This window comes from Mycolicibacterium brumae (assembly GCF_025215495.1).
Classification (GTDB): domain Bacteria; phylum Actinomycetota; class Actinomycetes; order Mycobacteriales; family Mycobacteriaceae; genus Mycobacterium; species Mycobacterium brumae.
Genome location: NZ_CP104302.1, coordinates 3902453 through 3988920, shown reverse-complemented (window position 1 = coordinate 3988920; position 86468 = coordinate 3902453). Strand labels below are relative to the sequence as shown.

The following is an 86468-nucleotide window of genomic DNA, read 5'->3' as shown; positions in this document are numbered from 1 at the left end:
CAATGATCCCCCTGTGCAGCCTGCCGTTTCGCGGAAACTGGAGCGCGCGACGCGCTTCGTTCGTCCACAAGGTTATCCACAGATGTGGATAGTCGGTGGAAGAGGCGCCTTCCCACCAGGTCCGGACCGGCCGACGAAGCGGCGAGATCAAGGCGCGACATGCGGGGTGACCTGCGGTGTCGACACGATCGGTGGTTGGTCTGGCATGGTTGGTCTGCGTTGTGGCGCGCTCTGGTTGAAGCGATTGGCAGAAGCTAACAGTTTTATCGCGGGGCACCAACCGAATGGTCACAATCAATCTGTTTGCCGAGGTCGCCCGATCGTGGTTTGACCCGGACTAGCGCGATAAGTACCCTCGAACAGTCGCCCAGACGTCGGCGATACGGCTGCGACCGGGAAGTTTCCGGGACCGCGCCGGTTCGCGATGCGGAACGCGCGAAGCTTGGGAAGCGGCGACCGGGTCACCCGAGTCGGACATCAGGTCCGGCGAGAGTGGCACGGCCGCCAGATGTAATGAGGAGAGACAGCCGTGGCCAAGGGCAAGCGGACCTTCCAGCCGAACAACCGGCGTCGTGCACGTGTGCACGGCTTCCGGCTGCGGATGCGCACGCGTGCCGGACGGGCCATCGTGTCCGCCCGGCGGGGCAAGGGCCGTCGTTCGCTGACTGCTTGATCTCTGCCGGGTAGGCGGGGACTGTGCTCCCAGCTCGGCACCGGATGACGAGATCCACGGAGTTCGGTCGCACCGTCCGCAGCGGTAAGCGGACAGTGCAACCCGATCTCGTGGTGTACCTCCATCACGGCGCCAGCATCGATTCAACCGAGACTCCCGGACCGAGAGTCGGCTTGATCGTCGGCAAGTCCGTCGGCAACGCCGTGGTGCGGCATCGGGTGTCGCGACGGGTGCGGCACTGCGTCCGCGAGTTCCTCGATGATCTGCACCCCGCGGACAATGTGGTGGTGCGCGCGCTGCCGAGTAGCGCGCTGGCCCCGTCACAGGATCTGAGTCGGCAACTGGGCGCCGGCATCGCGCGGGGTTGTCGGCGATGACCGATCGAGTGGCGCGCGGCCTTATCTATCTCATCCAGCTCTACCGGCACATGGTGTCGCCGATGCGCTTGCCGAGTTGTCGATTCACGCCCACCTGTAGTCAGTACGCCGTCGAAGCGTTGACTGCGCACGGACTGTTCCGCGGCGCGTGGCTGGCGAGCATTCGTTTGTTGAAGTGCGGTCCATGGCACCGCGGTGGTTGGGATCCCATCCCACCGGTCGCGGCGTCCCATCCCGAGGGTCATCGGTGCGCCGGTGACAGGAACGAGTTCCATGTCTAGTTTCAACTTCGCCAGTCTGGACTACGTGTATTACCCGGTCTCCGGGATCATGTGGCTCTGGTACAAGCTGTTCGGCTTCCTGCTGGGGCCGTCGAACTTCTTCGCCTGGGCGCTGGCGGTGGTCTTCCTGGTCTTCACCTTGCGTGCTCTGCTGTACAAGCCGTTCGTGAAGCAGATCCGGACCACCCGGCAGATGCAGGAGTTGCAGCCACAGATCAAGGCGCTGCAGAAGAAGTACGGCAAGGACCGCCAGCGGATGGCGCTGGAGATGCAGAAGCTGCAGCGCGAGCACAACTTCAATCCGCTGCTGGGCTGCTTGCCGATGCTGGCGCAGGTGCCGGTGTTCATCGGCCTGTTCCATGTGTTGCGCTCGTTCAACCGCACCGGTGGCTTCGGCATCGGGCACCTGAGCCTGTCGGTCGAAGAGAACCGCTCGCTGCCGAACTACTTCTTCAGCGCGGTCGACGTCGGGCACTTCCTGGACGCGAACTTCTTCGGCGCTCCGCTGGGCGCCTATATGACGCAGACCACCGGTCTGGAGGCCTTCACCCAGTTCGGCGCCTTCAGCCGTCCGGCGCTGATCGCGGTGGGCATCCCGGTCATGCTGGCCGCCGGCGTCGCGACCTACTTCAACAGCCGCGCGTCGATCAGCCGGCAGAGCCCCGAGGCTGCGGCCAATCCGCAGACCGCGATCATGAACAAGCTGGCGTTGTATGTGTTCCCGCTCGGCGTCGTGGTCGGCGGCCCGTTCCTGCCGCTGGCGATCATCCTGTACTGGTTCGCCAACAACGTCTGGACCTTCGGTCAGCAGCACTACGTGTTCGGCAAGATCGAAGAAGAAGAAGAGGCCAAGAAGCAGGAGCAGCTGGCTCGTCGTTCCGCCAACGCGCCCGCGCCCGGCGCCAAGCCCAAACGGGCCCGCAAGAATGCCGCGGAAGATCCCGCGGAGTCCTCGGAGGCGGTGGAGGAGACGACGTCGACCGGCACGGAGGCCGAGCCCGACGGGGGAGCCGCTGCCCCGCCCGCCGCTGCCCCGCGACCGTCGAACTCCGTTCCGCGCCCGGGCGCCAGACCGAAGAAGAAGAAACGCAAACGTTGACCCGAGCCGGGTAGCGAGATGGCCGGTGCGGCCGGGCCGTAGCTGTGGCCGTGTAGATCTGTGAAGGGATGGGACCAAATGATGACTGATATCGAGACCACCGAACAGGGTGCGGAGACCAGCGAGCAGGCGGGCGAGGACAAGCCCGCCGAGCTGGAGGACCGCCTGGTCGCCGAAGGCGAAATCGCCGGCGACTACCTGGAGGAGCTACTGGATCTGCTGGACTTCGACGGGGATATCGACCTCGACGTCGAGGGCAACCGCGCGGTCGTGAGCATCGACGGCGGCGACGATCTGGTGAAGCTGGTCGGGCGCAAGGGCGAGGTCCTCGACGCGCTGCAGGAGCTGACCCGGTTGGCGGTGCATCAGAAGACCGGCGAGCGCAGCCGGCTGATGCTCGATGTCGCGAGCTGGCGTCGTCGCCGGCGCGAGGAGTTGGCGGCGCTGGGCGAGAAGCTGTCCCATCGGGTGCTGGAGACCGGTGAGCGTGAGCGGCTCGCTCCGATGACGCCGTTTGAACGCAAGATCGTTCACGACGCCGTCGCCGGGATCGATGGCGTTCGAAGTGAGAGCGAAGGCGTTGAGCCCGCGCGCCGGGTCGTCATCCTCGCGGAGTGACCCTTAATCACATAGGTGTAGTTTGCCGTCGCGGACCGGTTGTTTCACGTGAAACATGAGCAGCCGGACCGGGGCGGCGAATTCTTTTCGGGCGTGGCGCGGTCCGCGGGATGGACATGTCGGCGGCGTCCGCGGAACATGGCAGAGGTGCTTGTGGGCCTTGGAGGAGGAAGTCGGATGAAGGTTGATCCGACGGGCTTCGACGCCCACCCCGAGAGCGTCCGCTCCGGGTTGTGGACGCGGCCGCCCTTGGGTGCGAGCCCGGAGTCGATGAGAGCGCGTCGGCCTGGGGAGCCCGCGGGCGACATCGGCCGGCGGTCATGGGCTGCCTCCGCCGATGCCGCGGACACGTTGTCGCGCGGCGGCGGATGGACAGCAGCGGCGTTGACGGTGCAAGCCCCAACGGGATTGCCTGTGCGGGGGAGAGTGATAGTCGCTGGTTCGGTCCACGGTGATCGGTTCGCGACCGTCGGCCGGGCCCGGGCGCGAATTCCGACTGCGGAAGCAACCGGGTCTACCGGCCCCGTACGCCGACGACTGATGTTTCACGTGAAACGCTCCATGGAGCCGGTGACGGTTGGCGCACCCGAGCGCCCACTCCCCAGCGACGAGCTTCGTCCCCACTTCAGTCGCGGCGGCCATTTCGATGGCGCGGTCCGCGTGCCCCTTTCTCTCGGACCCAATGGAGGCGTTTCACGTGAAACATGATCAGACCGACGCCGCGGGGGAGCTCTTCGGGGAGCGGCTGCCGTTGGCCCAGCGGTACGCGGAGCGTTTGGCAACCGATGGTGTGGAGCGCGGCCTCATTGGTCCGCGCGAGGCGGACCGGCTTTGGGACCGTCACATTCTGAACAGCGCGGCGATTGCGGAGCTGTTCGAACCGGACGAACGGGTGGCGGATGTCGGGAGCGGCGCCGGCCTTCCGGGGATACCGCTGGCGATCGCCCGCCCGGATATCGCGGTGGTTCTGATCGAGCCGCTGGCGCGCCGAACGGTGTTCCTGGAAGAGGTTGTCGCGGAGCTCGGACTGAACGCCACCGTGCTGAGAGCTCGCGCGCAGGAGGCGGTCGAGCTCGCGGACCCATTTGACGCCGCGACTTCCCGTGCGGTGGCTTCCCTGGATAAACTCAGCGGCTGGTGCATCCCGCTGCTCCGTGGGGGCGGTCGGATGCTGGCCATCAAGGGGGAGCGGGCCGTGCAGGAGGTGGACGAGCATCGCTCCGCAATGGCGGCGGTCGGCGCACTCGATCCCACGGTCATTCAGTGCGGAACGCAATACCTAGACCCGCCGACCACGGTCGTGGTCGCTCGGCGAGGGGCCCGGAAGACGGCCCCGAATAAACGGTCCAGAGGGACGAGGAGACACCGATGAACGCGGCGGACAGCCGACCAGACCAAGACGGTCCGGAGAACCCGGCGAATGTTTCACGTGAAACGTGGACCCCGGAGGCGGATTTGGACACCCCGATCTTCGCCGCGGCGTCACGGGCCACCCAGGTGTTGCACAAGAACCAGCGACTGCCGCGGCCGCCGCACACCCGCGTGTTCACCGTCGCGAATCAGAAGGGCGGGGTCGGCAAGACCACGACCGCGGTGAATCTGGCGGCCGCCCTGGCGCTGCACGGATTGCGGACGCTGGTGATCGATCTCGACCCACAGGGCAACGCCAGCACCGCGCTCGGCATCGACCGTCGCCAGGCCGGCACCCCGTCGTCGTACGAAGTGCTGCTCGGCGAGATGCCGATCCGCGAAGCGATCCGGCAGAGCCCGCACAATCCGAATCTGTTCTGCGTGCCGGCCACGATCGACCTGGCCGGGGCCGAGATCGAACTCGTCAGCATGGTGGCCCGGGAGAACCGGCTCAAGCGGGCGATCGACGACCTGGCCGGGGCGGAGTTCGACTACGTCTTCATCGACTGCCCGCCGTCGCTGGGGCTGCTCACCCTGAACGCCTTGGTGGCGGCGCGGGAAGTGCTCATCCCGATCCAGTGCGAGTACTACGCGCTGGAGGGCGTCTCCCAATTGACGAACAACATCAATCTGGTCAAGGCGCACTTGAACCCGGCGCTGGACGTCAGCACCGTGCTGCTGACCATGTATGACGGCCGCACCAAACTGGCCGACCAGGTGGCGATGGAAGTCCGGCGCTACTTCGGCGACAAGGTGCTCAAGACGATGATCCCGCGCAGTGTGAAGGTCTCTGAGGCGCCGGGCTACAGCATGACCATCATCGACTACGACCCCGGTTCCCGGGGGGCGATGAGTTATCTCGACGCCGGCCGCGAACTCGCCGAGCGGATCGGAACCGAGCAGGGAAAGGGACGGGCATGAGCAACCCAACACGACGCAAGGGCGGCCTGGGGCGGGGTCTGGCGTCGTTGATCCCGACCGGGCCGGCCGACGGCGTCGAATCACCGACGAACGGGCCCCGACTGGGCGCCGCGGCGGCCGATGTCGTCATCGGCGGGCCGGTCGCCGAAGCCGCCCGGTTGGGCGCCGCAGCCGAGGCCGCCGAAGCCAATGACGTCGGCGCGGTGTACCGGGAACTGGACCCGGCGACCATCCGGCCCAACCCCAAGCAGCCGCGACAGGTCTTCGACGACGAGGCATTGGCCGAACTGCAGCACTCCATCCGCGAGTTCGGCGTGATGCAGCCGATCGTCGTGCGGGAGATTCCGGCGGCCGAGGCGGCTACCGTCCCGGCGCCGATCCGGTACGAGATCGTGATGGGGGAGCGGCGCTGGCGCGCGACCCAGGCCGTCGGCCTGGAGACCATCCCGGCGATCGTCCGGGAGACCTCCGACGACAGCATGCTCCGCGACGCGCTGCTGGAGAACATTCATCGCGCCCAGCTCAACCCCCTCGAAGAGGCGGCGGCCTACCAGCAGCTGTTGGAGGAGTTCGAGGTCACCCACGAGGAACTCGCGTCCCGGATCGGTCGGTCCCGCCCCGTGATCAGCAATATGATCCGGCTGCTGCGACTGCCGATCCCGGTTCAGCGCCGGGTGGCCGCCGGCGTTGTCTCGGCCGGCCACGCCCGCGCCCTACTGGCGCTCGAGGCCGGGCCGGAGGCCCAGGAGGAGCTCGCCGCGCGGATCGTCGCCGAGGGTCTCTCGGTCCGGGCGACCGAAGAGGCCGTCACGTTGGCGAATCAGGCCGGTCCCGCCGCGCCGCCGCCGAAGCGCCGGAATCCCATTCACATGCCGGGGCTGCAGGACGTCGCCGAACGGTTGTCGGGCGCCTTCGACACCCGGGTCACCGTGAGCCTCGGTAAGCGCAAAGGCAAGATTGTCGTCGAGTTCGGTTCGGTCGACGATCTGCAACGGATCGTCGAACTGATGGACCAAACACGGCAATAACGCCGCTGCGAGGGTAGGTCCGGTCATACTGGCGCATTGCGTCACTGTGACGATCATGGAGAGGCTGGGAATTCTGGTGTCGGCTCGCATCGTTCCGTTGGGACTCGAGGGGTTCGAGCAGCTTCCCAAACACGCGCGGCGATGTGTCTTCTGGGAAGTCGACCCGCAGACCATCCCCGCCGATGAGCACCTCAGCGATCCGGAGTTCGAAAAGGAAGCCTGGCTCTCGATGGTCATGCTCGAGTGGGGCTCCTGCGGGCACATCGCCGTCCCGCACGGCGAGGCGGCCGACGGGGAAGCGCCGCCGTGCACCGGCTACGCGCTCTACGCCCCGCCCTATGCGGTGCCGCGCGCGCAACGATTCCCGACCGGACCGGTGAGCGCCGACGCGGTCCTGCTCACATCGATGGGTGTCGAGCCGGGCCAGCCCGAGGGGCTGGCCGAGGATCTGATCGTCGCCGTCGTCACCGCCGCCAAACGACGCGGGGTGCGGGCCCTGGAAGCGTTCGGGCGCACCGCCGCGGCCACCGAGATCGACCCGGCCGGACTGACCGACGCCGACGCCGACGCGGTGCTCGCGCTGGGGGACTGCGCCTTCGGCCACTGCATGATCGGCGCGGAGTTCCTCATCGGCGTGGGGTTCACCGTGGTGTCCCCACACCCGTACTTCCCGCGACTGCGCCTGGAGCTGGATAGGGAGCTGGGCTGGAAGGCCGAGGTCGAGGCCGCCCTGGAAAGGTTGCTGGACAGCGCGCGGCTGGAGCAGCCGGTCGGCGCGGCGATGGCAGGCGCCACGGCCGGTGACCGGGGGACGGTCAGGGGCGAGTGACCCGGCCGGCCTGCTCCACGGACATCTCGTGGGCCAGCAGCTCGGCGAAGGTGAACGTTCCGGTCGGCCGATCGTTCTTGCCCAGCAGGTAGAGCCGCTTCACCGCCGCGAGGATGCCCTCGGCGACCGCGTCGCGGGTCTGCGGGGTGACCAGCAGGGCACGGTCCCGCGGGTTGGTCAGGTAGCCGACGTCCACCTGAACGGTGGGCATCCGGGTCAGCCGCAACAGATCCCAGGTCCGGCCGTGGGTGCGGCAATCCCGTAAACCGGTGCGCGCCACAACTTCTCGCTGGATGAAGTCGGCGAGGTTCCGTCCGATCGTGGACACCGAACCGTGCGAGTTGCCGAAGTAGTAGCAGGCGACGCCGTTGGGGTTCGGGCTGGTCTGTCCGTCGCAGCGCAGGCTGATCATGATGTCCGCGCCGATGTCGTTGGCGAACGCGGCGCGTTCGGCGTCGGCGGGGCTGTGGCTGCCCGGCCGGGACAGGAACGTCTCCATCCCGATCGCGGTCATCCGGCCTTCCAGCCGGCTGGCCAGATCCCAGAGGATGTCCGCCTCGCTGATCGGTCCGCCGGGGCCCTGGCTGATCAGCCCGTGATCGCTGCCGCCGCGGCCCGGATCGATGATGATCCGTTTGCCGGACAGCCGCGGGCCGGAACGCCGAACGAGCTCCTCGGAGTGGATGCCGTGCAGCGAACCGCCCGACACCCGCGACGACAGGTTGTACAGCGAACGCAGCGTCTCCGGACCGCAGATGCCGTCCGGCGCGAGCCCGTACTCACGCTGATAGGACATCAGCGCGTTGTGGGTCTGCAGGCCGAAGTAGCCGTCCAGCACCCCGGAGTAGAAGCCCAGATCCTGCAGCCGATCCTGCAGCGCGTTGACGTCGTCGCCGTACATCGGCGCCCCGAACTGGTGGGCCAGCACGCGGGCGCCCAACCGGTAGGAGGCCTCTTTGAGGGCCCGGAACGTCGCCGGGCCGACGATGCCGTCGACCAGCAGTCCGCGACGCTGTTGGAAGGCCCGGACCGCGTGGTCGAGTTCCTCGTCGAACCGGTCCAGCGTCACGTGCGCGCCGGTGACCAGGGTGTCATCGGGATTCTCCATCATGCCCAGCGCGATCAGGGCTTCACGGACCCGGATGACCGAAATCCCACGAGAGCCGAGACGCAAGTTCTCAACGTCTCCGGGGGAGGGGTCCGGCATATCACGCCCTTCGATCAGTTCAAGCGGCTACCTCACGGGAGGCAGGCTACGGCCAATTGTCTCAGACGGGAGCGAGATTATGGAAACCGTTCGGTAACCGGCCCGCCGGCCGGGAGCGGTCGGCGGGCCGGTGCGGAACCGAATGATTACAGTTCGTCAGCCAGCTCGCGCAGCAGCGCGGCCTTACCCTTGGCGCCCACGATCCGGCGGACCGGCTTGCCGTCACGGAACAGGATCAGGGTCGGAATGGACACCACCTGGAAGGACTCCGCGGTGCCCGGATTGGCGTCGACGTCCAGCTTGGCGACGGTCAACTCACCGGCGCGCTCCTTGGCGATCTCCTCCAGCACCGGGGCGACCATCTTGCACGGGCCGCACCAGGTCGCCCAAAAGTCGACCAGCACGGGAGTGTCGCTGGTGAGAACGTCGTCGTTGAACGAGGCGTCGGTGACGGTGATGGTGGCATGGGTGTCGCTCACTGGTGGGCTCCAATCTTTTCGGTGCTGGACTCGGCGGTGTCGGCGAGCCAACGTTCGGCGTCGATGGCGGCCGCGCAGCCGCTGCCGGCGGCGGTGATGGCCTGACGGTAGGTGTGGTCGACGAGATCGCCCGCGGCGAACACGCCTTCCAGGGTGGTGGCGGTGCTGCCTGGGCGGGTCAGCACATAGCCGGCCTCGTCCCGGTCGACGACTCCGGCGACCAGTTCCGAGCGCGGGTCGTGTCCGATCGCCACGAACACGCCGGTGACCGGCAGGGTGGACTCCTCGCCGGTGACGGTGTTGCGCACCCGCAGCCCGGTGACGGTGGTGTCGCCTTCGACCGCCTCGATGGTGGTGTTGGTCAGGAAGGTGATCTTCTCGTTGGCGCGGGCGCGCTCGAGCATGATCTTGGACGCGCGGAACTCCTCGCGGCGGTGCACCAGGGTGACGCTGCGCGCGAACCGGGTGAGGAAGGTCGCCTCCTCCATGGCCGAGTCGCCGCCGCCGATCACCGCGATGTCCTGGTCCTTGAAGAAGAAGCCGTCGCAGGTGGCGCAGGCGCTGACGCCGCGGCCCAGCAACTCCTGCTCGCCGGGCACCCCGAGGTACCGTGCGGCGGCGCCCATCGCCAGGATCACCGCGCGGGCCCGGTAGGTCTCCCCGCCGGCGGTGGTGACGGACTTGACCGGGCCCTCCAGGGAAACCTGCTCGACGTCGTCCATCTGCAGATCCGCACCGAACCGGATGGCCTGCTCACGCATCTGGTCCATCAGGTCGGGGCCTTGGATGCCGTCCTTGAACCCCGGGTAGTTCTCCACCTCCGTGGTGGTCATCAGCGCGCCGCCGAACGAGGACCCCTCGAACACCACCGGCGACAACTCCGCGCGGGCGGTGTAGATGGCGGCGGTGTAGCCGGCCGGGCCGGAGCCGATGACGATGACGTCGTGCACCGGGTCCAAAGACGGGGGGGATGCGGACGGAGTGGAACTCACGGGAGACCTTTCTGCAGTGGTCGGCGCGGTATGTCGACGCCGCCATGATGTCAAACCAAGGTTAGGCGCGTGTTGTTCCCGTGCGCTGCTCAGGGGGCCGATCGGCCAAGGTGAGGGCCAGTCGACGTCGCCCGCGGTGACAGCGGCTCTTCACGGTGCCCTCCGCGACACCGAGCAACCGCGCCGTCGCGGTCACCGACAAGCCCTGCATGTCGACCGCGAGCACCGCGGCGCGCTGTTCCACCGGCAGTTGCATCAACGCGCGGCGCACCGTGACGGCGGTGTCCACCTCACCGCAGCGGTCCGGCACGCTCACCCGGTCCTCGTCGAGCGGCTCGACCGGGTGAGTTCGATGCCGCCGCAACCGATCCCGGCAGGAGTTCAACACGATCCGGTACAGCCAGCTGCCCACCGCCGCCTGTTGCCGGAAGGTCGGGGCCGCGCGGTGGGCCGCGAGCATCGCGTCCTGCACCACGTCCGCGGCGTCTTCCCGGGTGCGGGTGTTGGCCAGCGCCAGCCGGCTCAGCCGGCCGTGGTGCCGGGAGTACAACTGCGCGAAGGCATCCCGGTCACCGGCGACATGGGCAGCGAGCAACTCCGCGTCACTGCGACATTCACCGAAGGAGTCCACGGCCGGACGGTATCCAGCACCACCGCGGGTCGCACTTCAGCGCCGGCGCGGCCTGTGGATAAACCTAGCCCGCGGAATTGACCACGACGTCGGAGATCTCCGTCTTGTTCTTCCCGCCGGTGGTTCCCATCGTGGTGATCCAGATCAGCAGATGCTCGGTCGGCTCGGCGGCGTTCACCGGGATGGTGTTCTTGCCGGGCTGCAGGGTGACCGGCTGGGTCAGCTCGGTGGTGTCCGCCAGCGACGACGGCGTCTGCGACTTCGCCGACCGGATCTGCACCGCGGTTCCGGTGCTGGGCACCGTCAACGTCACCGAGCCGACCTTCGTCGGGTCGGGCAGTTCCAGCATCAGCCCCAGCCCGATCTTGAAGTTCGGGAACGGGACCGGATCGGTGTACTCATCGGTCGTCCACGCCGAATTCGGGTTGTCGTCGATGGCCAGCGGAGCTTGATCCGGATGGTCGGAGCCACCTTCGGGCGAGAACTCCGTCGCCGTCACGGGTTTGACCACAGCGCCGGTGGCAGCGGCGTTGGGCGTGCTGGATTGCGACAGCGACGGCGCGTTGAGGCCGAGTTGATCGCCGTTGATCCCACCGCCGACATCGCCGAACATCTTGTTCAGCACCGAGGCCAACAGCAGCAACGCCACCAGCAGGATGGCCGCCCCGACGCTGATCCCGATGATCAGCGCGCGCTTGCGCTTGGCGGCCGCGTCCGGCTCGGCTGCGGCGCCCTTTCCGCTCTTGGCGTCGGGCTCGGGGGTCTCGACGGAGTCGATCAGCGCGGTGCGGTCGGCGACCGCGGTGGCCTGTTGCAGAAGATTGAGCATGGTCGGCGCGGTCCGGATGCCGGCGTTGTCCTGCACCGAGCGCAGAGCTGCAGCCGAAATCTGGAACGGGATGCCGCGGTTCATGATTCGCGGCTCCAACGGCTGCCCGTCGGCGTCGCGGTCGGCCGGCGTCAGACCGCTGGGGACACCGGACTCCGGCAGTGGCCACCGGTCGATCAGCAGCGCGTAGAGACTGGCGCCGATCCCGCGGATGTCTTCCTCGGGAGTCGCGTCGGGCATGGTCGCCGGGAACGCCAGCGCCACATCGCCTTCGATGCTGACCCGCAGCCGGGCCGGATGGTCCAGCGACATCGCGACGCCGGCCTTGTGGGCGGCCGCAGCGGAGGCGGCCAGCGACTGAACGGCGCGGGCGCCGCCGATGGGTGACGGGGAGGTGGCCGCGACCTCGCGCAGCGAACCGCCGCGGATCCATTCCGACACCACCAGCCCGCCGGCGCCGGTGTCGGTGACATCCAGGATCCGGGCGATGCCGGATCCGGTGATCTGGCTCAACCGCATTGTCCGGGAGAGGATTTCCCGCAGCTGGCCCGGCGGCAGCGCGCCGTCGGGATCGATGAAGGTCAACGCGACCTGGCGGTCCAGGGCGGTGTCGAGGGCCTGCCAGAACTGCAGATGCTCGGGGCCGCCGTGGCAGACCAGGAGGCGGTACCGTCCGTCGGAGACCAAGGCTCCGGGCACCAGAGAGCCCTCGGCTGGCGCCAAGTTCGAATCGTCTGGATGACTGTCGGTCACCGCGGATCCTTTCGCGGGCGGCGACGCCGCGGCGACCATGGGGGCCGCCGCCTGCGCCGATGCGGGCTCGTTTATCGGGTCAGAGTACGTCAGCGGGTCCGCCACCGGCGTCGACACGGCGACAGTTTCCAGCGGCGCCCGGCCGAGGCAACGGCGGAGCATGTCCCGGGCGGCCAGCGCCTCCGGCACCCGGGCCACCACCATCACCGCCACCACGATCGGCAGCATGACCAGACCCAGCAGCGCCAGCCGCAGCAGCGAGCCGGGCCCGCCGCCGCGCTCGGTCAGCGTGGCCAGCCCGGCGACCCGGTCGAACAGGTACCCGAACAACGCCGCGAGCAGCGCGGCGCCCAACGTCACTGCGACGGTGCGCACTTCGGAACCGCCGTACAACCGGCCCGACGGCGGGCGCAGCGTCCGGCGCAACAGCACGTGCCCGACGACCGCGCCGGCCACGAAACCGAGGCCGTTGGCGGCCCCCAGGTAACCGGCGACCAGCTCCGGGTTGTCGGTCAGGTGCGGCGCCATCAGCGAGAAGACGATCTTGACGGCGGTGATGCCGAGGATCACCGCGATAGGGATCCAGGGCTGCTCGCGGGCGTAGAACACCCGCAGCTGCAGCAGCGTCATCGAATACGGAATCAGGGTGAACGCCGAGAGCGCGATGGAGATGCCGAGATAGTTCGCGTCGACCGAACCGAAGTTGCCGTAGGCGAACAACGCGCTGCCCATCGCCGGCCCGGCTACCGTCATGAACGCGACGATCGGGATCAACGTGATCATGGTCAGCCGGGTGGCCAGCGACAGGTCCGCGAGCACCCCGGCGGTGTCGTCGGCGGCGGCGTTGCGGCTCAGCCGCGGCATCACCACGGTCAGCACGGTGACGCCGATCATGCCGAACGGCAGCATCAGCACCAGCCAGGTGTAGTTGTAGATCGCCGGGCCCGACGCGGCGGCGGTGCTGGCGATCTGGTTGCCGACGACCAGGCCGATCTGCGAGATCAGCACGTAGAGCACCATCGCCGCGGCCATCGCGCCGAAGCGCTTCAGCCGGGCGTCGATGCCCCACAGCGGTTTCAGGCTGATGTTCTGCCGCCGGATGGAGACCAGCAGCACCGAGGCCTGAGCCACCACGCCGAGGGTGGTGCCGATGCCCAGCACCAGCAGTTTCGCATTGCCCATCTCCACCGGGTCGATCGAAAGTTCGCCCGGCACAAGCAGATACACACCGAGGGTCGCGATGGCCACCACATTGTTGACCACCGGCGCCCAGGCCGGCGGCCCGAAGATGTTGCGGGTGTTCAGGATCGCCATGTACACCGCGGTCAACCCGTAGAAGATGACCTGCGGCAACAGCAGATAGGCGAACGCCGTCGTCAGCGGCTGATTGACCTGCGGGTCATCGCCCAGCATCATCCGGACCAGGAACGGGGCGGCGGCCACCGAGACGATGGTCGCCACCGCCAGCAGCGCGGTGGCGATGGTGACCAACCGCCGGATGAACGCCGCGCCGTTGTCGGGATCGTCGCGTTCGGCGCGGGCCAGCACCGGGATGACGATGGCGGTGAAGGTGGCCTCCAGCACCAGCGCCGCGACAAGGTTGGGCAGCTGATTGGCCACGGTGAAGGCGCTGGACAGCGCCGCGCCGAGAATCGCGGCCAGCAGCACGATCCGGATGAACCCGGTGATCCGGCTGATCAGCGTGGCGAAGGCCATCCCCCAGGACCGGGACACCACCGCTTTGTCGGAGAGCTCCTCGCGCACCGGGGGCTTGTCGGCAGAGGACGTCATGGCTTTCCTCCGGGTTCCTCGGGTGTGCGGTGCGGCCAGTGCAGGTGGTCGGCCTCCGGCGGTTCCAGGTCGGCGCGGTCGGGCCGGCCGCGGAATCGGTGCCACAATCTCCGGCCGGTCAGCAGCGCCAGCGTCGCGCCGGCCACCAGCGTGACGAAGAACAGCACCTTGCCGTAGGCGTTGGAATGCAGGGAGAGCCGGACCGGCTCGCCCAATGGCAGCCCGCCGGGGGTCTGCACCGCGACGTCGACGGCGAACCGCTGGGTGAAGTGCACTTCGATCGGCACCTTGACGGGCAGGAAGCCCGGCGGCAGTTCCAACTCTCCGACGTCGCCGACGGTCATGCCCGGCGGCCCGTCGACGAGCAGCCGGACCCGGATCGGGACCGCCAGATCGTTGCGGAACGCCAACGGCAGCGGGCTGCGTTCGGTCGCCAGGGTGTAGGAACCACCCGGGTTGATGATCTGCACCGCGCCGAACAGGTCGGCGATGGTGCCGCCGACGGACTGCAGCGCGCGGTGCGCGCGACCGTTGCGGTCATCCAGCGGCTGGGACTGGCTCAGCGCCCGCAGCATGTCCTCGCGCAGCGGCGCGGTGTAGGCCTGGCCGGTCAATCCGGTCTGCGCGTTCGTCCCCAACGCCTCGGTCAGGCCGCGCAGCCGGGCGCTCTGGTCGCTGATGGCGCCGATCACCGAGTCGTCGAACCGCGCGGCGGTGGGGAACTCGTCGACCGGAGTCGGCGGTCCCGGCAGGGTCGCGGTTTCGGCGATCAGGTTAGGTAGCGGCAGCGGCGTCGCCAGCCCCGAGCCCAGCAGGGTGGACAGCGCGCGCAGCACAGCGGTGGCGTCGTCGGGGCTCACCCCCCAGTTCGGGGGAGGGGCGAGGATCTGGTCCCGGGGTTCGGCGTCGGGATGCAGGCTCTGCCACAGCACCGCGCCCACCGCGTCCTGCCGGCGAGCCGCCGCCGAGGATTCCGGCCGGTCGGGGACCAGCGAGGTGTCCAGATAGCCCGGGGTGACGGGCTGGTCGCCGAGCGCCCCCAGGGTGGCCGCCACCGACGGGTCGAACGGGGCCACCGCGACCTGGTCGCTGACTCGGCGCCGGCCGAGATCGGGGGTGGACTCCGCGGTCGCCGAGGCCGGCGCGATCGCCACCGCCGTGCCGTTGTGGTTCAGCAGCGCCAACGCGTCCGGGGTGAGCGGGCCGTCGCCGAACACGGTGAGACCGCGCAGCGAGGTCACGCCGAGCAGTTGATCCACCAGGTCCTCGGCGCCGGTGGTGGCGAAGGCCGACAGCTGGTCGTCGCCGACGCGCTGCACCGCGTCGAGGTCGGTTTGGGCGTACGGCAGCGCGGTCACGCACATCCGGTCCGCGAGCTTGCGCAACCGGTCCAGCCAGGCGACCGCCGCGGCCTCGCCCGTGCCGGGGCGCAGGTCACCGGTCCCGTCGGGGTTTGCGGGGACCAGATAGCCGCCGGTCATGGCGTTCACCGTCACCAGCAGGTCCGGATCCACCGCCAGGCACAGGGCGCCGGTGAGATCGCCGTCGGGATCTGATTCCGCGGCGGTGGCGAACTCGACCGTCGACAGCAACGCGTCCAACCGGCCGCCGGGGGACAGTTCGGTCGCCAGCTCGTCGTCGATCAACCGGATCGGGGTGGCGCCGCCGGGGAGCCCGGGCGCCAGTCGAGGCCGGTCGGCCAGCGGCCAGAGCATGGTCAGTCGGACCGGGCGGGTGGTGTCCGGGACGATGACGACGTCCGGGCCGGTGGCGTCGTCGGGTCCGGCGAAGGATTCCGGGTCCCCGGACGCCGACGGGGCGCCCAGCACGGGAAGCAGGAACCGGGTGTCCGCGAGGCGGGCCGGCGATCCGAAGTCCGGCGTGCCGTTCACATTCACCAGCAGCGGGTAGACCCCCGGGTGGTCGATGCCGAGGGACTCCGCGCCGACCGAACGCAGCGGGTAATCGAAGCGCACCGAGGCCCGCTCACCCGGCTGCAGCGGGCCCGGGATGTCCAGGAACGGGCCGACCGGCTCATACCCGGTGGTGGCGACCTCGGTCAGGGTGGTGCGCAACCCCGTGGTGGCGGCCAGTGGTTGCGCCCGCTCCAGCCGCGCCACCACGTCGTTGACCGGGCGGTCGCCGACATTGACGATGCTGGCTTCGACAGTCACGGTCGGATCGCTGGCGGTGTCGACCAATTCGGGGGTCACCCGCGACAGCTCGACCCGCAGGAACTGTGTCTCGGGCTCGGCGGCTGCGCGCGGGGGCAGCGCGGCGGGGGCCAGGACCAGCAGCAGCACGACCAGCACCGCCCACACGCTGCGCCCGCGGGGGTGGATCACAGTGCGGGACCGTGGCCGTTTGCCTGCCCGCGGCTGCCGTCGTCGGGGCGATGGTTGCGGCTGCGGGAATGGGTCTGCGGCCGTCGTCGCGGTGCGCTGCGCGGCAGCGGCGGCAGCGCCGACGGGCCATCGGCCTGCAGCAGGGTGATCAGTTTGCCGGCGACCTCCGCGAGCCGGCGCTCGTCGGCGTAGGCCAACCGGGACGGCAGTTCCGACAGCGGCACCCAGGCCACCTTGGCGACTTCGCGGTCACTGTCGGACAGCTCACCGCCGGCGAACCGCAGCAGATAGTGGTGCACCGTCTTGTGCACCCGGCGGCCTTCGGTGACGAACCAGTAGTCGATGCTGCCGAGGCAGGCCAGCACCTTGCCCTCGATCCCGGTCTCCTCGGCGACCTCGCGGATGGCGGTCTGCTCGGCGGTCTCGCCCTGCTCGATATGCCCCTTCGGCATCGACCACAGCATCCGGCCGCGGCGGTCGATCCGGCCGATCAGCGCGGCCAGCGCCTCCTCCGGCGGGCCGTCCAGGCCGTCGATGACGAGCCCGCCCGCGGAGATCTCGTGCACCGTCCGCAACCGGGTGGCGGCGCGACGGCGGCGGGACGGGGCCGGGGAGGCCGGGGCGGCGGTGTCGGGACTCGGGGCCGACGGCGGGGTGTCGGGGGACTGCTCGGCGCGGTTGCGGGCAGCCGGACCCGAACGGCGACCGCGGCGGCGGCCACGGCGTCGCCGCGGCCTGCCCTGTTCACCGTCCGACACCTAAGCGATGGTAGCGGTCAGGTTTATTCCCAATCGACGGCACTCGCCGGTGACCGGGAGTTTTACCGCCGGTGAACTCCGTCAGCGGCAGCAGGGCGGAAGCTGGGCGTTCTCGTCGCCCCGGTTGCGGCGTCGCCGCCACACCACGAACGCCACGACGGCGAGCAGGAACACCGCGAACAGGATGTACGGCATGAGGTCCACGCTGGCTCCTTCAAACCTCGGTGCGTCCAGCCTATCGGCGCCGATAGGCTTGTCGACCGTGCCCGACACCGATGACACCGCCGACGCGGAGCTGCTGGCGCGCGCGGCCGTCGCGCTGACCGGCCACCGTCACGTGCTGGCGGACCTCGGCGCGCGCTTCCAGCTCGCCGGACATGAGCTGTACCTGGTCGGCGGCACGGTGCGCGACGCGCTGCTGGGCCGGCTCGGCGGCGACCTCGACTTCACCACCAGCGCCCGACCCGACGAAGTGCAACGCATACTGCAGCCGTGGGCCGACGCGATGTGGGACACCGGCATCGCGTTCGGGACGGTCGGCGCCGCGCGCCATGGCCACCAGGTGGAGATCACCACCTATCGGGCCGACAGTTATGACCAGGTGTCGCGCAACCCGACGGTCGCCTTCGGCGACACCCTGGCCGGTGATCTGGTGCGCCGGGACTTCACCGTCAACGCGATGGCGGTCCGCATCACCGCCGACGGACCCGGTGAGTTCGTCGATCCGCTGAACGGGCTGGCCGCGCTGCGGGAGCGGGTGCTCGACACCCCGTCGGCCCCGCAGGTGTCGTTCGGCGACGACCCGCTGCGGATGCTGCGCGCGGCCCGGTTCGTCTCCCAACTCGGCTTCGCGTTGGCGCCGCGGGTGCGGACGGCCATCGAGGAGATGGCGCCGCAGCTGTCGCGGATCACCGCCGAGCGGATCGCCGCGGAACTGGACAAGCTGATGCTCGGCGCCGACCCGGCCGCCGGCATCGAGGTGATGGTGTCCACCGGCCTCGGCGAGCAGATCCTGCCCGAGGTCGGCGGGATGCGGATGGCCATCGACGAGCACCACCAGCACAAGGACGTCTACCAGCATTCGTTGACGGTGCTGCGTCAGGCCATCGACCTGGAGGACGACGGCCCGGACCTGGTGCTGCGCTGGGCTGCGCTGCTGCACGACATCGGCAAGCCCGCCACCCGTCGTCACGAGCCGGGCGGCGGGGTCAGTTTCCACCACCACGAGGTGGTCGGCGCGAAGCTGACCCGCAAGCGGATGCGGGCGTTGAAGTACTCCAAGCAGATGGTCGACGACGTGTCCCAGCTGGTGTATCTGCACCTGCGGTTCCACGGCTACGGGGACGGCCGGTGGACCGATTCGGCGGTGCGCCGCTACGTCACCGACGCCGGGCCGCTGCTGGCCAGGCTGCACAAGCTGGTCCGCGCCGACTGCACCACCCGTAACAAGCGCCGCGCCGCCCGGCTGCAGGCCACCTACGACGAGCTGGAGCACCGGATCGCCGAGCTGGCCGCCAAGGAGGACCTGGCGCGGGTTCGCCCGGACCTGGACGGCAACGCGATCATGGAGCTGCTCGGCATCTCGGCCGGACCGGAGGTCGGCCGCGCCTGGCGCCACCTCAAGGAACTGCGGATGGAACGCGGCCCGCTGGACCCCGACGAGGCCCGGGCCGAGCTCTTGGATTGGTGGAACCGGGAGGGCTCCGCCGGCGTCTGAAACCGGTATGGAGTACTGCCTGGGCCCCGGGGACGGGACGGCGTCGGTGTTCGACAGCCCGATGGATCTCGACATCGACGGTGACGGGGTGTTCGACGCCGTCGGTCTGGATTTCGACGGCGATGGGGCGAGCGACGACGCGCTGGCCGACCTCGATGGCGACGGGACGGCCGATCACGTCGTGCTCGACGCCGGCTCGCCGGATCAGCGCTGGTTCACCGACGACGGGACCGGCGTGTGGGCGCTGGCCGCCGACCCGGTCGGCCGGGGGTCACCGCTGCGCTGGCTGGCGCTCGACGGGGCCGAGCACACCGGATCACCGGCGGACTTCGACGGCGACGGGCTGGCCGACGACGAGTTCTTCGACGACAACGGTGACGGTCTGGCCGACCGGGTGCTGTCCCGCGCCCCGGCCGGCGGTTACGACGGCGGCTACGTCGACGTCGATGGCGACGGCCGCTGGGACGTGCGCCTGGTGGACGCCGACGGCGACGGACGCGCCGACGGGGCGAGCCCGCTCAGCGACCCTGGCCCGGAGGGCCCGCGAACGCCTGGGCGATAGTCAGCCACTGCTGCGCGTCGTCGCCGACGGCGACGACGTCGAGCTCGGCCGGATTGCGGCGACGGGTGACCAGCATGCAGAAGTCCAACGCCGACCCGGTCACCCGCTGCGCCGCGTCCGGATCGCCCCAGGTCCACACCTCGCCGCCCGGCCCGGTCAGCTCGACGTAGAACGGCTCGGCGGGCGGGGTCAGCTGGTTGACCAGGTAGGCGTAGTCGCGGGCGCGGACCCCCAGGTGCGCGACCGACCGCAGCCGGGCCGTCGGCGTGCGGGACACCCCGAGGGCGTCGGCGACGTCCAGGCCGTGCGCCCAGGTCTCCATGGTCCGCGCGGTGGCCATCGACGCCGCGCTCATCGGCGGCCCGAACCACGGCAGCTTCTGCCCGTCGGGCACCGTCAGCAGCGCGTCGTGCAGCGCGCCGCGGGTCTGCCGCCAGGCGTCGAGCAGCTCCTCCGGCGGCAGCGCCGCGAGTTCGTCCGCGCCGTCGTCGACGAAACCGGTCGGGTTCTGCCACGCCTCGGTGAGCAGCTGCTGAAATCCGTCCGGGTCGGTGATCGCGATCAGGGACACCCGGTCGGTCCAGTACAGGTGCGCGATTTGATGGGCGATGGTCCAGCCCGGCGCGGGCGTGGCTTCGGCCCAGCGCTGCGCGGGCAGCTCGGCCACCAGCGCGTCCAGGTCGTCGCTCTCGGAGCGCAGATCGGCGACGATAGTGCTCAGCTCGGCCATCAGTGCACCCTATCCCCGCGGTGGTTCGTCATCGCGCGCCGGCTCGGTGGCCAGCGCGGGCCAGCGGGCGAGCACCGCGTGCGCGGCCAGCCCGGCCAGGTAGATCACCGATCCGGTGGCCACCAGGGCGGGGGAGTGGCCGTCGGGTGGGACGACCGCCGCGGCGGCGGTCACCGCGGCGACGAACGCCACCCAGAACACCGAGTCCTGGATGGCGAACACGTGCCCGCGGAGGGCGTCGTCGACGTCGAGTTGCATGGCCACGTCGGCGCTGAGCTTGACCACCTGCCCGGCGGCGCCGAGAAAGAAGCCGCACGCCATCATCACCGGCAGGTCCAAACCCAGCGCGCAGAGCTGGATGACGGCGCCGGCCAGCAGCGCCCGGTTGGGCGCCGCGTACCGGCCCCAGCGCCGGATCAGCGCGGGGGTCAGCACCGTCGCCAGGAACGATCCGGTGCCGGTGACGGCCACGAACAACACTGCGGTGCCCAACCCGGCCACCGCGACCGATCCGACGTCGGAGTGCCGGACGATGACCAGCACCAGCAGGGTGTTGATGCCGAACACCATCCGGTGCGCGAGCAGCCCGGCCAGCGTGGCCGTCACCGACGGCACCGAGAGCGCGGTGCGCGCGCCGTGCGCCAGGCCGGTGGCGACGGTGTAGAGCACCGACCCGTGAATGGTCCGGGAGGTCTCGTCGGGCCCGAGGCCGTGCGGGGTGAACCGCAGCGCGAGCAACAGCGCCACCCCGATCGGGACCAGGGTCATCAGGATCACCACCGACGCCCCGGTGTCGCCGGCGCCGAACAGCCAGCGCGGCAACAGCATGAAGTTGGCGCCCAGGAAGGTCGCCACCGCGCCGGCGGCGGCCGCCAGCGAGTTGCAGGACACCACCCGGTCGCGCGGGACCACGTGCGGAATCGACGCCGACAACCCGGAGGCCACGAATCGGGTCAGCCCGTTGATGACCAGGGCGCCGCACAGGATCGCCAGGTCGCCGGCGCGGGCGGCGAGCAGCGCGGCGACGCCGAGCAGCATCACCAGCCGCCCGATATTGGCCCCCACCAGCACCAGCCGGCGATCCCAGTGGTCGAGCAGCGCGCCGGCGAACGGGCCGAGCAGCGAGTACGGCAGGAACAACACCGCGAACGCGCCGGCGATCGCCCACGGCGTGGCGGCCCGCTCCGGATTGAACAGCAACGCGCCGGCCAGCCCCGCCTGGAACAGGCCCTCGCCGAACTGGCTGGCCACCCGCAACTCCAGCAGCCGACGGAAATCGGGCAGCTCGCGCACCGACCGCCATGCTGCCGCGGAGGCGCGCGCGTCAACCAATGGACCACTCCCCGAAAGAACAGCCGCCGAGATGCGCGCCGCGTCGTTCAGCCTACAAAGGGTTCCCGCTCCGCGGTGGCGATGCCATGATGGAGGGATGCCACAACCGGAGGATCCCGAGGACTACGTCGCCCCCGCGGCGCAGCGGGTCCGCGCCGGGACTCTGCTGCTGGCCAACACCGACCTGATGGAGCCGACGTTTCGGCGCAGCGTCATCTTCGTCGTCGAACACAACGACGGCGGCACCCTCGGGGTGGTGCTCAACCGCTCCAGTGAGACGGCTGTGTACAACGTGCTGCCCGCCTGGGCCGGTGTGGTCTCCAAACCGAAGACGATGTTCGTCGGTGGGCCGGTGAAGCGTGATTCGGCGCTCTGCCTGGCGATCGTGCGCTCCGGCGAGGACGTCGACGGGGTGCCCGGGCTGCGGCACGTGCAGGGCCGCATCGCGATGGTGGACCTGGAGGCCGATCCGGAGACCGTCGCGCCGCATATCGAGGCGGCCCGCATCTTCGCCGGCTACTCCGGCTGGACCACCGGTCAGCTGGAGGGCGAGATCGAGCGCGACGATTGGATCGTGCTGTCCGCGCTGCCCTCGGATGTGCTGGTGGAACCGCGGGTGGACCTGTGGGCCCGGGTGCTACGCCGTCAGCCGCTGCCGCTGGCCATGTTGGCCACCCATCCGATCGACCTCAGCCGGAACTAGTTTCCGCAGATCTGGCCGCAACCGCCGCAGCCACCACCGCTGCCGCCGCAGCCTCCACCGCCGGCCGACTGGGGTTCGGTGACCGCGATCCGGGCGGCCCGCCACGAGCCGGCGGCGATCGTCGCCAGCGCGCCGACCACACACCCGATCAGCACCAGCAGCGTCGACTCCGGCCGGATCAGCGCGGCGATCCCGCCGACCACCAGCAGCCCGGCGCCGGCGTACTGGGTCGGGGCCAGCGCCTGCCGGATCGGGGCTTCGTGGCCGGACACCACCCGCTGATTGCGCAGCGCGGCCACCGCGGCCAGCACTCCGGCCACCAGGCACAGCACACCCGCGATCTGCATGCCAGCCACCCTACGAGCTATCGGGCGGGCGAAGCCAATCCGATCAGCGGGGGGCGGACACCGGGACGGCCAGCGGGGTGCTGGACGCGCCCGGCAGCGTGGTGGTCGCCCGGCCCGGAATGGTGGACACCGGCGACGGCGCGACGGCGGCCGGGGCCTGGCCGGGCACAGCCGGCTGGGTCAGCTGCGCGGGGGCGTTGGGTCCGGGCGCGGTCGGCTGCCCGGGCGCCGGGGCGGCGGGGGCGGCCGCCGGATCGGTGACCCGGAAGCCGTTGGCGATGGCGTCGGTCGCGTCGGCGCTGGCCACCACCTGGTTCACCGAGGTGTTCACCGACAGCGACACCAGGTAGCGGTCGGTCCCGGTGCTGGCGATGACGTGCCGGCGGAAGGTGTTCACGGTGCTGTCGTTCTCCCGGAACGTCCCCTCGATGCGCGACGACGGGAACCCGCCGTAGGGCTGCAACGAGGCGTCGGTGGTCTGCCACTTCGGCAGCGCCTGCGCGTCGATGAAACCGTGCGTGATCGCGTCGTTCGGGTCGAACTCGCCGACCAGCTTGTAGACGGTCAGCTGTGCGTTCGAGGTGTACAGCCCGTCGCCGCCGTTGCGATCGGCGATGACCGCGAACGCGTCGGGCACGTTCGGATCCGGAACCTGCGTCCAGCCGGTCGGCACCGGCAGCGCGATGCTCAGCGCGCGGAAGGTGGCGGCCTGCTGCGGCTCCATCTTCACGCCGTGGCCGTCGAAGTACTCGAACAGCGTGCCGGAGGTGGCCGGGGCCAGCGCGACCTGCGTCGGGGTGACCGGCGTGATCCCGGCGCCGTGCGGCGCGGTCAGCGGGTCGGCCGCCGGGGTGACGGCGGGCGCGGTCGGAGCGGGCGTTGGTCCCGGCAGCACCGGGATCGGGTCGGCCGAGGCCGCCGGGAGGCCGACGACGCTCGCCGCGGCCATCGCGAAACTTGTGGCGGCGCCGCCCAGGATCAGACGCCACCGAACGACGTTGTCGTTGCGCACCAGGGTGTCCTTCCAGAAGTTCCGCAGGGTCCTCGATATCGAATTCCTCGCCCTGCTCGCAGCTGAATGTATCCCGCCGACGGTCGGGTCCCCGAATTCTCGGCGGGGTTGGGACCGAGCTGGGACCAAGCGCTGACCAGGGCGCGACGGAACCGAGACCTCCCGTTGACACCGGGCCCGCCCGGCCGCCAACCGGCCGCGAGGTGCGGACCGCGAAAGCAGCCCTTATACCCTGTTCGGGTGACTGAATCCGCACCCCAGCACGCGTCGGACTCCGACTCGCCGCCGTACCGGTACACCGCCGAGCTCGCCGGCGCCATCGAGGCGGCCTGGCAGGCCGAGTGGGCGCGGCGCGGCACCTTCAACGTCGACAACCCGGTCGGCGACCTGGCGCCCGCGGACGGATCCCCGGTTCCCGCCGACAAGATGTTCGTCCAGGACATGTTCCCCTACCCGTCCGGCGACGGGCTGCACGTCGGGCACCCGCTGGGTTACATCGCCACCGATGTCTACGCCCGCTACTACCGGATGACCGGGCGCAATGTGCTGCACGCGCTGGGCTTCGACGCGTTCGGCCTGCCCGCCGAGCAGTACGCGATCCAGACCGGCACGCACCCGCGGATCCGCACCGAGGCCAATATCGTCAACTTCCGCCGCCAACTGTCCCGCCTCGGCCTCGGCCATGACAGCAGGCGCAGCTTCTCCACCACCGATGTCGGCTACTACAAGTGGACGCAGTGGATCTTCCTGCAGATCTACAACGCCTGGTTCGACGCCGAGGCCCAGCGGGCCCGCCCGATCTCCGAGCTGATCGCCGAATACGCCGACGGCCGCCGCACCCCGGCCGATGGCCGGAGCTGGTCGGAACTGAGCGCGGGGGAGCGCGCCGACGTGATCGACGGCCACCGGCTGGTCTACCGCAGCGATTCGATGGTCAACTGGTGCCCCGGGCTGGGCACCGTGCTGGCCAACGAGGAGGTCACCTCCGACGGCCGCAGTGAGCGCGGAAACTTCCCGGTGTTCCGGAAACGGTTGCGGCAGTGGATGATGCGGATCACCGCCTACTCGGACCGGCTGCTCGACGACCTCGACGACCTGGACTGGCCGGACAAGGTCAAGGCCATGCAGCGCAACTGGATCGGGCGATCCACCGGCGCCACGGTGTTCTTCGCCGCCGCCGATGCGGACATCGAGGTGTTCACCACCCGCCCGGACACCCTGTTCGGCGCCAGCTACCTGGTGCTGGCGCCCGAGCACGAGCTCGTCGACCGGCTGGTCGCCGACGCCTGGCCCGACGATGTGGACCCGCGCTGGACCTATGACGCGGCCACCCCGCGCGAGGCGGTCGCGGCCTACCGGTCCGCGGTGGCCGCGAAGTCGGACTTGGAGCGCCAGGAGAATAAGACCAAGACCGGTGTGTTCCTCGGCGCGTACGCGACGAATCCCGCCACCGGGCAACCGGTTCCGATCTTCATCGCCGACTACGTGCTGGCCGGTTACGGCACCGGGGCCATCATGGCGGTCCCCGGTGGGGACCAGCGGGACTGGGACTTCGCCGGCGAATTCGGCCTCCCGATCGTGGAAGTCGTTGCCGGCGGGGATATTTCACAGGCCGCGCACACCGGCGACGGGGTGCTGGTGAACTCCGGCTTCCTGGACGGCATGCCGGTGGCCGAGGCGAAGGCGGCGATGACGCAGCGGCTGATCGACGACGGCCGCGGCGCCGCCCGCATCGAGTACAAGCTGCGGGACTGGTTGTTCGCGCGTCAGCGCTACTGGGGCGAGCCGTTCCCGATCGTCTACGACGCCGACGGCCGCGCGCACGCGCTGCCCGAACACCTGCTGCCGGTCGAACTGCCCGACGTCGCCGACTACTCGCCGGCCACCTTCGACGCCGACGACGCCGACAGCGAACCGTCGCCGCCACTGGGCAAGGCGACCGACTGGGTTCAGGTTGAGCTCGACCTCGGCGACGGTCCGCAGATCTACACCCGCGACACCAACGTGATGCCGCAGTGGGCCGGCAGCTCCTGGTACGAACTGCGCTACGCCGACCCGGACAACCCGGATGCGTTCTGCGCCTTGGAGAACGAGACCTACTGGATGGGGCCGCGGCCGGCCGAGCACGGGCCGAACGATCCCGGCGGGGTGGACCTCTACGTCGGCGGCGTGGAGCACGCGGTGCTGCACCTGCTGTACTCGCGGTTCTGGCACAAGGTGCTCTACGACCTCGGATACGTCAGCTCCCGCGAGCCGTATCGCCGGCTGGTCAACCAGGGCTACATCCAGGCGTACGCCTACACCGACGCCCGCGGCGCCTACGTCCCCGCCGCCGACGTGATCGAGCGTGACGGCCGGTTCTTCCTGACCGGCCCGGACGGGGAGCAGGAGGTGAATCAGGAGTTCGGCAAGATCGGCAAGAGCCTGAAGAACTCCATCTCCCCGGACGAGATCTGCGACGGCTTCGGCGCGGACACCCTGCGGGTCTACGAGATGTCGATGGGCCCACTGGAGGCGTCCCGGCCGTGGGCCACCAAGGACGTCGTCGGCGCGCAGCGGTTCCTGCAGCGACTGTGGCGTCTGGTGGTCGAGGAGGAGAGCGGCGAACTGCGTTGCGGCGACGGCGAACTCAGCGAGGACACGCTGAAGGCGTTGCACCGGACCATTGCCGGGGTGTCCGACGACTACGTCGGGCTGCGCAACAACACCGCCGCCGCGAAGCTCATCGAATACACCAACCACCTCACCAAGGCCTACCCCGACGGGGCGCCGGCCGCGGCCGTGGAGCCGCTGGTGCTGATGGCCGCGCCGCTCGCGCCGCACCTGGCCGAAGAACTGTGGCGCCGGCTCGGCCACGACGACTCGCTGGCGCACGGCCCGTGGCCGGTGCTCGACGAGTCCTACTTGGCCGAGGACACCGTCGAATACCCGGTGCAGGTCAACGGCAAGGTGCGCGGCCGGATCACGGTGGCCGCCGACGCGGACCGCGCCACCCTGGAAGCCGCGGCGCTGGCCGATGAGAAGGTGCGCGATTTCCTCGCCGGCGCCGCCCCCAGGAAGGTCATCGTGGTGCCCGGCAAGCTGGTCAACCTGGTGGTCTGATGACGAGCTCGTGCACGCTTGCGTCGGCGGGGGTGTTCACCACGCCGGCGACGGCGGCGGCCACCGTCTCGGGCTTCAGGAACCGCTCCGGGCGATAGTCGCCGCCCTCGTAGGCGACCAGATCGCGCTGCATATCGGTGTCGATGCGGCCCGGATAGACGGTCGTCACCCGCAGGCTCGGCTCGTCGGCGCGCAGGGATTCGGCGAACCCGCGCAACGCGAACTTGCTGGCCGCATAGGACGCAAGTCCGGGCGACGGGCTGCGGCCCGCCCCGGAGTTGATGAACACCACCCGGCCGCGGGCAGCCCGCAGCGCCGGCAGCAGCGCCAGGGTCAGCGCCACCGGGCCCAGGATGTTCACCTCGAAGGTCGCCCGCCACTCCTCGAGGCAGGACTCGCCGACCCGGCCCGGGTAGGCCACCCCGGCGCAGTGCACCAGCACGTCGAGTTCGTCGAGCACCTCGACGGTCGCCTCGACGCTTTCGGCGTCGGTGAGGTCCATCGGCCAGGTGGTGGCGCCGAGCCGCTGGGCCACCGCGTCCAGGTCATCGGAGGGCCGGCCCGCCAGCAACAGGGTGTGGGTCGGGGCCAGCGCGTCGGCGATGGCGGCGCCGAGCCCGCGGGATGCGCCGGTGATCAGTGCGGAGGGCATCTGGTCACAGTAGGCCAGCTGCGGTCGCGCAACCGCTGGTGGCCGCGCAGAATGATCGAGTGGCCCGGACTCCGATCTTCTCTCCGACGCAGTTGGCGGCTCGCGCCGCCTACCTGCTGCGGGGCAATGACCTGGGGGAGATGACCACCGCCGCGCCACAGCTGTACCCGCACATGTGGAGTTGGGACGCCGCGTTCGTGGCGGTCGGGCTGGCCCCGCTGTCGGTGGAACGCGCGGTGGTCGAACTGGACACCTTGTTCTCCGCGCAGTGGGGCAACGGCATGGTCCCGCACATCGTGTTCGCCAGCGGCGTCGACGGCTACTTCCCGGGTCCCGCGCGGTGGGCCTGCGGGCAGCTCGCCGCCGACGCGCCGATCGGGCGACAGACCTCGGGCATCACCCAGCCCCCGGTGCATGCCATTGCGGTGCAACGGATTCTGGAGCACGCCCGGTCTCGGGGCCGCTCCACCAGGGCGGTGGCCGACGCGTTCTTGGACCGCCGCTGGAACGACCTGATCCGCTGGCACCGCTGGCTCGCCGAAGCCCGCGATCCGGACGGGGTCGGGCTGATCACGATGTATCACGGCTGGGAGTCCGGGATGGACAACTCGCCGCGCTGGGATGGCGCGTACGCCAACGTGATTCCCGGGCGGCTGCCGGCGTATCAGCGCGCGGATTCGCAGATCATCACCGACCCGAGCCAGCGTCCGTCCGACGGTGAGTACGACCGCTACCTCTGGCTGCTGGAGGAGATGAAATCCGTCGGCTACGACGACCTTCGGCTGCCGTCCGCGATGAGCTTCGCGGTGCGCGACGTGTTCGTGTCGGCGATCTTCGCGCTGGCCTGCGCGGTGCTGGCCGAGATCGGCGAGGACCACAACCGGCCGCACGCCGACATTCGGGATCTCAACGGTTGGGCAGAGCGTTTCCGCGCCGGTGTGGCGCGAACCGCCGACGAACGCACCGGCATGGCACGGGATTTCGATCTGCGCGCCCAGCAGTGGGTGGACACCGAGACCATCGCCTCGTTCGCGCCGCTGCTGTGCGGAGGGCTGCGCCACGATCAGGAGCGGGCCCTGCTCCGACGCCTGGAAGGCCCGCGGTTCGCCGGTCATCCGGACCTGCGCTACCAGCTGATCCCGTCCACCTCGCCGGTGTCCCGGGACTTCCGGCCGAGAGAATACTGGCGTGGGCCGATCTGGCCGGTGATGAACTGGCTGTTCTCCTGGGCGTTCGCCCGCCGCGGCTGGGCGGACCGGGCGAACGCGTTGCGCCAGGAGGGATTACGTCAGGTCTGCGACGGGTCGTTCGCCGAGTACTACGAGCCGTTCACCGGGGAGCCGCTGGGCAGTATGCAGCAATCCTGGACCGCGGCGGCCGTGCTCGACTGGCTCGGCTGACCGCGGCTGACCGCGGCTGACCGCGGCTGGGAAATCCTAGGAGTCCTCGCCGGCGCCGTCGTCGGCGCATTCGGCCAACCGCTCCATGGGCTCCAGCGCGTCGCTGATCGCCCGGACGTCTTCGGGGCGCAACTGTTTGAGCAGGTCCAGCAGGAACGCGTGCCGGTGCGCCAGGGCCTCGCGGTGCTCGGCGTGGCCCTTCGGGGTGATCTCCACCAGGACCGCCCGCAAATCCGACGGGTCCCGGGTGCGTTTGACCAGCCCGAGCTTCTCCAACCGGCGGATCGCGACGGTGGTGGTGGGGGTGCGCACCCGTTCCCGGGCCGCCAGATCGGTCATCCGGATGGGGCCGGTCTCCAGCAAGGTCACCAGGATGGACAGCTGCGCCAGCGTCAGCTCACCCGCGGTGGCCGCCGCCCGCGGGTGATCTCCGCGGCGTAGCACCGAGAACAGTTGCGAGAGGCTGCGCTGCAAGCCCTCCGCGACGTCCTCGATGCCGGGTTCCCCCCCGGCGCCGGTGCTGCTTTCCGACATGGTTTGTCAGTCTAACCTGTTGGCTGTGAGCGGCTGTGCCGAACGTCGGCGCCACCCGGGGCGAATGCAAAAGAGTGCGGTGGGACCGCGCCCCCGTCGGGGCCCGGACCGCACCGCACTCTGTGCTGTGAACGGTTTGCCAGCGGACGACTACCCGGTGATGAACTCTTCCAGCTGCGCGCGGGCGACATCGTCGGCCAGCTGCTTCGGCGGGCTCTTCATCAGGTACGCCGACGCCGGGATGATCGGGCCGCCGATACCGCGGTCCTTGGCGATCTTGGCGGCGCGCACGGCGTCGATGATGATGCCGGCCGAGTTCGGCGAATCCCACACCTCGAGCTTGTACTCCAGGTTCAGCGGCACGTCGCCGAAGGCGCGGCCTTCCAGCCGGACGTAGGCCCACTTGCGGTCATCGAGCCAGGCGACGTGATCCGACGGGCCGATGTGGACGTTCTTGTCCTCGACCTTGCCGGCCAGCGAGCCGGTCAGGTTGGAGGTGACCGCCTGGGTCTTGGAGATCTTCTTGGACTCCAGCCGCTCGCGCTCCAGCATGTTCTTGAAGTCCATGTTGCCGCCGACGTTGAGCTGGTAGGTGCGGTCCAGGGTGACTCCGCGATCCTCGAACAGCTTGGCCATCACGCGGTGGGTGATGGTGGCGCCGACCTGGCTCTTGATGTCGTCGCCGACGATGGGCACACCGGCGTCCTCGAACTTCTTGGCCCACACCGGATCCGAGGCGATGAACACCGGCAGCGCGTTGACGAAGGCGACACCCGCGTCGATCGCGCACTGCGCGTAGAACTTGTCGGCTTGCTCGGAGCCCACCGGGAGGTAGGAGACCAGCACGTCGACGCGCGCGTCCTTGAGCGCCTTGACCACGTCGACCGGCTCGGCGTCGGAGACCTCGATGGTGTCCGCGTAGTACTTGCCGATGCCGTCCAGCGTCGGGCCGCGCTGCACGGTGACATCCGCCGGGGGCACGTCGGCGATCTTGATGGTGTTGTTCTCGGAGGCGAAGATGGCCTCGGAGAGGTCGAAGCCGACCTTCTTCGCGTCCACGTCGAACGCGGCGACGAACTTCACGTCGCGGACGTGGTACTGCCCGAACTTGACGTGCATGAGGCCGGGCACGGTCGAGCTCTCGTCCGCGTCCTTGTAGTACTGCACGCCTTGCACAAGCGAGGACGCGCAGTTCCCGACGCCGACAATGGCGACCCGCACATCCGTCGACGCGGTCACGTTGTTCTCACTCATGGGTTCTCCTCCGATCGGTACTGCTTTGGTGCTGTTTAGGGGTTTGGGGTTCAGGGGGTTTCCGGCAGGTTCTGGGAACCGCGTTCGGTCGCGATCAGCTCGTTGAGCCACTTGACCTCCCGCTCGCTGGATTCCAAGCCGAGCTGGTGCAACTGCTTGGTGTAGCGATCCAGGGATCCGCTGGCTCGGGTGATCGCCTCGCGCAGGCCTTCGCGGCGCTCTTCGACCTGGCGCCGACGGCCCTCCAGGATGCGCATCCGGGCCTCGGCCGGGGTGCGGTTGAAGAAGGCCAGGTGCACGCCGAAGCCGTCGTCGGTGTAGTTCTGCGGTCCGGTGTCGGCGACCAGTTCGGTGAACCGCTCGCGACCCGCGTCGGTCAGCTGGTAGACCCGGCGGGCCCGTCGCACCTTCACCGCCCCGACGGGCGCGGCGTCTTCGACGATCAGCCCGTCGGCCTGCATCCGGCGCAGCGCCGGGTACAGCGAGCCGTACGAGAACGCGCGGAACGCGCCGAGCAGCCCGGTGAGCCGTTTGCGCAGCTCATAGCCGTGCATAGGGGACTCGAGCAGCAGGCCCAGAATCGCCAGCTCCAGCACGTGCTCACCTCCCTGCTCGGATAGGTTCCACCGTTACGGCGGTTCAACAGTTCGGTGAATAGTATCGCGCCGATATATTCGGACACAAAATCCGTGCGCGAAATCACTCCCCAGCGCAGCGGGGGAGCGACCGGTCGCGCCGATCAGGGGTAGCTGATCCGTTTGACCCGGGCGTCCGGGGCCAACTCGATGTAGCCGCTGCCGTAGTCCCCGCTGGCGTACACCGAGATCTCGACCGACTCGGGATCCTCGGCATCCCCGGAGGGGCCGATGATCAAGTAGGTGTTCTTGACGTCGCCGGGCTGCATCCCGAGCGTTTCGGGGGCGCCGCGCAGGACGCCGACGATCTTCTCGACGTCGAACTTGGCCAGGTCGACCACCTGGTCCTCCGAGGTCCGCGCCGAGGACGACGAATCGTCCCAGCCGCCGCGATAGGTGTAGTTCAGCACCCGCCTCGGCTCGGCGGGGTCGGGCCGGTCCAGGGACGCGTAATCCGGATAGACCACCATTCGGTAGCCGACGGTGTCGCCGAAGCGCTGCCGCATCTGCTCGAACAGACCGTTGAGTCCGCCCAGGGAGTGCAGTTGCCGCGGCGGGGTGAGCACGACGGGCTCGATGCCGTCGGACTTGGCGCCCGGATCGCTGGTGAAACTCAACGGCGACGACGTGTTCCCGTACAGACCCCAGCCGATCCCGATGCCGAGCACCACCAGCACCCCCGCGACCGCGGCGCGCAGACCCCAGCCCTGGTTTCCGCTGAGCCGGCTGGCCGGGCGCAGGTTGGGCAGTTTGACCGGTGCGTTGCCGGTCTGCAGATCGTCGGTGAGGGCCTGCAGATCACCCAGCGTCGCGGCGGTGGTGGCCGCCTTCACGCGCTGGGCGTGCTCCATGCCGGACAGCTGGCCGTCGGCCAGCGCGCTGTCGAGGACCTTGCAGGTGTCATCACGATCGGCGTCTTTGGCCCGGGTCCGCGCGGTCTGTCGGGTCGTCACGGCAGTGATCGTAGGCGGTGGGCGCCTGTCCCGCCTCTGGCTTGGGGGTGGCGACGTACTCTGGTCATCGTGCGATTGCAGCGACAGGTGGTGGACTATGCGCTTCGGCGCCGGTCGCTGCTGGCCGAGGTGTATTCCGGCAGGACCGGGGTCACCGAAGTGTGCGACGCCAACCCGTACCTGCTGCGCGCGGCCAAGTTCCACGGCAAGCAGAGCTCGGTCACCTGCCCGATCTGCCGCAAGGAACCGCTGACCCTGGTGTCCTGGGTGTTCGGGGACCACCTGGGCGCTGTGTCGGGGTCAGCGCGCACCGCAGAAGAGCTGGTCATCCTGGCCACCCGCTATGAGGAGTTCGCTGTCCATGTCGTCGAAGTCTGCCGAACCTGCAGTTGGAATCACCTGGTGAAGTCGTACGTGCTGGGACTGCCGAAGTCTCCGAAGACCCCGCGCACCAGGACCGCGCGCAAAGGCGCCCAGGGCCAGTGACCACACCTCCCAACGAACCGCAGCGTCCGCAGTCGCCGCCCTCGGGGCCGAACCCGCCCCGCTCGGGTCCCAACCTGCCGCCCTCAGGTCCCAACCCGCCGCCGTCGGGCCCGAATTCGCCGCGCTCCGGTCCGCAGTCGCCGGCGTCGGGCCCCAACGCCGGTCGGTCCGGACCGATCGGCGCCGACCCGACCACCGTGCTCCCGCCGGTGCCGCCGAAGCCCGATCTCGACCCGGCGCTGGCAGACCCGATCGACGTGGTCAAGGCTGCGCTCGACGGGGTTCCGGCGCCGAAGCGCCCGACCGCGGAACCCGAACCCGCCAAGAAGCCGGCCGCGGCAGGCCGCAGCCCGCTCGCGGAGTTCAGCAGCCGGATCAATTGGCGGTGGGTGCGCCGCGGCGCCCTGGCCGCCGTGGTGATCATGCTGCTGCTTCCGATCGTCACGTTCGGAATGGCCTACGCGATCGTCGACGTGCCCAAACCCGGTGACATCCGGACCGCGCAGGTCTCGACCATCCTCGCCTCCGACGGTTCGGAGCTGGCCAAGATCGTGCCGCCGGAGGGCAACCGCGTTGACGTCAAGATCGACCAGATTCCGGTGCACGTCCGCGACGCCGTGATGGCCGCCGAGGACCGCGATTTCTACAGCAACCCCGGCTTTTCGCTCAACGGGTTCGCCCGCGCGTTCAAGAACAACCTGATCGGCGGCGACACCCAGGGCGGTTCGACGATCACCCAGCAGTACGTGAAGAACGCGCTGGTCGGCGACGCCCGGTCCGGCCTGGGCGGTCTGATCCGCAAGGCCAAAGAACTCGTCATCTCCACCAAGATGTCCCGGCAGTGGTCCAAGGACCAGGTGCTCGAGGCCTACCTGAACATCATCTACTTCGGCCGCGGCGCCTACGGCATCTCGGCCGCCTCGCAGGCCTACTTCGACAAGCCCGTCGAAGAGCTGACCGTCGCCGAGGGCGCGCTGCTGGCCGCGCTGATCCAGCGGCCGTCGACCCTGGATCCCGCGGTGGATCCCGAGGGCGCGGCGGAACGCTGGAACTGGGTGCTCGACGGCATGGTGACCATCGGCGCGCTCGATCAACAGCAGCGGGCCCAGCAGGTGTTCCCGCCCACCATCTCGCCGGACCAGGCCAGCCAGGAGAACCAGACGGTGGGCCCCAACGGGCTGATCGAACGCCAGGTGATCCGGGAGCTGCTGGAACTGTTCAACATCTCCGAGCAGCAACTCAACACCGAGGGACTGCAGGTCACCACCACCATCGATCCGAAGGACCAGGCGGCGGCCGTGGACGCCGTCACCCAGGCCCTGTCCGGCCAAGACGCCGACATGCGCTCCGCCGTGGTCTCCATCGACCCGAAGACCGGCGGGGTCAAGGCGTACTACGGCGGCTCCGACGCCAACGGCTTCGACTTCGCCCAGGCCGGCCTGCCGACCGGCTCGTCTTTCAAGGTGTTCGCGCTGGTCGCCGCGCTGGAGCAGGGCATGGGCCTGGGCTACCAGGTGGACAGCTCGCCGCTGACGGTCAACGGCATCGAGATCAGCAACGTCGAAGGCGGCGGCTGCGGCACCTGCAATATCGCCCAGGCGCTGAAGATGTCGCTGAACACCAGCTACTACCGGTTGATGCTGAAGCTCAAGAACGGCCCCGAGGACGTCGCCGACGCCGCGCACCGCGCCGGGATCGCCGAGAGCTTCCCGGGGGTGGCGCACACCCTGAGCGAGGACGGCGAAGGCGGCCCGCCCAACAACGGCATCGTGCTCGGCCAGTACCAGTCCCGGGTCATCGACATGGCGTCGGCGTACGCGACGCTGGCGGCATCCGGGGTGTACCGGACGCCGCACTTCATCCAGAAGGTCGTCAACTCCGACGGCGAAGTGCTCTTCGACGCGGACACCCAGGACAACGCCGGCGAGCAGCGCATCGAGGCGGCCGTCGCCGACAACGTCACCTCGGCGATGCAGCCGATCGCCGCGTACTCCAACGGCAACAACCTGGCCGGCGGACGTCCGTCGGCGGCCAAGACCGGCACCAACCAGCTCGGCGACACCGGCGCCAACCGGGACGCCTGGATGGTCGGCTTCACCCCGTCGCTGTCGACAGCGGTCTGGGTCGGCACCGTCAACGGTGACAAGCCCCTGGTCAACAGTTGGGGCGGCCCGGTGTATGGATCCGGCATCCCGGCCACCATCTGGCGCAACACCATGAACGGCGCGCTGGACGGCACCGAGCAGGAGAGTTTCCCCAAGCCCGCGGAGATCGGTGGTTACGCCGGCGTCCCGGTGTACGTCCCGCCGCCGGCCCCGGTCGAACCGGAGGCCCCGGCCCCACCGGGCCCGGCCCCACCGGCGCCGGGCCCGGAGGGCACCCCGGTTCCGGGCGGCACCATGGTTCAGCCGACCATCGAGGTCGCGCCCGGGATCACCATCCCGTGGGGCCAGCCGACGTTCGTTCCCGCGCCCCCGCCGGCCGATCCGAACGCGCCGCCGCCTCCGCCGTGACGGTGGAGAACGCTCCGTCGAGCCTTGCTGAATCGCCGGCGCCGCTGGCCGAGGACCGGCGGTCGGCCACCGACCGGGATCTGCCCAGCCGGACCGATCCCATCGGCAGCGCGATGTCGGAGACCATCGGCGGCCCGGTCGGCCGGCACGCGCTGATCGGGCGGCAACGGTTCCTCACCCCGCTGCGGGTGATGTTCCTGATCACGGTGGTGTTCCTGGCGCTGGGCTGGAGCACCAAGGCCGCCTGCCTGCAAACCACCGGTGAGGGCGCCCCCGACCAGAAGGTGGCGAACTGGTCCGGCCACCGCGCCTACGTCCAGTTCTGCTACTCCGACACCGTTCCGCTGTACACCGCCGAACTGCTCAACGAGGGCAAGTTCCCGTACAAGTCGAGCTGGGTGGAGACCGACAAGTCCGGCGCCCCGCGCATCCAATACGACGGCGAACCGGCGATCCGGTACATGGAATACCCGGTGCTGACCGGGCTCTACCAGTACGTGTCCATGTCGTTGGCGAAGACCTACACCGCGCTGGCGAAAGCGATTCCGGTCCCGTCGGTCGCCGAAGTGGTGATGTTCTTCAATATCGCCGCGTTCGGTCTGGCGCTGGCCTGGCTGGTGACCGTCTGGGCGACGTCGGGGTTGGCCGGCCGCCGGCCGTGGGACGTGGTGCTGGTCGCCGCGTCGCCGCTGGTGATCGTGCAGATCTTCACCAACTTCGACGCCCTGGCAGTCGGCTTCGCGATGGCAGGCCTGCTGGCCTGGTCGCGCCGAAAGGCCGGTGTGGCGGGGGTGCTGATCGGATTGGGCGCCGCGGCCAAGTTGTATCCGGCGCTGCTGCTCGGCCCGCTGCTGCTGCTGGCGTTGCGCGCCGGGAAGACCCGGGACGCGCTGATCACCACCGCCTGGGCGGCGATCGCCTGGGTTGCGGTGAACCTCCCCATCGCGCTGCTCTATCCGCGTGGTTGGTCGGAGTTCTTCCGGCTCAACTCCCGCCGCGGTGACGATATGGACTCGTTGTTCAACGTGTTCTCGTCGTTCACCGGGTGGCAGGGCTTCGATCGGCACCTGGGCTTCTGGGAGCCCCCGGTGATCCTGAACTCCGTTGTCGCGCTGCTGTTCCTGGCCGCATGCGCGGGCATCGGCTATATCGCGCTGACCGCGCCGCAACGGCCGCGGCTGGCGCAACTGGGGTTTCTGGTGGTGGCCGCGTTCCTGCTGACCAACAAGGTCTGGAGCCCGCAGTTCTCGCTGTGGCTGGTGCCGCTGGCGGTGCTGGCGCTGCCGCACCGCCGAATCCTGCTGGCCTGGATGACGATTGACGCGCTGGTCTGGTTTCCGCGGATGATGTACCTGCTCGGCGTGCAGAACAAGGGGCTGCCCGAACAGTGGTTCACCGCCACGGTGCTGCTGCGCGACATCGCCGTCGTCGGGCTGTGCGTGCTGGTGATCCGGCAGATCTACCGGCCGGCCGAAGACCTGGTGCGCTGGGGCGGCCGGATCGACGACCCGTCCGGCGGGGTGCTCGACCGTGCGCCGGATCGGCCGCCGTCCTGGCTGCCGACGTGGCTGCGGCCCCGCCCGGTCGCGGGCCCGGCGCCGCTCAACCGAGCGGAACGTGACGACGCAAGAATTCCAGCTGGTCGGTGACGGCCCGCTCGAACTCGTCGCCGACATAGATGTCGAAATGCCCGGTCGGATAGGTCTTCACCTCCGCGCGCGGCGCCTTGGCGGCGTAGCGCAGCGTCGGTCCGGGTGGAGCCACCTCGTCGTCGAGGCAGACGCACAGCAGCAGCGGAGCGGCGACCTTGCGCGCCGCGCGGCCGGGGAAGGACAGCGGAATGGCCATCCCGACCCGGGCGGCGACCTCGTTGCGGAACGGCGCGTCGGGCGGCAGCAACCGCAGATAGCCGTCCTTCGCGCCGGGGGCGTTCATCAGGGCGGGCGTGCCCGGATCGGCCGAGGTGGCGATCATCACCGGGTCGCGGCGCCGCGCTTTCGCCAGCAGGTCCGCCCCGATCCGGGCGAGCAGCCGCGGCAGCGTCGTCGGCCCGATGGTCAGCGTGGAGGCGGCGCCGTTGGTGAACGGACACTGCGCCACCGCGGCCGCGATGTCGTCGCGCCCGGCGGCCGTCGCGATGACGTGCCCACCGCCGAACGAGGTGCCCCACAGCACCACGCGGTCACCGTCCACGCTCGGCAGGGTCTTGGCGAAGTCGATCGCGGCGTTCCAGTCCGCGCGCTGGCGGCCGATGTCCAGCAGCTGGCGGGGCTGCCCGTCGCTGTCGCCGAAATGCCGGTAGTCGAAGACCAGCGCGGCGTACCCGGCGTCGGCGAACCGCTGGGCGTAGGCGTCCAGCCGCATCTGCTTGACCGCGCCGAGGCCGTGCGCCATCACGATGACCGGCGGCGGCGCGTCGGCGGAATCGGGCCGGTACAGCCAGGCGCGGCAGATGTCGCCGTCGCTGCGGAACTCGACATCCTCGCGGGTGGTCATGATTTCGCAGGTTAGCGCACGTTCCTGTAGCCTAGGGCGGTTGCCGACGCAGGCGACCCTCCTGCCGTGGAATTCCCCGCGGCCGCACTACGACCATAGGAGGTGATGAGGTTCCCATGCGTCCATACGAAATCATGGTCATCCTTGACCCCACTCTTGACGAGCGCACCGTGGCCCCGTCGCTGGAGACGTTCCTGAACGTCATCCGCAAAGACGGCGGTTCGGTCGACAAGGTCGACATCTGGGGCCGTCGCCGGCTGGCGTACGAGATCGCCAAGCACGCCGAGGGCATTTACGCCGTCATCGACGTCAAGGCCGAGCCGGCCTCGGTGGCCGAACTGGATCGTCAGCTTGGGCTGAACGAATCCGTTCTGCGCACCAAGGTGATGCGGACCGATAAGCACTGAGCCGTAGGCGGGTTGCCTGTGGGCAGCCTTCCGTAGGCTGACCTGCTAAGCACACCTACTTCAGGAGGATCCCGTGGCTGCTGGTGACACCACCATTACCGTCGTCGGAAATCTCACCGCTGACCCCGAACTGCGGTTCACCCCGTCCGGCGCCGCGGTGGCCAACTTCACCGTCGCGTCCACCCCCCGGATCTACGACCGGCAGAGCGGGGAGTGGAAGGACGGCGAGGCGCTGTTCCTGCGCTGCAACATCTGGCGGGAGGCGGCCGAGAACGTCGCCGAAAGCCTGACCCGCGGCGCACGCGTCATCGTCACCGGGCGGCTCAAGCAGCGGTCTTTCGAGACCCGCGAGGGCGAGAAGCGCACCGTGGTCGAGGTCGAGGTCGACGAGATCGGCCCGTCGCTGCGGTACGCGACGGCGAAGGTGACCAAGACCAGCCGCGGCAGCGGCGGCGGAGGCTTCGGCAGCGGTGGGGGCGGCGGCAACGCCCGCCCGGCCGCCGCGGCGGCCCCGCCGGCCGACGACCCCTGGGGCAGCGCCCCGGTGTCGGGGTCCTTCGCGGCAGGTGACGAAGAACCGCCGTTCTGACACCAGATATCGACATTTCGACCCACTTTTCAGAAAGAGATTGATCCATGGCCAAGGCCAACAAGAGGCGACCGGCTCCCGAGAAGCCCGTCAAGACTCGCAAGTGCGTGTTCTGCTCCAAGAAGGGGCAGGAGATCGACTACAAGGACACCTCGCTGCTGCGCACCTACATCAGCGACCGCGGCAAGATCCGGGCCCGTCGGGTGACCGGCAACTGCGTGCAGCACCAGCGCGACATCGCCGTCGCGGTCAAGAACGCCCGCGAGGTCGCCCTGCTGCCGTTCACCTCTTCCACCCGCTAGCCGCAGGCTGGCCGCAGAACGAAAGTACGAACATGAAGCTCATCCTGACCACCGAGGTGGACCACCTCGGTTCGGCCGGTGACACCGTCGAGGTGAAGGACGGATACGGCCGTAACTACCTGCTCCCGCGCGGGCTGGCCATCGTGGCCACCCGGGGCGCCCAGCGCCAGGCCGACGACATCCGTCGCGCCCAGGAGGCCAAGTCCGTCCGCGACCTCGATCACGCGCGTGAGATCAAAGACGCGGTCGAGGGCCTGGACTCCGTCACGCTGCCGGTGAAGACCTCCGGCGACGGCGGAAAGCTGTTCGGCTCGGTCACCGCCGCGCACATCGTCAACGCAGTGAAGAAGGCCGGCGGCCCGAACCTCGAGAAGCGCCACCTGCACCTGCCGAAGCTGCACATCAAGGCGATCGGCGAGCACAAGGTCGAGGTGCACCTGCCGCACGACCTGAAGGCCGTCATCAACCTGAACGTGGTGCCGGAAGGCAAGTAGCGGTAACCGGCTCGATAGCCAATACACCCCGGTGGGGGCCTCAGGGCCCCCACCCGGGTGTTTGCTGTGGGCGCTGGCGAAGTGACCCGCGAGTAAGTTAGGCCGGTTTGTCCGCCGTTTGTTCACCTGGCGGCGGTGGCGAAGCAACTCAACACGCCCGAAATGGCCACCCGGACCGACACGCCGTAGCGATCTTGACTCACAAGTGCTAAGTCACGTTATGGCGCGTTGACCAGCGAAGATGTGAATGTCGCAGGCGACTGTCCACAAGTTCTCCCCAACGGTTCAACACAGCTGTCCTGCGCTATCCACATGGCGCTCACAGGGTTATCCACAGGGGCGATTTGCCCCGGCTCCAGCAACGTCTAGTGTCGAGCGAGCGCGGACGCGCGCGGGCGTAGTCGGGGGGGATCGAACCGAAGTTTGTCGGTGCGGAAACGTACCGTCAAAACAACTGGCTTCGAACCTGTGTTCGGTGGGAGGAGGTATCGCAGATGGCCGTAGTCGACGATCTGGGACACCCGGAAATGGATGAGCCGCCAGGCGAGGATTTCGGTCGGCAGCCGCCGCAGGACATGGCCGCCGAGCAGTCCGTGCTCGGCGGCATGCTGCTGAGCAAGGACGCCATCGCCGACGTGTTGGAGCGGCTCCGCCCGGGGGACTTCTACCGGCCCAACCACCAGAACGTCTACGACGCGATCCTGGACCTCTACGGCCGCGGTGAGCCGGCCGACGCCGTCACCGTCGCCGCCGAGCTGGACCGGCGCGGGCTGTTGCGCCGGGTCGGCGGGGCGCCGTACCTGCACACCCTGATCTCCACGGTGCCCACCGCCGCCAACGCCGGCTACTACGCCGGAATCGTGGCCGAGAAGGCCCTGCTGCGCCGCCTGATCGAGGCCGGCACCCGGGTGGTGCAGTACGGCTACGCCGGCGCCGACGGCGCCGACGTCTACGACGTGGTGGACCGCGCGCAGGCCGAGATGTTCGACGTCAGTGATCGCCGCACCAGCGAGGACTTCCTGCCGCTGGAGGAGCTGCTGCAGCCCACCATGGACGAGATCGACGCGATCGCCTCCAACGGCGGAATCGCCCGCGGCGTCCCCACCGGTTTCACCGAGCTCGATGACATCACCAACGGCCTGCACGCCGGCCAGATGATCATCATCGCCGCCCGGCCCGGTGTGGGTAAGGCGCTGGCCCTGGACACCCCGCTGCCGACCCCCAACGGCTGGACCACCATGGGCGAGGTCGCCGTCGGCGACCATCTGCTCGACGCCGAGGGCGAGCCGACGCAGGTGGTCGCCGCGACCCCTGTGATGCGCGGTCGGCCGTGCTTCGAGGTCGAGTTCTGCGACGGCACCACGATCGTGGCCGACGCCCAGCACCAGTGGCCCACCGGCGAGGGCATCGTGACCACCGCGAGCCTGCGGGCGGGCTGGCACGCCATCACGGTGGCCGGCGGCAGCGGGCGCTCGACGGTGCTGACCCCGGTCGCGCAGATCACCTCGGTGCGGCGGCTGCCCAGCGTGCCGGTCCGCTGCGTGGAGGTCGACAACGCCGAGCATCTGTACCTGGCCGGCCGCGGCATGATCCCGACCCACAACTCGACGCTGGGCCTGGACTTCATGCGGTCCTGCTCCATTAAGAACCAGCTCGCCAGCGTCATCTTCAGCCTGGAAATGAGCAAGTCCGAGATCGTCATGCGGCTGCTGTCCGCCGAAGCCAAGATCAAGCTCGGCGACATGCGGTCGGGCCGGATGAGCGACGACGACTGGACCAAGCTGGCGCGGCGGATGAGCGAGATCAGCGAGGCCCCGCTGTTCATCGACGACTCGCCGAACCTCACCATGATGGAGATCCGGGCCAAGGCCCGCCGGCTGGCGCAGAAATCGGATCTGCGGCTCATTGTGGTGGACTACATGCAGCTGATGACGTCCGGCAAGAAATACGAATCGCGCCAGCAGGAAGTGTCCGACTTTTCCCGCAGCCTGAAACTGATGGCCAAGGAACTGCATGTTCCGGTGGTCGCGATCAGCCAGCTGAACCGCGGGCCCGAGCAGCGCACGGATAAGCGTCCGCAGGTGTCTGACCTGCGTGAATCAGGCAGTTTGGAGCAGGATGCGGATATGGTAATGCTATTGCATAGGCCCGACGCATTTGATCGCGATGACCCCCGCGGTGGCGAAGCGGATATTATTCTCGGTAAACACAGAAATGGTCCTACAGCGACCATCACCGTTGCGCATCAATTGCATTTGTCGCGCTTCACAAACATGGCTCGTTAGGCCTAGTGCGGTTGTCGAGATGCAGCGAGGATTAGCAGGACACGGGGTGTTGTTTAACAAGGTTGGCGCGTAGCGCTGGGCAAAGGCCGGGCTGGTTGCGCAGGGACCTGAGGGCCACGTAACAGACGCGACCCTAGTCACGCTCATCTTGCCTGAGTTAGGACATTACTCGTCGGTAACTTTTGTCGTGGGTTCGTGACCTGCGGTGTTGCTGTTCTGGGTGGGGATTTTGGCTTACTAAGCGGGTAGGTTTCGGGGGTGTTCATCCGCAAGGTCCGCACCGGATCTGGGGCTGTGGCGGTCCAGGTGATGCGCAAAGCGGGTCGCCGTGATGAGCTCGTCGCCCATGTCGGCTCGGCACACACCGATGCTGAGCTGGGGATTCTGCTGGAGAGGGCCCGGCAGATGCTGGACGGGGATCAGGAGACGCTGGACTTCGAAGCGCCGGCCCGCACGGCTCGGGTCGATGATGTCGCTGATCACCGGCAGCAAACCCTTCCGGCGCCCGGCGCCGCCCCGACGCGGTCGGCTCGCGCGTCCGCCCCGGCACCGCCTGGGCGGACGACGGGCACCTGCTCACGGCTGCTGTATGACACCGTGGGCGCGGTCTATGACTGGCTCGGATTCGGCGAGATCGACGATGAGGTGTTCCGGGATCTGGTGATCGCCCGGATCGTCGAGCCGACCAGCAAGCTGGATTCCGTGCGGGTGCTGGCAGACCTGGGTGCGGCACCGCGGTCCTATCGGACGATCCAGCGCCACCTCAATGAAGTTGGCCCCGGCAAGTACCGCGACACCGTTGCTGAGAAGTGTTTCGCCTACGCCCGTGACTGCGGTGCGCTGTCGCTGATTCTCTACGATGTGACCACACTTTGGTGGGAAGCAGAAAATGAGGATGACCTGCCCAAAGTAGGGTATTCAAAGGACAGGAAGGTCGACCCTCAAATTGTGGTCGGACTGCTTGTCGACCGGACCGGGTTCCCACTGGAAATCGGCTGCTACGAAGGCAACACCGCCGAGACCACCACCATCGTGCCCGTCATCCGCAGCTTCCTGGATCGCCACAAGCTCGGCGAAACGGAGATGGTCGTGGCAGCCGACGCCGGCATGCTTTCCTCCTCGAATCTCAAAGACCTCGACGAACTGGGGCTGTCGTTCATCGTCGGCTCCCGCGCCACGAAGGCCCCCGCCGATCTGGAGTCCCATTTCCACTGGAACGGCGACGCCTTCACCGACGGGCAGGTCATCGACACCGTCACGCCTCGGCACGGCAACAACAAGAACGTCAACGACCGCAGCAAACGCGGCGAACCCGTCTGGGACCCCGAAACCCACGCTGGCGCGTGGCGGGCGATCTGGGCGTACTCCGCCAAACGGGCCCGCCGCGACCAGAAAACCCTGGCCGCCCAGGAAGCCCGCGCCAAAGACATCGTCGACGGCGCCAAGCCGGCGAAAACGGCGCGGTTCGTCAAAGTCAGCGGCAAAGACCGTCACCTCGACCAGGCAGCTCTGGCCCGGGCTCAATCCCTCGTCGGGCTAAAAGGTTACGTCACGAACGTGCAGGTCACGACCATGAAGGCGGCTGAAGTCATGGCGAAATACCACGACTTGTGGCACGTGGAGAAGTCGTTTCGGATGTCGACTTCCGACCTCGCCGCCCGGCCCATCTGGCACCGCCAGCGCGAAACCATCGAAGCGCACCTCACGATCGTCTTCGCCGCCCTCGCGGTCTCCCACGCCATCCAGTCCCGCACCGGGGAATCCATCGCCAAAGTCGTCAAAGGACTCCGGCCGCTACGCAGCGCCACCATCGCCATCAACGGCACCACCCACACCTTCCCACCCGAAATCCCCAGCTCAGCGCAGGAAATCCTCAGATGCCTCGGCGTGGCTCACTAAGCCAAATGTCCTAACTCAGGCTCGACACATACCGCTGCTGTTGTAGCTCCTCACTTACCGCGGCGGGATCTTACGAATGATGGTGGATTTGCCAGGTTCCTGAGACGTACAGCTAGCGGCCGACGAGCCAATCGACGAAACGTCGCCACACCGACAACGGGCGCGCAGGGTCCGTCGGCTGGCCCTCAGCACGAGGTAACGAACTCAGCGGCGCTGTCACCGGTGGTTTATGCGGCCGCGGTACAGGTTTCTGCGTGGGCTGAAGGTTCGGCCGCGTAGAAAGCCGGTGCCGTTCTTGGTTCCTTCTATCAGCCGCGATCGTCGCCGCCGCCTGTGCTGCGGCCTGCTCCTGCCGGCGCTGCAGCCACATCTGTCGTTCTTCGAGGTCGTTTGCGCGCACCCTGCTGGCGAACTTGTAAACCGTACGGTCGTCCATCCAAGAACGATCACCGGACCACACCTCGCGGAGGAACGTACGCAGCGGCAGCTCCCCGGTCTCGAAGAAATCACAGTCGGCAGTCGGTGTCTTGGAAAGCCGAAGGACCGTAGCGTACGCGCAGATACTGTAGGTCGCGGCTGGCTCCGCCCAGGGCTGAACAGGCCTCCGGTCGGAATCGAAGATGTTCACTCGCACACAGGGATTGGCGAAGACATACCGGTTCATGGCTACGTTGTTGCGGGCTGTTTCTCGAAGCAGCCACACGACGCTGGTGTGCGGATCGGTGCGTTTAGGGATATCGGTGCGCACGCGTTGCGCCTCGACACGCTGACACGCGACCGCTTCGTGGACCCACACGTCGGCGATAAGTCCGGAATCTAACGGCCACTCCGTTTCCGCCGTGTATCCAAGGTCCCGCGCGGTGGCGCAAACGAAGTCCTTGAGCCACTTGTGCTCCGCGCTTTCTTTACCTTGGACGAGCACTGCGCCGGCAGCCCCGTGTTCGCAACGGTGTGCTTCCGGAGTGCTGCTTCTGAAGCGGAACGAGCGCAGACGACCCCCGTCGGCCCGTATCCGATTTTCTACAGCGGTCAGTTGATTGGCGCAGCCGGCGGACAACTCCGGGCAGTGAAGGATTGGTCGAGCGGGGTCGCCCGGGCGATGCACGTAGGCCCAGTCCTCGTCGTTCGCGGCGTGTACCAACCGGCCGGTTTCAGCGATCCGCGCCGTCACCCTCGTCTGCTTCTTCGTCACAACTTGAGTAGGTACCAGGCACTACCGACAAACGAGGCCGGGACGGCCTAACATCTGGCGACACCTGGCGATAGCGGAGCACCCAGATTTTCGCTACGGCGCCTGGCGTGCGTGCCATGCTGGAGTAGATAGTGCGATCAGAGGGGACCGTCGGTTGAGCAAGCTGGGCAATTTGGTGTGGGGGATCGCTGACCAGCTGCGCGGGGTGTACAAGCCGCACCAGTACGGCGGCGTGATTCTGACCTTCCCCCGAGACCGTAGAGGCATCAGCTATAAGGAGTAGCGATGTCAGAGAAACGGAAGAAGTACGACCGGGAGTTCCGTGAAGGAGCTGTTCGGATCGTTCATGAGACGGGTAAGCCGATTGCCCAGGTCGCTCGGGATCTGGGGGTCAACGAGGGCACCTTGGGCAATTGGGTCACTCGGGACCGGGAGGCCCGGGAGGGCCGTGGGGAGTTGAGCCGCGACGATGTCGAGGAGCTCAAACGCCTGCGCGGTGAGGTCGCTGAGCTGCGGATGGAGCGTGTTATCTACAGCCCATTGGTTGGGTGTCTTTGATGTAGTCGACACACCCTTTGAGGCTCAGGGTATTTCGTCGTGGACCGGTTATCTTTAGTGTCCATGACGCCCTCGCCGGGTTACGTGGTGCAGCGGGTGGTGATGCCGTTCGGCGATCTGGAATCGTGGACGGTGGTGGGTGCCGATGCGTGCACGGTGGAGCCGGTCGAGGCGTTCCTGGCTCATCTGCATGCGGTGGAACGCTCCGTCAACACCGTGCGTGCGTATGCCCATGATCTTCGGGACTGGTTCGCGTTTTGTGCCCGGGCGGGTCTGGTGTGGTCGAATGTGCGTCTGGAGGATGTGGGCCGGTTCGTCGCCTGGCTGAGACTGGGGCCAGAGAGTCGGGATGTGCCTAACGTGGTGGCGCTGCCGACCCTGGCGTCGGCGGGGTGCTCAGAGGCCACGGTGAACCGGAAACTGTCGGCGGTGTCGGCGTTCTATGAGTTCCATCAGCGTCACGGTGTCGATCTGGGTGATCTTTTGGTGACGTGGCAGCGACGCAGGTCTGGCGGTAGCTCGTGGCGGCCTTTGTTGGCGCACTTGGGTTCTCGACCGGAGCGGACCAGCAGGATCCGGTTGCGCGCCGACAAGCAGTTGCCGTCGACACTGGATGAGCAGCAGGTGGCGGCGGTGCTGGAGTCGTGCGAGCGGCTGCGGGACCGGTTGTTGTTCACTGTGCTGGCCGAGACCGGGCTGCGTATTGGGGAGGCTCTGGGATTGCGCCATGAGGACATTGACGCCGCTGCGTGCGTGGTGTCGGTGGTGGGCCGGGCGAATACCAATGGGGCGCGGGCCAAGTCCGGTTCGCGTCAAGTTCCGGTGCCGGGCCGTCTGATTCGCATGTATTGCGATTACCTGCATGTCGAGTACGGCGATCTCGATAGCGATTATGTCTTCGTCAATCTGTGGGCCGATCCGGTGGGGGCGCCGATGACCTACCGCAGCGTTCACGACTTGACGCTGCGGCTTCGTTCCAGGACAGGAATCCGGTTTTCCCCGCACGTATTCCGTCATACATACGCGACGAGCCTGCTGCGTCGTGGAGTCGCGGTCGAGGTGGTCAGCAAGTTGCTCGGACACGCCTCGATCGCCACGACCGGTGACACGTATTCGCACCTGAGCGTGGCGGACGCTCGCCGAGCGCTCGTGGCCGCAGGCGTTCTCGATCACGGCAGCGGACTGTGATGAGCACACCGGCGGCACGATCCACGGCGGTCGGTGTGAGTGGATTCGCCGAGAGGCTGGCCGCCGCGGTGAGGCCTGAGTTCCAGGTTGAGGTGTTGGTGCCTACGATCGGCGATCCGATCCTGGGCACCCCGGCATGTGTTGTTGCCGGATGTGTTCGCTCGACCAGCTACGACAGATTGTGTCAGCCGCATTATCGCCGTTGGACGATCCAGGGGCGCCCCGGCCTCGCGGACTGGGCGTGCTCAGCGGACCCGATGGTGGCCGGGCGTCGTCCGTTGAAGATTTGCGCGGTGGTCGGCTGCGGATACGGTCAGCACCGATATCACTTGTGCTACCGGCATTCCCGCCAATGGGACAGTGCCGACCGTCCCGATCTGGCGTCCTGGACACCGCCCGTGGCGGCCGCTGCGGCGGTGTGTGGGGTGACTGGCTGCGGGTTGTGGTCTGAGCTCGATGCTGGTTGGTGCCGCTCCCACCACGTTCGTTGGCGTCAGCGCGGGCGCCCGTCGACGACGGAGTTCATCGCATACTGCGCTGACTACGGCGAGGACCGATTCGACTTGCGATCCCTGCCACCGCGACTGCGCGTGGAGATCCAGTACGCATTGCAGTGCCGTGTTGACGGCGAGCGGGCACGCACCCCGCCGCGGGCGATCCAACCGTTGGTGAACCATCTCGCCGAATCCGGTGAGGTGTCGCTGCTGGACCAATCGCTGGCGTGTTGGCAAGAAGGCTTGCCCGCCAAGGTGATTAGCACCGGGCGGGCGTTCCTCAGCTACGCTATCGACTGCCTGCTCGACCTGCGTGACGGCACCGGATGGGACGCCGAGTATCCCCAAGACGTGTGGCTGCTGCGGCGGCTGGCAATCCCCGGGGCGGGCCACGGCGCTCGACTCGACTTCACACCGATCCAACCGACCTGGCTACGCGGCCTGGTCAAACGCTGGTGCCGGTGGCGGCTGTCGTGTGGGATTGGACTTCGGCAGGTCCGCAAGGACCACATATCGCTTCTGCGGCTATCCCGGCTGACACCAGGTCTAAGCGATTCGAACAGCCCAGCAGCGCTGACGCGGCCCGCGCTGGAGGCCTATCTGGCCGCCCTCGCAGTCGAGGTTCCCCACACCAAGACCCGCCACGGCGACATCGGCGCGGTGACTGGATTCCTTCGCGGAGTGCGCCAACACCGTTGGGCAAGTTTGCCCGTCGATGCTGATCTCTATCCCGACGACCATCCCAAGCTCGAACAGTCCTCAGCCTCACGAGCAATCCCGGAGTTCGTGATGAACCAGCTCGAAACCCCGGAGAACCTCGATCGCATCGCTGACCCGCGCATCCGGCTGCTCATCGATATCCTCATCGGCGCTGGGCTGCGGATCGGCGATGCCACACGGCTGAACATCGACTGTCTTATCCCAGACGCCGCCGGGGCGACGTACTTGCGTTACCGCAACCACAAGATGCGCCGTGAAGCCATCGTGCCCATCGACGACCGTCTCGCCGCAGCCATCGCAGAACAGCAACAACGAACCCTGACAAAGCATCCCGACTCCACGGTGTTGATCACGCGCACCCATGCCAATCCCCACGGCCGCCACCCCATCGGGCCCGGGACGTTCGATCTGCGCCTGAGGCAATGGCTGGCCGACATCGCTGTCATCGACGAACTCGGTCGCCCAGTCAGAGTCACACCGCACCAATTCCGACACACCTACGCCACCCGGCTGATCAACAACGACGTCTCCCAGGAAGTCGTCCGCAGGCTGCTCGATCACACCAGCCACACCATGACCGCCCGATATGCCCGCCTGGCCGACACCACAATCCGTGCCCAGTGGGAACGTGCTCGCAAAATTGATATCCACGGCCAGCCCGTCGACACCAGCGGCGACGGGCTGCTCGGCGATGCCGAGTGGATGAACCACAACCTCGCCCGAGCGAAAATGACACTGCCCAACGGGTATTGCGGTCTCCCACTGCAGAAGTCCTGCCCGCACGCCAACGCGTGCCTGACCTGCCCGGTATTCATCACCACCCCCGAATTCCTGCCTCAGCACCACGCTCAACGCACCCAGACCCTGCAATTGATCACCGCCGCCGAAGCCCGCGGCCAACAACGGATGGCCCAGACTAACCGCACCGTGCTGGCCAACCTCGACACCATCATCACCGCACTCGAATCCGCCCCGAAGGACCCGAAACATGCGTGCTGACAACAGCTCTCACCTTGTCGCCGCGGCCAAGCAGCGCCATGAACAGACCCGAGCCAAAGCGATCGCCGCCCTACATGACCTCGACCGGGCCGGCGCCGCGATCAGTTTCCAGGCCGTGGCCGACCGCGCCGATGTCTCACGATCCTGGCTCTACACCCAAACCGACCTCAAAGACGAAATCCGCAGGATCCGTGCCCGACGCCCGCCCGCGCCCGGCCACCCCACGAAATCTCCCCAACCCGCCAGTGACGCATCGCTACGGCAACGGCTTACCCTCGCTCACCAACGGATCCGGGAACTCGATGAGGATAACCACCGACTCCGCAGTCAAATTGCCCATCTCCACGGCCAAATCCGCGCCAGCCGGACAACTACGTCGAAGACACTGTCCACGACGCAACAACCATGATCACACCGGGATCCCTGACGGCGGCTGAAGATAACGATGGATGTCCTCAAGCGATCCGTGGTCCTGTGGGTGAAGGAGGCGACGAAGTGAGCGTGGCACGCTTTGTCGCTGACCAGAGGACCAAATACCGTGTGCCGCATACGATCACGTGCGCTCTGCTGGGGGTGAGTCTGGCGTGGTTCTATAAGTGGATCGCCCGCGCGGATGACCCCGACGGTGTGCACACTGAGCGGGAGCGTCGCCGTGCTGAGCGTGACGCCGCGGTCAAGGAGGCGTTCGGCAAAGCCCGGGAATTGCACGGGTCACCGCGGTTGGTCGCAGACCTGCGTGATGAGGGGTGGGCGGTCTCGGAGAAGACGGTGGCCGATTCGATGCGCCGTCAGGGGTTGGTGGCGCGGCGGATCCGCCGGCGGCGGTGCCTGACGGTTCAGGATCCGTCGGCGCCGAAGTTCCCTGACCTGGTGAAACGGAAGTTCAGCGCCGATCGGCCGAATCAGAAATGGGTGGGCGATATCACCGAGATTCCGACGGAGTCGGGTCAGAAGTGCTACTTGGCCACCGTGATCGATTTGTTTGGCCGGCGGCTGCTGGGGTCGGCGATGGGCCTGCGTCCGGACGCCGAGTTGGCGTGCGCGGCGATCAAGATGGCCGTGGCGGTCCGCGGCGGCCGGGCGGTGATCTGGCGTGAAGATCCTGGTCAGCGGGTGATTTTCCACAGCGACCGGGGCAGCGTCTATACCTCCAAGTTGTACGCCAAGACGTGCCGGAAGCTGGGGATCCGGCAGTCGATGGGTCGGGTGGGATCATGTTTCGACAACGCGGTCGCGGAATCGTTCTTCTCATCGCTGGAGTGGGAAGTGCTGTCCCGCAACCGTTTTCATGATATTGTGGATGCGCGTCCAGTGGTCATGGATTGGTGTCACACTTTCTACAATCACCAACGCCGGCACAGTGCCGCAGACGGGTTATCGCCCGTCGACTACGAAATCAGGGAAGCCAACACCAAGCCGGAAGCGGCATAAGGAACCCTCCACGATTTCGGGGGAAGCTCATTCTGCCGTTTACGATCCTGCGACGGCTGGACTGTGTCTTGGAACCTGGTCGAAGCGAGGTCCGGGCGCTATCTGAAGAATACGCCGGGGGGGGGCGCTCACTGTTCAGGTCAAGCGCCGAACTGGGCTCAGCTTCTACAACACCAGCGCATTTGATTTCAGACGTCTGCTAGAGGATCCGGAGGGCCTGCGGGCTAACCTAGTGGACTACATCACCGGGTTCTCGGCCAACATCGACGTGTTCGAGCGGTTCAAGTTCGAGAACGAACTCGCCACCCTGGATGAGAAGAACCGGCTGTACCTGGTGTGTTCGCAGTTCGCGGAAGTGGACCTGCACCCGGATGTGGTGTCCAACGCCGAGATGGGCGACCTGTTCGAGCACCTGATCTACAAGTTCGCCGAAGCCTCCAACGAGGAGGCCGGTGAGCACTACACCCCCCGCGACGCCATCCGGCTCATGGTGGACCTGCTGTTCGCCGAAGACGGCGATGCGCTGCGCGAACCCGGAACGGTCCGCACAATCTACGACCCCACGGCCGGCACCGGTGGCATGTTGTCGGTCGCGGAGGAGCGGCTGCTGGAGCGCAACCCGGAGGCGCGGTTGCGGCTGTACGGCCAGGAGATCAACGATCAGTCCTATGCGATTTGCAAGTCCGACATGATCGTCAAGGGCCAGGACGCCGACAACATCCGCCTCGGTGACACCCTGCACGACGATCTGTTCTGGGTGTTTAGCAGGGGCGTTCGGTAGCGGTTGTGTGACGAAGTGGTAGCGCGGGCGCGGGGATCGGGTAGCGGTCCTCGCGCCCGCGCTTTCTACTCGGTCGCAGTCTCGTGGCCGTGCCGGCGCATGTTGGGTCCGTCGAGCTGGACCAGTTCGGCGGTGGAGACGATGCGGTTGAGGATGGACTCGGCGATGACAGCGTCGTGTAGGGATCGGTACCAGTCTTCGGGGTCGAATTGGCTGGTGACGACGGTGGATCCGCGGCCTTCTCGGGCGGCGAGGATGTTGAGCAGTTCGGCGGCGGTTTCGCCGGTGATCGGGGTGGTCAGGAAGTCGTCGAGGACGAGCAGTTCGCAGGTGTGCACGCCGGTGAGGAACGTCAGCCGCCCGGCGTCGTGGCGTTGGTAGACCGCGAGCTGGTTGGCCAGGTCGTCGAGCCGGAAGTATCTGGCGGTGTAGTCCCGGCGGCAGGCGGCGTTGACCAGGGCTTGGGCCAGATACGACTTGCCGACGCTGGATTTGCCGAGGATGACCAAGTTGTGTGTGCGGTCGATCCACCGGCATGCGGCGAGGCGCTCGATCAAGTCCCGGTTGATGTTTCGGCCATCGAGGTAGTGGATGTCTTCGACGCAGGCCGCTGGATTCGGTGTCCGGGAGGCTTTGAGGAGCTTGAGCACACGCCGCTCGGCGCGAGCGGCGGTCTCCTGCTCCAGGGCGTGGCGGATCTTTCGGGAGAAGCTCCACTGGTCGTAGGTGGGGTCGTTGGCGATGTCGATGACGGCTTCGCCGAAGGCGGTCATCCGCAGTTTGGTGAACACGGGCATGTCATCGACGCTGAGGTGCTGGTCATTCATCGCTGGACTCCCGCCCCGGCGTCATCGCCACCGTCATCGGTGCGCCGGTCACCGGTGGTGAGCGCGTCGAGGCTGAACGCTTCGGCGCCGGCCAGGTGCGCGCGGCTGGTGTCACGGCCGGCCACCCCGGCCGCTGCGGGTCTGGATGCTGGCGTGATCGGGTTGGCGGCATCGCCGTCCCCGCCGATGGTGGTGGGTCGTTGGTTGCCGTCGGCGCGCAGCGCGCTGATGCGGTGTTTGACCGCGGTGTAGGTGATCGGCCGGTGCGCGTCCTCGGCGATGAGCTCGCGGCAGGCAGCCTCCAGCAGCATCCGGTTGGCGCTGGCGCGTTTGCCCAGGTCCAGGATGTTCATGCAGGACCGGTAGCCCTGGGCCTCGATCGCCTTGCCATCGAGCAGCCGGGTGAGCGCGGCCACCGTGGCCGGGCCGACCTTGCCGGCCTGGCGCAGGAAGTAACCGCGGGTCCACAATCCGGTCACCGACTCATAGTGCGGGGGCGCGTGCTCAGGGTCGGTGACATAGCCGTTGCGGTGCCGGCCCTGCTGGTGGGCGGCGATGATCTGCCCATCGGCGAGCACCTCGATCGTCGTGCCGATAATCCGCACGTCCACCCCGCGCCCGGCGAACCGGTAGGGCACCGAGTACTTGATGGTGTCGAGCTGGATATGCCAATCCCGGTGCACCTTCGCCTTGCGCCAGCACACCGGTTCCCACCGCTGCTCGGGCAACCCGATGAGCTCGCCGCGCTCATGGTCGTCGAACCAGCCACGCCGCGCCCGCGCCTCCCCGCGAAACGGGGTCCGGTCGTTGATCTGCTCGACTTGGGCGGCGACCGCCGCGTTGAGGTCATCAAGGCAGGCGAACACCCGATCGGCCAGGAAGTGGATCACCCAGTTGGTGATGACCTTCACCCCCGCTTCGGCGTTCCCTTTGTCCCGCGGGCGATTTGAGCGTGTCGGCACCGCCGCGGCCCCATAGTGGGCCAGGAAATCCTGATACGAGGCGTTGACGTCGCGGGCCCGGTCGATGCGGCTGATCTGGTTTGACGCCGTCGAAGCGTTGTCCGGGACGATCACCTGGGCGACCCCGCCGAAATACTCGAACGCCCGCCGATGCCCATCGCACCACGCGGGCTGTTTCTCATCGAAGTAGCCGTAGGCGAACACCATCCCCGAGAACGGCAACGTCGCCACGAACACCGACACCGGTGTCACCGCCCGGGTGATCGGATCGGTCACCTTCATCGGCGTGCCCGCCCAATCGACCTGCATCGTATGCCCCGGCACGTGGGCGATCGGCACACTCAGATCGTTGACCCGGACGTGCTCGGTGACGATCTGGCAGTAGCGCTCATACCCGTAGAACCGGGCGCCCGGGGCCGCATCGGATCGCAGGTACTGGCTCCACAGCACCTTCAACGGCGGCTTCTTGCGACCCAGCCGCGCCGCGACGACCTTGTCGATATCGACCGGCACGAACTCACTGGCCACGTTCTTGCGGCCATCGGCGAACAGCCGATCCAGATCCTCAGCGGTCAGCGCCGCGACCTGCTCGGCGGTGCTCAACTGCTCCTCATCGAGCACACGGCGGGCCCGGGCGATCGCCCGGTGCGAGCACCCCGCCATCGCTTCGATCTGCCTATAGGCCAGTCCCTGCACCAGCAGGCCCATCACATACCGGTAATCCGTCATCCGCGGGATCCCTCTCAATCGCCGCGACCCCTGCGGCCACGGATGAAAGCGATCCTCGAACAGCGCTACCAGATACCCGCGCCACTGCTACCGGATAGTTACACAGGCGCTACCGAAAGCCCCGGCTTAACATCTGGGACCGCACCTTCGACTTCTGCATGTCAAACCCGCCCTTCCGTAAAATGTCGGTGTGTTGTGGCAGGTTCTGTTGCTGTGGAACAACACGGCGACGGCTCCCGGTGGAGGTTGTGTTGGGCGCGGCAGCCTAGCCGGCCGTACACCGCGAGGTCCGATGTCCTTGCAGACTTCCCCGATCTAGCAGACCGTGAGGCCGCGCTCGGAATCCGTCCTGGTCAACCGTTTCTCCTGATGCCCGATGGCCGGCCGGACGTCGATGTCCTGGAGTTCTTCCGGTCGGCGGCGTTCCAATCGCTGGCGGCAGGCTCACAGGAGTCCTATGCCCCGGACATCCAGCTGTTTCTCTCCTTCCTCTCCGTCCAAGGCATCGATTGGAGAGCAGCCGCCTTCGAGCATCTCGCCGACTACGAGTTCTGGCGTCGACGCGACCAACAGAACCCGGATCGTGTTGGTGCAGCCACGTTTTCACGGGATCTGGCGGCGATCAAGAAGTTCTACGACTGGCACCAGTGGCGCGGCAAGGTGACTGTTTCTCCTGTCGCCCTGCACAAACCCAACTCGACTGGGGAATCTTCTTCGCGGCTGCAACCGAACGCTGTCCGCTCGGTCCAATTGAAGTGGCTGACGCCCCGAGCCTACAAGCGCTGGCGCGACGTCGGCCTCGGCGGCTACCACAGCGACGGACGACGGGATACGACCTGGAGAGGACGCAACGACGGCCGCAACCTGGCATTCGCCGAAGCGCTGTGGTCGAGCGGACTGCGACTGCGAGAAGCTGGAACGCTGGTGCTGGGCGAGATTCCCAACGCTGACAGCCAAGTGCGATACGCCAATGCCCGAGTCGGGCAAGCCGTCGCGAAAGGCCGCGGCCGTGACTTCTGGATCAGCGCCGCAGCACTGAAACACATTGACAACTACGTCATTTCAACCCGAGCGGCGGCCGTTAACCGGGCCCGGGCCGAAGGTCGTTACGATGCGCTGACCGACATCAAGATCGTCGACACGGTGGACCATCACCGCCGCGTCCACTTCACCAGCCGGGACGGAACCAAAGGGACCGTACCGCTGGACAGTCTCGACTCAACGGATCGACTCAACTTCTACGTCACCACTGATCGCGGGCTCGAACCCTGGATGGTGTGGCTGTCTGAAGCCGGTCTGCCGCTGCCGTACCGCACTTGGGAGGCGATCTTCTCTACGGCCAACAAGCGGTGTCAGACCCTTGGGGTAGACATCCATTGTCACCCGCATATGCTGCGTCACTCGTTCGCCTTGAGGATGTTGGTCACGTTGATCTACGCACACGAACGCAAGATGGGCATCACCTCTGCCGAACGGCGCGAATATCGCCATATCTTCGGTGACCCTTGGGTTTTGGTTCAAACGTTACTGGGCCACGTGAACGTGGAAACCACGCGCGAGTGCTATCTCGAACCGGTGTCTGGCTTGCAGGTAGACCTGTTCCTCAATGACGGCGGCGCGGAGGACGCATCGATCGCCGACTTCATCACGCACATCGCAGCGGTGGCTCCTGGAATCGTCGACACCGAGGAGCAGTGAGCGGTGGCCTCCCGTAGAACAGCGGCACTCCCCGCCGGCAAGTACGCCCGACCCGCCCCGGTGGACCCTGAGCTTCGGCAGCTCTGCTTCACTGACGAGGCTGGACGGACGAGGACATTCGTATTCGATGACGTCCACGGGCCCGCTGAATTGATCGATGACCTGGTCACCGCGCTGGCGAACGGGTCTCAATCCGGTGGTCGTTGGCGCACGCTTGCGACCGTAGATGCGGCGGTGAGTGCCGCGCGACAACTGATGGCCTATTTGATCACGGAGTTCCCCGACGTTCACTCGATCGCCGACTTCGGTCCCGAGGTGTGGTGGGCGTGGCGCACCGTGAAGGAGAGTCAGGCCCGCTGGCCGGGGCAAGTGAATCTCATGCGGACCGTGCTGTCGGAATCGCCGCGCCTTCCCGAAACCACACGGAAAGCGATGCGCGCGAAGGCCGTGAAGCCTCGAAAACGCTTGCCGGAGAATGATTCCTACAGTCGCGACGAGTTCGGGCGGATCCGCAGTGCCGCCAAGGGTGAGGTCCGTCAAGCGCTCCGCAGAATTCGGACGAACACCGAGAAGCTGCACCATTACCGCGAGGTTGGTGATGTCGGGGACGGAATCACGTTCAAGGTCGGCGGGACGCGATGGAGCACCGGATCACTTCTGGAGTATCTGTCGCGAAACGGGATGCTTCCCTCGCAGTACCTCGCGAACCGGGTGGTCTTGAAGGGCTGTTTCGACCTGGCCGGCGTGTCGAATCCGGCGCAGGCGTTGTTCCCGTCGATACGGGAAATCTATTGCTTGATGGTCCTTCTCGTATGCGAGCGGGGGTTCAACCTCTCGGTCCTGGACAACCTCACCGTGACCTCGTTCAGGGCATCCGACGGTGCCTCCGAAGAGTCGGTGTACACCGTCAACACCGATAAACCGAGACGAGGTACCAAGCGCTACAGCGCCGAAATCCTTGCGGGTGAGGCCGGAAAACTGTGGGAGAACGCGGTCCGCTTGACCGAACCGTGCCGCGCGACGCTCGTCGAGCTCGGAAGCCCGTCGGAGAAGTTACTCATTGCCCACCGGCACAAGAACCGCACCGGAGTCGGCCCGTTCCGGCAGGAATGGTTGACCGCGGGCATCGGTGATCACTACATGGCCGACGCCGGGCTGCTGGCCGACGACGGGACATCATTGCGGGTGAGTCTGCGACGGCTGCGGCTCTCCGAGCAGGTGTTGAACCAACATGCTCGGCAGAACAGTGAATCCGTCAGCGAGGACATTTACCGCAGCCCGGACCCGGCCACCGCAGAAGGGGCTGTCAACACCGTCATCGAGGGACAGGCTGATGCCGTCGCCCACGCCAAAGCCACGGTCTCGGTCCGCTCGCTGAGTGCCGCCGAAGTGACCGCCGCCCGCGCCGACCCGGAAACCGCCGCGACACAACTCGGCATCTCGATGCCGACGCTGAAGCTGCTGCTTGCCGGAAATCTCGACACCGCCACCACCGCGTGCACCGACTTCTTGAACAGCCCGTTTGCCGCCACCGCCGGCGAGCCATGCCCGGCCTCATTCTTCGCCTGCTTCACCTGCACGAACGCGGTCGTCACCCCCGGGCATCTGCCGCGCCTGGTCACGCTGCTGGATGCCCTCGACAATGTCGCCACCCTCGTTGCCCCCGCCCGGTGGGAGTCTGACTACCGGGATCACTACTCCCGATTGCGGGCGATTCTCGAACAGAACGCGACCAAGGCCGAGATCGGCGATGCCCGCCGCCAGGTCACCGACGCTGACCGCGACGTCGTCACTGCGCTCATCGGAAGGAATCTCGACGCGTGAGCATCGCCGCAGCCAACTCGTGGCCACAACAGACTGGTCGGCTCGAACTTGACGACGCCGACCCGGTCATCGCCGACATCGAGCGCGTGCCTGAAGCGCGGCGCGGACTTCTCTCCACCGTGGGCGACAACCGCTGGGATCTCACACCGTTGGTGCAGAAGCACACGGTGTCGGGCACGTTGAGCATCGTCTTCGACACCTTCCCGCCGAGCTATGTCGCCGCCGCCAAGCGACTGATCTGGGCAAGCATCAACAAGCCGACCCCGGTCGAGGATCTGGAACGCTCCTCGGCGGCGCGCAGCCAACTCGCACCGGCAACCGTGTGCACGTTCGCGCGCTTCCTACGGCAGTGGATGACATGGCTGGCAGAGAAGGACATCCACGAGTTCAACGCGGTCAGCGGCTCCATCTACGACGAATATGCCGAGCACCTCAAACGACACCGCGGCTCACGCGAGAACGTGGGCAACATTCTGTTCGCCGTCACCCGTGCCTGGCTCTACGCCCCGTACCTTCCCGAAGTCGACCGCCTCGCCCGCCCACCATGGGAGAACAGCTATCTCGGGCGCACCTCGGTGCTCGGGCCTGCGAACTGGTCGAGCGAAAACAAGACCACCCCCATCCATCCGCAGACGATGGCCGGCCTTCTGGTCTGGGCCCTGCGCTTCGTCACCGACTTCAGCGACGACATCCTTGCCGCAAAGGCACTCAAAGCGAGACCGCGCGATGTCCCGCCCAGCCTCCAGTCCCTCACGCCCCATCAGCGGTTTCGCGCGTACGTCCAGCAGCGGCGCCAGGATTCACAGACGGTGCCCGGATGGGTCAGCAGCAACCGGCCGCACATACGCTCTCTGGCAAAAGGATTCATCGGCTGGCAGCTGGGCCTGTCTCCCGAAGAAGCCGTGATGATGAATCCGCACTGGCCGATAGCCGGCCTGAGTGCCAGCGACGAAGCGCACCTGCCGATGCCGATCACAGGCTCCGTCGAAGGGAAAGGCTGGACGCCGGCGATCGGCTTCTACGAGGTCGAGGAGTTCTGCCGCCACCTGGCCACCGCCGCGTTCGTCGTCGTCGCCTACCTGACCGGGATGCGCGGCGAGGAGTGCCGCGCACTGGAGCGTGGCTGCTGCCAAACCCACACCGACTCCGCGACCGGGCAACTCCACTACCGTATTCACGGCAGAACCTTCAAAGGCGCACTTGATCAGTCGGGCAACGCCATACCCGCCGGTGTCGAACGGGAACAACCCTGGCTGGCGATTGCACCCGTGGCCAAAGCCGTCGCCGTGATGGAAGCACTGAACCCCTCCTCCCAACTTCTGTTTCCGATCGACGCGTTCTCGCTATGGCCCTGCGGTGTCAACGCCGGAAAGGCCGTGCACGCCCGCATGGTCCGCGACCGGATCCAGGACTTGATCGACTGGAGCAATCACGCCGCCGAGAGGCTCGAACGTCCTCACGAGGTGATCCCCGCTGATCCCGACGACGCCGTGACGGTCAAGCGGTTCAGGCGAACACTGGCCTGGTTCATCTACCGCAAACCAGGCGGACGTGTGGCCCTCGGCGTGCAGTACGGACACCTGCGCGGCTACACCACCGACGGCTATGGCTCACGGGTCGCCGGCGGCCTGCGAGACGTCTTCCCAATGGAGGAAGCCCTCGCCCGGGCCGACTACCTCGAAGACGCCCATCAACGCCTCGACGACGGTGAACAGGTCAGCGGCCCGGCCGCCGACCGATACACCCAGGCCATCCATCTGTTCGATCGGCACTTCCGCGGCCGCTACATGAGCAACAAGCAGGCAGCCGCCCTGCGCGCCAACCCGCAGCTGCGCATATACGACAACCCGCAACAGTTCGTCACCTGCTGCTACGACCAAGCAAAAGCTCTGTGCCATCCAGATCGACAGGTCACGGCGAGCGAGCTGCGATCCCCTGATGTCTCCCACTGCCAACCCGGATGCGGCAACATCGCCCGAACCGACCAGAACATCCTCCAAATCCGGGACGCCATCGCGCGGCACCAGGTCGAGATCGCCTCGCCCACAACGCCGATACCGCTACGCTGCCGGCTCGAACGACGCATCACCGCCCTCCAAGGCATCGTGGACGAGCATCAGAACAATGCGAGGTCGTGATGAGCGGCCAGCCTGACGAGAATGTGCGCCGCGCGATCCGCGACGCGATGGATCGACTCATCGCCGGCAAACCACTGCACTCCGACGGCAAGCTCACCGTGAAGTCACTCGCCCAGGAAGCGCAGATCAAGCGGTGGCTGCTAACTCACCGGCACACCGACCTCCAAGCCGAGTTCCGCGCCCGCATTGCGAACACCGACACGGAACCGCCTGCGATTCGGGGGCTGCAGAAGGAAAAGGCCAAAGCCGCGAAGAAGGTGAAGGCACTGACCGCGGACGTCACGGCCCTCACCGCGACGATCCACCAACTCGAACGCGTCATCCAGGTGCTCGCGCTTGAGAACCATGAATTGAGATCCGACCAGGCAGGGGCTGGTGCGGTCGTCCCGATACGACGACGGCACCATGCCTCCGACCGATCGGGCGTCCCGCTGGCCGATTGACTACTGCAAGACCGTCGACGCCTGCTCCGACAGGATTCGGAATCAGGCGGGTCATACACATTCCGTCGGCGACCGTGGCTAAGGTTCCGTGACGGGATCAGATCAAGATTCTGCCCAGCGGGGAGGAGATGCGCCAAGTGCGATTGACTGCCGACAAGGCCGTGACCTGGAGTGAACCATCGGCGCCCACCGGGATCACGACCGACAAGGTGTATCTGGGCCCGGATCCCCATGGACTTGGTGGTTTCCAGGTGGCAGTCGCGAGCGCAGAGACCGTCCCCTCTCGTCAGACGCTGCGCGACCTCTTCACGGCACGCAAAGGCAGGACCCAGATACAACTCGTGGTGGCGGTGGTGCATGACGGCAAAGCCCACCTCTTCGGCCCCGATCCCCAAGCGCAACCGATCGAACTCCCCGTCGAACAGGCATCGCGCCAGCTGCAGTCGATCCTTTTAGAGCCCGACGTCCTGGCTGCCACCGACCGATTCGCGGGTTTCCGCAAATCCAGCGATTCCACCGGCGTCGTGGGATTCACCAACAGCGGCCTATTCGCGACTCACCACATCCTGAGCAACGTCCCGAATCGAGCCGATTGGGAGGACCTCGGCAAGCAGGCCCTGCCGCTGCTCGGCAAGCGCCGGAAACAGCTGATCGACGCACTTGGATTCCAGACCAAACCAGGCCCGAATGGGACGTTACTGCTTTCGATCGACGGGCACCAACCTCGCGCTGTCGCCGTCCTGCTCGACGACTCCGAGCAGTTCGACGCAAAAACTCAGCGGTTCCAGCTGTCTCCCGTCGCATTCGGCCTCGCCGTGGCTTCTCGGGAGGAAGTCCCATGGCTGATGGTCCTGCGAAAGGACCAAATACGGCTGTATCCGGGACGCGATGGTGTCGGCGTCGGATCGAAGGGCCAGGCCGAGACCTACTTCGAGGTCGACCTTTCCACGGTCGACTCCGAAAATGCTGCTCTGCTGCCGCTAATCTTTTCCGCGGACGCGTTGAAAGCCGGTGGTACCGCCGATGAGCTGCTGCGCGACAGTGCGCGCTACGCCAGCGAACTTGGGGAGCGTCTTCGTGAGCGCATCTACGACGAGATTGTCCCCCCGGTCGCGGTTGAGGTAGCGACGCGCCTTGCGGCGAACGCAGAGGTGCAACTCGACGCCGATGGTCTCGCCACCGCTTACCGCATCACGCTTCGCATTCTCTTTCGCCTGCTATTTCAGGCATACGCAGAGGACCGTGGGCTGTTGCCGTCGGGCCGCAACGAAGGATTCGACGCCAACAGCCTTAAGACCAATGCTCGGCGCCTTCTGGAATCACAAACCGCCGAGTACGGGGACGCGTCGACGATCTGGCTGGATCTGATCCAAGTGTGGAATGCGATCGATCAAGGCAATCCGCAGTGGCAAATACCCGCGTACAACGGCGGCCTCTTCTCTACCGATCCGGAGCGCTCGCCTGAAGGCGCGTTGATCAAGAAGATCGAACTTCCCGACAGCGTGTTAGGCCCAGCGCTCAAGAGCTTGTTGATCGATGTCACCGACGACGATGTGCTCGGCGCAGTGGATTTCCGATCCCTCAGCGTTCGCGAGTTCGGGACGATTTACGAGGGCCTCCTGGAGAGTTCACTCTCGCTGGCTGAGCAAGACCTCACCCTCGACGAGAACGGCGCCTGGGTGCCGGCCACAAACGGTGAAGTGGTCGCGCCAGCCGGTTCGGTGTACTTCCACACCGCGTCAGGGGAAAGAAAAGCAACGGGCTCCTACTTCACCCCGAAGGTCGTCGTCGACCACCTGATCGAGCAGTCGATCGTTCCCGCTCTCACGGCTCACCTGCAGACGATTGCGGAGCACCTTGCGAAGGGTGATGGAGCGACCGCATCACGAGAGTTCTTCGACTTCCGGGTGGCGGATCTCGCGATGGGATCGGGCCATTTCCTTGTGGCGGCCGTGGACAAGATCGAAGCTCTGATGCGCACCTTCCTCACTGAGCACACGGTTCCAGGAGTCAATGAGGAGTTGTTGCGTCTGGCGGGGGTCGCGAAGGAGGCACTCGGTTCCGACGACGTCGCCAAGAGCGAGGTCGACGAAGTAGGCCTGCTGCGCCGCCAAGTTGCCCGACGTTGCGTCTACGGTCTCGACATCAACCCGATGGCGGTCGAACTCGCTCGCCTCGCCCTGTGGATCCACACCTTTGTCCCGGGTTTGCCCATGAGCAACCTCGACCACGGCCTCGTCCATGGCAATAGTTTGACCGGCATAGCAACAATCGACGAAGCATTGGATGCACTTCAACCCGGCCGCCGCCCCGGAGAACTCAGCCTTTTTGATTCGATACTCACCGACCAATTGGCCTCCGCCAAAACCCTTCTCGTCGATGTCGCGAACGCCAGCGAAGCCAACAAAGCCGAGATAGAAGAGAGCGCCCGCCTACTTGTTGAAGCGCACGAGGCCGCTGATACCGCCAGGCGAATCTTCGATGCCGCTGTGGCTGCTCGAATGGGGACACTGGCACCGAACACAGTCATGGACGAAGGGGCATTGCTCCAGATGCTCGCTCGACCCGAGGTGGCAGAGGTCGAGCAAGATTTGCTGCCAGCACATCTACCCTTTCTGTTCCCCGAGGTCTTCCTCCGCAACTCACCAGGTTTTGACGCAATCATCGGAAATCCACCTTGGGACAAAGTCCGATGGGAGGCCACGCCCTTCTGGGCAAAAGTCAGTCCAGGCCTGATGGCCCTGCCTGACACCCAGCGTGACGCGCGCATCGAAGAGCTACGCAAGGAGCGTCCGGTAGAAGCTGCCCGGGAGGCAGCCGAGATAGTCGAACGCCAGCGTCTGCAGGAATACTTCAAAAAGGTCTTCACATTGCGGGGAGGCACTCATCTAGAACTCGCACAACTGATGCTGGAGCGGGCGCTCACATCGGTGCGTTCCACCGGCCGCATAGGCCTAGTGCTACCCCGGCAGTTTCTGGTCCTGGCCGGGTGGAAACGCCTGCGAGAGAAACTCTTTGCGCACCACCGTGTCAGTCTTGTCCAAGCGCGAAATGCCGGCGGATGGATCTTCGAAGGCGTTGACGCACGCTACGCGGTGGTGCTCCTCGCTGCGGGCCCCCAGTCCGACGAGCCCATCGAAGTAATGGTAGTGACATCCTCCGCTGAGCTTCGTGCAATCGCGCCAGAGTCGATGATCAAATTCACACACGACGAGCTATCAAGCCTCTCCGAGAATTTGGTGGTCCCTTGGTTCAACGATCCTGGTGACCGACTGGTATTCGACAAGATGCGTGACTACCCGCGGCTTTCGTCGGAGGACTCATGGGTCATCGGGACCCATGATGCGCGATGGGATTTCACTCGGACCGGCCGCGATCACGGGCTGGTCGTATCAACCGAGTCCCCAGGCGCATGGCGAGTGATGATGACGCGTCACTTGGACCCGTTCTCGATCCGTAGCGTTGCAGCGAAACAGTTTGTGGACGACTTTCGCGCCCTCGCTGCGAAATCAAAAGGGGTAACGATCGATGAGCAGGGCATAGCCTCGTACGAGCCCGAGCACCCTGTAGTTCTCCTTCGATATCCGAGTCGCAGCGACGACACCCGGACTTTGATCGCATCGGCTTTGCCGGACAAAGGATTTCTTTACAACGCCGGATATGTACACGCTATCGGCCACAAAGCGGGAACCTCGGAAAACGTACTGCTTGCGCTGCTCGGTGTGCTCAACACCAACACCGAAGACTGGTGGGCACGCCGGTTCGTCGACCGGCACGTTACGAGCAAAGTGGTCAACAACCTGCCGCTACCAGCTTTGGGAGAGGCGGATATCACCACGCTTGCCGAGCGGACTGCTGTGTTGCTTCGAAATTCGGGATACACCTGCTTGGCCAGCGGCATCGATGTGGCCGGAATCGCCGACAACTCGCCGTTCAGTGGGGACAGCTACGACCGGTTGCGGGCCGGATCGGAAGCCGTTGTGGCACATGGGTTTGGGCTTCAACCAGACGACTTCGAGATTGTGCGGCGCGACTTCAGCGACGACGGCTTTCCCGCTTCCATCTTCGATCTCGCGTGCGAAATGCTGGCAACAGGATATGAGGCAGCGTCGTTGTGACTCAACTACCTGATTTCGCGACAAATCACTCGCCAAGCGAGGCTGCGGCGACTGTCGCCGACAAGGTCAACGAGTTGTTCCGCCTCTTGCGGGAGAACAAGGTGACTGCGCCGCCCATTGCAATCGCCACGGCATACGTCAATCCTGGGGGATTCTCGTTGCTCGCCGATGAGCTGGAATTGGCCCCGCGGGTCCGCCTACTGTTGGGTGCAGAGCCTGAAGCAGATTCCGTTCGGGCGATCGTGTCGGGCGACTCCGATCAAGACGCACGGCGTGATGCCGCGATCCGGCACCACCAGTCCTGGCTTGAGGCTGAGCGGGACACGATGGGTTTTGCACGGGTACCTACCGCAGAGGCCAAGCGGATGGTCGAGTGGCTTCGCACCGTCGACCTTGAGGGGAAGGCGAAGGTCGAAGTGCGCCGGTATTCCGGCGGATTCCTGCACGGCAAGACCTATCTCGTTGAGGACGGCGCAGCACAGGCCGCGATCGCCGGGTCATCCAACATGACGTATGCCGGATTGGCTCACAACGCAGAGCTCAACCTCGGTACCGGTGGAGGCACAACCTCGGCCGGAAAAGTCCGCGAGTGGTTCGACCACTTCTGGGAAATCAGCGAACCCTACGACCTGGCCGAGCTCTACGGCCGGCTGTGGGAACCACACACACCGTGGTCGATCTTCTTGCGGATGCTCTGGGAGCTCTACGGCGAACACCTTGACGCCGAAGAGAATCCGAGCATCCGAACGGGCCTGAATCTCACACGCTTTCAGGCTGACGGCGTTGCGCGGATGGAACGCCTCCTTGATGAGCACGGTGGCGTTTTGGTGGCCGACGAGGTGGGTCTCGGCAAGACATTTCTTGCCGGCGAGGTGATCTACCGGACTGCGAATATCAACCGGCAGCGGGTGCTCGTCGTTGCTCCTGCGGCGCTGAAAACATCGATGTGGGAACCGTTCCTGGAAACCCACGACTTCAGTAGGTGGGTTAAGGTCTATTCCTACGAAGAAGTCCGGAACCGCCTGGACCCAGACAAGGGTCCGATCGACGCCTTCCTTCAGGAGATCGAGGACTACTCCCTCGTGGTGATCGACGAGGCGCACAACTTGCGCAACTCTGGGGCGCAGCGTTCCGGTGCCGTCGACCGTGTCATCACGGCTGGCAGTCCCAAGAAGGTCGTTCTCCTGACGGCAACTCCCGTCAACAACTCGCTGATCGACCTCGAAACGCTCGTCAAATACTTCATCCGCGATGACGCCCGCTTCGCCTCGCTGGGAATTCCCAGCATCCGCGACTACATCCAACACGCTCAGGCGATCGACCCGACGAACCTCACACCCGAGCACTTGTTCGATCTAATGGATCAAGTCGCCGTCCGCCGGACGCGAAAGTTCGTGAAAGAACACTATGCGAATGACCTGATCACTGGACCCGACGGCAAGCCGACCACGATCAAGTTTCCGCAGCCAAAGGTGCGGCGCATCGACTACGCCCTCGACGCCGACGGACTCGCGCTTATCGATGCGATGGTGTACGCGCTCGACGATCCGACTGATCCCCACGCGCCTCACGCGTGGCAGGACCGCAGTCGAGATCCTCAGCGGCTCATGCTCGCACGCTACCTGTCGAGCATGTACACCATCGATCATGACCTGCAGGAGTACCAGATCACCAACGCTGGCTTGTTGCGGTCGGGTCTACTCAAGCGGTTGGAGTCCAGTCCGCAGGCATTGCACGCTTCGCTGGAGAAGATGATCGCCTCCCATCAGGCATTCCTCGCCGCCCTGGGCAAGGGCTATGTCCTGAAGGGCGAGGCCCTGAGTGAATGGGTCTCGTCTGACTCCGACGACCTCGACGAGTTCGTCGCCGAATTCGACCAAGACGACCAGATCGAGTCGGTCGACGGCTACCACCTCACCGAGCTTCATGCTGACGTCGAGTCTGATATCGCTCTCTTGTGCGAGTTGCGCGACCTTGCGGCGACAGTGGTTGACGGCATTGAACCCAAGGTAGACAAGCTCATTCAGGAGCTCACTGATATCGCAGCCGCAGCGCGGCGTGTTGACCCACGCGGTCTGTCGCACGCAGACCGGCGGAAGGTCATCGTGTTTTCCGCCTTCACCGACACCATCATTCCCATCCACGAAGCGGTCGTCGAAGCAATCAACAACGCGCCTGCTGACTCGCCATTGGCCGACTACCGCGATCGTGTCGCGCCGCCGATCATGGGCTCCTACGCGACGGCACACGAACGAGGCGCTAGCGGCGGTGTTGACCAGGGTGGCCGCGCATCGACAATTGCCGGGTTCGCGCCACAAACCGCTGGCCCGCGCAACGCTGCGGGCGAGGCGATGGCCAAGGACGAGTTCGACATACTCTTCAGTACCGACGTCCTCGCTGAAGGCGTGAACCTGCAGCAGGCGGGCCAAATGATCAACTACGACCTGCCGTGGAATCCGATGCGGATTGTCCAGCGCCACGGCCGAGTCGACCGCATCGGATCAAAGCATGACTACGTCTACCTCGGTCTTTTCTTCCCGGCGGCGCGCCTTGATGCCCTGCTTGAACTGGAGGCACGACTGGAGGCAAAGCTGGCGCTCGCCGATGCCGCAGTCGGAGCTGGCGAAGTGCTCCCCGGGCGTGGACCCGGCCATGAAGTGAATCTGGCCGACGACCAGGTGATCGACGAGTTCGAGAGACTGCTCGACGCTGGCGGCTCAAGCGCTTCACTCTCCGGTGAGGAGTACCGCCGCCGTCTCTTCGGCGCCTTCAACATGGAACCGCTCGTGAAGTCCGATGTGCTTGACCTGCCGTATGGATCTGGCAGTGGCTTCGTGAACCCGGTTGTGCAAGGTAACGGCTACGTCTTCTGCATCAAGATCGGCCCCAGTGCTAAGCCCTGGTTCCGCTACGTCCCTACTGCCGATGACTGGACGATCAGATACACCGACGACGGATCGCCGATCGTCTGGTCTGACACCTTGCTATCGCTTCGCGTCGCTGACCCGCAGGACGCCGTTGCTGAGCGCTGGCTGCCAGCTGAGGTCTACGACAAAGCCTTTGACGCATGGGAAGTCGCACGCAACGACGCCTACAGAGCCTGGAAAGACCTCACCGACCCCAACGCCTTCCAGCCCGACCTGCCTCTCTCCTTCAGAGACGCCTACTCGCTCGTATTCCGCAGGGGCGGGTACCTCGGGCGGGAGGCGCAGATCGATCTCGCAAACCGACTCCGCAGCGTTCCGTCCGCGAAGGTTTCTCGCCAAGTGCGTGGAGCACTCAACCAGGGCCGGACCGACGAAGAGCGAATTGCGCTGGTTACCGAAGTGCTCGACGAGGCAGGTATAACCGCACCGCCGCCCCGAGAACCCCTGCCCGACATTGAGGAGCATGAGGTGCGACTGGTGACGTGGATGGCGGTCCAAGGAACTCGCGGGATTCGATAGAGCGAAAGGCCGCCCATAGACGCCGGTGTAGGCGATAACGCCCGAAACATTTTCTGCGGGGTGGATTTCGGGCACAGAGTGCCCAAGAGAAGGGTGGTGAACGTGGCGCGCGTCGAGTGGACACGAATGGACGGCGATGACATCGAGGCTGTCGTCGGAATGTTCATCTGCAGCGATTTTCCGAACGCAGTCCGCGTCCGGCCCAGCCAAGGCGATGGTGGAGTCGATATCTTCGTCCCTGGTCCCAACGGGTTCGCACAGCAACGCGCGGTCTACCAAGTCAAGAAGTTCAATGCGAACCTGTCAAGCAGTCAAAAGCGGAAGATCACCAGGTCGTTCAACACCGTCGTTGCAGCCAGTAAGAAGGAGGGCTGGGAAATCTCTGAGTGGCACCTGATCATGCCACTCGACCTCACTGACCACAACCTTGCCCAGTGGCTGAAGGATCTGACAAGTGATGCTGAATTCCCTTGTGAGACACATGGTCTCTTGTACTGCGACACAAAAGCTGCTCAGTACCCCAAGATCGTCGACTACTACGTCCGTGATGGCAAAGAGCGGCTGGAAGCTGCCATGAACAACCTCACCGCGATCATCGCGCACCGCAGTGACCGCCGATCAGATGAATCGTTAGTTGCCACCGACGTGATATCCGATCTCACATCGATCTACAAGGCGCTCAACGACTACGACCCGTTCTACCGGTACGAGTTCGCAGTTTCAGACAATCCTCCGCCCTTGGAACCGCCTGATGAACCCGGACTCGTTGGAGTGCATGCGATGCAACGTGATTCGGTATGGATCACAATCAAGATATTCGCGCTATCGACGGCGTCTCTGGAGCAGCGGCCCATCGGCGGCGAATTCCAGGTAACCGTTCCCGACGGCGACGACGAACTCCGCCAGCAATTTCAGAAGTACATCGACTACGGAGCGCCCGTGACGATGCCGCGAGGTACCGTCAGTGGCTCACTCGAACTTCCGGGAGGACTCGGCGGGCAGCTCGAGCATGCAAGCCTTCAAATACTGGAGGTGCCCGACGAAGATCAGACTAATCCTGCGGAGCTGCTCGTCGCCGTCGTTGAGCCAGACTCTGACACGGTCATCGCCAGCACCACCATCAGGAGAATTGCTCTATCGGTGGGCCAGACCGGTCTGCGCAGCGTGTTCGCCGACCAGGCGAATCTCTTCACACTGGAGATGTTGACGGCGGCCGGCCATCTAGACGGACGGATGGCCCTCACCGTTGAGTACGACCTCGCCGGCCGCAGGCCCGCCGAACTCGTCGACAGCCTCAAAGTCCTATCCGCATGGCGAACGCCGAACCGCCTTGCGTTCGCCCCGACCTTCGGCCCACGAAACTACGGGGTTGTTGCCTCCATCGATACCGATCGTGACGGAGACTCGGCAAGATGGGCGTTGGTGTGCGATGCGCTCGCCCGGATCCAAGACCATGTTCCAGAGCTGCTCACGATGCCCGCCGAGATGTCGGGCCAGGAGGCGTCGAGCATCATCGGGGCCGCCGACCTGGTATCGGGTCAAACCGTCACCGGATCGACGTCCGGAGCGTTCACCGTGTACCACCAGGCAGCCGAATCTGAGATTGCGCGCGAACCTGACCGCCTCTACGAGTTCATTGTGATCAAGGCAATCGAGATCTCGCTCGGCGACGAAGCGATCACCGTGGGCAAGCAAGCTATGTTCTTGCGCGGGTATTACACAGAGATCACGCAAGACCATTCAAAGATAGAACCACTCGGCGAGGCGGTTAGTGCTCGCTACGACGGCGAATTGGAAGTCACGCGGGTTCTTGCGAGGTACGCGCCCATACCGCCCGACGTGGTGGGGTGAGCGTCCGTCGGAGCTGCCAAACCAGCCGATAGAGCTTATCGGCTGTGCCACCTGATGTCGGTGTAGTCGAGTCAGCGCGGTCAGCAGCAGATCAGTCTCAGGTGTGTGGGTTGCGGCTAGGTCTGTCAGGCGTGGACGATGATGCGGGTGAGGGTGGCGTGATCGCAACACGCCGAAACCCTGTACGGAACCGCCCTACGGCGTGGACTGGAAAGCTGCCCAGGAGTCGGTGAAAAAAGAAGCGCTGCGGCAGAACTCGCGGTTCTCCCACGGTCTGCCGGCGATCGGCGATGGCCAGATGCTCTTCCTGTGTCACTTGGCGTCGAAGATGCGGCCCGCGCACGATGGGGGTGGGCGGGCCGGCATCGTCCTAAACGGCTCCCCCCTGTTCAACGGGGCTGCCGAATCCGGGCCGTCACAAATCCGGCATTGGCTGCTGGAATCCGACCTGGTCGAGGCGATCATCGCGCTGCCGACGAACATGTTCTTCAACACCGGCATCGCCACCTACATCTGGCTGCTCGACAACACCAAGCGCCCGGAACGCCGCGGCAAGGTCCAGTTGATCGACGCGACCTCGTTCTGGACCAAGATGCGCAAGAGTCTCGGCGCGAAGAGCCGCGAACTCGACGAAGCGGCCCGCGACAAGATCATCGCGCTGTACGACGCGTTCGACGACGCTGATCCCGATTTCTCGAAGGTGTTCACCGCCAACGACTTCGGCTACTGGACCATCACCGTCGAGCGGCCCCTGCTGACCGAAACCGGGAAGGTGTCGACGGACCGGAAAGGCAACCCGAAACCGGACCCGAAGAAACGCGACACCGAGAATGTGCCGTTCACCTACGGCGGCAACACCGACGGGGATGCCGGCAGGGATGCGACCATCAAGGCGTACTTTGACGCCGAAGTCCTCCCACACGTCCCCGACGCCTGGGTCGACACCGCGAAAACGAAAGTCGGGTACGAGATCCCGTTCACCCGGCACTTCTACAAGTACATCCCACCGCGGCCGCTGGCCGAGATCGACGCTGACCTGGAGAAGCAGGTCGCCAAGATTATGGAGCTGCTGCGGGAGGTGGAGGGATGATGTGGCACGAGCGGCGCGTCAGCGAGATGGCGGAGCTAGTGAATGGATTCCCGTTCGAGTCTGCAAATTTTCGGGATCGAGGGCCAGTTCCACTCGTCCGCATCCGCGACATCCTGAACGAGCCTTTCTTAACTTTTGTACCCAGCGCGATAGTTCCTGACTCGGCCCTGATCGAGAACGGTGATGTCGTTATCGGTATGGACGGTGATTTCAACCTCGTCTACTGGAGGCGAGGCGTGGCGGCGCTGAATCAGAGGCTGTGCCTTCTCCGTTCGAACGGACGGTCAGACCTGCGTTTCCTCGCGTACGCACTGCCCCCGCATCTGAAGGTCATCAACGATCTGACCTACTCCACGACGGTGAAGCACCTTTCGTCTGCGCAGGTGCGGGCGATAAGACTTCCGGCCCCGGATATCGAGGAGCAAGGGGTGATAGCTGACTTCCTGGACCGTGAGACCGCCCGGATCGACCCACTCATCGCGGAGCAACAGAGGCTCATCGAACTGCTGCGGGAACGTCGACAGGCCACCATTGAAGCAGCGACCGGGCACGGAGTCGATGAACCCGTCTCCATGAGGTCAAGTGGGTTGTCTTGGTCTACTGAGATTCCGGAGCATTGGGTGGTCGCGAACATCCGCAGGTTTGCAACTATGAAAACCGGGCACACGCCGAGTAGAAGCAACGCTGAGTATTGGGTTGATTGCACCATCCCGTGGTTCACGCTGGCGGATGTATGGCAACTGAGGGACGGAAAGCGGACATACCTCGGAGCGGCGGCCAACCTGATCAGCGAGGCAGGTCTTGCAAATTCGTCCGCTGAACTGCTGCCTGCGGGCACCGTTGTACTCTCCCGGACCGCTTCTGTCGGGTTCAGTGGTGTTATGCCCGTCCCGATGGCGACAAGCCAGGACTTCTGGAACTGGATCCCTGGCGACCGACTCGACGGTACCTACCTGATGTGGGTCTTTCGTGCCATGTTCCGAGAGTTCCAGGCCATGATGATCGGTTCCACACACAAGACGATCTACCAGTCCACGGCCGCGGCTATTCGCATCCCCGTTCCGCCCCTTGATGAGCAGCGGCGCATAGTCGCCTACCTCGACGAGCAGACCACCAAGGTCGACGCCCTGATCGCCGAGGCGGAGCGGTTCATTGAGCTCGCTCGGGAGCGTCGCTCGGCGCTGATCACGGCTGCGGTGACCGGTCAGATCGATGTTCGGGAAGCGGCTTGACGATGGCTCAGCACAACGAGATTGCGTTTGAGAAGGAGATCGCGGAATATCTCGCGGAGCATGGCTGGCTGTACTCGACGAGCGACGCCGGCTATGACCGCGAGCGCGCCCTATTTCCCGAGGACGTTCTGGGTTGGCTGGAGGACACGCAGCCGGAGCAGTTGGAGAAGGTGGTCAAGCCCGGCTCCAAGGACATCGTCAAGCAGCAGGCCCAGTTGCTGGATCGGGTGGTGAAAGTCCTTGACACCCCTTTGGACAACGGCGGCGGCACCCTGAACGTGCTCCGTAAGGGGTTTTCGCATCTGTCGGCGAAGTTCGCGATGTGTGTGTTCGAACCCGAGTCCACACTGAACGCCAAGCGCAACGCCGACTACGCGGCGGTGCGGCTGCGGGTGATGCGCCAAGTGCACTTTTCCACCGCCGACCGGCGATCGGTGGATTTGGTGTTCTTCGTCAACGGGCTTCCGGTGGCCACCGCCGAGTTGAAGACGGATTTCACGCAGACCATCGCGGACGCGGTCAACCAGTACAAGACTCGGCTGCCGAAGGACTTCGCGACGGGGAAGGCGCAGCCGCTATTCGAATCGGGTGCGCGGGCGCTGGTGCATTTCGCGGTGTCCAACGACGAAGTGTGGATGACTACCCGCCTTGCCGGCGAGAAGACCCATTTCCTGCCGTTCAACCGAGGCACCGAGGCCGGCGGTGCCGGAAACCCATTGAACCCGAACGGCTCCCGCACGTCGTATCTGTGGGAGCGGGTATTTCAGCGCGATGCGTGGCTGAACATCCTGGGCCGGCTGATGTACATCAAGCACGAGGCCACGACGGATCCGATCAGTGGGAAGACCACCAAGTCCTCGACGCTGCGATTCCCGCGGTTCCACCAGTGGGAGGCCGTCACCGAACTCACTGCCGCCGTCACCACCGAGGGTGTGGGCAAGCGGTACCTGATCCAGCACTCGGCCGGCTCCGGCAAGACCGATTCAATCGCCTGGACCGCGCACCGGATGGCCAGGCTGCAGGTCGAGAACAAGAAGGTCTTCGATTCGGTCATCGTCGTCACCGACCGCAACGTCCTCGACGCCCAGCTGCAGGATGCGATCAAGCAGATCGACAACGATGCGGGCATCGTCGTCGCGATCGACCGCGACGAGGCCGCCAAGGCCGGTGGCTCGAAATCAGGACTGCTGGCCAAGGCCCTGACCGACGGCAAGCTGATCATCGTCGTCACCATCCAGACGTTCCCGTTCGCGATGGAAGAGATCCGAAAGAACAAGGGCCTCAACGGTAAGACGTTCGCGGTCATCGCCGACGAGGCGCACTCCTCGCAGTCCGGGCAGACCGCTGCGCAATTGAAGGCGGTCCTCACGGCCGAGGAGCTGCAGGAGATCGAAGAGGGCGGTGAGATCGACGTCGAGGCGATCCTCGCCGCGGAGGCCACCGAGCGAGCCGCATCGGCGAACATCTCCTACTTCGCGTTCACCGCCACCCCGAAAGCCAAGACCCTGGAACTGTTCGGACGCGAACCCGCTCCGGGGGAGAACCCAGTGCCGTTCCACGTGTACACGATGCGCCAGGCCATCGAGGAGGGCTACATCCTCGACGTGCTGAGCGGGTATCACTCGTTCAAGCTGGCGTTCCAGATCGGGCAGAACGCCGGCGGAGGCGAAGACGTCGACCAGAGCGAAGCCACCAAAGCGGTGATGAAGTGGGTCAAGCTCAACCCACAGACCATCTCCCAGAAGTCGGCGATCATCGTCGAGCACTTCCGGGAGAACGTCGCGCAGCTGCTGGACGGGCACGCGAAGGCGATGGTGGTCACCGACTCCCGCAAAGCCGCGGTCCGCTACAAGCTGGCGATCGACGACTACATCGCTAAGAAGGGCTACGGCTACGGCACGCTGGTCGCGTTCTCCGGCACCGTCCACGACCCGGAGTCCGGGCCGGATGACTTTAGTGAGACGACCATGAATCCGGGGGTGCGGGATCTGCGGACCGCGTTCAACGGCGATGACCGACAGATCATGATCGTCGCCAACAAGTTCCAGACCGGATTCGACCAGCCACTGCTGTGCGCGATGTACGTCGACCGGATCCTCTCGGGTGTGACTGCGGTGCAGACCCTTTCGCGGCTCAACCGCACCTACCGCACCCCATCAGGTGTCTCCAAGACCGCGGCGATGACGCAGGTCGTGGACTTCGTCAACGAGCCCGCCGCGATCCGGGAAGCGTTCGAGCCGTACTTCACCGACGCCTACCTGGAGACGGCGACCGATCCGAACCTGGTGCACGACCTGTCGGCCAAGCTCGACACTGCCGGCATTTACACCCAAGCCGAGGTCGACCAGTGCGCGGAAGCGTTCGTGAAAGGCAAGGGCAACAGCGCTCTTGCCGGCGCGGTGGGGCCGGGGCAGAAACGCTTCGCCGAGCGATACACCGCGGCGCTGATCCACAACGGTGGCGAGGGGGACAAGGCCGCGCTCGCCGAGTTGGATATGTTCCGCAAGGACGTCGGATCCTTTGTCCGGCTGTACGACTTCATGTCCCAGATCGTCGACTACGGCGACCCCGAGCTGGAGAAGAAGCAGATCTACCTGCGGCTGCTCGAGCGGTTCATCCAGTCGGAGAACTACACCGCGCCCATCGACCTATCCGACGTGGTGCTCAAGAAGGTCACCCAGGTCGACCGCGGCAAGGTCGACATCGGCCTCGGGACTCGCGTCGGTCTGGTGGGTATGACAGCCGCCGGCTCCGGCGAAAAACGCGATCCCACAATGGTCGCGCTGCAGCAAGTACTCGACCGGCTCAACGACCTGTTCGGATCCGAGGACTTCACCACGGCCCAGAAGGAATCGTTCCTGGAGTCCCTGTTGCAGACCCTGCTTGATGACCATGCGCTGGTGCAGCAGGCAAAGGTCAACTCCGCCAAGCAGTTTGTCGAATCACCCGACTTCGATGACGCGGTCACCGGTGCCGTCGCCGACAACCACGGCGCGCACGAAAAGATGAGTGACTACTTCTTCACGAACGCGCCCGGCCGGGAGCACCTCATCTCCGACATCGCAAAGTGGTTCTACCAAGTCGTGAGTGCAGAAGGGTCGACTGCGTGAGGGTGTAAGGCCAGACGTCGACACTGCGCCGACTCCACCTTTACCCGCGACGGTGGGGGTCAGCTGCTGGCATGGCGCAATCAAGGTTCGGGCGGACGCGGGTGTTCATCCCACCGGCACCCAGACGAACGCCGGCGGCGGGCACCACAACGCGAACCGGCCGCCGTCGACCGGGCTGGCCCACTGGTGCGACTCCGAGGCCAAACACGGCGTCCCGGCCACACGCGGACCCACGCCGATCCCATCATCCATACCCCACTCATCCGGGGTGATCGGGTCATCGGCGACAGCCGGGCCCGCGAAAACAGCGCCTAGGACAGAGGTAGCGGCGAGCCCGCCGGCGAGTTTCCCCCACATATCGGGCAGCCTACTCAGCCTGCTGATCAACGATGTGGTTTCCGTGGCCGCGGTGAGACAGGGTGAATAACTGCACGTCAGAAAGACGCATCACGCGGAGGTTGAGACCGTGCAGTCGTCGTGAACGGTGTCAGGCTGTGGGGCCGGTGCGTTTCCCGGCGCGCCACAGAGCGACATCGATGCGACGTAGCAGACTGACGTGAGGCGGGGCGGAGTCGCATACGGTGGCGATGGCCTCGCGCCGCGGGGTGTCGGATAGCTCGTCGTGCAGGGTCACCCAGAACAGTCCTTTGGGCGGATTCAAGTAGTCGTTCACGACGTTGTCCAGGACGGGCAGGAGTCTCGGCCGTTTGGCGGCCAACAACTTGCAGGCGACTACCCAATCGACACCCCGCAGAGTGCGCAGTTCCCGATGCAAGCTGTCGGCGGGGCTGCCGACGCTGAGGTCGAGTCGCGGGACCTCCCAGAGGTCCTGTTCACGCGGGATTCGGCGCAGCAGAGCGTTGAAGCGCTCGGTCTCGGTGAGTAGTAGCCGGGCAGCGGCTTCTGGGGGCATTGCGACGCTCAGCGCCTCCACGGCGAGCACGTCGGTGGCCTCGAACTGGTTCGGGTCGCCGATGGCGGCGAATTCGTCGAACCAGCGACCGGCAAAGGGCTTTGCTCCACCGAAGTAGCTCTCTAGGTCAGCGCGGACCTGGTCGACGTTGTCGGTGAACCATTCGGCGAGGTCGCGTTCGAATCCAGGCATTCGGCCATCTTGCCTGCCACCACTGACACCACCGATTCGTTTGGGTCAGCTCCGTTCATCTCGCCGGATCTGCACCGCTGAGACCGACTGCGCAGATTCGAGGCTCTCGGTGTCGGCCCCGGGCCCTAGTCTCGGGTGAAGGGAGCAGCGCGTTGGCCGACCCGAGCACTGGAGCTGACATGGCTAGCGGCGGCGACGACGGCCAGGAGGGGGAACGAATATGGAGAAGCCGGAACCGGATTGGATGGATGGAAGAGTTCGGTTGAGAGACGGCAAACTGATTGTCCAAGGCCGATTGAAATGGCCAACGGACACCGGGGTCACCCCCGATGCGGCGGTCGAGGCAGTGTGGAAGCGCATCCAGGAGCTTCCATCGATGAAGATGGCGTGCGGATATGTCGGCCGCGAACTCAACGTCAGCCCGACACTGCTCTACGCGTGGGTGCTCAAGGACCAGGGTGACGCCCGCGAGCGCTCTCCTGCGATCGCTGAGCCGTACACGACCACCATCGCTGAGATCTCTTCGCTGCCGGATGGAGCGGTGGTGCGGGTGTCCGGGCGGGTGGTCGGTGTTCAACGGCGTTCGACCACCCGAGGGATGCCTTGGGTGAAATTCGGGCTCTGGCAACAGGATCGATTCGTTGAGGTCACAGCATTCGGTGAGACATACGAGCAGGGCGGTCACTTGGTTGCCGAAGACGCTGTGGTGACGGTCGAAGGCCGGAAGTGGTTTCACGAAGAGACCACCATCGCGGCTGTGACGGTGACGCGGACGACCGGAACCGACACGTTGGGTGGCTGAGTCGAAGGCCCGACACGCACCTGCGTTACGTCATTGCTGGGGCGTAGCTGATGAGGATTCGGAAAACTCGCACCCGCGGAGGGAGTCCGCACGCTGCCGAACTCCGGTTGAACGGGGATGTCACTTGCTGACCGTATCGTCCGACGCGGAACCTACCGACGATTCCGGCATCCTGCCAAGGCAGGCCCGCTCGACGGCGGCGCACTGCGCTCGCACCTCGGGAACCGTCGGCGACAACTGGTAGGCGTGGTGGTGGCAGAAGGTTGTCAGCTGGTGCCATGCGTCGATGAGCACAGGCCCGGCGGGTGTGGTGTCGAGCGACTTGAGCACGGCCAGTCTTGCTCTCGTGGTTCCCGTTACCACCGGGACACCGGTCAGCGCGGCGCAGCGGGCGTCGATCAGATCTTCCACCGCCTGTCGAGCGAGGAAGGCCGCGAGGCGCGCCGAGTTCCCCACCGCTGCGCGATCGGGTGACCGGAGGAGAGCATCGGCGCGTGCCAGCAGTGCCTCGGCGGCGGTGGTCACTGGCCCGCCACGATGTCGCGAACGGTGTCGCGGAGGTCCTGGATGGCTCTGCGGTCCAAGGTGGCACCGCGGTGGGTGCCTGATGCGGAAATCGCCAGTGTCGGGAACCTGTGCGGCCGATACGACTTCCAGCCGGACACGTCTCCGTCGGCGGCCCCGGCAACAGTGAGCGCCACCTTTCGCTGGGTGGTCTTTGCCTGTTCCCACGCGGCGTCGGTCTCGTGGTGTGGAGCACCGGCCTTCGCGCGTTCGCCGAAATACCGCTGGTGGGCAGCGGCTTCGATCGCCATCCGGAACAGGCCTGGTGCCGCCTTCCGCTTGATCAGGTCGTCGATGTCGTCGTCGAGGATGAGGGCTTCGGCGTCGGCGACGTACCGGTCTGCGGGTAGGTCGTTCGCCTTCACCACGACCTGTGATCCCTGCTCCCGGGTGACGTCGAGCAACTGGGCTGGCACCGAGCGTGCGCGGATCGCAGCGGGCAACCGGTCGTCGTGCGAGAACACGATCACCTGCCGTGTCTTACCGAGCTCGACGAGGACATCGAGGAACCCCGCGATCTTGGCGGGGTCCATGGCCTGGATTGGGTCGTCGAGCACCAGGAAGCGAAAAGGGCTCGCCGGCGTGGTGGCCCGCGGGATGAACATAGCGAGCGCCAACGCGTGCAGCTCGCCTTGGCTCATCACCGTCAGCGCGCCGGTCGATACCCCGTCCACGGCACCGTCTACGACAACGTGACGGCGGTTGGCCACGCCCTCAAGGCTGATGTTGCCGATGTCGACGTTGCTCTCGTGCCGCATCCGTTGCCAGAACTCACTTGTCTGGTCCACCATCGGTGCCAGACGCCGCTCCCGCAACGTGTCGGCGGCCTCGCGCAAGCACTTCAATGCTCGCTTGACCTTGTCGAGGCTCGCGTCGTCTTCGCGGGCCGCGGTCTCCAGCTCGACCCAGGCGACGATCGCACCAGCAACAGGAGCCCACGCGTCTTCCAGGCTGTCCGCGCGCTCCCCAGCTTCCTTCCGCAGCGCCGCGGCCGCTTCGTTGAGCTCCATGGCGGCCAGCTCGACGTGGCCGGGTCGGTCGGCCAGGGCGGGCGGCGCAGTGCGCGCGCTCTTCAGCGCTGCCGCGAACGGTGCCAGCGCGGCCATGTCAACCCCCTCGACCACGACCACATCAGCGACCTCCCCGAAGAAGTTGTCGGCCGCCGACCGGGCCTTCTTCAGTCGCAAGGCCAGGGCCTGATGCTCTGCAGTGCTCGCTTCGGCCATCCTTAGGCGTTCCTCGGCCGCGGTGCGCCAGGCACCGTCGAGGGTCCCGGTCTCGCATACCGGGCAGGGCCCATCGCCGGCGTCGGCATGCAGGTGCAGCGCGTCGCGTAGTAGACCCGCCCGTGCGGTCAGGGCCTTCACGGCGGAGTCGTCACCGGCCGCGTGCGCATCGATGGCCGCCCGCAGCTCCCCGGCGACCTCCGAGGCCTTGGCCAGCTGCGGGACTTCGAGCGCCGCGATCCTCCGCAACTTCGCGATGGTGGCGGCCTGGTCGGTCACCGTGCCCAACGTCGTCGCCTTGATCGCGTCAAGGTCGTAGGGCACGCGCGCGGTGAGCTTCTTCACCTGTTCCGCGCGAGTGTCGGTGGCCTCGCTCAGGGAGTTGCGCAGGCGGGTGCGGGCTTCGTTCGCCGACTTGCGCGCCCCACCGAGCTGCTTCTCGGCGTCCTTGAGTCGACCCTCGGCCGCGGCGACCTCGTCTAGCCCGAGCAGCGTGTCGAGCGCGTCGTACAACGCGGCCTGCCCTTCTTCGAAGACCCCGCCGAGCTCGTCGTACGACATGAGCGGCCGGTGAGTCTTGAGCGCCTGATCCCAGCCGAGTGCTGCAACGCTCTCCCGCTTCTGCCCCTTGACCTGTGACCAGTGTTCGGCCGCGTACAGTTTGCCGTCCGGCGGCCAATCCACACCGATAGTTGCGACGGTCCCGGTGCGGTTGTCGTCGGGTTCCATCGCAAAGTCGATCTTGATGGATGCCGGTTCTCCGGCGTGCAGGTTCCGCCACGACGCCTGCCAGTGCTGACCCTTCTTGGCTTCCCACCGGTAGCTGGTGCCGGTGAGCGCAAACTCCAGCGCCTCGGCGAAGCTGGATTTGCCGGAGCCGTTGCGGCCGCTGATCACGGTGATCCCGCGGTAGGGGTTCAACTCCAAGGTGGTGCGCCCGCCGATGCCGCGGAACCCCGACACTGTGATGGATCGGAGGAACCCACGTAGCGGGGGCGGAGCGTCGATCGTCTCGACTTTCGGCCGCTCCGGTACCGGTGCATCCCCGCCGAGTTGATCGGCGAACTCGCCGCCGCCCCGCATCGCCGCCGCGACGAGGTACACGGTCTCCTCGGCCACCAACTCGTTGTCGGCCAGTAGCTCCCAGACCTCCGCCTCGACCGAACCGCCGAGCCCCGCACCGTCCACTGTCACGTCTCCCTCACAACCGGATGTGTACGCAGCCTCGCACAGAGTTCCGACTTGGTCGCGATGCCGCTCGCCTCAAGGCGGCAGCCGTCGCGCAGCACAGACCCACGGCCCTATCCTCGGACGATGGCAAGGATCTTCACTCTGGAGTCCGACGAGCCCGTCTACATAGAACTTCGAGCTGACGATGCTGGGGCCGTTCGGGCTGAGGGAATGGAATCCGACGATCGTGACAGGTGGGTGGTGATTCCTGCGGGAACTGCGCTGGCTGTCGCTGAGCACCAGGGGACCTGGTTTTTCCATTCCGAGGAGGGTGTCCATTGCGCTGCTGAACCCTTCACGGTCGAGGTTGATCTGGTCGTCTACAAGGACGGGACTGTCGGAATGCTGCCCGTTGAGGTCGGCGTCTTCGGCGAAGGCGAGCCGGATGACCTGTCTGGAGTGCCGGCGCTCACGTGCGAAGAAGCCACCCAGCTTCATCCCGAGTTCGCCGACCTTTTCACCGCCGAACCGGATCCGGAGTTCGAGGAGCAGGAGCGGGCGCGGGCCGAATCGGACAGACAGTGGGAAGCGATGGCGGAGATCGAACGCCGGGAGGGCCGTCTCAGCGCCGCGTACCGGATGCAACTCCGGCTGACCCCCCACGCCATACCGGTACGGGATATGGCCGAGATTGCCGAACTGTATGACGACGACCTACTTCGTCAGGCGATCAACGGTCACCCCGACAGGGAAATCGATGAGGACCTCGAGGATGACGAATGGTCGGTCGAGGACGACGAATGGGCGAAGGCCACCGCGGATAGATTCGATGAGGATGCGAAGGCCGGCGCCGCCATAGGCCTGATTGCGCGGATGCTCGTTGCTGAGGCGATTCTTCATCCCGGCGTGCGGCAATCAGACCTCAAAGGGCATATGGGCATCACAAGCGGCCCGCAATCAAAGCTCACCTACCCACTGGGCAAGGCTGGCATCTTGCACCGAACCGTCGAGAAGACCCAGGTGTTCCTCGCCCCCACCGACCGCTGTGAAGAGCTGGGACTCGATGAGAATAGCGCTGCGGAACTTGTGGCCTGGCGTGACGGAAATCCTGACCTGTGGGCCGAAATCATCCAGCGCGCAACCGAACCCGTCCAAGTTGAGAACCCAGACGATGGTTACGGTGAGTTTGTCGACTACTACGCCGATGAACGCGACGATGGCTCGATCCCATTTGGGCCCGATGCCCCCAGCGCGCGTGCTTGGCGACGTGTCCCTGATGAATGGGCCGACAATCCTCATATTCTGAGGTGGTGGACTGCGGAATGTGATGCAACGGTCGCGGAGCTGATTGGCCAGTGGCGTTGGCACTATCCCTGGAAGTTGGCAGACGCGGTCGGTGCGGTCGTAGGCAAGGACACGATCGATCGATGGACAACGCAGGACCCGAAGTGCCAGCAATATGCCTACAACAACGTGCTGATGTACTTCGGGATCGCTCATGCGCGCCGTGTCGGCCTTGAACGCGCGTTGCCGATGCCGCAAACGCGAACCTGCACTCGCTGCGGCACCGGCTTCGAAGAGGACCTCGTGCCGATGCGACGAGTGCGAGCGGGTAACGCTGAGGTGGCCGACAACTGCGGGAAATGCAAGTGATCGCTGGGACTGAAATTCCATCCGCGGTGGAGATCACGGTTGCGACCTGGAACACGCAATGGAGGACGCCCACCAGCGACGCCGGCCACCGGATCGCGGAGATTCTCCAAGCAACCAGCGCCGACATCATCGTTGTCACCGAAGGTGTCCGAGGTCTGCTTCCCGGGGGCGGCTATACCGTCGACGCTGGACCGGACTGGGGTTACTCCCTGGAGCAATCCCGTCGCAAAGTGATCGTCTGGTCGCGATATCCGCTCGCCCGGGAGTTCATGGGCACCGAAGGAGCGACCCGAGGCCGGCTGGTGGTCGCAACCGCAGTGTTGCCGGGTGGGCCGATACGTGTTGTCGGAGTGTGTATTCCATGGCGGGATGCGCACGTCCGGACCGGGCGCTGCGATGCCCAACCCTGGTCAGAACACTTGGACTACCTCGATCGCCTTGAGCGGATCCTCCCGTCACTCGACGATGGGATTCCTACGGTTGTCGCCGGCGATTTCAATCAACGAATCCCCCGCGAGCGCCAACCGATACGCGTCGCCGACAGGCTCAGCAGTGTCTTCGCAGACTGGACAATCCATACCGCGGGTGGGTTTCCGAACGGGCCCCACATCGATCACATTGGCACCAACCGGCGACTTGGGCTGGATGTCGCGGCCGACTGGCCTGCGTCAGATCACCTCGGCCGGCTAAGTGACCACGCCGGTGTCGTATGCCGCTTGCACCGTGCGGAGAACTCGATGCCGGGGGTGAATCAGATCCCCGCCTCAGAGCCGGACGAAATAAGCGAGGAGGGCCGGAGCGTGGAACAGACGAGTTATGCTACGACTGTTGGCGCGGTGCCGCCGAACGGCCCGTTGACCTCCGAGTTGCGCACCGAGATGGAAGACATCCTCCGGCGAAGCGGTGATGGTCTTTCGCACGGTGCGACCTTCCAGCTTCGTGAGCGAGGTCTCGGTGCCGCGGAGATTGCGGCCGAAAGGGAGGTAAGCCTCGGCACGACCCGCGGCTTTCTGAGCAGCCTCGACGCGTTGCTGACGGGCACCCTCCCGACGACGAAGTCAGCGGCGAAGAGGAACTCCTATGCCTACCGCGAGATGCTTAACCACCCCCGGTCGGTGAACCTTGACAGCCACGTGAAGGCGCAGTTGCGGAGGCTCAAAGAGATCAATTCAGAGGTGAGTTTCGAGCCACTGAACACGAGGGCTTTCCAGTATGGGAAAGGCAAGCCTCGGCAGCACCCGGTAGAGAGCCGACAGCAGGTATCGGCAGGGGATGCGTGCACAGAGTGCGCCGCAGTCGGAATCATTCACTCCGGCGAGTGTTAGGTGCCGGGCAGGTGCCGCAGTGTGTTCGCACTGGCGCTACAGAGCCAACTGCCTCCCACGGAGCGTTTTTGCTCAGTAGCGCCGAGGAAATGCCACTAACTTGAGACAATCCCAGGTGACACCACCTGAGACAACGCTCATCGCCGCAGTTCAGCACTTCGGCTCAGGACATGGAGCCCGAGATCCTACATTGTAGGTTCTCACGCTCGGCTTCAAAAGCTCACGGCTGACTCAGATGGATTTCAAGTTTGAGGTCGGAATGAGACGCGCCTATGCACCTGCGGAGGAACCGGACGGAACCCGCTAGCGGGTGGTGTACGCGGGCAGGGCTGTGGGGTCGATATCGGCATCCGGCCAGCGTTGTCGCAACGTTGCGGCTGCGGCGCGTGCCCAGCTGGCCAGCGCAGGCTGGCAGCTGAAGCGTTCCGGAATTTGTCAAGGTGTTTGAGTCCAGTGGGTGTTAGGCAGCTGTCGTCTGGTCCTCCGGTTCGGCTGGTTTGGGTGGGTTGATCGCGGCGGTCTCGGGTAGGTCGATGATCTTGGGTGCGCGGTCTTGGCTGAAGCGGTGCCGGTGGCGTGCTCGGGCCTCGGCGAGCACAATCCGCCGCTGGGTGTCTTTCTCGGCGGCGAGGCCGTAGAAGACGTCGGCGGGGGTGTGCAGGCCGATGCCGCTGTGCCGATGCTCGTGGTTGTACCAGTCCACGAACTCATCCATGAAATCCCTTGCGTGATGGATGGATTCGAACCGGTCCGGAAACGTCGGCGCGTACTTGAGGGTCTTGAACCACGACTCGCTGTAGGGGTTGTCATTGGAAACCTTGGGCCGCGAATGCGAGCGGGTCACCCCCAGATCGCAGAGCAGGCCGGCGACGGTGTTGCTCGTCATCGAGGTGCCCCGGTCGGCGTGCACGACGTGTGGGATGCCGTAGGTTCCGAAGATCTGCTCCATCATCTCTTTGGCCAGCACACCGCATTCGCGGGCGTGCACGTGCACCCCGACGATGTAACGCGAGTAGATGTCGATCATCACGTAGGCGTCGTAGTAGAGGCCCTTGGCCGGGCCGCGCAGCTTGGTGATGTCCCAGGAGTACACCTGCCGGGGCGCGGTGGCCACCAACTCCGGGCAGACCGCCTTGCGGTGCCGGGCCAGCCGGCGCCGCTCCTTGACCTGCTTGTTCTCGTTCAGCAGGCGATACATCGTCGACACCGAGCACAGGTAAGTGTCCTCATCGAGCAACGTGGCCCACACCTGGATCGGGGCGGCATCGACGAACCGGGCACTGTTGAGCACCTCCACCACCCGAGCGCACTCGGCGGCGGACAGCTTGTTGACCGGCGCCGCGGGCGCCCGCGCCGGCCCGGCCGGCGCGGGTGCGGCCCGCCGCAGCGCGGTCGAGCGGTGCATCCCGGTCAACACCGCCGCAGCCCGGGTCGTGACATGCAGGCCGCGCAGAGCGGTCCAGGTGTCCATCAGCGCTTGGTCGGCTTGGTCGGCGGCTCCGCGCTCTCGGAGAGACTTTCCAAGAGCGCGTGTGCTTTTCCCATGATGTCCAGGGCGGCTTCGGTGGTGGCCAGCCGCTTGGTGGTCTTGTCGAGTTCGCGCTTGAGGCGGGCGATCTCAGCCTGCTCGGCGGTCAGCCGCCCGACCTTGGCACCGGCCGGTTTGCCCTCCAACACCCCGGCGTCGCGCTGCTTGCGCCACTCGCTGATCAGCGACGAGTACAAGCCCTCACGGCGCAGGTAGGCGCCACCATCATTGGTTTCACAGGCCTGCTCGTAGGCCACCAGATGCGCCAGCTTGTCGGCCGGGCTGAACGTGCGCCGCCGCTGCGGCCCATCCGAGCGCGGATGCGTGGAATCCATCTGCACATTCTCCCCAGCCACAGCCAGGTTGGAAATCGTCATCGTTAAGTCGATCCGTATCTCGCCCTGCAGGCGGATTTGCTATGAACCACTGGACTCAACTCACCCTGACACGCAGGGTTCTGCGGTCGTTGCTGCTGCTTCGAGGGTCGCGACTCGATGCACTCGGCTAGCGTCACCCGCTGGCCGTGCGTCGATCTCCGGAAGTTTCGCCAGCCTGCGGGCGGCCCAGATGAATGTTCCCCCGGCGACTGCCCGACCATATGTTCTGTCGTCGGTGACTTCCGGTATGGCAGTAGCTAGTTGGGCGCGGTACGCGGCCTCCACGAGGGTGGGTTCGCTGAGCGTGATCCACATTGGGCCTGGTGTGTAGAGGTCGGTCATTTCGGCGAGCACGTGCCGGAATCCCGCGGTCTCGAAATCGATCAGTCGCCCGTCACCGGCCGTGCCGACGAGGTAGTTGTTAAGGCCGACATCCCCGTTAGTCAACGCGAGGAACCGACCGGGATGCAGGATCTCAGTTATTGCATCCGCTAGCTCGTGTGCCGCCGCGGAAGAGATGGTGGTGCCGAAGTCGGTAAGGCGGTCGATGCCGGAACGCAAGCCGTCGAGGGACGCTTTGAGGTCGGCGTCCGGATCGGCCCAGGCGCCCGGTCCTGCGTAGTACTCTTCGGCCCGTCCTGCGGTGACGGCGTGCAGTCGGCCCAGCGCGCGAGCGAAATCCACCACCGCGCGATCGTCACCGGCGAGGATGAGCTCGCGTAATGAGGGGCGCGGGCCGAGGTCTTCGATGACCAGCAGGTCCTCGCCAGAGGCAAGCAACTTGGGCGTAAGTGGGGGCTCGACGTCTGCGAGGAATTGCAGTGCAGATCGTTCGGCGCGCAGCCGCGCGGGCTCGGCCCGTTCAGTGTCCGCGGTACGGGACCACTTCACTATCACGGTCGTATTGTCGGCGAGACGGACGCGCGCGACCGACCACGGTTGCAACCTATCGACCGACTGCACGGGCACACCGAGCAGCCGTTCGATGGCTGCGCTGGACGGGACACGAGGCGCTATTGTCCCAGCGGGGCGGAAGCAAAGGGAACGCAGCGAAGTCGGCAGGTAGTGGATTCACGGCCGGAGGATTCGATTGGGATCATTCATTTCGGGGAGTGTTATCGGCGGCCCGGTTGTAGGAAATGAAGAAGTTCGTGAGACAAACTCGGGTGCAGTGACCGTGAGACAACTTCGATAGCCGCAGGTCAACGTCCGGGGCATGTGCAGTGAAAAGTGAGAACCTACACGTGTTTGTGTGGCCGGCCCGCCCACATTGAGTGGTGCATTTGAGACGTCCGGTGGATGGCTACGACCGATTGCCTGCGTCGAAATCGGCGATCTGTTCGCGCAGGATGTCGCCGTGACCGGCATGTCGGGCGAACTCCTGGATGAACATCAGCAGCGTCCATCGCATACTGACGGTTCCTTCGCGGGGGTTCTCCTTGGTGTCATTGAGGGAGAAGCGCGAGGCGATCTCGCGTGACCGCTGGCTTGCGCGCTCGAATTCAGCGATGACGTCCGCTAGCGACTCGTCGTCTGCGACGGCAAAGGTTCCTTCATCGCGACGTGAGTAGCCGTCGCATGCGGATTCGTCGAGTCCTGCCCAGAATCGTTGGAACCAGATTCTTTCCGCGCCGGCGGCGTGCTTGAGTAGTGAGATCGGTGTTGTCAGCGATGTGACGAGTCGTCGGCGAGCATCGGCTTCCGATAGGCCGCGGACGATCGCGATGAGCGCTTCTCGGTTGCGGTCGAGCATGTCCTCGATGATCACCCGCTCGGAGCCATTGGTAATTCCATTGAGAGTCAAGGCGTTTCACCCTTTCTGTTGTGTGAGTTTGGCCTGCGTTTGGCGCAGCCGCCCGTGGTGCCCGACGTCGCTTCGGTAGAAATGACGCGATGCGATCACCCGGTGTGCTCTGGTACCTGGCGCTGGCCTTCGGGCCGGCGTGGATTGCGTGGATCGCCGTGGGGCTGGCCGGATGGACGATGGACGATCCGGTCATTCAGCTCGTGACCGCAGCCTTCATCCCAGCTGCGGCCGCAGCGATCGTCCGTAGGTGGGTCCACAGGTGAGGGGTTCGCCGACGCCGGGCTCAGGCCGCGATTCCGCGACCATTGGCGCACGTACGTGTTCGCCGTGGGTTTGTCCCCGTTGATCCTCACGATCGCACTGTTGCTCGCCTGGCTGCTCGGGTTTGGGATCCCGGGACGACCGCGTGGTCCGAGTACTGGGTGTTCCTCTTGGCGATGCCGGTCATTCCCCTGCTCACGGCGCCGATCTTCTTCGGCGAGGAGTTCGGTTGGACCGCCTACCTGCGTGATCGGCTGCTGCCCGGCCGGCCGGTGGCCACTACCTTCGCGACCGGTCTGATCTGGGGGCTGTGGCATTGGCCGTTGCCCTCGGGATCGACATCATCACCGACTCACGCCTTTCCGTCACGGGAAGCACCCTGCTGTACCTCGCC

The 86468-nt window shown here is 66.2% G+C and carries 68 protein-coding genes and 3 pseudogenes; 43 read left to right on the top strand and 28 right to left on the bottom strand.

The genetic code is table 11. The annotated features are described in order from the left end of the window. Window positions 1-529 precede the first annotated feature (529 nt). From rpmH to L2Z93_RS19235, 9 genes are all read left to right on the top strand, one after another. Window positions 530-673: a 50S ribosomal protein L34 gene (gene rpmH / locus L2Z93_RS19275; protein WP_073695092.1), complete on the top strand. Its 144-nt coding sequence runs from the start codon at window positions 530-532 to the stop codon at window positions 671-673. Between the two features lie 23 nt (window positions 674-696). Continuing rightward, window positions 697-1050: a ribonuclease P protein component gene (gene rnpA / locus L2Z93_RS19270; protein ID WP_090586457.1), complete on the top strand. Its 354-nt coding sequence runs from the start codon at window positions 697-699 to the stop codon at window positions 1048-1050. Continuing rightward, window positions 1047-1331 (top strand): membrane protein insertion efficiency factor YidD, encoded by a 285-nt coding sequence (gene yidD / locus L2Z93_RS19265; protein ID WP_090586453.1) that lies wholly within the window; start codon window positions 1047-1049, stop codon window positions 1329-1331. The genes rnpA and yidD overlap by 4 nt, the downstream gene beginning before the upstream one ends. Next, window positions 1324-2430, top strand: a complete 1107-nt coding sequence (gene yidC / locus L2Z93_RS19260; RefSeq protein ID WP_090586449.1) for a membrane protein insertase YidC — start codon at window positions 1324-1326, stop codon at window positions 2428-2430. Before yidD ends, yidC begins: the two co-directional genes overlap by 8 nt. Before the next feature lie 81 nt (window positions 2431-2511). Then, complete coding sequence (locus L2Z93_RS19255; RefSeq protein WP_090586671.1) at window positions 2512-3048, top strand: Jag family protein; 537 nt, start codon at window positions 2512-2514, stop codon at window positions 3046-3048. Window positions 3049-3745: 697 nt separating this feature from the next. Next, complete coding sequence (rsmG, locus tag L2Z93_RS19250; protein ID WP_370745828.1) at window positions 3746-4420, top strand: 16S rRNA (guanine(527)-N(7))-methyltransferase RsmG; 675 nt, start codon at window positions 3746-3748, stop codon at window positions 4418-4420. Next, complete coding sequence (locus tag L2Z93_RS19245; RefSeq protein ID WP_090586442.1) at window positions 4417-5379, top strand: ParA family protein; 963 nt, start codon at window positions 4417-4419, stop codon at window positions 5377-5379. Before rsmG ends, L2Z93_RS19245 begins: the two co-directional genes overlap by 4 nt. Continuing rightward, window positions 5376-6407: a ParB/RepB/Spo0J family partition protein gene (locus L2Z93_RS19240; RefSeq protein ID WP_090586440.1), complete on the top strand. Its 1032-nt coding sequence runs from the start codon at window positions 5376-5378 to the stop codon at window positions 6405-6407. Before L2Z93_RS19245 ends, L2Z93_RS19240 begins: the two co-directional genes overlap by 4 nt. A 76-nt stretch (window positions 6408-6483) precedes the next feature. After that, complete coding sequence (locus tag L2Z93_RS19235; RefSeq protein WP_090586667.1) at window positions 6484-7236, top strand: acetyltransferase; 753 nt, start codon at window positions 6484-6486, stop codon at window positions 7234-7236. Here the strand turns inward: L2Z93_RS19235 and L2Z93_RS19230 are convergent. From L2Z93_RS19230 to L2Z93_RS19195, 8 genes are all read right to left on the bottom strand, one after another. After that, window positions 7223-8443, bottom strand: a complete 1221-nt coding sequence (locus L2Z93_RS19230; protein ID WP_090586435.1) for an N-acetylmuramoyl-L-alanine amidase — start codon at window positions 8441-8443, stop codon at window positions 7223-7225. The genes L2Z93_RS19235 and L2Z93_RS19230 overlap by 14 nt on opposite strands. Before the next feature lie 146 nt (window positions 8444-8589). Further along, the gene (trxA, locus tag L2Z93_RS19225) at window positions 8590-8922 is read right to left on the bottom strand and encodes a thioredoxin (protein ID WP_090586432.1); all 333 of its coding nucleotides are present in this window, start codon (window positions 8920-8922) and stop codon (window positions 8590-8592) included. After that, window positions 8919-9881 carry a thioredoxin-disulfide reductase gene (gene trxB, locus L2Z93_RS19220; protein WP_090586429.1) on the bottom strand — a complete coding sequence of 321 codons (963 nt, stop codon included), beginning with the start codon at window positions 9879-9881 and terminating at the stop codon, window positions 8919-8921. Before trxB ends, trxA begins: the two co-directional genes overlap by 4 nt. A 94-nt stretch (window positions 9882-9975) precedes the next feature. Next, window positions 9976-10545, bottom strand: coding sequence for an RNA polymerase sigma factor SigM (sigM, locus tag L2Z93_RS19215; RefSeq protein ID WP_090586426.1), 570 nt, complete (start codon window positions 10543-10545; stop codon window positions 9976-9978). Window positions 10546-10609: 64 nt separating this feature from the next. Continuing rightward, window positions 10610-13918 carry a murein biosynthesis integral membrane protein MurJ gene (locus L2Z93_RS19210; protein ID WP_193438957.1) on the bottom strand — a complete coding sequence of 1103 codons (3309 nt, stop codon included), beginning with the start codon at window positions 13916-13918 and terminating at the stop codon, window positions 10610-10612. Further along, complete coding sequence (locus tag L2Z93_RS19205; RefSeq protein WP_090586423.1) at window positions 13915-16263, bottom strand: DUF6049 family protein; 2349 nt, start codon at window positions 16261-16263, stop codon at window positions 13915-13917. Before L2Z93_RS19205 ends, L2Z93_RS19210 begins: the two co-directional genes overlap by 4 nt. Continuing rightward, on the bottom strand, window positions 16260-17021 hold the full coding sequence (locus L2Z93_RS19200; RefSeq protein ID WP_090586420.1) for an NUDIX hydrolase: 762 nt from the start codon (window positions 17019-17021) through the stop codon (window positions 16260-16262). Before L2Z93_RS19200 ends, L2Z93_RS19205 begins: the two co-directional genes overlap by 4 nt. 81 nt (window positions 17022-17102) lie before the next feature. After that, complete coding sequence (locus L2Z93_RS19195) at window positions 17103-17225, bottom strand: hypothetical protein (RefSeq protein WP_260575479.1); 123 nt, start codon at window positions 17223-17225, stop codon at window positions 17103-17105. Window positions 17226-17283: 58 nt separating this feature from the next. Between L2Z93_RS19195 and L2Z93_RS19190 the strand changes: the two genes are divergently transcribed. Together L2Z93_RS19190 and L2Z93_RS19185 are read left to right on the top strand one after the other, a co-directional pair. Beyond that, window positions 17284-18738 (top strand): CCA tRNA nucleotidyltransferase, encoded by a 1455-nt coding sequence (locus L2Z93_RS19190; RefSeq protein ID WP_234786019.1) that lies wholly within the window; start codon window positions 17284-17286, stop codon window positions 18736-18738. Between the two features lie 7 nt (window positions 18739-18745). After that, window positions 18746-19300: a pullulanase gene (locus tag L2Z93_RS19185; protein WP_090586415.1), complete on the top strand. Its 555-nt coding sequence runs from the start codon at window positions 18746-18748 to the stop codon at window positions 19298-19300. Here L2Z93_RS19185 and L2Z93_RS19180 read toward each other — a convergent pair. Further along, window positions 19257-20030 (bottom strand): TIGR03084 family metal-binding protein, encoded by a 774-nt coding sequence (locus L2Z93_RS19180; RefSeq protein WP_090586412.1) that lies wholly within the window; start codon window positions 20028-20030, stop codon window positions 19257-19259. The genes L2Z93_RS19185 and L2Z93_RS19180 overlap by 44 nt on opposite strands. A gap of 9 nt (window positions 20031-20039) precedes the next feature. Further along, a complete protein-coding gene (locus L2Z93_RS19175; protein ID WP_090586408.1) occupies window positions 20040-21362 on the bottom strand; it encodes an MFS transporter in 1323 nt (440 codons plus the stop codon). A gap of 97 nt (window positions 21363-21459) precedes the next feature. Here L2Z93_RS19175 and L2Z93_RS19170 point away from each other — a divergent pair, with 97 nt between their 5' ends. After that, window positions 21460-22065, top strand: coding sequence for a YqgE/AlgH family protein (locus L2Z93_RS19170; protein ID WP_090586405.1), 606 nt, complete (start codon window positions 21460-21462; stop codon window positions 22063-22065). On the opposite strand, the gene L2Z93_RS19165 is transcribed toward L2Z93_RS19170, so the two are convergent. Then, window positions 22062-22412, bottom strand: coding sequence for a hypothetical protein (locus L2Z93_RS19165; RefSeq protein ID WP_090586401.1), 351 nt, complete (start codon window positions 22410-22412; stop codon window positions 22062-22064). The two genes, L2Z93_RS19170 and L2Z93_RS19165, sit on opposite strands and share 4 nt — an antisense overlap. A 43-nt stretch (window positions 22413-22455) precedes the next feature. Continuing rightward, the gene (locus L2Z93_RS19160; RefSeq protein ID WP_090586660.1) at window positions 22456-23361 is read right to left on the bottom strand and encodes an LpqN/LpqT family lipoprotein; all 906 of its coding nucleotides are present in this window, start codon (window positions 23359-23361) and stop codon (window positions 22456-22458) included. A 303-nt stretch (window positions 23362-23664) separates the two neighbouring features. Here L2Z93_RS19160 and leuS point away from each other — a divergent pair, with 303 nt between their 5' ends. Beyond that, on the top strand, window positions 23665-26526 hold the full coding sequence (gene leuS, locus L2Z93_RS19155; RefSeq protein ID WP_090586395.1) for a leucine--tRNA ligase: 2862 nt from the start codon (window positions 23665-23667) through the stop codon (window positions 26524-26526). Here leuS and L2Z93_RS19150 read toward each other — a convergent pair. Beyond that, window positions 26510-27178, bottom strand: coding sequence for an SDR family oxidoreductase (locus tag L2Z93_RS19150; protein WP_090586392.1), 669 nt, complete (start codon window positions 27176-27178; stop codon window positions 26510-26512). The genes leuS and L2Z93_RS19150 overlap by 17 nt on opposite strands. Window positions 27179-27252: 74 nt before the next feature. Between L2Z93_RS19150 and ggh the strand changes: the two genes are divergently transcribed. Next, complete coding sequence (gene ggh, locus L2Z93_RS19145; protein WP_193438966.1) at window positions 27253-28578, top strand: glucosylglycerate hydrolase; 1326 nt, start codon at window positions 27253-27255, stop codon at window positions 28576-28578. Window positions 28579-28614: 36 nt separating this feature from the next. Here ggh and L2Z93_RS19140 read toward each other — a convergent pair whose 3' ends face one another. From L2Z93_RS19140 to L2Z93_RS19125, 4 genes are all read right to left on the bottom strand, one after another. Continuing rightward, the gene (locus L2Z93_RS19140) at window positions 28615-29112 is read right to left on the bottom strand and encodes a MarR family winged helix-turn-helix transcriptional regulator (RefSeq protein WP_090586385.1); all 498 of its coding nucleotides are present in this window, start codon (window positions 29110-29112) and stop codon (window positions 28615-28617) included. A 150-nt stretch (window positions 29113-29262) separates the two neighbouring features. Continuing rightward, complete coding sequence (locus L2Z93_RS19135) at window positions 29263-30366, bottom strand: inositol-3-phosphate synthase (RefSeq protein ID WP_090586382.1); 1104 nt, start codon at window positions 30364-30366, stop codon at window positions 29263-29265. Between the two features lie 50 nt (window positions 30367-30416). After that, complete coding sequence (locus L2Z93_RS19130; RefSeq protein ID WP_090586379.1) at window positions 30417-30962, bottom strand: PadR family transcriptional regulator; 546 nt, start codon at window positions 30960-30962, stop codon at window positions 30417-30419. A gap of 143 nt (window positions 30963-31105) precedes the next feature. Beyond that, complete coding sequence (locus L2Z93_RS19125; RefSeq protein WP_090586375.1) at window positions 31106-31954, bottom strand: DUF1707 SHOCT-like domain-containing protein; 849 nt, start codon at window positions 31952-31954, stop codon at window positions 31106-31108. Window positions 31955-32023: 69 nt separating this feature from the next. Here L2Z93_RS19125 and L2Z93_RS19120 point away from each other — a divergent pair, with 69 nt between their 5' ends. The 3 genes from L2Z93_RS19120 (at window position 32024) to L2Z93_RS19110 (ending at window position 36602) form a co-directional block, all read left to right on the top strand. Beyond that, window positions 32024-32440: a DUF5318 domain-containing protein gene (locus tag L2Z93_RS19120; RefSeq protein ID WP_090586371.1), complete on the top strand. Its 417-nt coding sequence runs from the start codon at window positions 32024-32026 to the stop codon at window positions 32438-32440. Window positions 32441-32514: 74 nt separating this feature from the next. After that, window positions 32515-34953: a transglycosylase domain-containing protein gene (locus tag L2Z93_RS19115; protein WP_370745831.1), complete on the top strand. Its 2439-nt coding sequence runs from the start codon at window positions 32515-32517 to the stop codon at window positions 34951-34953. 2 nt (window positions 34954-34955) lie between these two features. Then, the gene (locus tag L2Z93_RS19110) at window positions 34956-36602 is read left to right on the top strand and encodes a glycosyltransferase family 87 protein (protein WP_234786022.1); all 1647 of its coding nucleotides are present in this window, start codon (window positions 34956-34958) and stop codon (window positions 36600-36602) included. Here L2Z93_RS19110 and L2Z93_RS19105 read toward each other — a convergent pair. Beyond that, window positions 36556-37449 carry an alpha/beta hydrolase gene (locus L2Z93_RS19105; protein ID WP_090586364.1) on the bottom strand — a complete coding sequence of 298 codons (894 nt, stop codon included), beginning with the start codon at window positions 37447-37449 and terminating at the stop codon, window positions 36556-36558. The genes L2Z93_RS19110 and L2Z93_RS19105 overlap by 47 nt on opposite strands. A 116-nt stretch (window positions 37450-37565) precedes the next feature. Between L2Z93_RS19105 and rpsF the strand changes: the two genes are divergently transcribed. The 6 genes from rpsF (at window position 37566) to L2Z93_RS19075 (ending at window position 43425) form a co-directional block, all read left to right on the top strand. Beyond that, window positions 37566-37856 (top strand): 30S ribosomal protein S6, encoded by a 291-nt coding sequence (gene rpsF / locus L2Z93_RS19100; protein WP_090586360.1) that lies wholly within the window; start codon window positions 37566-37568, stop codon window positions 37854-37856. 73 nt (window positions 37857-37929) lie between these two features. Beyond that, window positions 37930-38445: a single-stranded DNA-binding protein gene (locus L2Z93_RS19095; RefSeq protein WP_090586357.1), complete on the top strand. Its 516-nt coding sequence runs from the start codon at window positions 37930-37932 to the stop codon at window positions 38443-38445. A 47-nt stretch (window positions 38446-38492) separates the two neighbouring features. Beyond that, window positions 38493-38747: a 30S ribosomal protein S18 gene (rpsR, locus tag L2Z93_RS19090; protein WP_090586355.1), complete on the top strand. Its 255-nt coding sequence runs from the start codon at window positions 38493-38495 to the stop codon at window positions 38745-38747. 32 nt (window positions 38748-38779) lie between these two features. Next, a complete protein-coding gene (gene rplI / locus L2Z93_RS19085) occupies window positions 38780-39241 on the top strand; it encodes a 50S ribosomal protein L9 (protein ID WP_090586351.1) in 462 nt (153 codons plus the stop codon). A gap of 494 nt (window positions 39242-39735) precedes the next feature. Further along, a complete protein-coding gene (gene dnaB, locus L2Z93_RS19080; RefSeq protein ID WP_090586349.1) occupies window positions 39736-41526 on the top strand; it encodes a replicative DNA helicase in 1791 nt (596 codons plus the stop codon). A gap of 309 nt (window positions 41527-41835) precedes the next feature. Further along, window positions 41836-43425: an IS1634 family transposase gene (locus L2Z93_RS19075; RefSeq protein WP_090586655.1), complete on the top strand. Its 1590-nt coding sequence runs from the start codon at window positions 41836-41838 to the stop codon at window positions 43423-43425. 112 nt (window positions 43426-43537) lie between these two features. On the opposite strand, the gene L2Z93_RS19070 is transcribed toward L2Z93_RS19075, so the two are convergent. Then, on the bottom strand, window positions 43538-44617 hold the full coding sequence (locus L2Z93_RS19070; RefSeq protein WP_128111789.1) for a hypothetical protein: 1080 nt from the start codon (window positions 44615-44617) through the stop codon (window positions 43538-43540). Between the two features lie 285 nt (window positions 44618-44902). Here L2Z93_RS19070 and L2Z93_RS19065 point away from each other — a divergent pair, with 285 nt between their 5' ends. The 6 genes and pseudogenes from L2Z93_RS19065 to L2Z93_RS19040 all read left to right on the top strand — a co-directional run. Further along, on the top strand, window positions 44903-45175 hold the full coding sequence (locus tag L2Z93_RS19065; protein WP_090586346.1) for a transposase: 273 nt from the start codon (window positions 44903-44905) through the stop codon (window positions 45173-45175). Between the two features lie 63 nt (window positions 45176-45238). Then, a complete protein-coding gene (locus L2Z93_RS19060; RefSeq protein ID WP_090586342.1) occupies window positions 45239-46363 on the top strand; it encodes a tyrosine-type recombinase/integrase in 1125 nt (374 codons plus the stop codon). After that, a complete protein-coding gene (locus L2Z93_RS19055; RefSeq protein WP_099541440.1) occupies window positions 46363-48576 on the top strand; it encodes a tyrosine-type recombinase/integrase in 2214 nt (737 codons plus the stop codon). The genes L2Z93_RS19060 and L2Z93_RS19055 overlap by 1 nt, the downstream gene beginning before the upstream one ends. Then, window positions 48566-48985 (top strand): DUF6262 family protein, encoded by a 420-nt coding sequence (locus tag L2Z93_RS19050; RefSeq protein WP_090586336.1) that lies wholly within the window; start codon window positions 48566-48568, stop codon window positions 48983-48985. The genes L2Z93_RS19055 and L2Z93_RS19050 overlap by 11 nt, the downstream gene beginning before the upstream one ends. Before the next feature lie 86 nt (window positions 48986-49071). Further along, the gene (locus L2Z93_RS19045) at window positions 49072-50007 is read left to right on the top strand and encodes an IS3 family transposase (protein ID WP_090586328.1); all 936 of its coding nucleotides are present in this window, start codon (window positions 49072-49074) and stop codon (window positions 50005-50007) included. Next, window positions 50004-50764: pseudogene (locus tag L2Z93_RS19040) on the top strand (class I SAM-dependent DNA methyltransferase); the annotation flags it as partial. The gene L2Z93_RS19045 and the pseudogene L2Z93_RS19040, both read left to right, overlap by 4 nt. 89 nt (window positions 50765-50853) lie before the next feature. Here the strand turns inward: L2Z93_RS19040 and L2Z93_RS19035 are convergent. Next, on the bottom strand, window positions 50854-51615 hold the full coding sequence (locus L2Z93_RS19035) for an ATP-binding protein (protein WP_090588997.1): 762 nt from the start codon (window positions 51613-51615) through the stop codon (window positions 50854-50856). Continuing rightward, window positions 51612-53306 carry an IS21 family transposase gene (istA, locus tag L2Z93_RS19030; protein WP_260575477.1) on the bottom strand — a complete coding sequence of 565 codons (1695 nt, stop codon included), beginning with the start codon at window positions 53304-53306 and terminating at the stop codon, window positions 51612-51614. Before istA ends, L2Z93_RS19035 begins: the two co-directional genes overlap by 4 nt. Before the next feature lie 369 nt (window positions 53307-53675). Between istA and L2Z93_RS19025 the strand changes: the two genes are divergently transcribed. From L2Z93_RS19025 to L2Z93_RS18980, 10 genes and pseudogenes are all read left to right on the top strand, one after another. Beyond that, window positions 53676-55004, top strand: coding sequence for a site-specific integrase (locus L2Z93_RS19025; protein ID WP_234786202.1), 1329 nt, complete (start codon window positions 53676-53678; stop codon window positions 55002-55004). Window positions 55005-55154: 150 nt separating this feature from the next. Continuing rightward, the gene (locus L2Z93_RS19020) at window positions 55155-56828 is read left to right on the top strand and encodes a hypothetical protein (RefSeq protein ID WP_234786201.1); all 1674 of its coding nucleotides are present in this window, start codon (window positions 55155-55157) and stop codon (window positions 56826-56828) included. Next, window positions 56825-58966 carry a hypothetical protein gene (locus L2Z93_RS19015; protein WP_090591102.1) on the top strand — a complete coding sequence of 714 codons (2142 nt, stop codon included), beginning with the start codon at window positions 56825-56827 and terminating at the stop codon, window positions 58964-58966. Before L2Z93_RS19020 ends, L2Z93_RS19015 begins: the two co-directional genes overlap by 4 nt. Beyond that, window positions 58966-59409: a hypothetical protein gene (locus L2Z93_RS19010; RefSeq protein WP_090591098.1), complete on the top strand. Its 444-nt coding sequence runs from the start codon at window positions 58966-58968 to the stop codon at window positions 59407-59409. Before L2Z93_RS19015 ends, L2Z93_RS19010 begins: the two co-directional genes overlap by 1 nt. Before the next feature lie 137 nt (window positions 59410-59546). Continuing rightward, a complete protein-coding gene (locus L2Z93_RS19005) occupies window positions 59547-63527 on the top strand; it encodes an Eco57I restriction-modification methylase domain-containing protein (protein WP_090591113.1) in 3981 nt (1326 codons plus the stop codon). Continuing rightward, complete coding sequence (locus L2Z93_RS19000; protein ID WP_090591094.1) at window positions 63524-66973, top strand: helicase-related protein; 3450 nt, start codon at window positions 63524-63526, stop codon at window positions 66971-66973. The genes L2Z93_RS19005 and L2Z93_RS19000 overlap by 4 nt, the downstream gene beginning before the upstream one ends. 102 nt (window positions 66974-67075) lie before the next feature. Beyond that, a complete protein-coding gene (locus L2Z93_RS18995) occupies window positions 67076-68824 on the top strand; it encodes a hypothetical protein (protein WP_128111847.1) in 1749 nt (582 codons plus the stop codon). A gap of 184 nt (window positions 68825-69008) precedes the next feature. Further along, window positions 69009-69914 (top strand): annotated as a pseudogene (locus L2Z93_RS18990) (HsdM family class I SAM-dependent methyltransferase); the annotation flags it as partial. After that, window positions 69911-71146, top strand: coding sequence for a restriction endonuclease subunit S (locus tag L2Z93_RS18985; protein ID WP_090591086.1), 1236 nt, complete (start codon window positions 69911-69913; stop codon window positions 71144-71146). The pseudogene L2Z93_RS18990 and the gene L2Z93_RS18985, both read left to right, overlap by 4 nt. Before the next feature lie 2 nt (window positions 71147-71148). After that, complete coding sequence (locus tag L2Z93_RS18980) at window positions 71149-74256, top strand: type I restriction endonuclease subunit R (RefSeq protein ID WP_090591081.1); 3108 nt, start codon at window positions 71149-71151, stop codon at window positions 74254-74256. A 105-nt stretch (window positions 74257-74361) separates the two neighbouring features. Here the strand turns inward: L2Z93_RS18980 and L2Z93_RS18975 are convergent, their stop codons facing one another. Next, window positions 74362-74508: a hypothetical protein gene (locus tag L2Z93_RS18975; protein ID WP_162561985.1), complete on the bottom strand. Its 147-nt coding sequence runs from the start codon at window positions 74506-74508 to the stop codon at window positions 74362-74364. Window positions 74509-74743: 235 nt separating this feature from the next. Continuing rightward, window positions 74744-75361 (bottom strand): DUF6308 family protein, encoded by a 618-nt coding sequence (locus L2Z93_RS18970; RefSeq protein WP_090591069.1) that lies wholly within the window; start codon window positions 75359-75361, stop codon window positions 74744-74746. Window positions 75362-75581: 220 nt separating this feature from the next. Between L2Z93_RS18970 and L2Z93_RS18965 the strand changes: the two genes are divergently transcribed. Continuing rightward, complete coding sequence (locus L2Z93_RS18965; RefSeq protein WP_128111848.1) at window positions 75582-76163, top strand: hypothetical protein; 582 nt, start codon at window positions 75582-75584, stop codon at window positions 76161-76163. Between the two features lie 120 nt (window positions 76164-76283). Here L2Z93_RS18965 and L2Z93_RS18960 read toward each other — a convergent pair whose 3' ends face one another. Then, window positions 76284-76688, bottom strand: a complete 405-nt coding sequence (locus L2Z93_RS18960) for a hypothetical protein (RefSeq protein WP_164886125.1) — start codon at window positions 76686-76688, stop codon at window positions 76284-76286. Next, the gene (locus L2Z93_RS18955) at window positions 76685-79147 is read right to left on the bottom strand and encodes an AAA family ATPase (protein ID WP_234786200.1); all 2463 of its coding nucleotides are present in this window, start codon (window positions 79145-79147) and stop codon (window positions 76685-76687) included. The genes L2Z93_RS18960 and L2Z93_RS18955 overlap by 4 nt, the downstream gene beginning before the upstream one ends. Window positions 79148-79267: 120 nt before the next feature. Here L2Z93_RS18955 and L2Z93_RS18950 point away from each other — a divergent pair, with 120 nt between their 5' ends. Further along, window positions 79268-80776, top strand: a complete 1509-nt coding sequence (locus L2Z93_RS18950; protein ID WP_090591058.1) for a hypothetical protein — start codon at window positions 79268-79270, stop codon at window positions 80774-80776. Between the two features lie 26 nt (window positions 80777-80802). Beyond that, a complete protein-coding gene (locus L2Z93_RS18945) occupies window positions 80803-82101 on the top strand; it encodes an endonuclease/exonuclease/phosphatase family protein (RefSeq protein WP_234786199.1) in 1299 nt (432 codons plus the stop codon). A 460-nt stretch (window positions 82102-82561) separates the two neighbouring features. Here the strand turns inward: L2Z93_RS18945 and L2Z93_RS18940 are convergent. The 3 genes from L2Z93_RS18940 to L2Z93_RS18930 form a co-directional block, all read right to left on the bottom strand. Next, window positions 82562-83964, bottom strand: a protein-coding gene (locus L2Z93_RS18940; protein WP_090587900.1) for an IS3 family transposase whose coding sequence is annotated in 2 segments (ribosomal slippage) — window positions 82562-83604 and window positions 83604-83964 — 1404 coding nt in all. Because the reading frame shifts where the segments join, the coding sequence is not laid out codon by codon here. Window positions 83965-84066: 102 nt separating this feature from the next. Next, on the bottom strand, window positions 84067-84975 hold the full coding sequence (locus tag L2Z93_RS18935; protein WP_162561885.1) for a phosphotransferase: 909 nt from the start codon (window positions 84973-84975) through the stop codon (window positions 84067-84069). Between the two features lie 334 nt (window positions 84976-85309). Continuing rightward, entirely contained in the window at window positions 85310-85759 is a 450-nt protein-coding gene (locus L2Z93_RS18930) for a DinB family protein (protein ID WP_202971879.1), read from the bottom strand. A 491-nt stretch (window positions 85760-86250) separates the two neighbouring features. Here L2Z93_RS18930 and L2Z93_RS18925 point away from each other — a divergent pair. After that, window positions 86251-86340, top strand: a pseudogene (locus L2Z93_RS18925) (CPBP family intramembrane glutamate endopeptidase); the annotation flags it as partial. Window positions 86341-86468: the final 128 nt, after the last annotated feature.

Coding starts and splice junctions, on each gene's coding strand:
- yidD (WP_090586453.1), top strand. CDS start 1,047: ATGACCGATCGAGTGGCGCGCGGCCTTATCTATCTCATCCAGCTCTAC.
- yidC (WP_090586449.1), top strand. CDS start 1,324: ATGTCTAGTTTCAACTTCGCCAGTCTGGACTACGTGTATTACCCGGTC.
- L2Z93_RS19255 (WP_090586671.1), top strand. CDS start 2,512: ATGACTGATATCGAGACCACCGAACAGGGTGCGGAGACCAGCGAGCAG.
- L2Z93_RS19245 (WP_090586442.1), top strand. CDS start 4,417: ATGAACGCGGCGGACAGCCGACCAGACCAAGACGGTCCGGAGAACCCG.
- L2Z93_RS19240 (WP_090586440.1), top strand. CDS start 5,376: ATGAGCAACCCAACACGACGCAAGGGCGGCCTGGGGCGGGGTCTGGCG.
- L2Z93_RS19230 (WP_090586435.1), bottom strand. CDS start 8,443: ATGCCGGACCCCTCCCCCGGAGACGTTGAGAACTTGCGTCTCGGCTCT.
- L2Z93_RS19210 (WP_193438957.1), bottom strand. CDS start 13,918: ATGACGTCCTCTGCCGACAAGCCCCCGGTGCGCGAGGAGCTCTCCGAC.
- L2Z93_RS19185 (WP_090586415.1), top strand. CDS start 18,746: ATGGAGTACTGCCTGGGCCCCGGGGACGGGACGGCGTCGGTGTTCGAC.
- L2Z93_RS19180 (WP_090586412.1), bottom strand. CDS start 20,030: ATGGCCGAGCTGAGCACTATCGTCGCCGATCTGCGCTCCGAGAGCGAC.
- L2Z93_RS19170 (WP_090586405.1), top strand. CDS start 21,460: ATGCCACAACCGGAGGATCCCGAGGACTACGTCGCCCCCGCGGCGCAG.
- L2Z93_RS19165 (WP_090586401.1), bottom strand. CDS start 22,412: ATGCAGATCGCGGGTGTGCTGTGCCTGGTGGCCGGAGTGCTGGCCGCG.
- L2Z93_RS19160 (WP_090586660.1), bottom strand. CDS start 23,361: ATGGCCGCGGCGAGCGTCGTCGGCCTCCCGGCGGCCTCGGCCGACCCG.
- L2Z93_RS19150 (WP_090586392.1), bottom strand. CDS start 27,178: ATGCCCTCCGCACTGATCACCGGCGCATCCCGCGGGCTCGGCGCCGCC.
- L2Z93_RS19140 (WP_090586385.1), bottom strand. CDS start 29,112: ATGTCGGAAAGCAGCACCGGCGCCGGGGGGGAACCCGGCATCGAGGAC.
- L2Z93_RS19135 (WP_090586382.1), bottom strand. CDS start 30,366: ATGAGTGAGAACAACGTGACCGCGTCGACGGATGTGCGGGTCGCCATT.
- L2Z93_RS19105 (WP_090586364.1), bottom strand. CDS start 37,449: ATGACCACCCGCGAGGATGTCGAGTTCCGCAGCGACGGCGACATCTGC.
- rpsF (WP_090586360.1), top strand. CDS start 37,566: ATGCGTCCATACGAAATCATGGTCATCCTTGACCCCACTCTTGACGAG.
- rpsR (WP_090586355.1), top strand. CDS start 38,493: ATGGCCAAGGCCAACAAGAGGCGACCGGCTCCCGAGAAGCCCGTCAAG.
- rplI (WP_090586351.1), top strand. CDS start 38,780: ATGAAGCTCATCCTGACCACCGAGGTGGACCACCTCGGTTCGGCCGGT.
- dnaB (WP_090586349.1), top strand. CDS start 39,736: ATGGCCGTAGTCGACGATCTGGGACACCCGGAAATGGATGAGCCGCCA.
- L2Z93_RS19075 (WP_090586655.1), top strand. CDS start 41,836: ATGCGCAAAGCGGGTCGCCGTGATGAGCTCGTCGCCCATGTCGGCTCG.
- L2Z93_RS19065 (WP_090586346.1), top strand. CDS start 44,903: ATGTCAGAGAAACGGAAGAAGTACGACCGGGAGTTCCGTGAAGGAGCT.
- L2Z93_RS19060 (WP_090586342.1), top strand. CDS start 45,239: ATGACGCCCTCGCCGGGTTACGTGGTGCAGCGGGTGGTGATGCCGTTC.
- L2Z93_RS19055 (WP_099541440.1), top strand. CDS start 46,363: ATGAGCACACCGGCGGCACGATCCACGGCGGTCGGTGTGAGTGGATTC.
- L2Z93_RS19050 (WP_090586336.1), top strand. CDS start 48,566: ATGCGTGCTGACAACAGCTCTCACCTTGTCGCCGCGGCCAAGCAGCGC.
- L2Z93_RS19035 (WP_090588997.1), bottom strand. CDS start 51,615: ATGAATGACCAGCACCTCAGCGTCGATGACATGCCCGTGTTCACCAAA.
- istA (WP_260575477.1), bottom strand. CDS start 53,306: ATGACGGATTACCGGTATGTGATGGGCCTGCTGGTGCAGGGACTGGCC.
- L2Z93_RS19025 (WP_234786202.1), top strand. CDS start 53,676: ATGCCCGATGGCCGGCCGGACGTCGATGTCCTGGAGTTCTTCCGGTCG.
- L2Z93_RS19010 (WP_090591098.1), top strand. CDS start 58,966: ATGAGCGGCCAGCCTGACGAGAATGTGCGCCGCGCGATCCGCGACGCG.
- L2Z93_RS18985 (WP_090591086.1), top strand. CDS start 69,911: ATGATGTGGCACGAGCGGCGCGTCAGCGAGATGGCGGAGCTAGTGAAT.
- L2Z93_RS18980 (WP_090591081.1), top strand. CDS start 71,149: ATGGCTCAGCACAACGAGATTGCGTTTGAGAAGGAGATCGCGGAATAT.
- L2Z93_RS18975 (WP_162561985.1), bottom strand. CDS start 74,508: ATGGATGATGGGATCGGCGTGGGTCCGCGTGTGGCCGGGACGCCGTGT.
- L2Z93_RS18970 (WP_090591069.1), bottom strand. CDS start 75,361: ATGCCTGGATTCGAACGCGACCTCGCCGAATGGTTCACCGACAACGTC.
- L2Z93_RS18965 (WP_128111848.1), top strand. CDS start 75,582: ATGGAGAAGCCGGAACCGGATTGGATGGATGGAAGAGTTCGGTTGAGA.
- L2Z93_RS18950 (WP_090591058.1), top strand. CDS start 79,268: ATGGCAAGGATCTTCACTCTGGAGTCCGACGAGCCCGTCTACATAGAA.
- L2Z93_RS18930 (WP_202971879.1), bottom strand. CDS start 85,759: ATGCTCGACCGCAACCGAGAAGCGCTCATCGCGATCGTCCGCGGCCTA.